Genomic DNA, 115,343 nt, shown 5'->3' with positions numbered 1-115,343 from the left:
GACCGAGTGCGCAGCGCTCGCAAAATTGTCGAAACGCCACAAATTTATGACTTTGAACACCTACAAAATTGTCGAAACGCCACAAATTTACGACTGCTAACGCAGCCGGTCGCGGTGGTCCGGCACTCCGGCAAGCGCGCTCCTACAGCGCCGCCGATAGGAGCTGCATGCTAATCTGCGACCCTGTCACCCCCCCAGCCGAGACGCCTGATGTCCATCGCCGATAACCTCGTCGCCTTTACCCTGGCGGCCACCCTCCTGACCATCACGCCCGGCCTGGACACGGCGCTGATCCTGCGCACGGCCACGGTCGAAGGCAGGCGCCAGGCGTTGCGTGCGGCCTTGGGCATTAACGTTGGCTGCCTGCTCTGGGGCGCGGCGGTTGCCTTTGGGCTGGGGGCGCTGATTGCAGTGTCGGAGCTGGCCTTCAATATTCTCAAATACTGCGGCGCGGCCTACCTGTGCTGGCTGGGCCTGAACATGCTGCTGCGCCCGCGCCGCAGCGTGGCCACACCGCAGGCTGACACCGGCAGGCAGGGCAACGGGTTTATCAAGGGCCTGTTCGGCAACCTGCTCAACCCCAAGATCGGCGTGTTCTATGTGTCCTTCCTGCCGCAGTTCATTCCGCAGGGCGAGCCGCTGATTGCCTGGACCTTCGGGCTGGTGAGCATCCATGTGGTGCTGGGGCTGGCCTGGTCGCTGGCCCTGATCAGCGCGACCCGGCCGTTGGCCGAAGTGCTCAAGCGCCCGGCAGTGGTCACCTGGATGGATCGCAGCACCGGGGTGATCTTCATGCTGTTTGCGGCGCGCCTGGCGCTGAGCAAACGCTGATCAGTGGAAGTCGTAGTAGATCGTCCATTCGCCGGTGACCCGGTGCTTCCAGAACATCAGGCTGCCGCTGTCCACCACGTTGAGGTTGATCTTGTCGTCCGATGAAATCTGGAAGACGAACTCGAAGCCTTCGCCCGGATCGACCCCGGACTGGCAGAACGACGGGTATCCGCCGATCTTGTGCCTGTAGCTGTGGGTGATGTAGTCGAAGTAATCGGTGATGACACCGGCCGCTTCCAGCTTGCAGATTTCCTCAAACAACGGCTCCGGAATCCCGCCTTCATCCCATTGTGGATAGTCCTGCTCCAGGTAGGTGGCCTTGAGCGGGAAGGGCGTGAGGTATGAGGCCGGCGTACTCAGCTCCTTGCGCACCAGTTCATCGTCGTAGCTGTATTCGCGAATCAGCCACTGGTCGCCCATCGCATCGAAGCACTCGGGAAATTCCTCGGCCATGAACAGCGTCAGCACGCGGGTATTGGCTAGCAGCGGGCTGACATAAGGTAAGGCAGGCAGGTAGAACTGCGCTATCGGCAACAATGGCTGCCCGTCGGCCCCCAGCGGCAGGTCCTCATCGGGACGGCACAGAAAGACCCGGCCCAGCCAGCTTTCCTCGACCGTATCGGCCGGGCGAAAGCCACCGGCTTCGAACTCGGTGGCGGGTTTGACCAGGCGTCGCTTGATGTCCTCGATATCCATACTGCACTCCATCGAAAAAAGCAGGTTCTCGCAGGCGCTGCGAAGGTTCGTCTACCCGACCCATTTATGGCGCATGGGCAGAAGGCTTCGCTGCTGAAGCGGCGCCTACGGTTTGGGTTGGTCTGGATCAATAAAAATCGTAGTAAATCGTCCACTCGCCGGTCACCCGGTGTTTCCAGAACATCAGGCTGCCACTGTGCACCACGTTGAGGTTGATCTTGGGGTCCGAGGACACCTGGAAGACAAACTCGAAGTCCTCGCCCGGGTCCACGCCCGGCTGGCAGAACGACGGGTAGCCGCCGATCTTGTGCTTGTAGCTGTGGGTGGTGAAGTCGTAATAGCTGTCGAGGTCGCCGCTCTTCATCAGCGCGCAGATTTCCCGGTCCAGGTGCAGCGGGACGCCGCCGCCATCCCAGAGCGGGTAGTCCTCTTCGAGCTTCTCGGCCTTGAGGGGGAAGGCCTTGATAAAGGAGGCCGGTACCGTCAGGTCCTTGCGCACCAGTTCGTCGTCGTAACCGTATTCACGGATCAGCCAGCTGTCCCCCATCGGCGCGAAGACCTCGCCGAATGACTTGGCGATGAACACGGTCAGCACCCGGCTCTTGGCCAGTTGCGGGCTGACACAGGGCAGGGCGGGCAGGTAGAACTGCGCCAGAGGGAGCAAAGGCTGACCGTCGGCGCCCAGGGGCAGCTCTTCATCGGGACGGTACAGAAAGACCCGGCCCAGCCAGCTTTCCTCGATCGTATTGGCCGGGCGAAAGCCACCGGCTTCAAAGGTGGTGGCGGGCTTGGCCAGCTCGCGCTTGATGTCCTGAATATCCATGTACGGTTTTAACCACAGGCATTTATTAAACAGCTATGACCATACCAATGACGCCAAGGTTGCGGGCTGTAGGAGCGCGCTTGCCCGCGACCGAGTGCGTAGCGCTCGCAAAATCTCGGAAACGCTGAAAATTTACGACTGCTAACGCAGCCGGTCGCGGGGCAAGCGCGCTCCTACACCGTTTCCAGCCGGCTGAGGGCATCGTCCAGGACGGAGCGGGCGAGGTCGATCAGGTGGTGGGTCGAGAAGGCCAGGTTGCGCTGGCTGCCGCTGAGGCTGTCGGCGCATTCGTAGGCGGTGGCGGCGGCGCTGCGCAGCACGTTCATAACGTGAAGCAGGGAATCTTCAAGGCAGGGTGGGTCGGGGATTACTGTTTTCATGACATAACTCCGGGTGAGCCTCCCGAGGCACGCTGCTAAACGCACAATGGGTGGCGGCTTCGTCGCGGGTTAGCAGACCGGTGGAGTAATGTCATAAACCGGCGCACCCGAAGGTGCCCCACGCGAAGCCACCATAGGCGGCACTTGCGTGTGACATGACTCCAACAGGCTGCTAAACCCGATCACTGATGTTCAGCGACGAACGCAGCCTAGTGCCCGAAAAGACCACACGCAAGCGGCCGGGATTTTCTCGGAAATGTCGTACAAATGAAAGCGAAACGACTGCCGGAAATGGCTGGCAACACTGACATTTTCATGAGCGCAAGTACCCGATCTACCTCTGCACCCACTGCCCTCGAAAGTGAGGGCAGGTTTGGCCAGCTCGCGCTTGATGTCCTGGATATCCATGTACGGTTTTATCCACAGGCATTTATCAGACAGCCATGACCGTACCAATAACGCCAAGGTTGCGGGGGTGTAGGAGCGCGCTTGCCCGCGACCGGCTGCGTTAGCAGTCGTAAATTTTCAGCGTTTCCGAGATTTTGCGAGCGCTACGCACTCGGTCGCGGGCAAGNCCCGCGACCGGCTGCGTTAGCAGTCGTAAATTTTCAGCGTTTCCGAGATTTTGCGAGCGCTACGCACTCGGTCGCGGGCAAGCGCGCTCCTACACCGTTTCCAGCCGGCTGAGGGCATCGTCCAGGACGGAGCGGGCGAGGTCGATCAGGTGGTGGGTCGAGAAAGCCAGGTCGCGCTGGCTGCCGCTGAGGCTGTCGGCGCATTCGTAGGCGGTGGCGGCGGCACTGCGCAGCACGTTCATGACGTGGAGCAGGGAATCTTCAAGGCAGGGTGGGTCGGGGACCATCTTATTCATTGCATGTACCTCACTTGGGCCACCAGATGCTCGCTGCTAAACGAACGCAGGGTGGCGACTTCGACGCGGGTTAGCAGACCGGGAGGAACATGCAATAAACCGGCGCACCCGAAGGTGCCCCACGCGAAGCCGCCATAAATGGCTGCTTGCATGTCACATATACCTCAACAGGCTGCTAAACCCGATCGCTGATGTTCAGCGACCCACGCAGCCTAGTGCCCGAAAACATCACACGCAAGCGGCCGGGATTTTCTCGGAAATGTCGTACAAATGAAAGCGAAACGGCTGCCGGAAACGACCGGCAACACCGCCATTTTCATGAGCGCAAGTAACCGGTCTAGCCCCGCACCCAGCGTCCACGGCTCCAGCCACTGAACGCATCCACCGTCAGCACCAGTGCCAGGATCGCCAGGATTACCGTGCTGGCCTGGGCTTCCTGGAACAGGCTCAGGCTCACATACAGCATCTGCCCAAGACCGCCCGCACCGACAAACCCCAGCACGCTGGCCATGCGGATATTGTTCTCCCAGCGGTACAGGGTGTAGGCCAGCAATTGCGGCCAGAGGATCGGCAAGGTGGCGTAGCAGAACGCCTGCCAGGCACTGGCGCCTTGCAAACGAATCGCGGCGGCCGGTTGCGGCGGGGTGTTTTCCAAGGCTTCGGCAAACAGCCGGCCCAGCACGCCGGTGGTGTGCAGCGCCAGCGCCAGGGTGCCGGCGTTTGGCCCAAGGCCTGCGGCCAGCACCATCAGCACCGCCCACACCAGCTCAGGGATCGCCCGCAAGGCATTGAGCAGCAGGCGGCTGGCGCTGCGCAACGGCCAGCCCAGCCGCCCGGCCGCCGGGATCGCCAGCAGCAGACCGAAAACGGCTGCCAGCAGCGTGCCCAGCGCCGACATGGCCAGGGTCTCCAGCATGCCGCGGCCGATGGCCTGCACATGCGCGGCGCTGAAGTCCGGGTGCAGGAAACGCAGCACATAGCTGCCCATCTGCGCCAGGCTGTCGCCCTGGCCGATGCCCGGCAGGTCCATGTCCAGGTAGCGGAACGAGCCGATCACTGCCGCCAGGATCAGCCCGGCCAGCAACAGATTGCCGGCGCGCCTCATGCCAGCCGCCCGCGCAACAGGCGGCTGAGCTGATCAGCCAGCAGCACCAGCACCAGGAAGGTCAGCAACATGCTGGCCACCTCGGCGCCGGCGAACATGCGCATCGACAGGTCGATCTGCTGGCCCAGCCCGCCGGCGCCGACAAAGCCCATCACCACCGAAGCACGCACCGCGCATTCCCAACGGTACACGGTGTAGGAGGTCAGTTCAGCGGCGGCGCTGGGCAGGGTGCCGTAGAGCAGCGCGCTCAAGCGACCGCTGCCTGATTGCAGCAAGGCGTGGGCCGGGCGCGGGTCGACCGACTCGAAGATCTCGGCGTAGACCTTGCCGAGCATGCCGGCATAGGTGATGGCGATGGCCAGCACCCCGGCGGTCGGCCCCAGCCCCACGGCGCGCACGAACAGCAGCGCCCAGACGATCTCCGGCACGCTGCGCAGAAAGATCAGCAACCCGCGCACCGGCCAGCGCAGGCACTGACCGAGCAGCGCCGGACGCCCGCCGTTCGAGGCCGCCGACAGCGACAGCGCGCGGCTGGCCAGCAGGCTGGCCGGAATCGCCAGCAGCAGCGCCAGGGCCATGCCGGCGGTAGCGATGGCCAGGGTCTGTACGGTGGCTTCCAGCAACAGGTCGAGAAAGTCCGGCGCATGGGCCGGGGGCCAGAAGTCGGCAACGAACCCGCCCATGGTGCGCAGGTTGTCCGGTTGCAGCAGCACGGCCGGGTTCAGCTCGGCCTGATAGATGCCCGGCCACAGCAGCGCAATGGCCAGCAGGGCGAGCAACAACCTTGGCCAGGCGGCCGGGTCACGCTGATGATTGCGTTGAGCACCGCTCAGCATCGCGGGGTCCATACACCGTCCGGCGCCTGCACGCTGGGCGGCGCGCCCAATTGCTCATTGGCGTACAAGGCGTCGAGTTGCGCGCGGTCGACCGCAGCGGCCGGCAGGTCGAACAGGATTCGCCCCTCGCGCACGCCGATGATGCGGGCAAAATGCGCCAGCGCCAGTTCCACGGCATGCAGGCTGACCACCAGCGTCACCTTGTGCTCCAGCGCATGCCGGCACAAAAGCCCCAGCGTGTGGTCGGCCAGGCGCGGGTCCATGGCACTGACCGGTTCGTCGGCCAGCAACAGCTCTGGCGCCTGGTACAGCGCCCGGGCAATGCCGACGCGTTGTAACTGGCCGCCGGACAACTGCTGGCAGCGCTCGAAGAGTTTGTCGGCCAGGTCCAGGCGCGCCAGCACCTGGCGGGCGCCGGCGATGTCCAGCGGGTACAGCAGGTTCAGCAGGCTCTTGCCCAGGCCCCACTGGCCCAGCTTGCCGGCCAGCACCGCCGTGACCACCCGCTGGCGCGGGGGCAGGGGCGGCGCCTGATGGATCAGGCCGATGCGTGCCCGCAAGCGCTGGCGCTGGCGGCTGGAAAGCTGCCACGGCGCCTCGCCGAGCACCTGCAGCGTGCCGCCAGTGGGCGGCAGAGCGGTGGCCAGCAGGTTGAGCAGGCTCGACTTGCCGGCCCCGGACGGGCCGATGATCGCCACCTGCTCGCCCGGCTGGAGGCCGAGGTCGACGCCGCGCAGCGCCTCGGTGCCGTTGGCGTGACGCAAGGTCACGCCCGACAGGCGTAGCGTCATTTCAGCAGGTCGGCAGCGCGGGCAGCCTCTTCGATGCCCTTGTAGTTTTCAGGGGTGGTCTCGATGAAGCGGCTGGCCGCCTGCAGGTCGAGGATCGCCTTGTGCTGCGGGTTGGCCGGGTCCAGCGCCAGGAAAGCCTGCTTGATCTTCTCGGCCAGCGCCGGGTCCAGGGTGCCGCGCACGGTCCAGTTGTAATCGAAGTAGGTCGGGGTGGTGGCAAAGACCTTGACCTTGTCGGTGTCGACCTTGCCATTGGCAACCAGCTTGTCCCACACGCTGGCGTTGAGCACGCCGGCATCGACCTTGCCGGCCTGCACCCAGGCGGCGGTGGCGTCATGCGCGCCGGAGTAGGCCACGCGGCTGAAGAAGGTCTCCGGCTTGATGTCGTCCTTGAGCATGAAATAGCGCGGCATCAGGCTGCCCGAGGTGGACGAGATCGAGCCGAAGGCGAAGGTCTTGCCCTTGAGATCGGCCAGCGACTTGACGCTCGGGTCGCTGGTGATGAACTTGCTGGTGAACTTCGCATCCTGCTCGCGCTGCACCAGGGGCTTGGCATTGCCGGTCTTGAGGTTGACCTGCACAAAGGTGAAGCCGCCCAGCCAGGCCAGGTCCAGCCGGTCGGTGGCCAGCGCCTCGACCACCGCCGGGTAATCGGCCACCGGCACGAAGTCGACCTTCATGCCCAGTTGCTGCTCCAGGTACTCGCCCAGCGGCTTGAACTTGCGCAGCAGCTCGGTCGGCGCTTCGTCGGGAATGGCCGACACGCGCAGAGTCTCGGCAGCGTGGCTGGCCAGGGTGGTCAACGACAGGGCAATGCCGGCGGCGAGCGCCAGGGTGCGCTTGAACATGGGGAAATCTCCGGGGCGATGGCAGGCAGGAATGCACGATGAAGTGCGGCGATTATAAGAGCCGGGGCGGGAAAGGCCAGTTTCGCCGATACAGGCGTGTAAAGTTCAGGACCCTCATTGCACACAAATTAACCGGCTGAGTTTGCTGAATGTTGAATGCATCCCGTAGGAGCTGCTTCAGCAGCGAAGGGCGCAGAGACTGAAGTCAGGAGTGTCTATTGCTTCCCGGCTAAAGCCGGTCCTGCGGGTCCGGCGCTGTACATGGCGTGCGGGGCGCTCCTGCAGGACGTTGTAAGCACACGATTCAGAAACACCATGGACTCCCCCAACCCCACCCCCTAGACTTCCCCACCTGTTTCCAGTGACTGAGAGCATTGCCATGAGTGAGCCGATCCGCCTGACCCAGTACAGCCACGGAGCCGGGTGTGGCTGCAAGATTTCGCCCAAGGTGCTGGATGTCATCCTGGCCGGCAGCGGGGCGCAGAACCTCGACCCAAACCTGTGGGTCGGCAATGCCTCGCGTGACGATGCGGCGGTGTATGCCCTGGACGACGAGCGCGGTGTGGTCTCGACCACCGACTTTTTCATGCCCATCGTCGATGACCCGTTCGACTTCGGCCGTATCGCCGCCACCAACGCCATCAGTGACATCTATGCGATGGGCGGCGATCCGTTGATGGCCATCGCCATTCTCGGCTGGCCGGTCAATGTGCTGCCGCCGGAAGTGGCCCGTGAAGTGATCCGGGGCGGCCGGGCAGTGTGCGATGCCGCCGGCATTCCGCTGGCGGGCGGGCATTCGATCGATGCACCCGAGCCGATCTTCGGCCTGGCGGTCACCGGCGTGGTGCAGAAAAAGCACATGAAGCGCAACGACACCGCCCGCGCCGGTTGCACGCTGTACCTGACCAAGCCGCTGGGCATCGGCATCCTCACCACCGCCGAGAAAAAGGCCCGGCTGCGCGAGCAGGATATCGGCCTGGCCCGCGACTGGATGTGCACCCTCAACAAGCCCGGCAGCCGCTTTGGCAAGCTGGCGGGCGTGGCGGCCATGACCGACGTCACCGGTTTCGGCCTGCTGGGCCACCTGGTGGAAATGGCCGACGGCGCCGGGCTGACCGCACGCCTGGACTACGCCGCCGTGCCGCGCCTGCCGGGCGTCGAGCACTACATGGCCGAAGGCTGCGTGCCGGGCGGTACCCAGCGTAATTTCGACAGCTACGGCGCCAAGATCGCCAGCCTGACCGACGCCCAGCGTGACCTGTTGTGCGACCCACAGACCAGCGGTGGCCTGCTGGTCGCTGTCGAGCCGGGCGGCGAAGCCGAGTTTCTGGCCGTGGCCGCCGAGCTGGGGCTGCAACTGAGCCCCATCGGCACCCTGCTGGAGCGACAGACCCACGCCGTCGAGGTGTTCTGATGGCCGACAATACCCGCGACTACCGCCACCTGTTTCTCAACGACGTGCCGATGATGGATGCCCGGGCGCCGGTGGAGTTCAGCAAGGGGGCGTTTCCCGGCGTGCTCAACCTGCCGTTGATGAACGACATCGAGCGGCAGAAGGTCGGTACCTGCTACAAGCAGCACGGCCAGCAGGCGGCCATCGAGCTGGGCCACAAGCTGGTCTGCGGCCAGGTCAAGGCCGAGCGCATGGCCGCCTGGCAGGCCTTCGCCCAGGCCAACCCGCACGGCTACCTGTATTGCTTTCGTGGCGGGCTGCGCTCGCAGACCGTGCAGCGCTGGCTCAAGGAAGCAGGTGTCGATTACCCGCTGGTGACCGGCGGCTACAAGGCCATGCGCACCTTCCTGCTCGACACCCTGCACGCGGCCGTGACCGAATGCGATTTCGTGGTGCTCGGCGGCATGACCGGCACCGGCAAGACCGAAGTGCTGACGCAACTGCCCAACGCGCTGGACCTGGAAGGCCTGGCCAACCATCGCGGCTCCAGCTTCGGCAAGCGCGCCACCGGCCAGCCGGCGCAGATCGACTTCGAAAACCGCCTGGCCATCGACCTGCTCAAAAAGCGCGCCGCCGGCCTCGAGCAGTTTGTGCTGGAAGACGAAAGCCGCCTGGTGGGCAGCTGCAACGTGCCGCTGGAACTGCACCAGGGCATGCAGCACTGCCCGATGGTGTGGCTGGAAGACAGTTTCAGCGGCCGCGTCGAGCGCATCCTGCGCGATTACGTGACCGACCTGTGCGCCGAATTCATGGCATTGCATGGCGACGAAACCGGCTTCGAGCGCTTCGCCGAGCGCTTGCTGCAAAGCCTCGACAACATCCACAAGCGCCTGGGCGGCGAACGTCATCAGCGCCTTTCGGGGCTGATGCAGGCGGCCCTCGACGAACAACGCCGCAGCGGCGAGGTGGACCTGCACCGGGGCTGGATCGAAGGCTTGCTGGGTGAGTACTACGACCCGATGTACGCCTACCAGCGCGAAAACAAGGCGGCACGGATCGAGTTTGCCGGCACCCAGGACGAGGTGCTGGCGTACCTGACACAGCGCGGTCGCCCCGCCACCCCCCCGTAGGAGCGCGCTTGCCCGCGACCGAGTGCGCTAGCGCTCGCAAAATCTCGGAAACGCCACAAATTCACGACTGTAAATCTACGAAACGCCACAAATTTACGACTGCTAACGCAGCCGGTCGCGGGCAAGCGCGCTCCTACAGCCGAAGCCGAAGCCGAAGCCGAAGCCGAAGCCTGTGATCTAGGCCAACACCGCCACCAACGCCCGTACATACCCCGGCAAGGCGGCAAAATCCGCCGCGCACAGCAACAGGGTACGTTCGGCCCATGGCTCGTTGAGCCGGCACACGGCAAAACCGGGCGGCCCTTGCCAGCGCGCCACCGCCGCCTGCGGCACGATGCCCAGGCCCGCGCCACGGGCAACCATGCGCAGCACGCCGTCGAACCCCTCGGCCCGTACCCGGATGCGCAGGCGCTTGCCGGCATGCAGCGCCTGTTCTTCCAGGTAGATGCCCAGCGCGCTGTTGGCCGCCAGGGCCACGAAATCATGGTCCAGCGTCTGGCTGAAACGAAGGCTGGTGTGCAGGCTCAGTGGATGATCCAGCGGCATGACCAGGCTCAGCGGGTCGTCACGAAAGGGCAGGGTCTGCAGGTCGCTGGCGTCCACTGCGTCGCTGACGATGCCGAGGTCGGCGGTGCCGTGGCGCAGGGCATGCAGGATGCGCAGGCTGGGCTGCTCCTGCAGGTCGATGTCGATGTGCGGGTGGCTGACCAGAAAGTCGGCGAGCAATTCGGGCAGGTGTTCGCTCAGGGTCGAGGTGTTGCACAGCAGGCGGATCTGGCCCTTGAAACCCTGGGCGTAGTCGGCCAGGTCCTCTTGCAGGTGCTCGACCTGTTGCAGGATCAGCCGCGCATGCCGGGCCAGCGCCTGGCCGGCCGGTGTGGGCGTGACGCCCCGGCGTCCACGCGCCAACAACGGGCTGAGCAACGACGCCTCCATGCCCTTGATGCGCGCACTGGCCGCGGCCAGCGATAAATGACTGCGCGCCGCCCCGGCGGTGATATTGCCGGTTTCCAGGACATTGAGAAAAAGCCGCAGGTCGGTAAGGTCAAAATGCATGGTGCAAGCGCCGTGTAGGAGCGACCCACGGTCGCGAAGACAATCAACCGGCCATCAGCCTCTGCCCAGGCCGAAGGCTGCCTGAGTATATGCCAGATGTTCAACCCGTCCGGCCTGCGCCATGCTGCACGCCATGAACACACTTATCGACTTCTATCAGCACCTGGGCTGGGCCCTGACCGCCCTGGTCATCGGCACCTTCATGCTGGCCGGCACGGTCAAGGGCGTGATTGGCCTGGGCCTGCCCACCGTGGCCATGGGGTTGCTGGGCCTGGCGATGGCGCCGGCGCAGGCAGCGGCCTTGCTGATCATCCCGTCCACCGTGACCAATGTCTGGCAACTGGCCAATGGCGGGCAACTGCGCGGCTTGCTCACCCGGTTATGGCCCATGTTGCTGATGATCGCGGTCGGCACCGGGCTGGGTTCGTGGTGGCTGGGCATCAATGGCGGACCGTCGATGACTCGCGCCCTGGGGGCGGCGTTGTTGTTGTATGCCCTGAGCGGGCTGGCGCTGCCGACGTTCAGCGTTCCGGCTTCGGCCGAGCGCTGGTTGGGACCGCTGTGTGGCCTGCTGACCGGCATTATCGCCTCAGCCACCGGGGTGTTCGTGATCCCGGCGGTGCCGTACTTGCAGGCGCTGGGCCTGAGCCGCGACCAACTGGTGCAGGCGCTGGGGCTGTCATTTACCGTCTCGACCCTGGCGCTGGCGGCGGGACTGGCCGGCACCGGCGCCCTGGGCGGCGATGAGCTGGGCGCGTCCTGGCTGGCGCTGGCCCCGGCCCTGCTGGGCATGTGGCTGGGTCAATGGCTGCGCCAGCGCATCAGCGCCGTGCTGTTCAAGCGCGTGTTCTTTATCGGGATGGCCGGGCTGGGCCTGCATTTGCTGATGCAGGGCTGAGCATGTCGATGCGGCGGATCTCAAAGTCGCGGGTCAGGAAGGCATCGCGTTGTTCGGCAAAGGCCGCCATGTGCGGCTGTGCCGAATGCACATCCAGATGCGCCTGGCTTTCCCACACCTCAAAGAAGATAAACAGGCTCGGGTCTTGCCGGTCGCGCAGCATGTGGTACTCGATGCAGCCTGGCTCCAGACGGCTGATAGCCACGTAGCCACTGAACAGCGCTTCGAATGCGGCGGACTTTTCCGGGCGGGTGTAGGCGTGAAGAATGAAGCTGACGCGCTCGCTCATGGCAGGCTCCTGGGCTGAAAGTGACCATAGTCTAAGTCAACAATCAGCTTTCGATTCGTGATTCCCGGGCAAATCTGATTTGCCCGCCGGCCTCTTTGTCCTGTCGGACGGGCTGGGTATTCTGCCGTCCATTCATTCAGCGAGCCCCTCGACGGGGCGCACCGGCAGAGACTTCCCATGAAAAAAATCCTGTTCCTCAACGGCGGCAAACAATTCGCCCACTCCGACGGCCGTTACAACGCCACCCTGCACCAGGCTGGCCTGGCCTTTATGGACCGCGCCGGTTTTGATGTGAAGGAAACCTTCATCGACGGCGGTTACGACGTGGCCGAAGAGGTGCAGAAGTTTCTCTGGGCCGATGTCATCGTCTGGCAGATGCCCGGTTGGTGGATGGGCGCCCCGTGGACCGTGAAAAAGTACATCGATGAAGTCTTCACCGAAGGCCACGGCAGCCTGTACGCCAACGATGGCCGTACCCGCTCCGATGCCTCGCAGAAATACGGTAGCGGCGGCCTGTTGCACGGCAAGCAGTACATGCTCTCGCTGACCTGGAACGCCCCGCAGCAAGCCTTCGACGACCCGAGCGACTTCTTCGAAGCCAAGGGCGTGGACGCGGTGTATTTTCCGTTTCACAAGGCCAACCAGTTCCTGGGCATGCAAGCGCTGCCGACTTTTCTGGCGGTGGATGTGATGAAACGCCCGGACATTGCAGGCGATGTGCAGCGCTATGAGGTGCACCTGGACAAGGTATTCAACGGCAAATGACGCCGTAGGAGCGCGCTTGCCGGAATGCCGGACCACCGCGACCGAGTGCGAAGCGCTCGCAAAATCTCGGAAACGCCACAAATTCATGACGGTGAACGCATACAGAATTCTGTGAAACGCCACAAATTTACGACTGCTACGCAGCCGGTCGCGGGCAAGCGCGCTCCTACCCGCGTCGAATTTAATATTCAATAAAGTCAGTTGGTTATTTTTTTGAGGGAGCGGCCGGGCGGCGCTACACAAGAATCCGGTTACCATCCGCGCGTGTCCCAAGCCCTGAGCCCGTCATGAAAACCCGATCCGATCAATTGCAGGTGTTTGTCACGGTGATCGAGTGCGGGTCAATTTCCGCCGCCGCCGAACAGTTGGGCCTGACGCCTTCGGCGGTCAGTCGCACCCTGACCCGGCTGGAGGCCCGGTTGCAGACCACGCTGCTCAACCGCACCACCCGGCGCATGGACCTGACCGAGGAAGGGCGTTCCTTTCTTGAGCGTGCCCGCGACATCCTGGAGCGCATGCATGACCTTGAAGAGCACCTGACCCAGTCCCGGCAAACCCCCGCCGGGCGCTTGCGGGTCAATGCCGCCTCGCCGTTCATGCTGCATTCGGTGGTGCCGCATATCGGTGAGTTTCGTCGGCTGTACCCGGACATTCAGCTGGAGCTGACCAGCAACGACTGGTTCATCGACCTGCTGGAGCACAGCACCGACATCGCCATCCGTATCGGCGAGCTGAGTGATTCGACCTTGCATGCACGTTCGCTGGGGTGCAGCGCGCTGAACATCGTCGCCAGCCCGGACTATCTACAGCGCTGCGGCACACCAGCCTCTGTCGAGGACCTGGCCGGGCATACCTTGCTGGGCTTTACCCAGGTCGAGACGCTCAACCAATGGCCCTTGCGCCATGCCGGGGGCGATCGCCTGCCGATCCGGCCGACCATCGCGGCGTCCAGCGGCGACACCTTGCGGCACCTGGCGCTGGCGGGGGAGGGGATTGCCTGCCTGTCGCACTTCATGACCCACGAAGACCTGCGCGAAGGCCGGCTGGTGACCGTGCTGGAGGCGGCCAACAGCGGCTATCGCCAGCCGATTCATGCGGTGTACTACCGCAATTCCAAGCTGGCGCTGCGCATCGAGTGCTTTCTGGATTTCATGCAGGACAAACTGGCCGAGTACGCCTGCAGATCACCCGATCAATGATGCTCGCGGGTGGCGCGGAATTTCACGTCCGGCCAGCGTTCTTCCATCAGCGCCAGGTTGACCCGGGTCGGGGCCAGGTAGGTCAGGTGACCACCGCCGTCCAGGGCCAGGTTTTCCACAGCCTTGATTTCAAACTCCTCGAGCTTCTTCTTGTCGGCGCAGTCGATCCAGCGTGCCGACCAGACGGTGATCGGCTCGTAGGCGCACTCGACCTTGTATTCCTCTTTCAGGCGGCTGGCGACCACATCGAACTGCAGTACACCGACGGCGCCCAGAATGATGTCGTTGCTGCGCTGCGGGAAGAACACCTGAGTGGCACCTTCTTCGGCCAGCTGCTGCAGGCCCTGGCGCAACTGCTTGGACTTGAGCGGGTCTTTCAGGCGCACGCGGCGGAACAGTTCCGGGGCGAAGTGCGGGATGCCGGTAAAGCCCAGGGCCTCGCCTTCGGTGAAGGTGTCGCCGATCTGGATGGTGCCGTGGTTGTGCAGGCCGATGATGTCGCCGGCGTAGGCTTCCTCGAGCATTTCACGCTCAGACGAGAAGAAGGTCAGGGCGTCGCCGATGCGTACGTCCTTGCCCAGGCGCACATGGCGCATCTTCATGCCTTTTTCGTAGCGGCCCGAGCAGATGCGCATGAACGCAATGCGGTCGCGGTGCTTGGGGTCCATGTTCGCCTGGATCTTGAACACGAAGCCGCTGAATTTCTCCTCGACCGGCTCCACGCTGCGCTCGCGTGCTTCACGCACCAGCGGGCGCGGGGCCCAGTCGACCACGGCGTCGAGCACATGGTCGACGCCGAAATTGCCAAGGGCCGTGCCGAAGAACACCGGCGTCAGCTGGCCGTTGATGAATTCGTCCTGGTTGAATTCGTGGCAGGCGCCCTGCACAAGCTCCAGTTGATCGACGAAACGGTCGTACTCGTCGCCCAGGTGGTCGCGGGCTTCGTCGGAGTCCAGCTTCTGGATGATCTTGGTCTCGGTGCGTTCATGACCGTGGCCCGGGGTGTAGACGATGATGTAGTCGCCGGCCAGGTGGTACACGCCCTTGAAGTCGCGGTAGCAGCCGATCGGCCAGGTAACCGGCGCGGCCTTGATCTTCAGGACCGCTTCGATTTCATCGAGCAGTTCGATCGGGTCGCGGATGTCACGGTCGAGCTTGTTGATGAAGCTGACGATCGGCGTGTCACGCAGCCGGCAGACGTCCATCAGCGCAATGGTGCGTGGCTCGACGCCTTTACCGCCGTCGAGCACCATCAGCGCCGAGTCCACCGCTGTCAGGGTGCGATAGGTGTCTTCGGAGAAGTCTTCGTGGCCCGGGGTGTCGAGCAGGTTGATCATGTGCTCGCGATACGGGAACTGCATGACCGAGGTGGTAATGGAAATGCCGCGCTGCTTTTCCATTTCCATCCAGTCGGAGGTGGCATGGCGATCGGATTTGCGCGATTTGACCGTACCGGCCACCGAGATCGCCTTGCCCATCAGCAGCAGCTTTTCGGTAATGGTGGTTTTACCGGCGTCGGGGTGGGAAATGATGGCGAAAGTGCGACGTTTCGCGACTTCGGCGGCCTGTTGCGTCATGGGGAATCGCCTGAAAAGGGAGTCAAAAAAGGGCGCAGATTATAGCGCAACTCGGGCCAATAACCGAACCGCTCAGTCGATCCGGGGTGGCCAAATGCTGCCTCGCATGGGAACCTTTGCGATTCCGGAGACGTCCATTCCCTTGTAACAGGCCATGTCAGGACTGTTTCAAGTGGCTGATTCGACTGCAAATCGGCTTGACGAAGCTGTGCTCATGGCATGTGTTTTCGCCCAGGTTCACGCCTGGATGGCGATCCACCTGCTGCTCTTCGCAAACCCTTCGGCTACGACCTGCAAAAGGCCGTGACAGGAGAGGCTTGCCGACTGAAAAAAGGAGTCCGCCCGTGGCAAATCGCTATGGCAAAGGGCTGATGGGAGGCGCGATTATCGTCGTACTCCTGGCCCTGCTGGTCCACTGGATCGGCATTGATACGTTCGTGAAGTACAAGGATGACCTGCTGTTCTACCTGCAAGCGCACTTGGTGCTGGTGCTGGTCTCGATGCTGGCGGCGCTGGTGGTCGGTATCCCTGCCGGCATTGCCCTGAGCCGACCGTCCATGGTTGGCCGCGCCGAACGCTTCATGCAGATCTTCAATATCGGTAACACCGTTCCACCCCTCGCGGTTCTGGCCATTGCCCTCGGGATTCTCGGGATCGGCAGCGGGCCGGCCATCTTCGCGCTGTTCCTGGCCTCGCTGTTGCCCATCGTGCGCAACACCTACGAAGGCCTGAAAAACGTTCCCGCCTCGCTCAAGGAAGCTGCCACCGGCATCGGCATGACCCCGCGTCAGGTGCTGTTCAAGGTCGAGCTGCCCAATGCCGTGCCGATTATCGTCGGTGGTGTGCGCATCTCGCTGGCGCTCAACGTCGGTACTGCACCGCTGTCGTTCCTGATCGGCGCCAACAGCCTGGGCAGCCTGATCTTCCCCGGCATCGGCCTGAACAACCAGCCGCAACTGCTGCTGGGCGCAGCCTGCACCGCCTTGCTGGCGCTGCTGCTCGATGGCCTGGTCACGCTGTTCAGCCGCCTGTGGCTCGAACGCGGGCTGACCCGTTGAGACCTGCCCCGTTCAGATAAGGAACCCTCATGAAAAAGCTTTGTTTATTACTGGGCCTTGGCTTGCTGTTCTCGGCATTCATCCAGGCCGCTGAAAAACCGGTGCTGCGCATCGGCGCCCGGGTGTTTACCGAGCAGACCCTGCTCGCCGAGCTGACCGCGCAGTACCTGCGCACCAAGGACTTCGAGGTGCAGATCACCGGCGGGCTGGGCAGCAACCTGGCGCGCAGTGCCCAGGAAAGCGGCCAACTGGACCTGCTGTGGGAGTACACCGGGGTGTCGCTGGTGGCCTACAACCATGTCGACGAACGCCTCGACAGTGCCCAGACCTACGCCCGGGTCAAGGAACTGGACGCCAAAAAGGGCCTGGTCTGGCTGACGCCTTCGCGCTTCAGCAACACCTATGCGCTGGGGCTGCCGGAAAAGACCGCCAAGGCCTATCCGCAACTCAACAGCGTCAGCGACCTGACCCAAGTGATGAAGGCTGAGGCCGACAAAGGCCACATCGTCGCGCTGGACACCGAGTTCGCCAACCGCTCCGACGGCCTCAAAGGCCTGGTCGAGCACTACGGCATGAACCTGGGCCGCGAGAACATCCGCCAGATGGACGCCGGGCTGGTCTACACCGCCATGCGCAACGGCCAGGTGTTCGCGGGCCTGGTGTACACCACCGACGGGCGCCTGGACGCCTTCAAGCTCAAGGTGCTGGAGGACGATAAGCATTACTTCCCGGACTACACCGCCGCCCCGGTGATCCGCCAGGCGTACCTGGATCAGCACCCGGAAATGGCCGACCTGCTCAAGCCGCTGGCCGAGCTGCTGGACAACGCCACCATGCGCGCCCTGAACGCCAAGGTCGATGTCGACCACCAGAGCCCGTCCACTGTGGCTGCAGAGTTCCTGCGCCAGCACCCACTCAAGTAAAGGAGGCACCATCATGGGATTTTTCGACGCCTTCTCGCACATGGACTGGGCCCAGGTCGCGCACCTGACCTGGCAGCACATCACCCTGGTAGGGGTCGCCGTGACCCTGGCCATTCTGGTCGGTGTGCCGCTGGGCATTCTGATGACCCGTTTTCCAGCCGTGGCCGGGCCGTTGCAGGCCAGCGCCACGGTGCTGCTGACCGTGCCATCGATTGCGCTGTTCGGCCTGCTGCTGCCGTTCTATTCGACGTTCGGCCAGGGCCTTGGCCCGTTGCCGGCCATCACCGCCGTGTTCCTGTATTCGCTGCTGCCGATCATGCGCAACACCTACCTGGCCCTGACCGGGGTCGAACCCGGCATCCGTGAAGCGGCCAAGGGCATCGGCATGACCTTCGGCCAGCGCCTGCGCATGGTCGAGCTGCCGATTGCCGTGCCGGTGATCCTGGCCGGCGTGCGCACCGCGGTGGTGATGAACATCGGCGTCATGACCATTGCCGCCACCATCGGCGCGGGCGGTCTTGGCGTCCTCATTCTGGCTTCAATCAGCCGCAGCGACATGTCGATGCTGATCGTGGGCGCGGTGCTGGTCAGCATCCTGGCCATCATCGCCGACCTGCTCCTGCAACTGCTGCAACGCACGCTGACCCCTAAAGGACTCTTGAAATGATCGAACTCCAAAACCTCACCAAGACTTTCCAGAGCAACGGCAAGGAAGTGAAGGCTGTCGATTCGGTCAGCCTGACCGTCAACGAAGGCGAGATCTGCGTCTTCCTCGGCCCTTCGGGCTGCGGCAAGAGCACCACGCTGAAAATGATCAACCGCCTGATCGCGCCGACCTCCGGCAAGGTACTGATCAACGGCGAAGACACCACCGGCCTGGACGAAGTGACCCTGCGTCGCAACATCGGCTATGTGATCCAGCAGATCGGCCTGTTCCCCAACATGACCATCGAGGAAAACATTGTGGTGGTGCCCAGGCTGCTGGGCTGGGACGCGCAGAAGTGCCACGACCGGGCCCGCGAGCTGATGAACATGATCAAGCTCGAACCCAAGCAATACCTGCATCGCTACCCGCGCGAGCTGTCCGGCGGCCAGCAGCAGCGTATCGGTGTGATCCGTGCCTTGGCGGCCGACGCGCCTCTGCTGCTGATGGACGAGCCGTTCGGCGCGGTCGACCCGATCAACCGCGAGATGATCCAGAATGAGTTCTTCGAGATGCAGCGGGCGCTGAACAAGACCGTGATCATGGTCAGCCACGACATCGACGAAGCCCTCAAGCTGGGCGACAAGATCGCCATCTTCCGCGCCGGCAAGCTGGTGCAGATCGACCACCCCGACACCCTGCTGGCGCACCCGGCGGACGATTTCGTCTCCAACTTCGTCGGCCAGGACAGCACCCTCAAGCGCCTGCTGCTGGTCAAGGCCGAAGACGCCGCCGACAACGCGCCCTCGGTCAGCCCGGAAACCCCGGTGGCCGATGCCCTGGAAGTCATGGACGAAAACGACCGCCGCTACGTGGTGGTCACCGACGGCGAGAACAAGGCCATGGGCTTTGTGCGCCGGCGCGACCTGCACCGCCAGGCCGGCACCTGCATGCAGTTCCTGCAACCGTTCAATGCCACTGCGGCCTATGACGAGAACCTGCGCATCCTGCTGTCGCGCATGTACGAGTTCAACCGCGCCTGGCTGCCGGTACTGGATGCCGAGAACGTGTTCCTCGGTGAAGTGACCCAGGAGTCGATTGCGGCCTACCTGAGCTCGGGCCGCTCGCGCGGGGCCAAGACCAGTATCGTGTCGCCGGCGGAGCTGGCGGCTGAAGCAGCGGTATAAGGCTGAATGACAAGGGTCCGGCGCTGCAAGGGCGCCGGGCCTTTCATGCGTGAGGATCGCTGATCCGAGGGTGACTTTAACTTTAGGACACTTCTAAAAATTACCTGCGTTGTCATTGCTGCGTTAGAAACAGGCTCGGAATGCCTCGCCTACGTTTTTAGAGGCACCTTTGAAGCGGCCCTGAACCGTATCGAATCAGGGTTCGGGAATATTGACTTCGTGAACGTAGAGTTCTAGCGCGACGGGGGTTGGTTTGTTTAGGCCGATAGCACCGGGCGTCCCGCAAGAGGCTCTGGCGTGCCATTGATTGACAACGCGTACTTTTTCGACAAAGCCCACATACTCACGCGTTGGCGCTTTTAACCATACCTGCCCGTATGAAGTGCCAGGCTTCAGGCTGGTCGCGTCTAACAACGTTTTTACGTTTCCGTTTTCCTGATAAAGCCGCCAGCCTGAGATATGCCTGTTGGCGATTCCCGGTTGTATATAAAGATCAACGCTTGTGACCGGCATATTCGGCAAGCCGACCTTGAGATGGCGGGTAACCAACAGGTTTTTCAGCACGTTGTAATCCTGTTTGTAGGAATGACGCGCCTTGATTTCGTAATGCACGTCGCCGTCATCCCATCGACGGCACAGAAAATAGAGTTTGAGTGGTTCGAGCGGTTGAGTGGTCAGGTTCAGGTGATCGTCCTCTTCGGTACGCGCATAAGAACAGGGGTTCGTGTTGCCTGGCACGACCTCCTCTGTTTCCAGCGTCAGCTTTGAAAAGTCGAAGGTAAACACACGGCCCTCGTCCGTATACTTCAGCGAGGCGGTGAATGAGCGTTCGGGCAGATAGGTGGACATGTTCATCTCCTTACGATGTCCTGGAATGTACGGAGCATTCTGTGGTTTCACGTCAGGGAGGGGGTACTGACAGAATTGTCAGCACTGAGAACGTTTTCGGCATTTTTTCGGCCTGATCAGGTCGCCTTGATTTCATCAAGGCAGGCGCTGTGGGGAACATCACCCTGTCATGTAGGTCCGTTACACAGTGGGTGCAGTGAAAACCGAGAGTGCCGTGTGCGAAAACGCGACATTTTTAGTTGATCTCAAGCCCCTCAGGTCCTAAAGTTCGCGCCGAACGTCCATGCTGGAAACGATCCATCCGGCTCAAGTACTGACGACGAGACAGCAAGGCCCAGGGGCGCCGCCCCCGTGGCCTTTTTGCTTTCGGCGACATGCCTTGGGAAGTAGGCGAACCAAAGTGGGGATACGGAGGACGTTCATTGCACCCATTTATTCATTTGTTTGCCCCTGGAGTCCCCTGAGCATGTCCATCAAGGTCGAAGACTATTTCGCAGCCGACACCTTCAAGAAAATGAAGTCGTTCGCTGACAAGCAGGAAACCCCGTTCGTGGTCATCGATACCCAGATGATCAGCCAGGCCTATGACGACCTGCGCGCCGGTTTCGATTTCGCCAAGGTCTACTACGCGGTCAAGGCCAACCCGGCAGTCGAAATCATCGAGTTGCTGCGCGACAAGGGTTCGAGCTTCGACATCGCTTCTATCTATGAGCTGGACAAGGTTCTGGGTTGTGGCGTGGGTCCGGAGCGCATGAGCTACGGCAACACCATCAAGAAATCCAAGGACATCCGCTACTTCTACGAGAAGGGCGTGCGCCTGTACGCCACCGACTCCGAAGCCGACCTGCGCAACATCGCCAAGGCCGCACCGGGCTCGAAAGTCTATGTGCGCATCCTCACCGAAGGCTCGACCACGGCCGACTGGCCTTTGTCGCGCAAGTTCGGCTGCCAGACCGACATGGCCATGGACCTTTTGATCCTGGCGCGTGACCTGGGCCTGGTGCCGTACGGCATCTCGTTCCACGTTGGTTCCCAGCAGCGCGACATCAGCGTCTGGGACGCCGCGATTGCCAAGGTCAAGGTGATCTTCGAGCGTCTTAAAGAAGAAGACGGCATCGTGCTCAAGCTGATCAACATGGGCGGTGGCTTCCCGGCCAACTACATCACCCGCACCAACAGCCTGGAAACCTACGCTGAAGAGATCATCCGCTTCCTCAAGGAAGACTTCGGCGACGACCTGCCGGAAATCATCCTGGAGCCAGGCCGTTCGCTGATCGCCAACGCCGGTATCCTGGTCAGCGAAGTGGTGCTGGTAGCCCGCAAGTCGCGCACCGCCGTCGAGCGCTGGGTGTACACCGACGTGGGCAAGTTCTCCGGCCTGATCGAAACCATGGACGAGTCCATCAAGTTCCCGATCTGGACCGAGAAGAAAGGCGAGATGGAAGAAGTGGTCATCGCCGGCCCGACCTGCGACAGCGCCGACATCATGTACGAACAGTACAAGTACGGCCTGCCACTGAACCTGGCCATCGGTGACCGCCTGTACTGGCTGTCGACCGGTGCCTACACCACCAGCTACAGCGCCGTAGAGTTCAATGGCTTCCCGCCGCTGAAGGCCTTCTACTTGTAAATCGTTTGCAGCGGTAAATAAAACCCATGAGCGATCATGGGTTTTTTTATGCCTGTCAGTTGACCGCCCCTACAGTGTTTAAAAGCGGCTTATTGGATCCTTTGCCTGGGAAAGTTATAGGTTGCTTTCGTCGTGGTTGAAAGGTGGCGTATTCCTACAACACGGGTCAGCGCACGTTGCTGTTTATTCTGTTCTTCATTTGCTAGTTTCCAAATGCCTTGCAAGGAAGAGGTGTCTGGTTGTTTCGACCAGTTTTTATAATAAGGAAATTGAAAATGGCAAAGGAAACATTGCAGCAACTCAATGAGGATTCAAAACCCGGCCTGGATGAATTGAGCCGCGTCGCCAATGACGTGTTCAGTGCCGCGTCGGGCACTGCTGAAGGCACAGGCCGCGACCCCGGTCTGTTGATCACCACCGAAGATGTCCGGAAAATCCGCCGTTATGTCGACACCGGGCTGGCGTTGCCCACCGATCCGCAGCAGATCAAACACCTGCTGGGCAATTACGAAAGCGATATCGTCGGTCTCAAGTCCGAGGACATTGTGCGCCTGTACCTGAGCATTCGTGCCCATGCCGGCAGTTGGTCGGTACTTGAGAACGACATGCGTGCGGTCGGCAGTGACCTGCATGTGTTTTCCGGCAACCTGATCGGCACGGTGCAGGAGACCGTCGACTACATCAAGAGCCTGGACGCCTGGCGTACCCTGGACCTGGAGGGCCTGACACCCGAGCAGGTCGAGCAAATGCCGCCTGCCAGCCTGGAAGAAGGTGACCGCAAGAAAATGCCCGGGCTGCTGGCACTGGTTGATGAGCTCAGGTTGCACATCAAGGCACACAGCGCCAGTACCTTGCGGGTCAGGGACGGTGTGGCGGTCTTCAAGGGTACGTTGCGCGAGGGCATCGCGCCTGAAGTCGCCTTGAAGATCAGACTGACCGACGCGGCGCAGTCCAGTGGCGACATTGCCGGTCTCAAGGACGAGATCAACACGCTCAACGAGCGTATCGAGCAAAAGATTCGCGAGTATGTGCAGTACAGCAAGTACAAGTGGGTCGGGTGGTGGTGGGGGCCGATTGGCGGGGCGATCAGCCTGTCGATCTATGGCCCGAAAGCGGCGGCGGTGCTGAAGGAAAAGAACGCGCTGGTCGAGCAAAAGAACGCACTGCAGAACCAGCTCAGGCAGCTCGACACGTTTATTGCCGACATGCACACGCTGGAGACCAGCTTGCAGGATCTCAAGATCAGGATCGATGGCGCCATCAGCAGCACAGGTGAACTGGAAAGCCTTTGGGTCTTATTGAAAGACCTGGTGGATTCGTCGGCCCGGCACTTGGAAACTTTGGATAACGTCCGGCTGCTGGTGATCTTCGTTTCGCGTTTCAAGAACATGATTTCCCATTGGCAGGATATACAGAAACATGCCCTGGACTTGCTCACGGCCTTTAATAAGGCCTTAAGCGAAAGTCGACGCTAACACCCCGGCCCACTAATAATCATTAAGGATGATGAGATGACCGTTCATAGACTGGAAACCCCTCTTCAATTACCCGCGGTCGACATGACCACCCTCAATACAGCACGCGCACAACTCAGGCACCTGGCCGAAGCGCTCACCGATATCTATCTGCCGGTCAAGCATGAAGCCCTGAAGGGCCTGCTCACCGAACTGGGCAACACCGACAAGGCTGCGCTGGATAGCCTGGCTCTGGTGCCCGGGCTACTGGATAACGACGGCTTGCAGGACCTGCTGAGTGCCTTGGCGCGACTCAAGGGCGACCCGCCTGACGAACAGACCCTCAAGGCCATCGACGAGATCAGCGCAGAAATCGAGTCGCAAGTGCAGGCAGCCCGTAGCGGCCTGGACAGCCGGGCGCGAGACCTTGACGATGCGCTGGTCAACCTGGCGCATGTGAACGTCGGTGATGTCGATCACCTGATCCCCCCGATCGAGGCAGAACTTGCCCGCCTCGATGCGGTGATCGCTGCCCAGGAAGGTCCCCTGGCCAAACTGCTCGAACAGGAAGGCATGCTCAACACGCTGATAGCCGATATCGAGGCCATCAGCCTCTGGGACAAGTTCAAGACCCTGGCCGACTCGCTGAAGGCGCTGATCGACATCGACCCCAGGAATCCGCTGATCGGTTCTATCAAGGCCGGCATCGAAGGCCTGGGCAACATGCTCAACCTGGCCAGTGAGTCGCTCAAGTACGAGCACCTGGTTCGACAGCGCGAGCGTATCCAGGCGCAACTCGACGACCTGCAAGGCAATGCCCGGCAATTACGCCTGCAACGCCAGGCCGAAAGCCGCAAGCTGGAACAACTCAAGCAACTCAAGCTGATCGAGGCCCCGCAGCAGAGCTATGCCCAGGAAATCGGCAAGCTGCTGGAGGCACTCAAGCGCTTCCAGGCCTTGCACCCGGCGCTGGCGCTGGAGCACATTGAGGCACAGGCTTCTGCCTTCATCGCCAATGGCCGGGTGCTGAGCGATTACCTCAACGAGCTGCGCCGTGCCTGGCGCAGCTAAGCCACAGGCTCTGGCCGCTGCCTGACAAGGACGTCGCGCAGCGCCATGCGGTCCGATTCATCCCCCAGATCGGCCGCACGCTGATGATAGGCTCCGGCCAGGGCACGCAATGCCGGGTGAGTCGCCTTGAGCAGGGACTGGCGACTGACCCTCAGGAAGTTCAGGTTGCCGCCCGCCAGGGCGGTTTCCAGCCAGGTCACGGCCTGTTCGATATCACCTTGTTCGGCCAGCACCGTGGCATGGCTGAACTGCCCGCGAAAATCCCCGGCTTCGGCCGAGCGTCGATACCAGGCATGGGCGGCTGTCTTGTCGCTTATACCCGCCAGACCTTCTTCCAGATAACGCCCCAGCAGGTTCATCGATTTGGCATGGCCTTGGCGGGCCGCCTGGGCGTAGCAGGCCATGGCCCGACGATGATCCTGTACCACCCCGCGCCCGGTGGCCAGCAGGTTGGCCAGGTTATACAGCCCCCAGTCAAAACCCTGTTCGGCCGCCTGTCGATAGTGCCCGGCGGCCTGCACGGTGTCGGGCGTACAGCCCCAGCCATGCTCGTGGCAACGGCCGAGCATGTTGCGCGCCATCAGATGCCCCTGCTGTGCGGCAATGCCAAACCAGGTCACGGCCAGTGCCGGGTCACGGGCGATACCGCGGCCATCGAGCAGGATCTGCCCCAGCAAGGCCTGGGCCTCGACCAGGCCGGTGCCGGCTGCGGCCAGGATCGCCTGGGCAGCGCGGGCCGGGTTTTCTTCCAGCATGGCGCGCAGGCCATCGCCGTCGAGCTGTTCCTGGCGCGGCAGGTTCCAGGTCATGTTCAGACCTCGACCCAGCGGCGCAGCAGGTTGTGATAGCTGCCGGTCAGTTGTACCAGCGCCGGGTGGTCCGGTACATCGCGGGCCAGTTGTTGGATGGCGCTGTCCATTTCGAACAGCAGGGCGCGCTGGCTGTCTTCGCGCACCAGGCTCTGGGTCCAGAAAAACGAAGCCAGGCGGGTGCCACGGGTCACGGCATTGACCTTGTGCAGGCTGGTGCCGGGGTACAGCACCATGTCGCCGGCCGGGAGCTTGACGCTTTGCGTGCCGTAGGTGTCCTGGATGACCAGTTCGCCGCCGTCGTAGTCGTCCGGGTCGCTGAAAAACAGCGTGGCCGACAGGTCGGTGCGCACCCGCTCGGCGCTGCCCTTGACCTGGCGCACGGCGTTGTCGATGTGAAATTCGAAGTGGCCACCGGCGGTGTAGCAGTTGATCAACGGCGGGAACACCTTGTGCGGCAGGGCCGCCGACATGAAGGTCGGGTTGCTCCACAGCCGTTCGATCATGGCCGCACCGATTTCCCGGGTCAGCGCATGGTCCTCGGGCAATTGCAGGTTGTGCTTGGCCTTGGCCGACTGGTAGCCGGCGGTCAGCTTGCCATCGGCCCAGTCGGTCTGCTCCAGCGCCTGGCGGATGCGCAGGACTTCATCGCGGGTAAACAAGCCAGGAATATGCAGGAGCATGGCGCAGCACCGGTGTGACGGAAGGTGGCGAATGGTAGTGATTCTTATTGAATGTGTACAACCTCAAATCGATGACGTGAGCCATATCGGCATGAAGGTTATGTGAAGGCCAAGTGTAAAAAGTGTAAAAAAGTCGCAAATGTTATGAATTCTCAATTGCTTATAGAATTTGTTTGCAATATGTTTCGCGCTTCAATTCCTGGGGGAGGGAATCACGATGTCGCGCCAACCATTACACACCACTTTGGGTTCATCACCGTCACTGGCCTCGGCCGTCGGTGTCGCCATCGCGGCCTTGTCGGCCGGGTCCATGGCGCATGCCGACGAGCAGAGCGTCACGCTGGGCGCCACCAGCATCACCGGCGAGCAGGCCGATACCGCCTACAAGGCTGAAGACTCGGCCTCGAAAAAGTACACGGCACCCCTGCGTGACACGCCCAAGAGCGTGACGGTGATTGCCCAGCAAGTGATTCGTGACACCGGCGCGACCTCGTTGACCGACGCCCTGCGCACCACGCCAGGCATTACCTTTGGCGCGGGTGAAGGCGGCAACCCGAACGCCGACCGGCCGATCATTCGCGGTTTCAACGCCGAGAGCGATATGTTCGTCGACGGCATGCGCGATGTCGCCGCCCAGAGCCGGGAAATCTTCAATATCGAATCGGTCGAAGTCAGCAAGGGGCCGGGCTCGGCCTTTACCGGCGCCGGCTCCACCGGTGGCAGCCTGAACCTGATCACCAAGGGCGCCCACCTGGGTAACGCCTACAACGGCGGCTATGCCTTCGGGTCTGATCAGACCCAGCGCTACACCCTGGACCTCAACCAGCAGGTGGGCGACACCTCGGCCGTACGCCTGAACCTGATGAAGCACGACGCCAATGTGGCCGGGCGTGACAACGTCGATGTCGGCCGCTGGGGCGTGGCGCCTTCGTTCGCCTTTGGCCTGGGCACTGACACGCGGGTCAAGGTCGACTACTACCACCTGGAAACCGACGACATGCCGGACTACGGCATCCCGTTGACCCTCACCCCCGGACGCAGCAAGTACGTGGTCGACAAGCCGGTCAGCGTCGACAAGAGCAACTTCTACGGCCTGACCGGCCGCGATTACCGCGAAAGCACCAACGACAGCGGCACCGTGCGCATCGAGCACGATTTCAATGACAACCTGACGCTGTCCAACAGCCTGCGCCTGTCGCGCTCGACGCTCGACTACATCGTCACCAACCCGGACGACAGCCGTGGCAACGTCGCCAACGGCACTGTGTCGCGCTCGGCCAAGAGCCGCAACTCGACTTCCAGCGGCTTCGTCAACCAGACCGACCTGACCGCGAAGTTCGACACCGGTGCGATCAGCCACAGCCTGGTCAGCGGCCTGGAGTTCACCTACCAGGACACCCACAACCGCGCCTACAACATTCTCAATGCGTCCGGCGGCGCCATCGCCAGCCTGTGCTCGGCGGCGCTGCTCAGCTCTGGCGATTGCACCAGCCTGTCCAGCCCTTCGCCCAAGGATGCCTGGAACGGCGTGATCAGCGACAGCGTGGCCTACACCGATACCGACACCAAGACCGGTGCGGCCTATGTGTTCGACACCCTGACGTTCAATGAGCAGTGGTCGCTGAACCTGGGCCTGCGCTACGACCACTACGACACGCGCTCCAGCGGGTTCGCAGCGGCGCGCGGCACCACCCCAGGCGGCACGTTCGACCGGCAGAAGACCACTGAACTGTGGAACTACCAGTTGGGCGTGGTCTACAAGCCGTTGCCCAATGGCAGCATTTACGCGGCGTTGTCGACGTCGAGCAACCCGTCGGGTGAAACCAGCGGCAACGGCGGGCTGGAGCTGGCGCTCAACAACGCCGACCTCGACCCGGAAAAGAACCGCAACTATGAAATCGGCACCAAGTGGGACCTGTTCAATGACAACCTGGCGCTGACCGCCGCGCTGTTCCGCACCGACAAGACCAACGCGCGCATCACCGACCCGGACAACACCACCTACCAGGCGCTCGATGGCGAACAGCGCGTGCAGGGCGTCGAGTTCACCTACGCCGGCAACCTCAGCAGTCGCTGGAAAGTCTATGGCGGCTACACCTACATGGAGAGCGAACTGGTCAAGACCACACTGGCCGCCGACCAGGGCAACCATATGCCGAGCACGCCGCGCAACAGCTTCAACCTGTGGAGCACCTATGAACTGGTGCCCAGGCTGGTCATCGGCGGTGGTGCCACCTATGTGGGCTCGCGCTTCGGCAACGAGGCCAACTCCATCGAGGTGCCGTCCTACTGGCGCTACGACGCCATGGCCAGCTACGCGCTGACCAAAAACGTCGACCTGCAACTCAATGTGCAGAACCTGACCGACAAGCGCTATTTCGACCAGGTGTTCCAGACCCACTACGCCCACGTGGCGGCAGGCCGCACCGCGTTGATGAGTGCCAATTTCCACTTTTGACCGGTGATACTCGCAAAGCCCTGCCTATGGTTATAGGCAGGGCTTTTTTGCGAGATGAGAATTAATAACAGTTAGCGCATAATGCGCGCCGCAATGGGCCAGCGAGGTGGCGGTGGTGTTCAAGAAAATCCTGTTTCAAGTGCACTGGTTCTTCGGCATCACCGCAGGCCTGGTGCTGGCGCTGATGGGCGTGACCGGCGCGCTGTATTCCTTCGAGGAAGAAATCCTCGATGCCCTCAACCCCGAGGTATTGCTGGTCGAACGGCGCGCAGCCACCTTGCCGCCAGCGGAACTGGTCAGCAAGTTGCAGGCGGCCACCGGCATGACCGTGGCCATCCTGCGTGTCGAAACCACCAGCAACCGGGTGGCCCAGGTCTATTTCCAGCCCAAGCCGGGTGAACGGCGCGGCCCCAAGCGCAATTTCGACCCCTACACCGGCGAGTTGCGCGGCGATGGCGTGGGCGAGGGCTTCTTTGACTTTGTCCTGAGCCTGCACCGTTTCCTGGCCTCCGGGCAGACCGGTCGCCAGATCACCGGCGCCTGCACCCTGATGCTGCTGTTTTTCTGCCTGTCGGGTCTGTACCTGCGCTGGCCGCGCAAGCCGCTGGACTGGCGGGTGTGGCTGACCATGGACTGGGCGAAAAAGGGCCGCAGCTTCAATTGGGACCTGCACTCGGTCTTCGGTACCTGGTGTTTGCTGGCGTACCTGCTGTTTGCGGTCACCGGCCTGATGTGGTCCTACCAATGGTGGAACGACGGCATGACCCGCCTGCTCGGCGACCCGCCCCCGGCCGGTGCCCAGCAACGCACCGGTGGCGCCGGTGGCCCTGGCGGCAAGCCGGCCCAGGCGCCCAGGCCGTTGGTGGTCGACTACGACGCGGTGTGGGCGAGCATTCGCGACACCGCAGGGCCCGACCTGGCCGGCTACAACCTGCGCCTGCCCGGCGCCGGCGGGCAACCGGCCACGGTGTTCTACCTGCTCAAGGATTCACCGCACCCGCGCGCGCTGAACATCATCAACCTGGACCCGGCCACCGGCACCATTAACAGTGTGGCGCGCTATGCCGACAAAAGCCTGGGCGCACAACTGCTGACCAGCAACTACGCCTTGCACGTGGGCAGCTACTTCGGCCTGCCAGGGCGCATCATCATGCTGGTGGCCGCGCTCTTGATGCCGCTGTTCTTCATCACCGGCTGGCTGCTGTACCTGGACCGGCGGCGCAAGAAACGTGACATCCGGCAGGCCCGCAGTGGACTGGCGACCGGCAGCGGTGACGGCGCCGACGCCTGGCTGGTGGGGTTTGCCAGCCAGAGCGGCTTTGCCGAACAGATGGCCTGGCAGACCGCCGGGCAATTGCAGGCCGCCGGCCTGCCGGTGCGCGTGCAGCGCCTGGGCGAGCTGAGCGAGCAGGACCTGCAGCAAAGCCGTAACGCGGTGTTCGTGCTCAGTACCTTCGGTGACGGCGAGGCCCCCGACAGCGCCCGCGGCTTCGAGCGCAAGCTGCTCGGCCAGCCACTGGCCCTGGCGCACCTCAACTATGCGGTGCTGGCCCTGGGCGACCGTCAGTACCCGCACTTTTGTGCCTTCGCCCAGCGTGTGCATGGCTGGCTGGTCGAGCGCGGCGGGCAGTCGCTGTTCGCCCCGATCGAAGTCGACAACGCCGACCCGGCTGCCTTGCAACACTGGCAGCAGCAACTGGGCCGGGCCACCGGCAGCACGCCGACAGCGGTCTGGCAGGCACCGGTGTTCGAGCGCTGGACCTTGGGCCGTCGCGCATGGCTCAACCCCGGCAGCAGCGGCTCGAAAGTCTTCATGCTCGACCTGAGCGCGCCAAATGCCACGACCTGGCAGGCCGGTGACCTGGTGGAAATCCTGCCGCGCAACAGCGACGCGGTGTTGCTGCGCCTGCTCGACGGGCTGGGCCTGACCGGTGCCGAACGGGTCAGCATCGACGGCCTGGAAGAAAGCCTGTTGCAGGCCCTGGCCAGCCGCCAGTTGCCGCAGCACCGGGCGCATCTGGTCGGCCTGCATGCCCAGGCGCTGGTCGATGTCATGGTGCCGCTGGCCGCCCGCGAATATTCGATTGCCTCGGTCCCGGCCGATGGCTGCCTGCAGCTGATCGTGCGCCAGGAACTCCACTGCGATGGCGGACTGGGCGTGGGCTCCGGCTGGCTGACTGAATACCTGCCGGTCGACGATGCGGTCAGCCTGCGGGTGCGTCGCAACAGCGGCTTCCACCTGCCGGCTGAACCGGTGCCGCTGATCCTGCTGGGCAACGGCACCGGTCTGGCCGGCCTGCGCAGCCTGCTCAAGGCGCGCATCGAACAAGGGCAGCACCGTAACTGGCTGCTGTTCGGCGAGCGTCAGCGGGCGCATGATTTTTATTGCGGTGATGAACTGCAAGGCTGGCTGGACAACGGCCAGCTCAGCCGCCTGGACCTGGCGTTTTCCCGCGATCAGGAACACAAGGTCTACGTCCAGGACCGGCTGCGCGACGCCCGCGACGAGCTGCGCGCCTGGCTGGCCGAAGGGGCTGCGATCTACATCTGCGGCAGCCTGCAAGGCATGGCCGCCGGCGTCGACCAGGTGCTCACCGAACTGCTCGGCGAACAGGCCGTGAGCGAACTGATCGAACAAGGGCGCTACAAGCGCGATGTCTACTGACCCACAATGCGTGCAGGACGGTTTGTAGGAGCGCGCTTGCCCGCGACCGAGTGCGCAGCGCTCGCAAATTCTCGGAAACGCTGAAAATTTACGACTGCTGACGCAGCCGGTCGCGGGCAAGCGCGCTCCTACAAAGCGGGTGTTGGCTGTGCGCTAGAACGTGTAGCGGGCCCCCGCGCCGGCGTACCACGAGCGGCCCGGGGCCGATTCGTAATAGCGGCCGTTGCTGTCGCCGACGATCACCGAGCCGACGTACTGGCGGTCCGTCAGGTTGTCCAGGCGCACCAGTTGATGAAAGGTCCAGGGCCCGACGTTTTGTTCCAGGCGGGTGCGCCAGTTGAACACCGTGTAGCCGGGTGCGGCCTTGTCCTGGTTGCTGTCCTCGACATACACCTGGCTGCGGTACTGGCCTTCCAGTCCCATGCTGATGCCTTGTACCGGACGCCAGACCAGTTCGCCGAACAGGCTGCTGCCGGGCACGCCAGGCAGGTGGTTGCCCTTGTCGATGGTCCGGTTGTTGGCCGTGAAATCCTGGTCGTAGGTCGCTTGCAGGCGGGTATAGGCCAGGGTGGCTTCCCACTGTTCGCTCAATTGGGTTTGCACGCCCAGCTCGAAACCCCGGCGCAGGGTCTTGCCGGCGTTCTGGTAGCTGGTGCGCCCGTCGGTGGCGCTGCCCACTACGATTTCATCATCGGTGCGAATCTCGAAGACTGCCGCATTGAGGCGGGTATTGCCTGCCACCCTGGCCTTCAGGCCGAGCTCGTACTGGGTGCTGGTGGCCGGCGACAGGCCGAAGTTGAAGCTTTCCACCACGCCCGGCGCGTAGGCCATCTCGGCCTGGGTCGGCGTCTCGAAGCCCTTGCCGGCACTGATATAGCCATGCAGGTCCGGTGTGAAGGCGTACATCACTGACAGTGACGGCGTGTTGCGCTGGTACTTCTTCGAGCCGCTGGAATCGCCGTTGGCCAGGTAGCGGTCATCCACGTCCATGTCCATGGTGCTGTGGCGCAGGCCGGCATCGAAGGTCCAGTTGTCGAGAATCCAGCGCGCCTGCACATACGGGTCCAGGCTGGTGGCGGTGTCGATCTCGTCGCGGCGCAGCTCACCCTTCACGCCCAGTTGAGTGCCGCTGAAATTCTGAAAGCCACGCCGGTCGTCGCGGCTGCGGTCGTAGTCGACGCCGGTGGTGACGGTCAACTCGCCGGGTACGCCCTGGATCGGCTGGATCCAGCGCAGGGTGCCGCCATGAAACTCACGGTCGAAGTCGACCACGCCGCCGCCGCGCTGGCTGTTGGAGGCCACGGTGCGCGGGATCGACAAGTACTGCACCACGCTGCGCCGGCCGGCATACAGGTTGAACTGCAAGGTGGCGTCGCCCACGCTGCGCTCGTAGTTCATGCCCACCTGCTGGTGGTCGATGCTCTTGCGCGTGTTGTAGGTCTCGGCCACCGCCGCCACCGAACGCGGGTCGTTCTTGTAGCCTTCCCAGGTCTGGCCCAGCGGGTCCTGGGTGCCGTTCTGTTCCAGGCTGCTGTAAATCAGCGCCAGCCGGCTGTCTTCATCGGGCTTGACGTGCACCTTGGCGAAAGTCTGGTCGCGCCGGGCACTGCTGTGGTCGCGGTAGCCGTCGGTGTCCAGGCGCGAGGCATCGACGAGAAAGCCGGCCTGCGCGTTGCCGCCTTCGGCTGACAGGCGGTTCTTGCGATAGCCGTCGCTGCCGAAGGTGGTGTCGGCGCTGACCGTGCCCGGGCCCTCACCGTCGCGGGTGAACATCTGGATCACGCCGCCGGCATTGCTGCCATAAATCGTCGAGGTCGGGCCGCGCAGCACTTCGATACGGTCGGCCACGTCCAGGTTCAGGGTCGCCGCCTGGCCCTGGCCGTCCGGGGTACTGGCCGGAATGCCGTCGCTGAGCAATTTCAGGCCACGGATGCCGAACGCCGAGCGTGCGCCATAGCCACGCGAGGAAATCTGCAGGTCCTGCGCATAGTTCTGGCGGTTCTGCACCACCAGCCCTGGCACGCGCGGCAGCACTTCGGAGAGGTTGACGCCCAGTTGGCCGTCCTGGATCTGCTGCAGTTGTACGGTGTCCACCGAGAACGGCAGGTCGAAGCCCGACACCGGGGCATAGCTGCCGGTGATGACCAGCGGAGTGAAGATCTCGTAGGTTGAAGCCTGGCCATTTGCAGCAGGGCTGTCGTCGGCCTGGACCAGGGTGCCGGCACCCAGGCCCAGCACCAGCGCGTGGATCTGCAAGGCGAGGGTGCCGGGGGCGAATCGATAAGGCATGCGGACCTCTCAGGATGAACGAAAACACAAACGCCGCGCCGGGGCAGGGGGGCGGGCGGATGCGCAAAAGGCGGTATGAAGACAATAGGGTGCCTCTAAAAACGTAGGCGAGGCAGTCAGTGCAAGGCAAAAACAGGCGAGGGAGCGGAGTTTACGGGTTGTAAATGAGCATTCCGAGCCTGTTTTTAACGCAGCAATGACAACGCAGGTAGTTTTTAGAGGTGCCCAATAGACGGTTCAGAAGGTGCATGGCCGCGGTATTGCGAGGCGCAGATCACGCATAGGCCAGACATCTGGCCCTCTCTCGTAGGAGCGACCAACGGTCGCGAAGACTGATGGCCAGACACCAGAATGTGATGCCCTGACCCAACCTCTTGCTCGCGGCCATAAACGGCGTGGCCCGCCCCGAAGGACGGGCCGAAGGCTTTACGGCAGGGCGTAGGCCACCACGTAGTCACCGCGCTGCTTGGCCTGGCGGGCGCCGCCGGCGGTGATGACCACGTACTGCTTGCCGGTTTTCGGCGAGACGTAGGTCATCGGGCCGCCCTGGCTGCCGACCGGCAGACGGGCTTTCCAGACTTCTTCGCCGTTGGCGCTGTTGAAGGCGCGCAGGTAGAAGTCCTGGGTGCCGGCGATGAAGATCAGGCCGCCCTGGGTCGACAGGGTGCCGCCCAGGGTCGGCAGGCCGATCTTGATCGGCAGGCCCATGGCGATGCCCAGGGGACCTGTGTCTTCAACGGTGCCCACCGGCACTTGCCAGGCGATCTTCTGGGTCTTCATGTCGATGGCGGTCAACGTGCCGTAGGGTGGTGCCTGGCACGGAATGCCGGCCAGCGACAGGAAGCGGTTCTTGTTCACCGCATACGGGGTGCCCTTGAGCGGCACCGCGCCCATGCCCGTGTTGATCGCTTCGCCACCGGCGGCGGCCTTGCCCTGGTTCTGCGAGGCAATCATCTCGACCCACAGGCCCAGGCGCATGTCGTTGACGAAAATGAAGCCATGCACCGGGTCGGTGGACAACCCGCCCCAGTTCAGGCCACCCAGCGAGCCTGGAAAGCTCAGCGAGCGGTCAGTGCCTGGCGTGGTGTACAGGCCGTCATAGCGCATCTTCTTGAAGTCGATGCGGCACAAAAGCTGGTCATACGGGGTGGCGCCCCACATGTCCGACTCGGTCAGTTGCTGGGCGCCGATCTGCGGCATGCCCACCGATTTGGGCTGGGTCGGCGAGTACGGCTCGTTGGGGATGTTGCCAGCCTTGACCGGCACTTCGTCGACCTGGGTCAGCGGTTTGCCGGTGGCGCGGTCGAGCACGTAGATCTGCCCGGCCTTGGTGCCGATCACCAGCGCCGGGACCGATTGGCCGTCGGGTCTGGTGAAATCGATCAGGCTCGGCTGCATCGGCAGGTCGAAGTCCCACAGGTCATTATGTACCGTCTGGTACACCCACTTTTCTGTGCCGCTGCTGGCGTCCAGCGCCAGGATCGAGGCGCCATAGGTATGGTCCAGTTGGCTGCGCTCGACGCCGTAGAGGTCGGTGGACGAGCTGCCCATTGGCAGGAACACGGTGTTCATGGCCGGATCGTAGGACATCGGCGCCCAGCTGTTGGGCGTGCTGCGCACATAGGTCTTGCCGTCGACCGGGGCCTGACGGTCTTGCGGGTTGCCAGGGTCGAAGGCCCAGCGCATTTGCCCGGTCATCACGTCAAAGCCCCGGATCACGCCGCCGGGCATGTCGGTCTGGACGTTATCGGCCACGCGTCCGCCCACTACCACGGTGGTGCCGGCCATCAGCGGCGCCGAGGACAACTGGTAGTGCGAGTCCGGCACATTGCCCAGGCCGGCTTTCAGGTCGACCTGGCCGTTGACGCCAAAGCCTTCGCAGAACGCGCCGGTGTCGGCATCGACCGCGATCAGGCGGGCATCGATGGTATTGGTCAGCAGGCGACGCTGGCAGTTGCCGGCCGGTACGCTGGCTGGAATCACCGGCGAGCTGCCAGGCCCGGCGGGCGCGGCGATCGGGGCGGTGGCGTCGAAATAGGCCAGGCCACGGCAGCGTTGCCACACGCCGGACTGGGCGTTGATTTCGTTCTTCCACAGCGCTTTGCCGGTGTCGGCATCCAGCGCAATGATGTTGTTGTGCGGGGTGCAGATGAACACCTTGCTGCCGATCTGCAACGGGGTGAGCTGGTCTTCGGCACCGTTGCCGTTGCTGACCGCGACGTCACCGGTGCGGTAGGTCCAGGCCACCTTGAGCTTATCGACGTTGCCGCGATTGATCTGGTCCAGCGCCGCGAAACGGCTGCCGCCTTCGGTGTTGCCGTAGTGTGCCCAGTCTTTCTGCGCGTTGGCCGGGTCCACCGGCGTCAGGCCGGGACCGGTGCCGGTCGGGGCAACGCTGGGGTGGGCGACGAACATGTTGCCAACGGCAATCACCAGTGCGATGGCCAGCACGCCGGCCAGGCCATACGGCGCTTTGCTCGGTGCAGCACCGCTGGCACGGGCCAGTTGCGGGTAGACCAGCAGCACGGCCAGGCCTACGGCACTGAACATGAACAGGCGCGAGAACAGCGGCCAGAACTGCAGGCCGACATCGGCCAGCGCCCAGGCGGCAGTGCCCAGCAGGAAGGCGCCGAACAGCCAGGCGCCGGCGGTGCGGCGTGCCGCGATCAGCACGCCGGAAACGGCCATGACCAGACCGCCAATGAGGAAATACCAGCTGCCACCGACACGCACCAGCGTGAAACCGTTGGCAGCCAGCACCAGGCCAAGCAGAACAATGATGATCCCCAGGCCCGACAGGATGAACCTGGCGACCCCGGACAGTGGTTGTCGATGTGTCATTTTGAAGCACCCATAGTGGAATCGGGCGATTATAAACCCAGGAATTAACCGTTTGGTTAATTCTTTCGCCCGGATACCTGGATCCCCGGTAGGAGCGCGCTTGCCGGGATGCCGGACCACCGCGACCGAGTGCGTAGCGCTCGCAAATTCTCGGAAACGCTGAAAATTTACGACTGCTGACGCAGCCGGTCGCCGGCAAGCGGGCTCCTACCGGGTCCCATGTCTGCTACGCGGCAGCGGGTGATTTCCCACAGGTGCCAAGATGCCTGCCTCAGCCGGCGACGAACTGTTCGGCGTAATGACACGCCACCTGCCGGCGATCTACCTCGCGCAGGGCCGGCACCTCGCTGGCGCAGCGCGGCGTCGCGTACGGGCAGCGCTTGTGAAAGGCGCAGCCACTCGGCGGGTCGAGGGGGTTGGGCAGTTCGCCGACGATCTTGATCTTCGGCTTCAGCGGGTCGGGGTGGATGGTCGGGGTCGCCGACAGCAGCGCCTGGGTATAAGGGTGCAGTGGACGTTCGTAAATAGCCTCCTTGGGCCCCATTTCCGCCGGCCGCCCCAGGTACATCACCAGTACCGTGTCGGCCACATGGCGCACCACCGAGAGGTTGTGCGAGATGAACACATAGGCGGTGTTGAACTCCTGCTGCAGGTCCATGAACAGGTTCAGCACCTGGGCCTGGATCGACACGTCCAGCGCCGAGGTCGGCTCATCGGCCACCAATACCTTGGGTTGCAGCATCATGGCCCGGGCCAGGGCGATGCGCTGGCGCTGGCCGCCAGAGAACATGTGCGGGTAGCGCTGGTAATGCTCGGGGCGCAGGCCGACCTGGCTCATCATCGCCTGGACCTTTTCGCGGCGCTCGGCACGGCTCAGGTCGGTATTGATCAGCAGTGGCTCGCCCAACTGGTCGCCGATCTTCTGCCGCGGGTTGAGCGAGGCGTACGGGCTCTGGAACACCATCTGCACGTCCTTGCGCAGTTGCTTGCGTTCGGCCTTGCTGGCGCCGGTGACTTCCTGCCCGGCAATCTGCAACGAGCCCGACGAGGGCTCTTCGATCAGGGTCAGGGCCCGGGCCAGGGTGGACTTGCCGCAGCCGGACTCGCCGACCACCGCCAGGGTCTTGCCGGCCTCCAGTTCGAACGACACGCCGTTCAGGGCGCGCACGGTGGCGTGGCCCTTGAACAGGCCACGGGAGACTTCATAGTGACGGGTCAGGTCGCGGGCAGTCAGTACGACGCTCATTACGCCACCTCCTGGTTCAAGGGATAGAAACAACGCGCCAGGCTATGCGCCTTGGGGTCCAGCGCCGGGCGCTGGACACGGCAGTTGTCGCGCACGTACGGGCAGCGCGGCGACAGCAGGCAGCCCATCGGGCGGTCGTAGCGGCCCGGCACCATGCCCGGCAAGGTGGCCAGGCGCTCGGCGCCCATGCTGTGTTCTGGAATCGCCGCCAGCAGCGCTTCGCTGTACGGGTGCGCCGGCACCTCGAACAGGCCCGGCACCTGGCCGACTTCCACCGCTTGTCCGGCGTACATCACGCAGACCCGCTGCGCGGTCTCGGCGACCACCGCCAGGTCGTGGGTGATCAGCACCAGGGCCATGTTCTGTTCTTTCTGCAGGCTCAGCAGCAGTTCCATGATCTGCGCCTGGATGGTCACGTCCAGTGCGGTGGTCGGTTCGTCGGCGATCAGCAGCTTGGGTTCGCCGGCAATCGCCATGGCAATTGCCACCCGCTGGCTCATGCCGCCGGACAATTGATGCGGGTAAGCGTCCAGGCGCTGGGCGGCGCCGGGAATCTCGACCTTTTCCAGCAGCTCCAGCGCGCGCTGGCGTGCGGCCTTGCCGGACAACCCCAGGTGCTGGCGCAGCACCTCGATGATCTGGTAGCCCACGGTGTAGCTGGGGTTCAGCGCGGTCATCGGGTCCTGGAACACCATGGCCAGGTCCTTGCCGATGATCTTGCGCCGCTGCCGGGCATTGAGTTTCAGCAGCTCGTGGCCGTCGAAGTTCAGCGCATCGGCCTGGATGATGCCGGGGTGCTCGATCAGGCCCATCAGCGCCATCATGGTCACCGATTTACCCGAGCCGGACTCGCCGACAATGGCCAGCACCTCGCCCTTGTCGACGCTCAGCGACAGGCCATCGACCACCGGCACCGTCTTGGCATCGCCGAAACGCACCGAGAGATTACGAATTTCAAGCAAAGACATGGGAATCTCCTCAGGCGGCGTTCTTGAGTTTCGGGTCCAGCGCATCGCGCAGGCCGTCGCCCATCAGGTTGATTGCCAGCACGCTGAGCAAAATGGTCAGGCCGGGCAGGCTGACCACCCACCAGGCGCGTTCGATGTAGTCGCGCGCCGAGGCGAGCATGGTGCCCCACTCCGGCGTCGGCGGTTGCACGCCCAGGCCCAGGAAGCCCAGCGCGGCGGCGTCGAGGATCGCCGAAGAAAAACTCAAGGTGGCCTGCACGATCAGCGGCGCCATGCAGTTGGGCAGCACGGTCACGAACATCAACCGGGGCAGGGTGGCGCCGGCCAGTCGGGCGGCGGTCACGTAGTCGCGGTTCAGCTCGCCCATCACCGCGGCACGGGTCAGGCGCACATAGGACGGCAGGGACACGATGGCGATGGCAATCACGGTGTTGATCAGGCCAGGGCCGAGGATGGCGACGATGGCCACGGCCAGCAGCAGCGAGGGCAGGGCCAGCATGATGTCCATCAGGCGCATCACGGTGGGACCGAGCAGGCGCGGGAAGAACCCGGCCAGCAGGCCCAGCAGGATGCCGGGGATCAACGACATGACCACCGACGACAGGCCGATCAGCAGCGACAGGCGTGAGCCGTGGATCAGGCGCGACAGCAGGTCGCGGCCCAACTCGTCGGTGCCGAGGAGGAATTGCCACTGACCGCCTTCGAGCCAGGCCGGCGGCGTCAGCAGAAAGTCGCGGTATTGCTCGCTGGGGTCATGCGGCGCCACCCAGGGCGCGAACAGCGCGCAGAACACAATGATGATCATGAATACAAGGCCGGCTACCGCGCCCTTGTTCTTGGCAAAGGCCTGCCAGAATTCCTTGGCCGGCGACGGGTAGAGCAGGCTTTGATCGACTGCTACCGCAGGAGTGTTATCGCTCATGGGAATGATCTCAGCGCTGATGGCGAATACGAGGGTTGGCAAGGCCGTAGAGAATATCCACGACGAAGTTGACCAGAATGACCAGGCAGGCGATCAGCAGGATGCCGTTCTGCACCACCGGATAGTCCCGGGCGCCGATGGCTTCGATCAGCCACTTGCCGATGCCGGGCCAGGAAAAGATGGTCTCGGTCAGCACCGCGCCGGCCAGCAGTGCGCCGACCTGCAGACCGAACACAGTCAGCACCGGGATCAGTGCATTGCGCAGCCCGTGGATAAACACCACCCGTGCCGGCGACAGCCCCTTGGCCCTGGCGGTGCGCACGTAGTCTTCACGCAGCACTTCGAGCATCGAAGAGCGGGTCATGCGCGCGATCACCGCCAGCGGAATGGTGCCCAGCACGATGGCCGGCAGGATCAAGTGGTGCAGCGCATCAAGGAACGCGCCCGGCTCGTCGCTGAGCAAGGTGTCGATGAGCATGAAGCCGGTGACCGGCGGGATGTCATACAGCAGGTCGATGCGCCCGGACACCGGGGTCCAGCCCAGGCTCACCGAGAAGAACATGATCAGGATCAGGCCCCACCAGAAGATCGGCATCGAATAGCCGGCCAGCGAGATGCCCATGACCCCATGATCGAACAGCGACCCTCGCTTGAGCGCCGCGGTGACCCCGGCCAGCAGGCCCAGTACCCCGGCGAACAGCAAGGCCGCCAGCGACAGCTCCAGCGTGGCCGGGAACAGCGACAGGAACTCGGTCCAGACGCTTTCCCGGGTGCGCAGCGACTCACCGAGATCGCCCTGGGCGAGCTTGCCGATATAGTCCAGGTACTGCGCATACAGAGGCTTGTTCAGGCCCAGGCGCTCCATGGCCTGGGCGTGCATTTCCGGGTCGACCCGGCGCTCGCCCATCATCACTTCCACCGGGTCGCCCGGAATCAGGCGAATCAGGGCGAAGGTCAACAGGGTGATGCCGAAAAAGGTGGGGATCAGCAACCCCACCCGGCGGGCAATAAAACTCAACATTATGTGGTGATCCTCATCGGCCTTCAGGCAAGCCGCCCGGCACCCTCGTGGGGGCTGGCGGTGTTGTTTACTTCACGCTCGTGGTCGAGAAGTTGTTATTGATCAGCGGGCTGACATGAAAGCCTTCGACGTTGTGGCGCCTGGCAATGAACAGCTTGGGGTACGCCAGGCTGATCCAGGGTCGCTCCTGGATAAACACCTGCTGTGCCTGCTTATAGAGGGCGGCGCGTGCCGCAGGTTCGCTCGTGCTGCGGGCCAGATTAATCGCTGCGTCGAAGGCTGCATTGCACCAGCGTGCGTAGTTTTCGCCGTTGCGTGCCGCCTCGCACCCCAGGTTGGGGGTCAGGAAGTTGTCCGGGTCACCGTTGTCGCCGGCCCAGCCGGCAAACACCATGTCGTGCTCGCCGCGCTTGGCACGCCGGAGCATCTCCGCCCATTCCATGACGCGAATATCCACTTTGAGGCCGATCCTGGCCAGGTCCGCCTGCAGCATCTGCGCACCCAGCAACGGATTGGGGTTGGTGACCGCGCCGCCATTGCGGGTGAACAGGGTCAGCACCTGGCCTTCGGGCACCCCCGCCTGTCTGATCAACGTACGGGCCTGTTCAAGGTCACGCGGCGGGTCTTGCAGCGCCGGGTCATGGCCGAGCAGGGTCGGCGGGTAGGGACCGACGCCGGCGGTGGCCTTTTCAGCGCCGAACAGTGCCGCCAGATAGGCCGGCTTGTCGAACGCCAGGTTGATGGCCTGGCGTACACGCACATCGGAGAGCCAGGGCCTTGAGGTATTGAGCGCCACGTAGCTGGTCATCAGGCCTTCAAGCTCGTCGATGGCCAGTTGCGGGTCGGCCTTGACCGCCTCGATGTCATCGGGCTTGGGGTACAGCGCCACCTGGCATTCATTGGCCTTGAGCTTCTGCAGGCGGGTATTGTTGTCTACCGTGATGGCAAAGACCAGGGTTTCGCTGGGTGGCGGGCCCTTGTAGTAGTCGGGGTTGGCCTTGAAGCGCACCTGGGCGTCCTTGACATAGCGGGTGAGGATGAACGGCCCGGTGCCCACCGGCCTGCTGTTGAGCCATTCGGTCTTGCCGGTCTTGAGCAACCGGTCGGCGTACTCGGCCGAATAGATCGAGGTAAACGGCATGGCCAGGTCGCGCAGGAACGGCGCTTCGGCCCGGGTCAGGGTGAAGCGCACAGTGGCGTCGTCCAGTTTCTCGATGCTTTTGAGCAGGGTGCGAAAGCCCATACTTTCAAAGTACGGAAAACCCACCGAGGACAATCGGTGCCACGGGTGGGCCGGGTCCAGCTGGCGCTGGAAACTCCAGAGCACGTCGTCGGCATTCATCTCACGGCTGGGAGTGAAGTCGGGTGTGGTCTGGAACTTCACCCCGCGGCGCAGGTGAAAGGTGTACACCCGGCCATCGTCACTGATGTCCCAGCGCTCGGCCAGCCCCGGCACCGGGTCGGCGGTGCCGGGTGTAAAGGCGACCAGCCGCTCCAGCACCGTCTCGGCCGAAGCATCGGCGCTGACCGCCGTGGTGTACTGCACGATGTCGAAGCCTTCGGGGCTCGCCTCGGTGCACACCACCAGTGGCTTGGCCATCAGCGTCGCGCTGGCGCACAGCAGTACCCCGACCAGAGGTCCATGCAGATACGTCGGTTTCAAGGTGGTTACTCCTGTGAGGACCTCAGTCCTTGAGGCTCACGCCGGAAAAGTTATTGCGCCCGAACGGGCTGACCCGGAAGCCTTCGACGTTGGCCCGCAAGGGCTGGCTGACGGTCGAATGGGCAATGGGCGTGATCGGCACCTGTTGCTTGAGGTAGCGCTGCGCCTGCTGGTACAGGTCGGTGCGCTGGCCCTTGTCGGTGGTGGCGATGGCCGCCTTGACCAGCCGGTCGTACTGCGCGTCGCACCACATCGAGTAATTATTGCCGCCAATCGCCGCGCAGCTGTAGAGCGTGCCCAGCCAGTTGTCGGGATCGCCATTGTCGCCGGTCCAGCCGATCAGCGAGATGTCGTGCTCGCCGTTTTTGGTGCGCTTGAGGTACTCGCCCCACTCATAGCTGACGATCTTCACCTTCAGGCCGACCCTGGCCCAGTCGGCCTGGAGCATTTCGGCCATCAGCCTGGCATTGGGGTTGTACGGGCGCTGCACCGGCATGGCCCACAGGTTCAGCTCGGTGCCTTCCTTGACCCCGGCGGCGCGCAGCAGCTCGCGGGCCTTGTCCGGGTCGAACGGTGCATCCTGAAGGCTGGTGTCATAGGACCACTGGCTGGGCGGCATGGCATTGACGGCCTTCTGGCCTGCGCCCTGATACACCGCGTCAATGATCGCCTGCTTGTTGACCGCCATGTCCAGCGCCTGGCGCACCTGCAGGTTGTCCAGCGGTGCATGGCGTACGTTGTAGGCGATATAGCCCAGGTTGTAGCCGGGGCTTTCGATCACCTGCAGTTGCGGATCGGCCTTCAGGCCCGGCACATCGGCGGGACGGGGGTGCAGGGTGACCTGGCATTCGTTCTTGCGCAGCTTTTGCAGGCGCACCGAGGCGTCAGTGTTGATGGCGAAGATCAACTGGTCGAGCTTGACCTGCTCGGGCGCCCAGTAGTCCGGGTTGCCCTTGTAGCGAATCTGCGCGTCTTTCTGGTAACGCTGGAAGGTGAACGGCCCGGTGCCGATCGGTTGCTGGTTGATGTCACGCGGCTTGCCGCTGGCCATCAGTTGTCCGGCGTATTCGGCCGAGAGAATCGAGGCAAAGCTCATGGCCAGGTTCTGGATGAACGCGGCATCGACAGTGTTGAGGGTAAAGACCACGGTCAGCGGGCCGGTCTTTTCCACCGAGCGGATCTTTTTGTCCAGGCCCATGCCGGTGAAGTATGGAAACTCGGCCGGGTAGGCGACCCGGAACGGATGGTCGGCCTTGAGCATGCGGTTGAAGGTGAACACCACGTCGTCGGCGTTGAAATCGCGGCTGGGGGTGAACACTTTGTTACTGTGGAACTTCACCCCTTCACGCAAATGAAAGGTATAGGTCAGGCCGTCGGCCGACACGTCCCAGGACGTGGCCAGGGCCGGCACGGCCACGGTGCCGCCCGGCTCGAATTCGGCCAGGCGGTTGTACAAAGGCTGGGCGGCGTCGTTATCGGTGGCCGAGGTGTATTGTGCGGTGTCGAAACCGGCCGGGCTGGCCTCGGAGCAGAACACCAGGTTGCTGGCGGCCTGTGCAGGTGCAGCGGCCAGCAGGGCCAGGCTCAACAATGAGGTCGTTGCGAGAAGTGGGCGCATGGTAGTCCTTGTTATTCGGGGGCGCTGATCGGTCGTAGGTGATCAGGCCCTTGGTGGGCGTGCCGGGCTTGTGGCCAAGCGCGCGACAGCCGGCAACTGTATGTCAGTCGCAGGCTGCGGTATGTCGGTCTAATGGCTGAAAATGTCGTAGGAAAAGTCCTGAAAGCGGCGGCGGCGCTCATCGCAGCACCGCCCCACGGCAATTTATTTCACCCCGACGCCATAGAAGGAGTTCAGGCCCAGCGGGCTGATCTTGAAGTCCTGGACCGAGCTGCGCATCGGCTGGTAGACCGTCGAGTGCGCGATAGGCGTGATCGGCAACGCCTCCTTGAGCAGGTGTTGCGCCTGCTTGTACAGCTCGGTGCGTCTGGCCTGGTCCGGGGTGGCCTTGGCTTCCTTGATCAACGCGTCGTAGGGCTTGTCGCACCACTTCGAATAGTTGTTGCCGTTGACCGCATCGCAGCCGTACAGGGTGCCCAGCCAGTTGTCCGGGTCACCGTTGTCGCCGCTCCAGCCGATCAGCATGGCGCCGATCTCGCCTTCCTTGGCGCGCTTGATGTACTCACCCCACTCGTAGCTGACGATCTTGGCGTTGATGCCGATCTTCTTCCAGTCGGCCTGGATCATCTCGGCCATCAGGCGGGCATTGGGGTTGTACGGACGCTGCACCGGCATGGCCCACAGGGTGATCTCGGTGCCTTCCTTGATGCCGGCTTCCTTGAGCAGGGCCTTGGCCTTGTCCGCATCGTAAGGGGCGTCCTTGATGGTGTCGTCGTAGGACCACTGGGTCGGCGGCATGGCGTTGGTGGCCAGCTGGCCGGCGCCCTGGTAGACCGAGTCGATGATCTGCTGCTTGTGCACCGACATGTCCAGCGCCTGGCGCACTTTCAGCTGCGCCAGCGGGTTGGGCTGGTCGCTGCCCTTGACCTTGTCCATGACGTTGTAGGCGATGTAGCCGAGGTTGAAACCGGCCTGTTCGGGCATCTGCAGGTTCTTGTCGGCCTTGAGCGGCTCAAGATCCGCCGGGCGCGGGTAGGCGGTGATCTGGCACTCGTTGCGCTTGAGCTTCTGCATGCGCACCGACGGGTCGGTGGTGATGGCGAAGATCAGGTTGTCCACGCGGACATCGTCAGGCGCCCAGTATTGCTTGTTGCCGGTGTAGCGGATGTTGGAGTCTTTCTGATAGCTCTTGAACACGAACGGCCCGGTGCCGATCGGCTTCATGTTGATGTCCTGGGGCTTGCCTTGCTTGAGCAACTGGTCGGCGTATTCGGCCGAGACGATCGAGGCAAAGCTCATGGCGAGGTTCTGGATGAACGCGGCGTCGACGGTGGCGAGGGTGAAGCGCACCGTGTTGTCGTCGAGCTTCTCGACCTTCTTGATGTTGGTGTCCATGCCCATGTCGGTGAAGTACGGGAACTCCGTGGGGTAGGCCTTACGGAACGGCATGTCCTTGTCGATCATGCGGTTGAAGGTGAACAGCACATCGTCGGCGTTGAAATCACGGGTGGGCTTGAAGTACGGCGTGGTGTGGAACTTCACGCCTTTGCGCAAGTGAAAGGTGTAGGTCAACAGGTCCGGGGCAATGTCCCAGCTCGTGGCCAGGCCCGGCACCACGGCGGTGCTGCCACGCTCGAACTGGCTCAGGCGGTTGTAGATCGCCTCGGCGCCGGCATCGAAGTCAGTGCCGGCCACGTACTGGGCCGAGTCGAAGCCTGCAGGGCTTGCTTCCGAGCAGAACACCAGGCTGGAAGCGGCCTGGGCGAACGGCGCGCCGGCCAGCAGGCTGGCACCGAGGAAAAACGGAACGACCGCGTGTTTGAGCATGGTGGCCTCAATTGTTGTCATTTTAGGAAGTGACCTGCCTTGTGAGCAGATCAGAAAGGGCTCCATGCAGGGTATATACCGAAAAGACAGTTTTGGCCTCAAAAGGACATCACGACGGATCGCGGGCGTACAGGAATGTCGCAACGTTGTACGAATTCGCAGAAGTTGAACGTTTGCCAGGGCTTTTTGCCATCATTATCGACGCAATTGTCCGACAATCGAGTGAGTGCCATGCACCCGATTGGAGCAGTCGTGTTTCGTTTCAACCCGCAGGGGCAACAGGCACCATCGACCCTGCCGGAGGCACGAGATCCGGGGCTCATCCACATGTGGGAGGCCCGAAATCCCGGACAACATCAATCTGGTGGGAGGCGGCTCTGCAGCGGGCGGCGATCCGATGATGAGGACAGGAAGTTGCTGCTTCCCACAGGTCTTGTGCCAGGCACGTGAGACTTTGGGCGACATCAATTCTGTGGGAGGCGGCTTGTTGCGGGCGGCGATCCGACGATGAGGCCAGCAAGGCCCATACACATGCTGCGCCTGTCCCATAGCCATCGCCGGCAAGCCGCCTCCCACAGTCTGATGCCAGGCCCGAAATTCTGGGCAACATCAATCCGGTGGGGGGCGGCTCTGCGGCGGGCGACGAACCGCCTCAGTCGGGAAACAGACACCCCGTGCGCGACTCAAGCACAGACCCCTCTGGCCAGCCCGACGGGTGACGGGATCGTGCTATTTACCCAGACTCACCCCATAGAACGGCGTCAGCCCGAACGGGCTGATCTTGAAGTCCTGCACCTCTTTGCGCATCGGCTGGAACACTCTGGAGTTGGCAATCGGGGTGATCGGCACCTGGGTCTTGAGAATCTGCTGGGCCTGTTGATACAGCTTGATGCGCTCATCCTGCGACGCCGTGATCTTGGCCTGCTGCACCAGCTTGTCGTAGGCCGGGTCGCACCATTTGGCGTAGTTGCTGCCCTTGACCGCTGCACAGCTATAAAGCACGCCCAGCCAGTTGTCCGGGTCACCATTGTCGCCGGTCCAGCCGTAGATCATGGCGTCATGCTCGCCGGCCTTGGCGCGCTTGATGTACTCGCCCCATTCATAACTGACGATATTGGCCTTGATGCCGACCTTGTCCCAGTCAGCCTGAATCATCTGCGCCGAGAGCCGGGCGTTGGGGTTGGAGGCGCGCTGCACGGTCATGGCCCACAGGTTGATGACCGTGCCTGGCGCGATGCCGGCTTCCTTGAGCAGGCGGCGGGCTTTTTCCGGGTCGTGCGGGGCGTCCTTGATGCCCGGATCGAAACCCCACTGGCCCGGCGGCAGGGCATTTTCGGCCAGTTGGCCGGCGCTGCGGTACACCGCCTTGATGATCGCCGGCTTGTCGATGGCCATGTCCAGTGCCTGGCGCACCTTGAGCTGGTCCAGCGGCGGATGGGTCACGTTATAGGCCAGGAACCCCAGGTTGAAGCCGGGCTGGCTGAGCACCTTGAGATTCGGGTCCTTGCTGATGTCTTCGATGTCCTGCGGGCGCGGGTAACCGCTGACATGGCATTCGCCGGCCTTGAGCTTTTGCAGGCGCACGGCAGCATCGGTGTTGATGGCGAAGATCAGGTTGTCGATCTTCACGTCTTCGGGTTTCCAGTAGGCGGGGTTGGCGGTGTAGCGGATCTGCGAGTCCTTCTGGTAGCGCTTGAAGACGAACGGCCCGGTACCGATCGGCTTCTGGTTCAGGTCGGCGGCCTTGCCCTGCTTGAGCAACTGGTCGGCGTACTCGGCCGACTGGATCGAGGCAAAGCTCATGGCCAGGTTCTGCACGAAGGCGGCGTCGACGTTGTTGAGGGTGAAGCGCACGCGCTGGTCGTCGAGTTTTTCGACACTTTTGATCGTGGTGTTCAGGCCCATGTCGATGAAGTAGGGCGATTCGGACGGGTAGGCCTGGCGAAACGGCTGGTTGGCATCCAGCAGGCGGTTGAAGGTGAACAGCACGTCATCGGCGTTGAAGTCGCGGCTGGGGGTGAAGTAGTCGGTGGTGTGAAACTTCACGCCCTGGCGCAGGGTGAAGGTGTAGGCCAGGCCATCGGGGCTGACCTCCCAGTCGGTGGCCAGCCCCGGCTCGACCTCGGTGCCGCCGCGCTTGAACTGGGTCAGGCGGTTGAACACGGTTTCGGCCGAGGCATCGAAATCGGTGCCGCTGGTGTACTGGCTGGGATCGAAGCCGGCCGGGCTGGCCTCGGAGCAGTACACCAGGGTGCTGGCGGCCTGGGCCATCGGGGCGCAGGCCAGCAGTGCGGCGGTCAGCAACACCGGTTGCAAGACAGTCTTGTCCATGAAGTCCCCATCGTCGGGCAGTGGAAAATGTGTCGATGGAGCATGCCGCACTGTTGGCTTTTCCTACAAGGGCTTGCGGTCTGCAGTCAGGGCCTGACGTCGATCCATGGCAGATTGCCCGGGTTTTGCGTTTCGGCCAGTTTGATCAGCCAGGTTTCAAAGAGGTCCTGAATATAGTCCCAGGTCTTGCGGCTTTCGCTGGTCAAGGTGTTCAAGGCCTGACGGCTGGCATTCAGGATCTGGTCCTGGAGCTTTTTCAGATCCTTCAAGGAGCCCGCCTGCTTGATCCCTTCCGGATGCTGCTCTGCCCAGTCGCTCAGCAGCCTGTCCTGCCAGTCGGCGTCATAAGGGTGGGTGAAATAGCTGGCCGCAATCGCCAGCGGGTCTTCGCCGGGCCTGCTGTTCCAGTGGTCGAGCATGGCCTTGGCCACTCTGGCAGAGGCTTGCGAGGCCAGCAGCCCTGCCGGTTCGTGCAAGGGGTGGTCGGCATGGTCCTTGGCCAGTTGCGAGTGCGAGGGGTCGGTGGAACCGTCCTTGTTAGGGTCGCCACCGAGCCAGGTCTGCGCCTCGTCAACGCTGTTGCCCACCAGCGTCAGCAGGCTGCTTTGCAGTTCGTTCCAGGCATTGCTGAGCAGGCGCAAGGGGGAGAGCCTGATCCAGCTCAACAGCTTTATATACGGATAGGCCTCGGTGGCACGCAGTTCGTCACAGAACTCCAGCCACTTTTCATAGCCCTCCAGCAGGGCCGGGTTGTGATGCTCACGTAACAGCACCTGCGTCATCCGCTCATTGGCGGTGCGTTCGCCAGGCTTGCTGAGGCTGAACTGCCAGCTTTCGGAGGGCGCAATCAGCTGGGCGAGAGGCTGGGCCAGGCTGGCGATGATATCGGCACCTGCAAAACGGCCGGTCACCAGGGGTAACTTATGACGACAATCGGCTTCCGAGGTCCATGGCAGCACCGCATGGCCGAGCTTGATCAGGCCCAGTTCGACAAAGTTGGAGTGGGCGAACAAGTCTTCCAGCACATGCAGGGCCGACCCCAGGCTGTGCAGCCCATCGGTTGTCCGGCCATGCTGCATGGCTTCCCGAAGCTGGCCCTGCATGAAGTCGACCGAACGCTGGATGTAGCGTTTCATCGAGGTGTCGGGATCGACCTGCAATAACGCGTCCCCGGTCACCACCCAGGGTTCGAAGTCTGGGCCGCGCTCGGCCAGGTCGAAGGTATCGGCCGCCTCCACGCGCGGGTTGTCGATGTGCTCGCTGGGGCGATAGACGCCAAGCCGGGTGAGGGTGACCAGGAAGCTGCCCTTGTCTTCCAGGCGCGGCTCGGCGAAGTGGCGGCTCGCCAGAATGTCGACGACAACGATCAGGGTGTCGCGGGACAGGACCTGAGGGAAGTTCTTTTTCATGTTTTTTCCACGCACCAGCTTGGGGTCCAGCACCTGCGAGTGGTCGCGCAGCCAGTTGCCGAAGTAGACCTTCTGGCATTCATTCTCGCTGAACCCCAGCTCCAGCAGGATGTTCTCGATCCGCTCATGGCTGAACTTGCCGTCTTCCTCACCGGTGGCCTCGAAAGACTCCCGGTGCGCGGCGGAGGGGGACTGACCGTGATTGCCCAGGGTCGCGCGGCAGGACAGCATGCGATGCAGCGCCTTGCGCGGCTCCACCTCAAGGGTGACCGGCTGACCTGCTGCATTCATGTAGCGGGCAACCGTGATCTGCTGCGGTCCGTCCCAGCCGGTCGCGGCCATGCGTTTCACGTAGCGCGTGCCTTCTTCGCTGATGGCGTCGCGTGACAGCGGCGGCGCGCCGGCAGACAGATCCTCGCGCAACAGGGTGTCGAGGTGATGACCGAATTCATGCAGCAGGATTTCCAGCAACTCCCAGGTGACCTGCGGGTGGGCCTGCACATAATCCAGCGCTGCGCTGTGAATACGAATTGTACGGGTGTGGGTGTCGTATTCGGCCGGGTAGAAGCCATCGTGGACGATATGGCATTGAGGGGCACGAATCTGCCCCTCGCGCAGGGCTGCTTGCAGGTTCAGGTAGGTCTGCGGTGCGATATCCAGGCCGAACACCGTTGCCAGCAGCATGACGAATTCCGGCTCGGGGCAATGCCTGGCCAGGCGGGTCAATTGCTCCAGAGCAAAGGTGCTGTGCATCAGGTGCCCGGTCGGGCGATGGCCCTGGAAGGCATGGCGCGGTCGCCCGCCGGCCAACAGCATGGCAGTGCGATGACGGGGACGGCGGGCAGGGGAATTAAGAGGATTCATCCGTGATTCCTTGTCTGGTTGTAAGTAATGTTTACAAGGCCGAGTGTACGGCTCACCAGCAGGATGAAAATCGGACGCAAGCGATGCGGTCTGTCAGATCATCAGGTTCAGACAAAGGAATCAGGACATCAAGGGGTAGGAATCGCGACCTGGCAGGTCGGGAGGGGCGAGCCGCCACTCGCCGCGCCCGGCCAGACTGTCAGGGAATCTGTACCTCGATCATGCCGTCGGCCGCCACGGTGACCTTGCTGGTGCCGGCCTCGACATCCGGGGCGACGGCTTCGGCGCGATCGGCCTTCATCATCATCGGCGCCGGCGAGCGCAGGTACGGTTGTGGGTAACCTGAGGTGTTGAGGTTCAGGTTGACCACTTTGTAGCCCTGGCCGCCCATGGCATCGGTGACCAGTTGTGCGCGGGACTTGAAGGCGGCCACCGCTTCCTTGAGCAGGTCGTCTTCGCTGGCCCGGCGGGTGGCCGACGAAATGGAGAAGTCCATGCTGTCCATCTTCAGGGTGGTGAGCAGGTCGCCGGTCAGCTGCGACAGGGCGGCGAAATCGGCGCTTTCCAGGCGCAGTTCGGCGCGCTCGCGCCAGGCGATGATCTTCTGGCCCTTGTCGTCGTAGACCGGCGAGCTGTTGCGGCTGCCCTGGCGTACTTCGACGGCCTTGACCTGGCGCGCCTGGCCGACGGCCTTGTTGAGGCTTTCGGTGATCTGCGCCGCCAGCTTGCCCGGATCGCGATCCTGGGCTTCGGTGTAGAGGGTGACCTGCATCAGGTCGCGGGCGACTTCCTTGTTGACCTCGGCGCGCAGCGAAACCTGGTTGAAACGCGGCTCATCGGCGGCAACGGCGGTGCTGGCCAGGACAGTGGCGCTCAGGGCCAGCACAGCGGCGGCAGGACGAAGCTTGGACATGTGAACTCCTTGTTGGCGAACAGCGGTCCAACGAGTGTTGGACAGCAACCTGCATCAGACTTCGCACCCGGGGTGCGGTTCAGGTGCCCAAGACTTTACCGTAAAAATCCTGTGGCGCATTGCCGCAGGATTCCCGGTCGTGGCCCGTGGCTGGTTATACTCGACCCGATCCACCCGCCTTCCGGGCGCCCAGCAGGAGAGCTCATGCTCGTCCCCGTCCAAATGCTTTCGGCCACACGGCAAAACCTGTGGCGCCTGACATTCATCCGCGTGATGGTCCTGGCCGCCCAGGCCGGCTCCGTGGGCATCGCCTGGCTGTTCGATGTCTTGCCGCTGCCGTGGCTGCAACTGTCGGTCACCCTGGCCTGTTCGGCCGTGCTCTGTGCCCTGACCGCCATCCGCCTGCGCACGCCGTGGCTGGTGACCGAGCAGGAATACGCCGTGCAACTGGCCCTGGACCTGATCATCCACAGTGCGCTGCTGTATTTTTCCGGTGGATCGACCAACCCGTTCGTGTCCTATTACCTGGTGCCGCTGACCATTGCTGCGGTGACCTTGCCGTGGCGTTACTCGCTGGTGTTGTCCGGCATCGCCCTGGCGCTGTATACCTGGCTGCTGGCGCAGGCCTATCCGCTGGAGAACTACCCCATCTCGCGGGAAAACATGCAGGTCTACGGCATGTGGCTGAGCTTTGTGCTGGCCGCCGGGGTTATCACATTCTTTGCCGCGCGCATGGCCGAAGAGCTGCGCCGCCAGGAGCAATTGCGCGCTGAACGCCGCGAAGAAGGGCTGCGCGACGAGCAATTGCTGGCCGTCGCCACCCAGGCCGCCGGCGCCGCCCATGAACTGGGTACGCCGCTGGCAACCATGAGCGTGCTGCTCAACGAGATGCGCCAGGACCACCACGATCCGGGCTTGCAGGAGGATCTGGCGGTCCTGCAGGAGCAGGTCGGGCAGTGCAAGCACACCCTGCAGCATCTGGTGCGCGCTGCCGAAGCCAACCGGCGCATGGCCGTCGAGTTCCAGACCGTGTCGCGCTGGCTCGACGAGTCGCTCAACCGGTGGCACCTGATGCGCCCGGAAGTGAGTTATCGTTTCCATCAACTGGGCAAGGGCAGCGTACCGATGCTGGCGCCGCCGCCGGACCTGACCCAGGCGCTGCTCAACCTGCTCAACAACGCCGCCGATGCCAGCCCCGACAACCTGCAGGTGATGCTCGACTGGGACAGCGACGAGATTTGCCTGAGCATTCGTGACCACGGTCCGGGCGTGCCGCTGGCCATTGCCGAGCAGATCGGCAAGCCGTTTTTCACAACCAAAGGCAAAGGCTTCGGCCTGGGTCTGTTTCTGAGCAAGGCCAGTGTCACCCGGGCGGGTGGTTCGGTCAGGCTCTATCGTCACGAAGAGGGGGGCACGCTCACCGAGCTGCGCCTGCCGCGTGACAAGCGAGGAGAACAAGCATGAGTGATGACACTACGGTCGAACCGGTCGAGGGCGAAGAACTGCCGCACCTGCTGCTGGTCGACGATGACGCCACCTTCACCCGGGTCATGGCCCGGGCAATGACCCGTCGCGGCTTTCGCGTCAGTACCGCAGGTTCGGCCGAAGAGGGGCTGGCGCTGGCCCAGCAGGACATTCCCGAATACGCCGCCCTCGACCTGAAGATGGACGGCGACTCGGGCCTGGTGCTGCTGCCCCGGCTGCTGGAGCTGGACCCGGACATGCGCGTGGTGATCCTGACCGGCTATTCGAGCATTGCCACGGCGGTCGAGGCCATCAAGCGCGGCGCCTGCAACTACCTGTGCAAGCCGGCCGATGCCGACGACGTACTGGCGGCCTTGTTGTCCGAGCACGCCAACCTGGACAACCTGGTGCCGGAAAACCCCATGTCGGTGGACCGCCTGCAATGGGAGCACATCCAGCGCGTGCTGACCGAGCATGAAGGCAATATTTCCGCGACCGCGCGTGCCTTGGGCATGCATCGACGTACTTTGCAACGCAAATTGCAGAAACGCCCGGTACGCCGTTGAAACCCGGGCCACCACTGGCAAAGCCGCAGGCTTGAGCGGTGGCGGCCCGGACCAAGAGAGTCAGTTCGCCAGCATCGGGCGATTACGGCATGACCGGCTGGCTTACCCGCATTTTCATGGCGTGTGATCATACAACCGCTGCGCTATGATTGGCCGTCTACAGATCGAGAAGAACCTTGCAGGATATGGAAAATCAGAGCGCTCCACCTCGCGCACGTCGTAAACATCGCAGTCTTGCGCAGGAACTGGTGACCGAGCTGTCCGAGCGTATCCGCTCCGGGCAGCTCAAGCGTGGCGACAAACTGCCCACCGAATCGGCCATCATGGAAGAGCAGGGCGTCAGCCGCACCGTGGTGCGCGAGGCCATTTCCCGCCTGCAGGCTTCGGGCCTGGTCGAAACCCGCCACGGCATCGGCACCTTTGTCCTGGACATGCCAAGCCCCAGTGGCTTTCGCATCGACCCGGCGACCATCGTCACCCTGCGTGACGTGCTGGCCATCCTTGAGCTGCGCATCAGCCTGGAAGTGGAGACCGCGGGACTCGCTGCCCAGCGCCGCACCGAGGAACAACTGGCCGCCATGCGCGCCGCGCTCGATGCCTTGAACGAAAGTGCGGCCCACGCCATCGATGCGGTGTCCATGGACTTCCAGTTCCATCTGCACATCGCCCTGGCCACCGGCAACCGCTACTTCACTGACATCATGACCCACCTGGGTTCGAGCATCATCCCGCGTACCCGGGTGAACTCGGCGCGCCTGGCCCACGATGACCAGCAGCATTACAACCTGCGCCTGAGCCGCGAGCACGAAGAGATCTACGAGGCCATCGCCCGCCAGGACGCCGATGCCGCCCGCGCCGCGATGCGCCTGCACCTGACCAACAGCCGCGAACGCCTGCGTCACGCCCACGAAGAAGCCGCCGCGCAAAACGCCTGACCCTGCGGCGCGCCGCTGTTGCGTAGCGAGCACCCGATCCGTAGGAGCGACCAACGGTCGCGAAAAGACCCGCAGGATTCACCGCGGCCTTCGCGACCGTTGGTCGCTCCTACAGGGGGATTTCCATGCCGATCATGGGGTGTGTCTGATGAGCGCGATTTCGTGCCGATGCCCATTACGCTCCGGGTAGAGTGATCGTATAACTTCTTTCCTTGATCAACCCCTCGCAAACGCCTTGTAATCAAAGGCTTACCCCCTCCAGCCAAGCCCCCGCAGAAAAATTTTGCAAATCCCTGTTGAGACATTTTATTTTCAGTTGTACGATGACTTACGACATCGGCACACGGCTGATGACTTATTCACCACAACAATGTCCCCCAGGGTGTTCGAACAATGAATCCACAAGAACTAAAGTCCATCCTTTCCCACGGTTTGCTGTCTTTCCCTGTCACCGACTTCAATGCCCAAGGCGATTTCCATCGCGAAGGCTATATCAAGCGCCTTGAGTGGCTGGCCCCGTACGGTGCCAGTGCCCTGTTCGCTGCTGGCGGTACCGGTGAGTTCTTCTCCCTGACCTCCGGCGAGTACTCGCAGATCATCAAGACTGCCGTCGATACCTGCGAAAAGACTGTGCCAATTCTGGCCGGTGTCGGTGGCCCGACCCGTCAAGCCATCGAAATGGCCCAGGAAGCCGAGCGTCTGGGTGCCAAAGGCCTGCTGCTGCTGCCTCACTACCTGACCGAAGCCAGCCAGGACGGCGTTGCCGCCCACGTTGAAGCCGTGTGCAAATCGGTCAAGATCGGCGTCGTGGTCTACAACCGCAACGTCTGCCGCCTGACCGCGCCACTGCTGGAAAAACTGGCCGAGCGCAACGAAAACCTGATCGGCTACAAAGACGGCCTGGGTGACATCGAGCTGATGGTTTCGATCCGCCGCCGCCTGGGTGACCGCTTCTCGTACCTGGGTGGTCTGCCAACCGCTGAAGTCTACGCCGCTGCCTACAAGGCCCTGGGCGTACCGGTCTACTCGTCTGCCGTATTCAACTTCGTACCGAAGCTGGCGATGAACTTCTACCACGCCATTGCTCGTGACGATCACGAGACCGTTGGCAAGTACATCGATGATTTCTTCCTGCCTTATCTGGACCTGCGCAACCGCAAGGCCGGTTATGCCGTCAGCATCGTCAAGGCCGGCGCCAAGATCGCAGGCTACGACGCAGGCCCGGTTCGCGCTCCGCTGACCGACCTGACTGCTGAAGAAGTCGACCTGCTCGCCGCGCTGATGGACAAGCAAGGCGCGCAGTAACTCCCACGACAGGCAAAGGCCGCTGAGTACGCTCCGCGGTCTTTGTCGTTGGACCCTCTGCAGGTGGAATCCGTTGTCGCCACCAACGCTTCCAAGGGGCCTGCAGCGCTACACCCAAAAAGCATCACCCGCGTAAAAAAAATAATGAGTGGGAGTTATACCGAATGCAAAAGTCCAAGCCGACGCACGTCCGCTATTTGATCCTGTTGATGCTGTTTCTGGTCACCACGATCAACTACGCCGACCGCGCCACCATCGCCATCGCAGGTTCCAGCCTGCAGAAAGACCTCGGCATCACTGCCGTAACCCTGGGTTATATCTTCTCCGCATTTGGCTGGGCCTACGTCGCCGGTCAGATTCCTGGCGGCTGGCTGCTCGACCGTTTCGGCTCGAAGAAAGTCTATGCCATCAGCATTTTCACCTGGTCGCTGTTCACCCTGCTGCAAGGCTATGTGGGTGAATTCGGCATCTCCACCGCCATCGTTGCGCTGTTCATGCTGCGCTTTCTGGTCGGTCTGGCCGAAGCGCCATCGTTCCCGGGCAACGCGCGCATCGTCGCCGCCTGGTTCCCGACCGCCGAACGCGGCACCGCTTCTGCGATTTTCAACTCGGCGCAATACTTTGCCACCGTGTTGTTCGCACCGTTGATGGGCTGGATCGTCTACACCTACGGCTGGCAGCATGTGTTCATCGTCATGGGCGCCGCCGGTATCGTGTTCTCGGGCATCTGGATGAAAGTCATCTACAGCCCGCGTCAGCACCCGCGCATCAACGAAGCCGAGCTTGAGTACATCGCCAGCAATGGCGGCATGGTCGACATGGACCAGGACAAGGGCAAAGGCAAGGACAAGGCCGCCAACAGCGGTCCGAAGTGGGATTACATTCGTCAGTTGCTGACCAACCGCATGATGCTGGGTATCTACCTGAGCCAGTACTGCATCAACGGCATCACCTACTTCTTCCTGACCTGGTTCCCGGTGTACCTGGTTCAAGAGCGTGGCATGACCATTCTTAAGGCCGGCATCATCGCCTCCTTGCCGGCCATCTGCGGCTTTATCGGCGGGGTACTGGGCGGGGTTATTTCCGACTACCTGCTGCGTAAAGGCCACTCGCTGACCTTCGCCCGCAAGGCACCGATCATCTTCGGTCTGCTGCTGTCGACCTCCATCGTCACCTGCAACTACGTCGACGTAGAGTGGGTCGTGGTCGGCTTCATGGCCTTGGCATTCTTCGGTAAAGGCGTGGGCGCACTGGGTTGGGCTGTCATGTCCGACGTGTCGCCAAAACAGATCGCCGGTCTCAGTGGTGGCCTGTTCAACACCTTCGGTAACATTGCTTCGATCACCACCCCGATCGTGATCGGCTACATCATCAGCAGCACCGGCTCGTTCAAGTGGGCACTGGTGTTCGTCGGTGCCAACGCACTGCTGGCCGTCATCAGCTACATCTTTATCGTCGGAGACATCAAGCGTGTGGAATTGAAAGAGCCGCCTGTACAGGGGCCTGCGCTGAACGACAGCGACCTTTCCCAAGCCAAATCCTGAGGAAACCGTGATGAACCTGATTCAACATGCCGATTCGCCACGGCATATCCGGCTCCACCCGCTGGATAACGTGGTTGTAGTGGTCAATGACCAGGGTGTGCCTGCCGGCACCCGCTTTGAGGATGGCCTGGAGACGATCGATAACGTCCCCCAGAGCCACAAGATCAGCACCGTCGACCTGGCCGAAGGGGATCCGGTGATCCGCTACGGGCAGACCATCGGCTATGCCTTGCAGCCGATCCCGCGCGGCAGTTGGGTCAGGGAAGACCTGTTGCGCATGCCGTCGGCGCCGGAGCTGGACAAGCTGCCGATGTCCGATGCCGTGCCGGAAAAGGAAGCGCCGCTGGAAGGTTATACCTTCGAAGGCTACCGCAACGCCGACGGCACCGTCGGCACGCGCAATATCCTGGGCATCACCACCACGGTGCAGTGCGTGACCGGCGTGCTGGACCATGCTGTCAAGCGCATCCGTGATGAACTGCTGCCCAAATACCCCAACGTCGACGACGTGGTGGCCCTGACCCACACCTACGGTTGTGGCGTGGCCATCACCGCCACCGACGCCTACATTCCGATCCGCACCGTGCGCAACCTGGCGCGCAATCCGAACCTGGGCGGCGAGGCGCTGGTGATCAGCCTGGGCTGCGAAAAACTGCAGGCCGGGCAGGTCATGCACGAGCAGGACCCGTCGGTGGACCTCAGCGAGCCGTGGCTGTACCGCCTGCAGGATGCCAGCACCGGCTTCAACGAAATGATCGAGCAGATCATGGAACTGGCCGAAGTGCGCCTGAAAAAACTCGACCAGCGCCGCCGTGAAACGGTGCCGGCCTCCGAGCTGATCCTGGGCATGCAGTGCGGCGGCAGCGATGCGTTTTCCGGCATCACCGCCAACCCGGCGCTGGGCTATGCCTCGGACCTGTTGCTGCGCGCCGGGGCCACGGTGATGTTTTCCGAGGTCACTGAAGTGCGCGACGCCATCTACCTGCTGACCTCGCGCGCCGAGAATCAGGAGGTGGCCCAGGCACTGGTGCGCGAGATGGACTGGTACGACCGCTACCTGGCCAAAGGCGAGGCCGACCGCAGCGCCAACACCACGCCGGGCAACAAGAAGGGCGGGTTGTCGAACATCGTCGAGAAATCCCTGGGGTCGATCGTCAAGTCCGGCAACAGCGCCATCAACGGCGTGGTCGGCCCCGGCGAGCGGGTCAGCAGCAAGGGCCTGATCTTCTGTGCCACCCCGGCCAGCGACTTTATCTGCGGCACGCTGCAACTGGCGGCCGGCATGAACCTGCACGTGTTCACCACCGGCCGCGGCACGCCTTATGGGCTGGCGATGGCGCCGGTGGTCAAGGTCTCGACCCGCACCGAACTGGCCCAGCGCTGGCCGGACCTGATCGACGTCGACGCCGGCCGCATCGCCACGGGGCGCGCCAGCATCGAAGAACTGGGCTGGGAGCTGTTCCAGTACTACCTGGACGTGGCCAGCGGCAAGAAAAAGACCTGGACCGAACACTACCGCCTGCACAACGACCTGGCACTGTTCAACCCGGCACCGGTGACCTGATCGCATGTAGGACCGATGCCAGTCAGTCAAGCTAAACGTCGTCGAGCGCAGGTCGTTGTTTCTGTGGGAGCGACCCGCGGTCGCGAAAGGGCCGGTGGATTCAAGATCTTCAGTGCCTGACCGCCTGCATTCGCGACCGTTGGTCGCTCCTACGGGGTAAGGTCAGTCAGTTAGCTGAATTTCGTCGAATGCAGGTCGCTGTTTCTGTAATCAGATGGACTCGCCCACGCGGTCGCGAAAGGGCCGGTGGATTCAAGATCTTCAGTGCCTGACCGCCTGCATTCGCGACTGTTGGTCGCTCGGGGTAAGGTCAGTCAGTTAGTTGAATTTCGTCGAGTGCCGAACCTGTGGGACGGCGCTCTGCTCGCGGCAGGACCGTCCGGCAATTGCCCTGCGTTTTATCTGACTTCTCTGAACTTTCCCCCCGATGCAGACCTCTTCTATTCAAGAGCGTCGCATTTGGCGCCGGGGCAATAAACCGAAAGGTCAGGAGGTTTCAGATGCCAATGTCAGAAACAGGGCTGTGGGGAGTCGTACTGCTGGTCGCGCTTATCATCCTGTCGGACCTGTGGGCCGTGATGCGGGTCCGCTCCAGCCACACCAGCGCAAGTAACAAAGCCATGTGGATCATCGGCATCGTGGCCGTACCGGTTCTCGGGGTACTGGCCTGGGTGGTTGCCGGTCCGCGACATCAATCGGGCCCGGCGCGTTATTGATATCCAGCCATGTTCAAGACCAGGTGGCCGAATGATGGGGATAGCCCGTCAAGCGGTCACCGATCACCATCTCACTGACCCAGTTGGTCAACATCGAGCTGTACACGCTCTGGCTGATGTCGCTGCTCAGCGCATGATCAGCGCCGTCTACCAGACGGTACGTCAGTGAATGGGCCTGCTCGAAGGCGCTGCGGTAACTCATCAGGGTCGCGTGCGGCACATAGTCGTCCCGCTCTGACTCGATCAGCAACACGTCCCCCTTGAATTCCTTGCACGCCGCCAGCGCGCGGTTGTCGGCGGCGGTCACCACCGAGCGCCTGTAGTGCGCCAGCCGGTCACGGTCCAGTGCCTGCTTGGGCATTTCCCAGTCGGCATCCCAGTACAGCGCCGGTACCCGCAGGGCCAGCCATTTGACCGGCCGCAGACGACTCAGAATCGTCGCCAGGTAACCGCCATAACTGCTGCCGATCACGGCAATGGCAGCGGGGTCCACGAGCGGATGGCTGACCAGCTTGTCATAGGCCGCCAGCAGGTCTTCCAGGCTGTGTTCGCGTGACACGGTAGTGCGCAGCGCCTCGGTGCGTTCATGGCCGCGCAGATCGAATGTCAGGCACACGCAGCCCAGGCCGGTGATGTTCTTGGCCCGTGCCAGGTCGCGTTGCTGGCTGCCGCCCCAGCCATGCACGAACAGGATCCCCGGCATTCTGGGGCTGGGGGTCAGGACGGTGCCGCAGATCGATTGTTCACCGACGGCAATTTCAATGCTTTCACTGCTCACAGTCATAAGGCTGGACCTGCGTGTATTTACGAAGAAAGCCCAGCTGAGGGTCTTCGCCCTCGTACAACACCTGGGCATGGGAGGGCAGCGGTGTGTCCCGGCCGTAAACCTCATGAGTCGAGACACACAGGCGTGACAGCGCCGGATCGGCGGCAAAGGCCAGCAGGGCGTGGATCTCGGCGGCGCTGGCACCGCCGATGCGCCAGGACTGCTCCAGCACCCCGGAGCAGGCCTGGCCTCGGGCATTGACGCCTTGGGCAATGTCGTAATTGCGCCGTGAGGCAATAAAGCCTGGCAGGCAGGCCTGCGCTGCCCGGTCATAGGCGATGGCCTGCTGCACGGCGCGGCGTACAGGCGCCTGCAGCGGCTGGTCGAGCAGCACGTCAAAGCCGCCGCGCACAATCCACAGGCATGAACCGCCATACACCGTTGCGCCCTGATTGTCGCGGGTCAGGCTCTGGGTGCCGTGGTAACTGGCCACGCCGCCTGCAACTGAAACCTGGCCGACGCTGTAGGTGACTACGTCCTGCAAGTCCTGCTCGATCACCAGGCCCCAGCGCGCCACTTCGGCAAAGTCCTGTTCGGCCAGTGCCGCTGTCAGTTCGCCAGAGTCCTGCGCAACGATCTGGCCGCGCCCGGCGGTGGCGCGCACCGGCTTGATGCGCACCGGGCCGTCAGCCAGCATCTGCTGCCCGGCCTGACGGGCGTCGGCCTCGCTGAACACGCTGAAACCGGCCAGCACGGCATCGCCGGCCTGATCATGAAAGGCCTCAGACCACCCTGGCGGGCGGGCACTGGCTTGATCGGGCAAGGCATGCGAAATGGCTTTGGTGGCCATGAATGGCTCACTCACCAGGCCACCAAACACATCATCCGCACCGCGAATGTTCAGCTGTCTGGCGCGCGGCGGGTCGACCAGCGTGTCGGAAGGCACGAAATACAGCGAGCGACCTTGAGGCTGCGCTGCATCGAAGGTGCCGGTGAACTCGCCGCCCAACAGTCGGGCCAGTTGCCGACCCAGGGCCTGGTGTACGACGACCTCATGCTGGCCGAGGATTTTTTCAGTGGGGAGCAGAACGACTTCGATACGACCCTGGCCTGTTCCTGATCCGCGCATGGACTGACTCCTTGGCGATGCCTTGTCTGCAATAACGAGGGCCGACCCTGCGGCAATCGTTGGCCGGCCTTGTAGCGTATGGAAGGACGATTGCGCTCTGGAGTTCCGGTGCACGGATAAGCGGTCGGCTTGAATGGCGCGTTGCAATGGCTTTGCAACAGAGCAGTGGTTATATCCCCGGCATTGGAATGATTAGGGGAGTACGACCATGGCAACGCTTACCAAATGGACGCTGCAGATCACCGCCTTGCTGTTGCTGGCCTGGTTGGCCAGTGTCGCCGGGCAGTGGAGCAGCCAGGTGGTCAACGGCAACAGCAGTGAACGGCTGGCGCAACTGCAGGCCCCCGGTGTGCTCAACGGACCGGTGATGGTGTCGACGCTCAAGAGCGGCGACGATCCCCAGGTACGTTGAAAACCGATGCACTGAGCCTTCATGACAGGCAAGAAAATGCAGGCAAAAAAAATGGCTCACCGGGGGAGGTGAGCCAAGGGGATTCATCAAAGGAGTGGGGTAACTTTAAGATCGCTGACGTGAAGAGGATGTGAAAGGGATGTGGACGAAACGAGAACGCGCTCGATTTATCCAGCCTGCCAGTCAGAACGCCAGCTTGAAGCCGATCAACCCCAGCATCACGGCCAGGCAAGGGCGCAATAACTCATCGGAAACCCGTCCGGCCATATGGCTGCCCATGTAGATGCCCGGCAGCGAGCCCAGCAACAGAAACCCGAGCAGTTCCCAGTTCATGTTGCCCATGCTCGCGTGGCCGATGCCGGCCACCAGGGTCAGCGGCACGGCATGGGCGATCTCGGTGCCCACCAGGCGGCGGGTCGGCAGCAGCGGGTAGAGAATGAACAGTGCCACCGTGCCCAGGGCGCCGGCGCCGATGGAGGTCAGGGCCACCATGGTGCCCAGCACCAGGCCGGTGATGACCGTCAGCCCATTGAGGCTGGAGTCCTTGAACAGCGAATGACCGTCGGCACGGTCATGGGCAAAGGCCAGCAGGCGCTTCTTGAACAGGATCGCCAGCGCGGTCAGCAACAGCACAAAGCCCAGGGCCTGCTTGATGATGGCATTGAGCGCATCGGGCGAGCTGTCCAGGCTGCTGAGAAACCACAGCGTCAGCAGGACCGCCGGCACGCTGCCAAGGGTCAGCCAGCCGGTGATCTTCCAGTCGATGTTGTCATTCTTCTTGTGCACGTACACGCCGCCGGCCTTGGTGATGGCCGCATACAGCAGGTCCGTGCCCACGGCAGTCGCCGGGTTGATGCCGAACCACAACAGGATCGGGGTCATCAACGAGCCGCCACCGACGCCGGTCATGCCGACGATAAAACCGACCACCAGGCCGGCCACTACAAAACCAAGACCGCCAACTTCCATCATCACGCCCTACACCACAGTTATCTGTTGTCAGGTAAAAAGTGGCGGGCAGCATAACGGCTTATATACCCGATGGTTATGAATATATGGACTAAGGTTATAACCGTTTGTTTTTTTATTGCCTGATGATTGGTTGCTGCACGGCTTTAGAAGGGCTGGATATAGCCTGTCCATTCGTCTGGCCACTGGTCGACTGCACGGATCAACTGTTTCTGTCGCCGCCTCATACAGGGTGCGACCGCACTGAAGCGGCTCGCCATGACAAGAGGATATGGAAATGGCCGAATCAGAAAATACCGGCAAAGAAAACCCCGGAAACTTTGCCAACGATCCTGAACGCGCCTCCGAAGCGGGTAAAAAGGGTGGCCATGTGTCAGGCGGCAATTTTGCCAATGACCCTGAGCGCGCCGCCGAGGCCGGTAGAAAAGGAGGGCAGGCTTCGGGTGGCGGTTCCCAGCAGAATGATTCTGCACAACAGTCCGGCAGCGGCGGGCAGCAAGACGACGACATGCAGCAAACGGACGACAACGCCGGGCAACAAGGCCAGGCCAGCGGCCAGCAGGATGAAGGCAGCGGCCAACAGGGCCAGGGTAGCCGGCAACAGGATCAAAGCGATGATCAACAAGGCCAGCAGGATGAGGACAGTGGCCACCAAGGCAAGCACGGAGGACAACAGGGCAAGGGTGGTGGTCAGCAAGGGCAGGACCAGGAGTAATGGCACGCAGCAGTGAAGCAAGGGGGCAATGCCCCCTTGCTTGTATATAGCCCCCCATCTGCGCACTTTCTCGCGCATTGAGACCTTTCCCGACTTCTTTTGTCAGGGCGCACCACGACCGGTGCGCCCGGCGTTGAGCCATAGACCAACGGCTAATCAAAATTCGTTGTACGACGTCTGGTAACGTGCCAGAATTATTTTGAAACAAATTGTCTCGAAGATTTTTCCGACGTCGAGGCAATCACCCGCCCTCTAAAAATAATTCAGGTGAACCATGAAGATTAAAGGCATCCGCTGGTGGATGGTCAGCCTTGTCACGGCCGGACTCGTCGTCAATTACCTTGCGCGCAATACCCTTTCGGTCGCCGCCCCGACGCTGATGACCGACCTGTCGATCTCCACCGAGCAGTACGCCAAGATCGTTGCGGCCTGGCAGATCTGCTATGCGCTGATGCAGCCGGTCGCCGGCTGGTTCATCGACTTCATCGGCACCAAGCTGGGCTTTGCGGTCTTCGCCATGGCGTGGTCAGTGGCCTGTGCAGGCGCGGCCCTGGCCACCGGCTGGCAGAGCATGGCGTTCATGCGTGGCCTGTTGGGCATGACCGAAGCGGCAGGCTTGCCGGCCGGGGTCAAGGCCACCACCGAATGGTTTCCGGCCAGAGAGCGCTCGGTGGCCATCGGCTGGTTCAATATCGGCTCGTCACTGGGCGCCTTGCTGGCGCCGCCGCTGGTGGTCTGGGCCATCCTGCACAGCGGCTGGCAGCTGGCATTTTTGATCGTTGGAGGGGCGGGCATCGTCTGGACCCTGTTGTGGCTGCTGCTGTACAAGCACCCCAGGGACCAGAAGCTGCTGAGCAACGAAGAGCGTGACTACATCCTCAGCGGCCAGGAAGCGCACTTTCAGGTCACCCGGCGCGAGAAGGGCGCCTGGAAGAAGATCTTCAAGGAACGCAACTTCTACGCCATCGCCTCGGCGCGCATCCTCTCGGAGCCGGCCTGGCAGACCTTCAACGCCTGGATCCCGCTGTACCTGATGACCGAACGGCACATGAACATCAAGGAAGTGGCAATGTTCGCCTGGCTGCCGTTCCTGGCCGCCGACATCGGTTGTGTGCTGGGCGGCTACCTGAGCCCGCTGTTTCACCGTTACTGCAAGGTGTCGTTGTTCACCTCGCGCAAGATGGTGCTGGTGTTCGGTGCCAGTTGCATGATCGGCCCGGCCTGCATCGGCCTGGTGGACAGCCCGTACACGGCCATTGCGTTGTTGTGCATCGGCGGGTTTGCCCACCAGACCCTGTCGGGTGCCTTGTACTCGATCACCTCCGACTCGTTCAGCAAGGACCAGGTGGCGACGGCCACCGGCATGGGCGGGATGTTCGGCTACCTGGGCGCGGCGGTGTTTACCCTGGTCTTTGGTGTGCTGGTCACGCAGATCGGCTACAGCCCGCTGTTCGTGGTGCTGGCAGCGTTCGACATCGTCGCCGCCGTGCTGGTATGGAACCTGGCCCGCGAAGTGCGCAGCGAGCCGGCTGCGCCACCTGTGGAGACGCTTGCACAACCGGCCTGATTGTCAGACGCCCGATCTGTAGGAGCGCGCTTGCCCGCGACCGGCTGCGTTAGCAGTCGTAAATTTTCAGCGTTTCGCAGATTTACAGTCGTAAATTTTCAGCGTTTCGCAGATTTACAGTCGTAAATTTTCAGCGTTTCGCAGATTTACAGTCGTAAATTTTCAGCGTCTACACAATTTTGCGAGCGCTGCGCACTCGGTCGCGGGCAAGCGCGCTCCTACCGGGGATTACGCCTTGCGCCAGGTCAGCAGCACGATCGCGCTGATCACCACCGCCGCCCCCAGCACCTGCCCGGTGCTCAGGCTCTGGTTGAGCAGCGCCCAGCCCAGGATCAGGGTCGCGATCGGCTCGATGTTCATCACCGGCGCGTTCTGCGCCATGTTCAGGCGCGGCACGCAGACGAACAATAAGGTGAACGCCATGCCATACAGCACCACCAGGCTGGCCAGTGCCACCCAGCCGGTGCTGCTGGACGGTGCCGACAACCCCGAAGGCATCACGCCACTGGCCCCGGCGACCATCATGCTCACAAACACCACCAGCAAGGTCAGCAGGCTGCGCACCGGGCCGCGCACCGCGGCCAGTTTGTGATCGGTGATCCACAAGGCACAGGCAAATACACAGGCCGCGCAGAAGGCCAGGCTGACCCCCAGGGTCCAGTGCGGGTTGGACTCGCCACTGCTGGCCAGGCGCGCCGGCACGTCCAGCGCCAGCACCAGGCCGACCAGAATCATGCCCATCAACAACACCGTGCGCCGCGTCGGGCGCGGTCCGCCCAGCGCCCAGCCGAGCAGCACCAGCAGGATCGGGAAGGTGTTGCCCACCAATAACGCCAGCGCCACCGGAATGCGCGCCACTGCCGAATACAGGCACAAACTCTGGGTGGCGATCAGCAGGCCCAGCAGCAATTGCCAGCGCCAGCTGCCCTTGGGCAGGCTCAGTGACTGGCGCTGCCACAGCAGCAGGCCGGCCAGGGCCAGCAAGGTGATCCCGGAGCGGCACAGGATCGCCAGCAAGACGCCGGTGCCGTCATCGAAAGCGAAGCGCGCCGCAATGTGATTGCCGGCAAAACAGCAGGCCAGCAGCGCGAGCAGGGCCACGGCCACGTGGCGTGGCAATGGAACAGGAGAAGATGCGGAAACCGCCATGAGCACAATCCATTTGCAAAAGGCCAGAAAAAGAAAAGGCGGGCCAGGATGGCCCGCCTTTCATTCATGCAGTATCAGAGAACGACGCTAGGCAACCACAGCGACAGGGCCGGAATGTAGGTCACGGCCATCAGTACCAGAAACAGCGCGGCATAGAACGGCAGCAACGCCTTGACCGTCGATTCGATACTGACCTTGCCGATCGCCGAGCCGACGAACAGCACCGCGCCCACCGGCGGTGTGATCAACCCGATGCCCAGGTTGACCAGCATGATCATGCCGAAGTGCACCGGGTCCACGCCAATGCCCTGGATGACCGGCAGCAGGATCGGGGTCAGGATCAGGATCAGCGGGGCCATGTCCATCACCGTGCCCAACAACAGCAGCATGACGTTGATGCACATCAGGATCACGTAGCGGTTGTCCGACAGGGTCAGGAACGTCGTGGTGATCTTGGCCGGGATCTGCATCAGGGTCATGACGTAGCCGAAGCTGGCGGCAAAGCCGATCAGGATCATCACGATGGAGATGGTCCGTACCGTGCGGTGCATCAGCTTGGGCAGGTCGCGCCACTTGTAGTCGCGGTAGATGAACATGGTCACGAAGAACGACCAGACCACCGCGATGGCCGCCGATTCGGTCGCGGTAAACACGCCCGACAGGATGCCGCCCAGAATGATGACCATGGCCATCAGGCCCCAGAGCGCGTCGGCTGCAATCTTCAGCGCCTGGCGCAGCGGAATCACTTCACCCTTGGGGTAATTGCGCTTCTTGGCGAAAATCAGGCACAAGCCCATCAGGATCGCGCTCATCAACAGCCCCGGCACGACACCGGCCATGAACAGCGAGGCGATCGACACCGTGCCGCCGGCGGCCAGCGAGTAGAGCACCGAGTTGTGGCTCGGTGGCGTCAGCAGGGCCTGCACCGAGCCGCTGACGGTCACTGCCGTGGAGAAGTCGCGCGGATAGCCCTTGCGCTCCATTTCCGGAATCAGCACCGAACCGACCGAAGCGGTGTCGGCCACCGAGGAGCCGGAGATGGCGCCGAAGAAAGTCGAGGCCACGATATTGACCAGTGACAGGCCGCCGCGGACAAAGCCCACCAGCACCCCGGCAAAGGCCACCAGGCGCCGTGACATGCCGCCCTCGGCCATGATTGCGCCAGCCAGGACGAAGAACGGGATGGCCAGCAGCGAGAACTTGTTCACCCCGCCGGCCACCTGGATCAGCATGGCTTGCAGGGGAATGTCGATCCACCAGGCGCCGATCAAGGCCGACAGGCCCAGCGCATAGGCGACCGGCATGCCGATGAGGATGAGCAGGATGAAACTGCCCAGGAGAATCAAGGCATCCATTCAGGCGGCTCCTTCGTTTTCTTCGATGTGGTCGAAGCGCACGACCTTGCGGTGGCTCTGATCGCCCAGGATGAGTTTTTCCAGCACAAAGACCAGGGTCAACAGCCCGCCGATGGGGATCGGTGCGTAGGTCATGCCGATCCGCACACTCGGCAGCGAGGCCATGAACTGGTTCCAGGTGGTCATGCACAGGCGCGCGCCGTACCAGGTCATGTACACGCACACCGCGATCATCAGAAATTGCACCACCACAGCCAACAGCTTGCGCAGTGGCTCGGGCATGCGGTCGGTGGCCATCGACACGGCCATGTGCGCACCGGCCCGGTAGCTGGCGGCCGCACCGATGAAGCAGAACACCATCATCAGCAGGATCGCCACCGGCTCCGGCCAGCTGGAGCCGGTGCCCAGCACGTAGCGGGCAAAGATGCCCCAGGGAATGATCAGCGTCATGGTCAGGATCGACAGGCCCGCAATCCAGATGCAACTGCTGTACAGCGTGTCGTTCAGGCGCAGGAAGAACGTTTTCATAGGCACATCCAAGGCTGCAGGGCGGTGGTGGCCGCGCCTGCAGGGGTCATCTGGGTGGGGAACGGTATTACTGGACGGCAGCGATGCGTTTCATCAGGTCGGCATACGGCGCGCCGTATTTTTCGCGAACCGGTGCAGTGGCGTCGAAGAAAGGTTTCTTGTCGACGGTGATGAACTCGACACCGGCGGCCTTGAGTTTTTCTTCGCTGGCGGCCGACTTGGCGTCCCACAGGGCGCGTTCTTCCATCTGCGCTTCGCGGGCGACCTTCTTGAGCAGCGCTTGCTGGTCAGGCGTCATCTTGTTCCAGGTGGTCTTTGAGATCACCACCGGCTCCGGCAGGATCAGGTGACCGGTCAAGGTGTAGTACTTGGCGCTCTGGAAGTGGTTGTGTTCCAGCAGGGTCGGCGGGTTGTTTTCCGCACCGTCGATCACGCCGGTCTGCAAGGCACTGAAGATCTCGCCGGTGTCCATCGCAATGCCGTTGCCGCCCATGGCGTTCATCATGTCGATGAACAGCGGGTTGCCCTGCACGCGGATTTTCATGCCCTTGAGGTCTTCGATCTTGCGCACCGGTTTCTTGGTATAGATGTTGCGAGTGCCGCCATCCATCCACGCCAGGGCCACCATGTTGAATTCGGAATTGGTGATCTTGTCGAGGATCTCCTGGCCGATCTCGCCGTCGATGATCTTGCGCATGTGGGCATGGTCGCGGAACACGAACGGCATGTTGAACACGTTTACGTCCGGCACGACAGGGCCGACGATGCCCAGGCTGACGCGGGCCATCTGCACGGCACCGATCTGCACCTGCTCGACCACTTCTTTCTCGGAACCGAGTACGCCGCCGGCGAACATCTGGAACGTGATTTCGCCGTTGCTGGCCTCTTTCAGTTTCTTGCCCATGTTCTCTTCGGCCACCACGGTCGGGTAGCCGGCCGGGTGGATTTCGGCGAATTTGATTTTCACCTCAGCGGCGGTCGCGGAGAGGCTGATCGCCAACGGAAGAACAGCAAGAAGCAGCTTGCGTTTGAAGGTCATGGTGAAACTCCGGTGTTGTTATTATCTGGTTTCGTTCGAATGTGAGTGCGGCAGTCAGGCATCAGCGTCGACAGGCAGGCTCCTCCAGGCCCTTGACGCCAGGGTTCAAGGCAAAGACCCCGCCCGCCAGGGGCTGGTCGCTGAGGTCGATGCCGCCGGGGCGTATCGAGGTGACAAACAGCGTGTCCAGGTTCGCGCCGCCAAAGGCGCACATGGCCGGTTTCTTGACCGGTACGCTGAGCGAGCGGTCCAGACGGCCGTCCGGGGTAAAGCGATGAATCTGACCGGCGTCGTTGCCACAGATCCAGTAGCAGCCGTCCTGGTCGATGGCCGCGCCGTCCGGGCGACCGGGCAGGGCGCGCATGTCGACGAACAACTGCTGGTTGTGCGGCGTGCCGCTGTCGATGTCGTAGTCGAAGGTCCAGATGGCCTGTACGTCCGGGTGCGAGTCGGACAAGTACATGCGCGTGCCGTCGGGGCTGAACGCCAGGCCGTTGGGCACGATCATCTTTTCCAGTTGCAGATGCAGACCTTCGCCGTCGTGGCGATACAGCGCGCCGACGCGGGCACCGGCCTGCATATCCATCAGCATGGTGCCGGCCCAGAACCGGCCTTGCCGGTCGCAGCGGCCATCATTGAAACGCATGCCGGGCCGGGCATGTTCGACCGCATGCAGCAACCGGCTGTCCAGCCCGCCCTGGTCATTGGTCTGCAGTTCGAACACGCCGCTCTGGCGGCCGGCAATCCAGCCCTGGCCGCGACGAGCGATACAGGCCAGCGGCTCATCACCCTGCCACACCTGGTGCTTGCCATCGGCCGCCCCCCAGCGATGCAACTGGCCGGCAGGGATATCCACCCAGTACAGGGCGTTTTCAGTGGCGTCCCACACCGGGCTTTCGCCGGTCAGGTTGCGCGCATCAACGAGCAGTTCACTGTGCATGTCAGGGCTTCCTTGCGCGTTGAAGGTCAGTCGAAGGGGCCGGCGGCCACGAAGGCACCGCCCTGGTAGACCATGGCCGGATCGTCGGCCGCCGGCATGGGCTGGGCTTCCACGGCCGGACGGAACACTTCGGAGGAGTCCTTGGGCTGATAGCCCAGGTGCGCGGCATGGCGGTTGTCCCACCAGACGTCGCGGTTGGCCGAGGCGCCGTAGACCACGGTGTGGCCGACATCGGGCGTGAACAGCCCGCGTTCGATCAACTGGGTCAGGTCGTCGTAGCTCAACCAGGTGCTGAGCATGCGGCGGTTCTGCGGCTCTGGAAACGACGAGCCGATGCGGATACTGACGGTCTCGATGCCGTAGCGGTCGAAGTAGAAGCTGGCCATGTCTTCGCCGTAGCACTTGGACAGGCCGTAATAGCTGTCAGGGCGGCGCGCCGACCGGGCGTCGATCTGCTCGTCCTGCTTGTAGAAGCCGATGACATGGTTGGAGCTGGCGAAGATCACGCGCTTGACGCCGTGCTTGCGCGCCGCTTCGTAGATATGGAAGACGCCGCTGATATTGGGGCCGAGGATGTCTTCGAAAGAGTGCTCGGTCGAGACGCCGCCAAAATGCACGATGGCGTCCACGCCGGCTACCAGGTCATGCACGGCAGCCTTGTCGGCGAGGTCGCACTGCACGACTTCTTCGTGCGGACCGGTCGCCGGTGCCATCGGGCTGATATCGGAAAGACGCAGGATCGCGGCGCTGCTTTTGAGGCGTTCGCGAAGAACCTTGCCCAGTCCGCCTGCTGCACCGGTGAGCAGCAGGCGATTGAAAGGTGTTGTGGTCATGGCCAGCTCTGCTAGTTGTTTAAATTGTTGTGCGTTATATGTTGTCGTATGACTGCGACGATTATCAGCAGTCATTTTGCTGCTTGTCAATTTGTCCCGACACGGCCTGCCCGATACAGCGCAGACCTGTAGGGGGCGGCTTGCCGGCGACTGCTGCGGCAAGGGCCTGCAAACGTGCCGGGTTACCCGCAGGGTGGCGGGCAACCTGAGCGCCGACTGCCTTTGATTCCTACAGAATCGACAGAGGGTAGTTGATGATCAGGCGGTTTTCGTCGAATTCGTTGGTGCTGAAATCGCGACGAATGCTGGAATTACGCCATTTCACGTTCAGGTTCTTGAAGGTGCCGCTCTGGATGACGTAGGCCAGTTCCGACTCGCGGATCCACTCCTTGCCATCGGTGATCGCGCCGGTGTGCACGTCCTGGCCGCTGATATAGCGGTTCATCAGGGTCAGGCCAGGCACGCCCAGGCCGGCGAAGTTGAGGTCGTGACGCACTTGCCAGGAGCGCTCGTTGGCGTTGTCGAAGCTGGCGTTGTAGCTGTCGTTGGCCAGGGTGCCGCCGCTGGTGCCGTTGACGCGCATCCAGGTGTCGCCGCTGACTTTCTGCAGGCCGACATAGAAGGTGTTGACGCCGTACTTGGCCGAGAACATGCCCGAGTAGGTCTTGTTGTCCAGGCGGCCGGCGCGGCGCGAGCCATCGTCCTCGCCCTGGAAATAGCCCAGGTTGGCACCCAGGGTCCAGTCGCCGATCGGCTGGCTGTGGGTCAGTTGCACATATTGTTGCTCGTAGACGTCCTTGAGCACCGCGTTCCAGACGCCTACCAGGGTGCGGTTCTGGTTGAAGGTGTATTCACCCCCGACGAAGTTGAAGCGGTCCGACAGGCCGCCGCCGTAGCTCATGTCTTCCATGCTGGCGTCGTTGCGCGGGCTGTTGGCGCGGAACTGGCCGCCGTAGAGGGTCAGGCCTTCGATTTCCTTCGAGGTGATCTGGCCGCCACGCAGGGTCTGCGGCAATGAGCGACCGTCGTCGGCGCGCAGGATCGGCAACACCGGCATCCACTCGCCGATTTTCAGTTCGGTCTTGGAAAACCGGGCTTTGGCTGCCACGCCCAGGCGCCCGTAGTCATCGGCCGGGCGGCCGTCGCTGTGCCGTGGCAACAGGGCGGTGCCGTAGGTGCCGCCACCGCCGTCGAGCTTGAGCGACCACATGCCCAGCACGTCCACGCCGAAACCGACCGGGCCTTCGGTAAAGCCCGAGCGGGCATCCAGAATGAAGCTCTGGGTCCATTCTTCTGCCTTGCTCTGGGCGTTGGCCGGGTCGACAAAATTACGGTTGATGTAGAAGTTGCGCAGGCCGAGCGTGGCCTTGCCGTCCTCGATGAAACCGGCAGCAGAACTGGCGCCGGGCAGGCTGGCGAGCAGGCTGGCACTGAGAAGGGCAAAGGGAAGGGGCTGGCGTATTTTCATTATTGTTGTGCTTCCGTTCAGGGTGAGACAGCCCGTCCACAAGGCATATGGCCGTGGCAAGGGCAGAGGTTGTCAGGGGCGTTTCGGGCCGCCATTTACGTGTGCAGGCAGGCCGCTACGGACTCTCGACAGCGCTTGATGAACTGAAAGAATGGGCCGGTGGCGAAGTACAGGAATGCGGTGCGCGGACGCGCTGGGATAAAGGCGACATAGGCGACTCACTCATTGTTGTTTTTGTTGTGCGTTATCGTATGACTGTCGCGATTATTAAGAAGCGTGAAAAACTTGTCAACGGCTGGGTTATTAGCCTTAAGTCGCAGGTACTGGAGGTTTCCCGGGCAATTCATAGACATAGCGGCTTGTGGCCAGCTAAAAATAATTAAAAGACATCTGATGACATGCTCGACCGTCCCGATAATGGCCGGTTTGCCCTTGCCTGCCTGGGGTCACCGCCACATTCATCAAACACAAAATAACGTGTTGATCTCTTGCCCGCGACCGGCTGCGTTAGCAGTCGTAAATTTTCAGCGGCCACACAATTTTTGCGAGCGCTGCGCACTCGGTCGCGGGCAAGCGCGCTCCTACCCTGTTTGCTGCGCCTCTGGTGCAGTAGACGATCAGCCCGGCGTCAGCGGGTTGCGCATGCCTTCGAACATGAAACGGGTGGTCATGCGCACGTTCTCGCGGTGCGCCTGCAGGTCGGGCGTGGCGCTGCTGGTCAGGCGCAGCAGTTGCAGATGTGAGTAGTCATTGAGCATGAACGCCGCTTGCATCACGTCCAGGTCAGGGCGCAGCTTGCCGGCGCCTTGCAGCTCGCGCAGCACACCGGCAATCTCGGCCTGCAGGCCGCCGTTGAGTTGGCGATAGGCTTCGGGCAGGTCGGTGCCGCCGGTAAGAATCAGCGGCAGCAGTTCTTTCCACAGCGACGCCGGCAACACGTCGAGGCTGTAGCCCACCAGCAGGCTTTCCATGTGGCAGAGCGCATCGACCGGGTCGTCGATATCGCGCACCTGCTCGCGCAGGTCATGAATGGCGCGACGGTCGGCTTCCCTGACCATTTCCAGAATGATTTCCTGCTTGCTGCCGAAATACTTGAACACCGTAGGCGCCGACACTCCGGCGACCTTGGCGATCTGCTCGATAGTGGTGGCCTGGAAACCCTGGCGCTGAAACAGCTCGATCGCCGCCGAGGCAATGGCCTGGCGTCGCTGCTGCTTTTGATGTTCCCGCAATCCGCTCACATGCACTCCTGAAAATCCCGATCCACAGCCGGATGATAGGCAGCCAGCGTTTCATTGGGCAAATATTTTATTGACTAAAGGTTTTTATAGGTTTAATTATTTTACCCAATTCCAACGCAGAGTCATTTTTCAGGACCCGTCCCATGAGCGAGATTGTCGAGCACCCCCTGGTCAACCAGTACCTGCAAGTCCATTCGGTCGCCAGGGCCGAGCAGGATGAACCTGCCCTGATGCAAGGCTTTCCCGCCGGGCAGGCGCAGCGGGTGACCTGGAGCAACTGGATGCGTCCACCGTTCAACCGTTGGGGCTTTCGGCATCTGGCGCGACTGCGTCCGAGCATCGACGTGCAGGCAGGCCTGTCGAGCGAACCCTTGCCGGTGGCGCTCCAGCCGCTCGACGCGTTTTCGTTCCAGAGCGTGTGCGGCCTGTCGGTCAATGTCATGGACCATTTGCTGGCCAGCAAGACCGACGGCTTTCTGGTCATGCACAAGGGCCAGGTGGTGCACGAGCGCTACTTCAACGGCCAGCAGGCCACTGACCGGCACATCATGTTCTCGGTGACCAAGTCATTGATCGGCACGCTCGGCGAGCAACTGATTCACCAGGGCCTGCTCGATGACACGCTGCAGGCACAGGTCTATGTGCCTGAGCTGCAAGGCAGTGCCTTTGGCGATGCCACGGTGCGCCAACTGTTCGACATGGCCGTGGGCATTGATTACAGCGAGGTCTATGACGACCCCGACTCGGAAAGCTCGCAATACGGTTATGCCTGTGGCTTCCAGCCGGCCCCGGCCGAATACGCCCGCTACGCCTCGCTGTACCAGTACCTGCCGTCATTGCACAAGCGCGGCGAGCATGGCGGCTTCTTTCATTATGTAACCGCCACCACCGAAGCCCTGGCCTGGGTCATGGAGCGCGCCTCGGGCGTTTCGTGTCACACGCTGCTGGAGCCGCTCTGGAAAGCCCTGGGCTGTGAGCGCGACGGCTATTTCATGGCCGACCCTTGGGGCCGCAGTGTCGCCGGCGCCGGCTTCAGCGCCACGCTGCGCGACATGGCCCGCTTCGGCCAGTTGCTGGCCGGTAAAGGGCTGCACAACGGTCAGCCGTTGCTGGCCGTCCAGGCCATCGAGGCGATTGCCGTGGGCAGTGATCCTCTGATCTATGCCGACAACCAGAGCTTTGCGCAATGGACCCCGGGCGCTTCCTACCGTAGCCAGTGGTACGTGTTCAACGATCACAGTCAGGCACTGATGGCCGGCGGCATTCATGGCCAGTACCTGTTCGTCGACCTGGTGTCACAGGTGGTGATCGTCAAGCAGTCCTCATTGCCTGAAGCGGTCACCGACCTCGATGCCGACAGCGTGCGCATGTTCCGCGCCATTACCCGGCACCTGGCGCAGCAGCCGGCCTGATTCGTCCATAACAAGATTTCCGGGCACCGGTTCCACCGGTGTCCTGGCCTGGCCCCGCCAGGCCTTGTGGCCGACTGCGCCACGTTTTCACTGCCCTGTAATACAAAAACAAATGCACAGGAGCTTCATATGTATGCAACGACGCGTTTTTCCTGCGTGCTGCTCGCCTGCGGCCTGCCGTTGGCCAGTTCGTCCACCTGGGCCGGCTATGCCTTCGAGGAGGGCAACCTCAAGGGCGAACTCAACTTCACTGCGGGGGCCGCGACCCTGAGCACGCGCGGGGTGAATTTCGGCGCCGGCCGGGTCGATATTCGCAATGGCAGCAATGGCGGCAGCAAGATTGACTGGCAGGAAATGTATATCAAGCCCGGCGTGACCCTGGATTATGCCCTGGGCAATGACGTCAGCCTGCTGGCCGGCGGCTCGATGGTCGCCGCCACCACCCTGGGCGATGGCGACGCCGGCGGTTTTACCCGCAGCTCCGACGGCAACGCCACCACCGAAGAACTCTACGCCGGCCTGCGCGCCGGGGCGTGGACCTTCACCGCCGGGCGGCAGAACTACAAGATCGGCACCGGCTTTATCGTCATGGACGGCAACCTCGATGCCTTCGGCGACGGCGCCTACTGGCTGGGCCCACGCACCGCGTTCAAGGACTCGGCGATCCTGGCCTGGCACCAGGGGCCCTGGCAGGCCCAAGCGTTCAGCCTGCGCACCGATGATCACCTGGGCGACTTTCGCCTGACCGGTGGCAACCTCGACTACGACCTCAATGGCCAGGTCACCCTGGGCGCCACGGCGCTGAAAGTCGACGCCCTGGCAAGCCAGGGTCGGGTCCAGGCCCGCCGCGACGGCATGCAGGTCTACAACCTGCGCGCGCTCAACGCAAGGCTGCCCGGCCTGCCGAACCTGAACCTCAACGGTGAATACGCCGTCGAGCGCGGCAGCGGCGCAGGGGTCGATTATGACGCCAGTGCCTGGTACGCCCAGGCCGACTACACCTTCGACAGCGTGCCGTTCACGCCCATGCTCGGTTACCGCTACGCAACGTTTTCCGGTGACGACAACCTGGCCGACAACCGCCAGAAAGCCTGGGACCCGCTTGCCAAGGGCTTTGTCGACTGGAGCACCTGGCTGGTCGGCGACGTGGTGGGCAACTACCTGCTGTTCAACAGCAACGAACGGGTCCAGCAGTTCTCGCTCAAGAGCCGCCTCAACGAAGCGTTCACCCTCGGCGCCATCCACTACCAGTTCTGGCTCGACAAGGACAACTACCAGGGCGCGCCGGTCAGTGACCGCCGCTTTGCCGACGAGACGGTGGTGTACCTCGACTGGACGCCCACGCCGCGCTTGTACACCTCGCTGTCCTATAACTGGGTCACGGCCAAGGCTGCTGCCAGACAGGTGTTCGGCAATGACGAGCGCTTCAGCGCTCTTGAGTTGTACTTCACCTACCGCTACTGACCTCGGCGGCATCGCAGATGCCAGGGCTGAACGACATGATGACGACAAACGTGCAAACCGGGCGCTCGTTACCGGCGCTCGAGTGGGTGATGACGATCGAGGTTACGGTCGCGGCCGTTGACCTGGGCGAGAGTGCCGATGGCCGGCGCAGCAACTACCCGATCCTGGGCGGGCACTTCGAAGGGCCTGCCATCCGTGGCCAGGTGCTGGCCGGGGGCGCCGACTTCTATCGGCAACGCGCCGACGGCGTGGGTGAACTGGACGCGCGCTACAGCCTGCAGACCGATCAGGGCGAACTGATCAATATCCACAACACCGGCTTGCTGCTGCTGAGCGAGCAGGGCCGGGCGCTTGAAGCGCAGGGCCACTGGCCGCTCGACCCGATGCACTACCGCTGCACCTGCACGCCACGCTTCCAGGTCCCGCTCGGGCGGCTGGCGTGGTTGAGCCAGGGGACGTTCATCGGGCGTGCGTTGTACCCGGCTTCTGATCAGGTGGTCATCCACTGTTATCGCCTGGCCTGACCGAGCACCCACGGGCGGCGGTGCCGCACCTGACAACGAACTTCACACGCTGGCATGATCGCCGGACGACGGCCAGCCGTACGGGTATTTCTCATGAAAACGACTCATCAAATGACGGTGCGTGCAGCCTGCATCTTTATTGCGGCCGCCTCGATCATCGTGATCGGCGTGCAGCCGATCTTCATCGGCCTGCTCACCGAGCGCCTGGCGCTGACCCTGGTGCAGCAAAGCTGGGTCATGTCAGCCGAGATGTGCGGCTCGATTGTCGGCACCTTGTTGTGCCTGCCGATGATCCGTCGCCTGGGGGCACGCAGCATCGGCCTGAGCACAGGGCTGTTGTTGTTTCTGTCCAACTTCTTTACCGCCAGTGTCTTGCAGTTCGACCACCTGATGGCCTTGCGCCTGGTGTCGGGCGTGTGCGCCGGCGTGCTGTACTCGTACGCCATCTACTGCCTGGGCCGGATGAGTGGCCCGGACCGTTCCTACGGCATCCTGCTGTTCGTACAGACGGCGCTGTTTGCCTTCAGCGCGGTGGTCATGCCGATGGTTGCCGAGCGCTGGGGTTTTTACTGGGCGATCGGGTTCCTGACCGGCTGGTATGCGCTGGTGTGCCTGGCCTGCCTGTGCCTGCCGGCCCGGCAGGTCGACGAGGTGGTACCGGCGCGTACAGGCGGGCACCTGTCGGGGCTGACAATCATCGGAGTCTGCTCGCTGGCCGGCATGCTGTTGCTGCAGTTGTCGATCTATTCATTGTGGGGCTTCGTCGAAGGCATCGGCAGTGACGCCGGCATTGCCCCGGTAGACATTGGCTGGGCAATCAGCATGGGCCTGCTGGGCGGCTTGCCGGGTGCGGCCTTGCCCAGCCTGCTGGGGCGCCGGTTGGGACGGGTGCCGATGATCCTAGCCGGCTCGTTGATCGTGCTGGTGTCGATCTTCATGCTGGCCTACCGCATTCATGACACGGTGGACCTGGCGCTGGCGGTGTTCCTGATGAACCTGGGCTGGAACCTGGCCTTGTCCTACTACATGTCCTCGGTCGTCACCCACGACCCGCAGGGGCGCCTGACCCGGCTGGTGGGCGTGGTGCAGGTCTCGGCCGCCGCCGCCGCGCCGACCCTGCTGGCGTTGTTCATGCAGGAAGACGGCCGGCAAAGCATCTTCGTGCTGTCGGCGGCCACGATCATGCTCGGCGGCGTGCTGATGCTGGTCATGCTGGCCCTGACCCGCAAGCATGCCGGCGATTCATCGCTGGGCACCTCTTCGTAATCGGCATTGTCGCCAGGCGGCCCGCAGCGGGTCGCCGTTTTCCAACGCCTGTGCAAAAAGGTGAAGCCATGTTTACCACGTTACGTGCACAAATCATTTGCCTGGCCGGTGTCTGCCTGGCGCTGCTGACCGGCGTGCTGGTCACGCTGGCAAGCCTGGGCATGGGCGAGCACCTGCCCCTGCTGGGAATCCTGGCGTTTGTCGTGCTGATGACGGCGGTGGCCGTGGCCACGGCCCGGATCGTCAGCCCGCTGCGCACCCTGGCAGCCATGCTCGGGCAGATGGCCCACGGCCGCGCCGACCTGTCCACCCGGCTCGACGATGCCCGTGCCGGTGAGCTGGGAAGGGTGATGCGTGATATGAATGCCTTTCTCGATCAATGGCAGCCGGTCATCCAGCAGGTGCAGAGGGCGGTGGGCCAAGCGACCGCTGTGACAACCCGTTCGATCCAGGCCGGCGAGCAGAACCTGGCGGCCATGGACCGGCAGCGGCTGGACATTGTCCAGGTTGCCACGGCGGTGCAGCAGATGACCGTCGCCGCCCAGGACATCGCCCGCAGTACCGCGTCGGCGGCGCAGACAGCCGGTGGCATTCTGCAGACCATCGAGGACGGCACCGGGCTGATCGAGCGCACCACGACCCTGGTCGCCAGCCAGGTCGATGAGCTGGCCCGGGCCGACCAGCAAGTCGAGCAGCTGTCGGCCAAGAGCGGGCGCATCGGCAGTGTGCTGGACATCATTCGCGACATCGCCGAGCAGACCAACCTGCTGGCCTTGAACGCGGCCATCGAGGCCGCGCGTGCCGGTGACCACGGGCGCGGTTTTGCCGTGGTGGCCGACGAGGTGCGCAACCTGGCCAGGCGCACCCAGCACTCGGTCGAGGAAACGCGCAGCATTATCGAGGCCCTGCAACAGGACACCGCCGGTGTCGTGCAGTCGATGGCCGCCAATCAACAGCGTGGCCGCGAGACGGCGCAGCTGTTCGACACGCTGATCGAGTCGTTGTACGGCGTAGGCGAGGGCGTGATACAGATGTCGGCCATGAACAGCCAGATCGACGGCGCCGCCCAGCAACAGCACGTGGCATGCGAGCAGATCAATGCCGGCGTCACCCGCGTACGCACCCTGGCGGCCGACCTGGACCACCACGCCCGGACCGCACTGACCGACCTGGCCACCCTGCACACCTGCGCCACCGACCCGCACGCCTTGCTGCGCGCTTGCCCGCGACCGGCTGCGTTAGCAGTCGTAAATTTGTGGCGTTTCGCAGATTTCTGCGAGCGCTGCGCACTCGGTCGCGGTGGTCCGGCATACCGGCAAGCGCGCTCCTACCACCTGCTCCAGGGTTTCCCGCAGGCGCGGTGTCAGTTCATCGGCTGCGCAGCAGTCGTAAATTTTCAGCGGCCACACAATTTTTGCGAGCGCTACCGCACTCGGTCGCGGGCAAGCGCGCTCCTACCAGTGCAGTACAGTGCATCAAGACAGTGTTGCCACCTGCTCCAGGGTTTCGCGCAGGCGCGGGGTCAGTTCGTCGAACAGGGTCTGCACCGCGCGCAGGTCGCGGCAGTCCGGGCGGGTCAACAGCCAGACTTCGGTGCTGCAGCCCACCAGCGGCGCGCTCAGGGCTTCGACGCCGTGCAGGTCGCAGGCGGTGAAGTCGGTCAGGGCCGCCACACCCAGGCCGGCGCTGACCAGTTGCGCCACCGCCGCCATGCTGCTGCAACGATAGCGTGGCACCACCTGTGGATAAGTACGTTCGCGCCAGGTCACCGACACATGGTCAGGCATCGAATCGTCCGGGGCCACCCACGGCACCGAGGCCGGATCGTCGTGCAGGGCCTGGCGAAAATCCGGGTGCCCGCAGATCACATAGGCGGCGCTGCCCAGGTGGCGACCGACCAGATGTTCCGGTGGCGTATCGGTCAGGCGCAGGGCGATGTCGGCATCGCGGCGGCTCAGGTTGGCAAAATTGTTGGACGTCGACAGTTCCAGGTTCAGCGCCGGATACCCCGGCATGAAGCGCGCCAGCGCCGGCAGCATCAGGCTGTGCAGCACCGCCTCGGTGCAGGTCAGGTGTACGGTGCCGCTGACCACCTGTTCGCCCTGGCGCAAGGCCATGCGCGCCGCGCCCAAGGCCTGTTCGGCGCGCTCGGCCTGCTCGGCCATGGCCTGCGCGACCTCGTTGGGCACATAGCCGCGCCGGCTCTTTTCGAACAGCGCACTGCCCAGCGCGCTTTCCAGCCGTCTTATCGAACGGAACACCGTCGAGATGTCGACCTGCAGCAATTCCGAGGCCCGCGCCAGGGAGCGTCCGCGCACCAGCGCCAGGACCAGGGCGAGGTCGTTGTGGTTGATCTCATATTGCATGGATGCAAACTCAGGTTGCCAAAACGCCAATATTTATTGCATCGATTGTAATTTACAGTGAGTTCGCGCTGCCAAGCTGTTTCGGCAGATCGCCATGAAAAAGCGTCAAACAGTCAACTTTCGGGGCTCAAGGCAGAACACAAACAAGAATGCCGCTCTCGCTTCATACGCCGCCTGCTTGTCCATCCTGCCGTCTGCAATGCCCCACACAAAAACCATCAAAGGTGTTCAATCATGTCGTCGGTATCCCCGCGCGCCATCGTCTCCAGTGAAGTCAGTGAGTTCCTGCGTACTCACCCCGAAGTGCAATATGTCGACCTGCTGATCTCTGACATGAACGGCGTGGTGCGCGGCAAGCGCATCGAGCGTCCCAGCCTGCACAAGGTCTACGAGCGCGGCATCAACCTGCCGGCCTCGCTGTTCGCACTGGACATCAATGGCTCGACGGTGGAAAGCACCGGCCTGGGCCTGGACATCGGCGATTCGGACCGGGTCTGCTACCCGATCCCCGGCACCCTGGCCTACGAGCCCTGGCAGAAGCGCCCCACCGCGCAACTGCTGATGACCATGCACGAACTCGACGGCGAGCCGTTCTTCGCCGACCCGCGCGAAGTGCTGCGCCAGATCGTTGCCAAGTTCGATGCGCTGGGCCTGACCATCTGCGCCGCCTTCGAGCTGGAGTTCTACCTGATCGACCAGGAGAACATCAACGGCCGCCCGCAACCGCCGCGCTCGCCCATTTCCGGCAAGCGCCCGCACTCGACCCAGGTGTACCTGATCGACGACCTGGACGAGTACGCCGAATGCCTGCAGGACATTCTCGAAGGCGCCAAGGAGCAGGGCATCCCGGCCGACGCCATCGTCAAGGAAAGTGCACCGGCGCAGTTCGAGGTCAACCTGCACCACGTCGAGGACGCGCTGCTGGCCTGCGACTACGCCGTGCTGCTCAAGCGCCTGATCAAGAACATTGCCTACGACCATGAGATGGACACCACCTTCATGGCCAAGCCCTACCCGGGCCAGGCCGGCAACGGCCTGCATGTACACATCTCGTTGCTCGACAAGGCCACCGGCCAGAACATCTTTGCCACCGAAGACCCCGAGCAGCATGCGCCGTTGCGCCATGCCATCGCCGGCATTCTGGAAACCATGCCGGCCTCGATGGCGTTCCTGTGCCCCAACGTCAATTCGTACCGCCGTTTTGGCGCGCAGTTCTATGTGCCCAATGCGCCGAGCTGGGGCATGGACAACCGCACGGTCGCGGTGCGCGTGCCGACCGGCAACCCCGCCGCCATCCGTATCGAGCAGCGCGTGGCCGGCGCCGACGCCAACCCGTACCTGATGATGTCGGCGATCCTGGCCGGCATCCACCACGGCCTGACGCAAAAGCTCGAACCCTGCGCGCCGATCGAGGGCAACTCCTACGAGCAACTGGACCAGAGCCTGCCGAACAACCTGCGCGATGCCCTGCGCGAACTGGACGACAGCGAAATCATGAACCAGTACATCAGCCCCGCGTACATCGACATCTTCGTGGCGTGCAAGGAAAGCGAAATGGCCGAGTTCGAAGTCTCGATCTCCGACCTGGAATACAACTGGTATCTGCACACGGTGTAGGCGCGCGCTCTGCCGGAATGCCGGACCACCGCGACCGGCTGCGTTAGCAGTCGTAAATTTTCAGCGTCTACACAATTTTTGCGAGCGCTTCGCACTCGGTCGCGGGCAGAGCGCGCTCCTACAGGCCATGCGGTGTCATTTCAACAAGAGAACAACCATGAACATTCCGCCACGTGATTACTGGGAACAGCTGTTCCAGAACCTGACCATCGAAGGCCGGGCCTTTATCGATGGCAAGTATGTCGCCGCCGTCTGCGATGCGACCTTCGATTGCCAGAGCCCGGTCGACGGCCGCCTGCTGGCCCAGGTGGCCAGTTGCGATGTCGATGACGTCAACCGCGCGGTCAGCGTCGCCCGTGCCCGCTTCGACAGCGGTGTCTGGGCGCGCCAGGCGCCAGCGGCGCGCAAGCAGGTGCTGATTCGCTTTGCCGAGCTGATGCAGGCCAACGCCCATGAACTGGCGCTGCTGGAAACCCTCGACATGGGCAAGCCGATTGCCGATGCCGTAAAGATCGACGTGCCCGGCGCGGCCAACGCCATTCGCTGGAGCGCCGAGGCGGTCGACAAGCTGTATGACGAAGTCGCCGCCACCCCGCACGACCAGCTCGGCCTGGTCACCCGCGAGGCGGTCGGCGTGGTGGCGGCCATCGTGCCGTGGAATTTCCCGCTGATGATGGCTTGCTGGAAGCTGGGGCCGGCACTGGCAGCCGGCAACTCGGTGATCCTCAAACCGTCCGAGAAATCGCCGCTGACCGCGATCCGCATCGCCGCACTGGCGGTCGAGGCCGGGCTGCCGGCCGGGGTACTCAACGTGCTGCCCGGTTTCGGCCACACGGCTGGCAAGGCTTTGGGCCTGCACATGGACATCGACACCCTGGTGTTCACCGGCTCCACGCGCATTGCCAAGCAACTGATGGTCTATGCCGGCGAGTCGAACATGAAGCGCGTCTGGCTGGAAGCCGGCGGCAAGAGCCCCAACATCGTCTTCGCCGATGCACCGGACTTGCAGGCGGCAGCCGAAGCCGCCGCCAGCGCCATTGCCTTCAACCAGGGCGAGGTGTGCACCGCCGGTTCCCGCCTGCTGGTCGAGCGCTCGATCAAGGCGCGCTTCGTGCCCATGGTGGTCGAAGCGCTCAAGCAGTGGCAGCCCGGCCACGCCCTGGACCCTGCCACCCGGGTCGGCGCGCTGGTGGACGCCACGCAGCTGGACACCGTGCTGGGCTACATCGAGGCCGGGCATGAGGACGGCGCGCACCTGCTCAGCGGCGGTCGGCGCACCTTGCAGGAGACTGGCGGGCTGTATGTCGAGCCGACCCTGTTCGATGGCGTCGACAACGCCATGCGCATCGCTCGCGAGGAAATCTTTGGTCCTGTGCTGTCGGTGATGACCTTCGACAGCGTCGAAGAAGCCATCCGCATCGCCAACGACACCGTCTACGGCCTGGCCGCCGGGGTCTGGACCGCGGATCTGTCCAGGGCACACCTGACCGCCAGGGCGCTGCGCGCCGGCAGCGTATGGGTCAATCAATACGATGGCGGCGACATGACCGCGCCGTTCGGGGGCTTCAAACAGTCGGGCAACGGTCGCGACAAGTCGCTGCATGCCTTCGACAAGTACACCGAACTCAAAGCCACCTGGATCAAGTTGTAAGGGCGCAGGCCTCCTGCGCCCCGGAGAATCGACCATGCAGCAACATGTACAGAGCTACTACGCCGACTCGCGCAACCGCCACGACGAGTACCCGGTGCTGACCGAAGCCATCGAGACTGATGTCTGTGTGATCGGCGCCGGCTACACCGGGCTGTCGACCGCCTTGTTCCTGCTGGAACACGGCTTTTCGGTCACGGTGCTGGAGGCGGCCAAGGTCGGCTTCGGCGCTTCGGGGCGCAACGGCGGGCAGATCGTCAACAGCTACAGCCGCGACATCGATGTCATCGAGAAGACCGTCGACCCGCACCAGGCGCGCCTGCTGGGGGACATGGCCTTCGAAGGTGGACGTATCATCCGCGAGCGGGTGGCCAGGTACGGCATCCAGTGCGATTTGAAGAACGGTGGTGTGTTCGCGGCCCTGACCAGCCGGCAGATGGGTCACCTGGAGTCGCAACAACAGCTCTGGGAGCGCTATGGCCATAAACAGCTGGAGTTGCTCGACACCGCACGCATCCAGCAGATCGTTGGCACCGACCGCTATGTGGGCGGCATGCTCGACATGAGCGGCGGCCATATCCACCCGCTGAACCTGGCGCTGGGCGAGGCTGCAGCAGTGGCCAGCCTGGGCGGGCGTATTCATGAGCAAAGCCCGGCCACGCGTATCGACCGTGGGCCGAACCCGGTGGTGCATACGCCGCTGGGCCAGGTCCGGGCGAAGTTCGTGGTCGTGGCCGGCAACGCCTACCTGGGGGACCTGATCCCGGAGCTGGCAGCCAAGTCGATGCCGTGCGGCACCCAGGTGATCACTACCGAACCGTTGGACGATGAACTGGCCAACAGCCTGTTGCCGCAGGACTATTGCGTCGAAGACTGCAACTACCTGCTCGACTATTACCGCCTCAGCGCCGACAAGCGTCTGATCTTCGGTGGCGGCGTGGTGTATGGCGCCCGTGATCCGGCCGACATCGAGGCGATCATCCGGCCCAAGCTGCTCAAGGTCTTCCCGCAGCTGAAAAACGTCAAGTTCGACTACACCTGGACCGGCAACTTCCTGCTGACCCTGTCGCGCTTGCCGCAGGTTGGCCGGTTGGGCGACAACATCTACTACTCCCAGGGCTGCAGCGGCCATGGCGTGACCTACACCCACCTGGCCGGCAAGCTGCTGGCCGAGGCCCTGCGCGGCCAGGCCGAGCGCTTCGACGCCTTTGCCGGCCTGCCGCACTACCCGTTCCCGGGCGGGCGCCTGCTGCGTGTGCCGTTCACGGCGCTGGGGGCTTCGTACTACCAACTGCGCGACCGGCTGGGGGTGTAAACCCCCGCCGGGTAGGAGCGCGCTTGCCCGCGACCGGCTGCGTTAGCAGTCGTAAATTTGTAGCGTTTCGCAGATTTCGAATGTGTTCACACGCATAAATTTGTGGCGTTTCATCAATTTTGCGAGCGCTACGCACTCGGTCGCGGGCAAGCGCGCTCCTACCGGGGGCGGCTGTACCGTCAGATACGGATTTATCACGAATATTGCTTTGATGCGGGGATCCACCATGTCTCGTCTTCCTCTGATTGGCGTCACCGCCTGCCGGCAGATGCTGGGTAAATACGCCTCGCACACCGTGGGCGACAAATACGTCGAGGCGGCGGCCTTTGCCGGCCTGCCGCTGGTTTTGCCGGCCCTGAGCACGCCCACCGACCCACAGCTGTTGCTGCAACAGCTCGACGGCATCCTGTTCACCGGCTCGCCCAGCAATGTCGAACCACACCACTACCAGGGCGCGCCCAGTGCCGAAGGCACGCAGCATGACCCTTTGCGCGATGCCACGACCTTGCCGCTGCTGCGTGCGGCCATCGCCCAAGGCGTGCCGGTGATGTGCATCTGCCGGGGTTTCCAGGAACTCAACGTGACCCTGGGCGGCACCTTGCATCAGCGGGTGCAGGAACTGCCGGGCTTTCTCGACCACCGCGAGCCGCACAGTGACTCGCTGGCCGAGCAGTACGCGCCGCAACATGGCGTGACGGTGCAACCGGGCGGGGTGCTGGAGCGCCTGGGCCTGGCCACGCAGTTTCAGGTCAACTCCCTGCACAGCCAGGGCATCGACCGGCTCGCCCCGGGCCTGCGCGCCGAAGCGCTGGCGCCCGACGGGCTGATCGAAGCGGTGTCGACCCAGGATTCGCCAGGCTTTGTGCTGGGTGTGCAATGGCACCCCGAATGGCGCTTTCTGGAAAATCCCGAATCGCTGCGCCTGTTCGAAGCGTTTCGTGAGGCCTGCCAGGCCTACGCGCAGACACGCAACCCGTCGTAGGCGTGGCGTTGGCCGCGAATGATGCGCCGCACGATCAGGTGGCGCCCGTTCTCGGTTGAAACCGGTCCTACAGGCCAATAATTCCAATAAAGCGGCGGACACTGAATGAGTCACAACGGCGAAACTTCTGCGCGCACCAGTTCCAAGGGGCTGGCCAGTGGCAGCCTGGGCCTGCTGGCCTGCGTGGTGCTGGGCATCTCGACCATCGCGCCGGTCTATACCCTGACCGGTGCGCTGGGCCCGACCGTGCGCGAGGTCGGCGCGCACCTGCCGGCGATCTTCCTGGTGGGCTTTATCCCCATGTTGCTGGTCGCCCTGGGCTACCGCGAGCTCAACGCTGCCGAACCCGACAGCGGCACCTCGTTCACCTGGTCGGCACGCGCCTTCGGGCCGGTGATGGGCTGGATCGGCGGCTGGGGGCTGGTGGCCGCCACCACCATCGTACTGTCGAACCTGGCCGGGGTGGCGGTGGATTTCTTCTACCTGTTCCTGGGCCAGTTGACCGGCCGCGCCGAGCTCATCGCCCTGAGCGATAACGTGTGGATCAACATCCTGACCTGTTGTGCGTTCATCGGCATCGCGGTGTGGATCTGCTGCCGCGGCATCGGCACCACCATGGGCGTGCAGTACGTGCTGGTGGCGCTGCAACTGTTCGTGCTGCTGGGCTTTTGCATCGCTGCCTTTGGCCAATCCCCGCAGGGCCCTGCGCTGGCATTCGACCTCAACTGGTTCAACCCCTGGAGCATCGGCTCGTTCTCCTCGTTTGCCGCCGGGCTGTCGCTGTCGATCTTCATTTTCTGGGGCTGGGACGTGTGCCTGACCGTCAGCGAAGAATCGGTCAGCAGCCATGCCGTGCCAGGCCGGGCCGCCGCGCTCACCGTGCTGGTGATCCTGGGGCTGTACCTGGTGACCGCGATTGCCACCCTGCGCTTTGCCGGCGTGGCCGACCAGGGCCTGGGGCTGGGCAACCCGACCATCCAGGAAAACGTCTTCGCCCACCTGGCCGGTCCGGTGATGGGCCCGCTGGCGATCCTGATGTCCATCGCTGTGCTGGCCAGCACCGCCGCCTCCTTGCAGTCGACCTTCATTTCGCCGGCCCGCACGCTGTTCGCCATGGGCTACTACCAGGCCCTGCCCAAGCGCTTTGCCAGCATCTGCCCGCGCTCGCTGACACCACGCTTTGCCACCCTGTGCGCCGGCGCTGCGGCGGCGATCTTCTACGTCAGCATGCGCCTGCTCAGCGAGAACGTGCTGGCCGACACCATCACCGCGCTGGGCATGATGATCTGCTTTTACTATTCGCTGACCGCCTTTGCCTGCGTGTGGTATTTCCGCGCCAGCCTGTTCGACAGCCTGCGCCATTTCCTGCTGCGCGGCCTGTGCCCGCTGCTGGGCGGCAGCGCGCTGGCGGTGATCTTTGCGCAGACGGCCGTGGACAGCGCTTCGCCTGACTTCGGCAGCGGCTCGCACATCGGCGGAGTAGGGCTGGTGTGCATCATTGCCGTGGTGATCCTGCTGCTGGGCGTGGTGCTGATGGGCATCTTCCGCTGGCTGATCCCGGCGTACTTTTCCGGGCAGACCTTGCAACGGGCGACCCTGCGTGCACCGCAAGCGCTGGAAGCCGGAGCCTGAATCATGCACACCGAGCAAGGGCTGCTGCGCCTGTCGATTGCCGTCACCGTGCTGGTGGCGGCCTTCGGCATTGTCTTCGGCCTGCTGTCGGGCTCGTTCTCGATTGTCTTCGACGGGGTCTATTCGCTGGCCGATGCGAGCATGAGTGTGCTGGCGCTGATCGTCGCCACGCTGATCCGCCGGCACACCACCGAGGGCGAGGCCAGCCGGCGCCTGGCCGAGCGCTTCAACATGGGCTTCTGGCACCTGGAGCCGATGGTGCTGGCGATCAACGGCACCTTGCTGTGCGGGGTGTCGCTGTATGCGCTGATCAACGCCATCGGCAGCCTGCTCAATGGCGGGCGGCACCTGGAATTCGGCTTTGCGATTGTCTATGCGGGGTTGACCACCCTGGTGTGTTTCAGCCTGGCGGCGCTGGCGTTTCGGGCCAATAAACGCATCCGTTCGGATTTCGTGGCGCTGGACGCCAAGGCCTGGGTCATGTCCGGCAGCATCTCATTGGCACTGCTGATCGCCTTTATTGTCGGGGCACTGGTGGAGGGCACGGCCTATGCCTGGCTGGCGCCGTATATCGACCCGGCCGTGCTGGCGATCATCTGCCTGATCATCATCCCCATTCCGCTGCTGACCATCCGCCAGGCGTTTTCGGATGTGCTGATGGTGACCCCGCCGGCCCTCAAGCAAGCGGTCGACGAAGTGGCCGCGCAAGTGGTGGCCCGCTATGGCTTTATCGACTGGCAGGCCTATGTGGCCAAGGTCGGTCGCGCCCGGCAGATCGAGCTGTACTTCATCGTGCCCCAGGACTGGCCGGCCTGGACCCTGGCCGAGTGGGACGCGGTGCGCGATGTCGTGGGCGAGGCCATCGGTGCCGAAGGCCCGAACCGCTGGCTGACCATCGCCTTTACCACTGACCCGCAGTGGGCGCGCTGATTACTGCACGCGCTCGCCCAGCGCCTTGCGGCAATGCACCATTGCATCGCGGATCATGAAATTGACCAGGGTCGGCGACACGCCCAGTTCCTTGGCGATGTCCTTTTGCGGTACACCGTGCAAGCGATAGCTTTCAAAGGCGTAGCGGGTGCGCCTGGGCAGTTCGCCAAGTGCGGCGTCGACGATCATCAGCGTTTCATGGTCCAGGTTCTGGCTTTCCGGGGTGGAGCCCTGGATGGCGACGTTCAGGCCTTCCTCTTCGGTGCCGGAGTATTTCTGCTCCATGGCCTGCTTGCGGTAGTGATCGATCGCCAGGTTACGCACGATACGAAAGACATAACTGATCTGTGCTCTGAGGGGCAGCGCCATTTTTGGCGTCTTGGCCAGTCTCAGAAAGGCATCCTGCACCACATCTTCAGCCCGACTGTGGCAGCCGGTGATCCGCGCCGCCGTTTTGATCAGGGTGGTACGGTTATCCAGTAAGGCTTCCAGAAGTGACGGTGCAGAAGTCTCTTGAGCGGGCTTTACGGATCCATATTCCTGCATGATTGTGCCTATGCGACGTAAGTTATAAAGAGGTCGATATCCCTGTGGCGGACACAAGGTAGTGCTGGCACCAAAAGCTGTCAAATGATAATCATTATTTTTTAGATTATTAGTAAAGTGCCATTTTTGTGCTATTACAGGCCGCCTGTGCGCCTCGCCGGTGCACTCCTGGCCATCATCACGGGCTAATTTTTTTCACGCGTTGCCCGTCTTCAACTGCATGTAAACGCGGTCGTCTCCCAGCCACGCAGGCTGATACAGAGCGCCGTGCCCCACGCATGGATTGAGGACAGGTACAGCGATGGCAAACTTCTTCGAGCGCCCGACAACTCTGGCTCACGCCTTGATGCGCCATGCCGTGCGGCGTGGCGATGAACCGGCCTTGCGGTTTCTCGATGGCCAGCGCGAAGACGGCCTGGTGCTCACCTACCGCCAGCTCGATGCCCGGGCGCAGGTTATCGCCCAGGCCCTGCACCGCCAGTTCCAGCCCGGCGAGCGCGCCCTGTTGCTGCTGCCCAGCGGCCCGGACTACGTGGCGGCGTTCTTTGCCTGCCTGTACGCCGGGGTGATCGCGGTGCCGGCCTACCCGCCGGAGTCGACCCGCGCCCAGCACCTGGAGCGCCTGCTGTCGATCGTGGCGGACGCCGAGCCAAGCGTGATCCTGACCACGACGCACTTGCTGCCGGCCCTGGGTGAAACCGAAGCGCAGCACGGCACGCGCCTGCCCCGGCTGCTGGCCGTCGATGAGCTGGCCGGCGAGACCGCCGGTGCCTGGACAGCCCACACGCCAGCGGCCGGCGACATCGCTTTCTTGCAGTACACCTCCGGTTCCACCTCGACGCCCAAGGGCGTGCAGGTCAGCAATGCCAACCTGGAAGCCAACTCGTTCCTGATCCGCCAGGGCTATGCCATCGACGCCGGTGACGTGATCGTCAGCTGGCTGCCGCTGTACCACGACATGGGCCTGATCGGCGGCCTGTTGCAAGGCATCTACAGCGGCGTGGGCGTGGTCTTGATGTCGCCGCAGTATTTCCTTGAACGCCCGCTGCGCTGGCTGGACGCGATCAGCCGCTTCGGCGGCACCATCAGCGGTGGCCCGGACTTCGCCTACCGCCTGTGCTGCGAGCGCATCAACGACAGCAAGCGGGCTGAACTGAACCTGCGCCACTGGCGCGTGGCCTTTTCCGGCGCCGAACCGATCCGCCAGGACAGCCTGCAGGACTTTGCCACACGCTTTGCCGCCTGTGGTTTTGATGCCAGCCACTACCTGGCCAGCTACGGCCTGGCCGAGGCCACACTGTTCGTTACCGGCAGCCGGCCGGGGCAGGGCATCGACAGTCTGCAGCTGGACGCCGAGGCGCTGGGTGCCCACCGGGCCGTGCCGGGGCAGGGCAGCACCCTGGCCAGTTGCGGCTGGCCACAGCCGGAGCACCCGGTGCTGATCGTCGATACCGCGACCGGTGCAGCGCTGGGTGAAGGCCTGGTGGGCGAAATCTGCAGCGGCGGGCCGAGCATCGCTTGTGGCTACTGGCGCAACCCCGAAGCCACGGCCAAGGCGTTCTTTGAGCGCGACGGTGGCCACTGGCTGCGCACCGGTGACCTGGGCTTCCTGCATCAGGGTCAGTTGTACGTCAGCGGGCGGATCAAGGACATGCTGATCGTACGCGGCCAGAATCTGTACCCGCAGGACATCGAGCGCACCGTCGAACGCCACATCGACGCGGTGCGCAAGGGCCGGGTCGCGGTGTTTGCCGTGCAGCACGACGGCGTCGAATCCTTTGGCGTTGCCGCCGAGGTCGGGCGCCGCGCGCACAGCCAGCAAGCGCCCGGGCAGTTGATCGAACAGATTCGCCAGGCCGTCGCCGAGGTGCATCACGAAGCCCCGGCGCTGGTGGCCCTGCTGGAACCGGGCAGCCTGCCCAAGACCTCCAGCGGCAAGTTGCAGCGCTCGGCCTGCGCCGCGCAGCTCAAGGACGGCACCCTGCAGGCGCTGACCCTGTGGCGTCTGGGCGAACAGGCGGCTGCAACCAAGACAGTCAATGTCCAGACCCTCGCACAACGCATTCAGCATGCCTGGTGCCAATCGCTCAAGGTCGAGACCCTGAGCCCCGAGGCCAGCTTCTTCGGCCTGGGCGGCAACTCGATCCAGGCCATCCAGATGATCGCCGAGCTGCGCGACGAACTGGGCCTGGACGTGCAACTGCGCACGCTCTACGAGGCCCCGACCCTGGCGCAATTCACCGCCGCTGTCGAAGGTCGCCGTGCACCGGCCACCGGCATTGCGCGGGTGCCACGCGACGGCGCCCTGATCCAGTCGGCGGCGCAGAACCGCCTGTGGTTCCTCTGGCAACTGCAACCGGACAGCGTGGCCTACAACATCCCTGGCGGCCTGCGCCTGCGCGGCGAGCTGGACGTGGTGGCAGTCGAGCGCGTCTTCACCACCCTGATCGCGCGCCACGAAGCCCTGCGCACGCACTTTGGGCAACAGGACGGCATCGGCCTGCAACGCATCCTCGGTCATAGCGGCTGGGAACTGGTGCGCGAAGACCTCAGCGAACTCCCGGCGTCCGAGCGTGAAGCCCGCGCCCGTACGCTTCAGGAAGCCGAAGCGCACAACCGGTTCGACCTGGAGCAAGGCCCGCTGTTGCGCATCAAACTGGTCAGCCTCGACGACGAGGATCACCTGCTGCTGGTGACCCTGCACCACATCGTCGCCGACGGCTGGTCGCTGGGCATTCTGCTGGACGAATTCGCCCGCCTGTACGCCGGCTACAGCCAGGGCCAGGACCCGCAGCTGGCGCCGCTGGGCATCCAGTACGCCGACTACGCCGCCTGGCAGCGCGACACGCTCGATGCCGGCGAACAACAGCGCCAGCTCGACTACTGGCGCGAAGCCCTGGAGGGCGAGCGCGAGCCGCTGGCCTTGCCGCTGGACCGTCCGCGCAGCGCCACGCCCTCGGCCGCCGAACGCCTGGGCCTGCGTCTGGACAAGGCGCTGGGCGAGCGCGTGCAGGGCCTGGCGCGCAGTTGTGGGGTCAGCACCTTCAGCCTGTTACTGGCCGCGTTCCAGGCCTTGCTGCAACGCTACACCGGCCAGCACGACATCCGCGTCGGGGTGCCCAATGCCAACCGTCCGTTGCTCGAAACCCAGGGCCTGATCGGCTTTTTCATCAATACCCAGGTGCTGCGTGTGCAGGTTGATTCACGCCAGGATTTCCTTAGCCTGCTGAGGGCGGTCAGCGCCCGCGTGCAAGCGGCCCAGGCCAATCAGACGATCGACTACGAACAGGTTACCGCTGCCCTCGGCGATGCAGCCGGTTTCGAGGTGATGTTCAACCACCTGCAACGCCACACCGATGCGCTCAAGCGCCTGCCCGGCCTGCTGGCCGAAGAGCTGCCGTGGCACAGCCGCGAGGCCAAGTGCGACCTGCAACTGCACAGCGAAGAAGACCCGCAAGGGCGCATCCGCCTGTCATTCGACTACGCCGTCGCGCTGTTCGACGCCGCCACCGTCCAGCGCCTGGCCGGGCACTTCGTCAGCCTGCTGGAGCAGGTCTGCGCCCACCCTGACCAGGCACTCGGCGACCTGCCGTTGCTGGCTGAACAAGCCTCCCGGCAACTGCACCGCTGGGGCCGTAATCCGCAGCCGCAACCGGGCTGGCAACTGGCGCAGCGCCTGTCACTGCAAGCCGCCCGCACACCGGGGCAAACCGCACTGAGCTTTGCCGGCCAGTCGCTGAGCTATGCCGAACTCGAGCGTCAGGCCAACCACCTGGCGCTGCGTCTGCAAGCGCAAGGCGTCGGCCCGGAAGTACGCGTCGGCGTGCTGGCCGAGCGTTCGCTGGAGTTGATGATCGCGGTGGTTGCCCTCGTCAAGGCCGGCGCTGCCTATGTGCCGCTGGACCCGGATTACCCGCGTGAGCGCTTGCAGTACATGCTCGCCGACAGCGCCATTGCTTTACTGCTGGGCCAGCAACAGGTGCTGGACACCTTCGACGTACCGGCACGCATCGTCACCTTGGCGCTGGACGATGTCGCCCGCAGCCCGGGCGCCGACAGCGCACCTGTCATCGAGGTACACCCGCACACCCTGGGCTACGTGATCTACACCTCCGGCTCCACCGGCCAGCCCAAGGCGGTCGGCAACAGCTACGGCGCATTGGTCGAGCGCCTGGACTGGATGCAGCGCGAGTATGCGGTCGGTCCGACTGACGTGCTGCTGCAAAAGGCGCCACTGAGCTTCGACGTTTCGCTGTGGGAATGCTTCCTGCCGCTGATCTCTGGCAGCCAGCTGGTGCTGGCTGCCAATGGCGAACACCGCGACCCGCAGCGGCTGGTAGAGCGGGTGATCGAACATGGCGTGACCCTGCTGCACTTCGTGCCGCCGCTGCTGCAATTGTTCATCGACGAAGATCAGGTCGAACACTGCGCCAGCCTGCGTCACCTGTTCTCCGGTGGCGAGGCGTTGCCGGCCGAACTGTGCCGGCGCATCCGGCAGCGCTTGCCGAATGTGACGCTGCACAACCGTTATGGCCCGACCGAAAGCGCCATCAACGTCACCCACTGGACCTGTGGTGCAGAGCGCGGCGCACGGGTGCCGATCGGTCGGCCACTGAGCAATGTGGTCACCGAGATTCGCGAGGGCGACTGGCAACTGGCACCCCCCGGTGCCCGGGGTGAACTGCTGTTGGGCGGCAGCGCCCTGGCGCGTGGCTACCTCGGCCAGCCGGCGCTGACCGCCAGCCGCTTTCTGCCGGCTGAAGAGGGCGCTCGCGTGTACCGCAGCGGCGACCTGGCGCGCTGGCGCAGCGACGGCGTGCTGGACTACCTCGGTCGTCTTGACGAGCAGGTCAAGCTGCGCGGCGTGCGCATCGAGCTGGACGAAATTCGCAGTGAAATGCTTACCCAGCCCGGCGTGCGTCAGGCCGTGGTGATTCTTGGCGAAGGCGCCGGCGGCGGGCAGTTGCTGGCTTATCTGGTGGTCGATGGCGATGAGTCGCCAGTGGAACTGAGCGAGCGCATTCGTGCCGCGCTGCGCACTGCCTTGCCCGAGCCGATGATCCCGGCGCATGTGCTGCGTCTGGCAGAACTGCCTTTGACCCCGAGCGGCAAACTCGACCGCCGTGCCTTGCCGCAACCGGAGGCTGCGCAACGTGAGTACCGTGCGCCGCGCAACGAGCTGGAGCGCGCACTGGCGGCGATCTGGAGCGACATGCTCGAACTGGAACAGGTCGGCCTTGATGACGACTTCTTCGAACTGGGCGGGCATTCGTTGCTGGCCACCCGCATCGTCTCCCGTGCGCGGCAGGCCTTCGGTGTCGAACTGCCGCTGCGCAGCCTGTTCGAATCGCGGACCCTGGAAGCCTTTGCCGCCTGGGTGACCAGGGCGCAGGCCGATGGCCTGGTCGACCGCCAGGGCGCCATTGCGCTGATTGACCGCACTCTGCGCGTGCCGCTGTCGTATTCGCAGCAGCGCATGTGGTTCCTCTGGCAACTGGACCCGGACAGCCCGGCGTACAACGTCGGTGGCATGGCGCGCTTGCGCGGTGCGCTGGATATCGATGCCTTCGAGCGGGCCTTGCAGACTTTGATTGCGCGCCATGAAAGCTTGCGCACCACCTTCCCCAGCGCTGACGGCAAGCCCTGGCAGCGCGTGGCGGCGCAGTCCGATGTGCGCATGGCACAACGGGACATCAGCGCGCAGTCGCCTGCCCAGCGGCAGGCGAGTATCGAGCGCCTGGCCGATGAGCAGGCGCATGCACCGTTCGACCTGGAACACGGCCCGTTGCTGCGCGTCTGCCTTGTGCGCAGCGGCGAGCAGGAGCATCACCTGCTGATCACCCTGCACCATATCGTCACCGAAGGCTGGGCGATGGACATTTTTGCCCGGGAGCTGTCGGCGCTGTACGGCGCCTTTGTCGAAGGCCATGAATCGCCACTGGCGCCGCTGCCGGTGCAATACCTGGACTACAGCGCCTGGCATCGCCAGTGGCTGGAAGCCGGCGAACTGCAACGCCAGCGCGAGTACTGGCTGGCGCAACTGGGTGGCGAGCAGCCGCTGCTGAGCCTGCCTACCGACCGGCCACGCCCTGCGGTGCAGAGCCATCGTGGCGAGCTGCACCGCTTCGATCTGGATGAGGCACTGGCCCGTCAGGTCAGCCGCTTCAACCGCGAGCGCGGCCTGACCCTGTTCATGACCATGACCGCCGCCCTGAGCGTGTTGCTGTACCGCTACGGCGGTCAGGACGACCTGCGCATCGGCGTGCCGCTGGCCAACCGCATCCGCCCGGAAAGCGAAGGGCTGATCGGCGCGTTCCTCAACACCCAGGTGCTGCGTATCCAGCCGCACGGGCAGATGCGCGTCAGCGAACTGCTCGATCAGGTGCGCCAGGTGGCCATCGACGGCCAGTCGCACCAGGACATTCCGTTCGATCATCTGGTCGAAGCCCTGCACCCGCAACGCAGCGCCGCGTTCAACCCGCTGTTCCAGGTGATGTGCAATGTGCAGCGCTGGGAATTCCAGCAGCAGCGCACGCTGGCCGGCGGCGTGCAGGTCGACTACCTGGTCAATGATGCCCGCGCCACCAAGTTCGACCTCAACCTGGAAGTCACCGACTTCGACGCGCAACTGCGCTGCTGCCTGACCTACAGCACCGACCTGTTCGACGCCGAGCGCATCGAAGCCATGGCCGGGCACTGGCAACAACTGCTGCGCGCCATGCTCGACGCACCGGACACCCGCCTGAGCGAACTGCCGCTGTTGAGCGCCCCTGAACACCAGGCCTTGCTCGACAGCGGCCGTGGTCCGGCGCTGAACGAAACCCCGCCCGGCGTGGCGGCGCTGTTCCAGCGTCAGGTCCAGGCCACGCCGTACGGCCGGGCGCTGACCTGCGCCGGCGAGTCGCTGACCTACGCCGAACTCAATGCCCGGGCCAACCGCCTGGCGCATCGACTGATCGAACTGGGCGTCGGCCCCGAAGTGCGCGTGGGCCTGGCCCTGCGCCGCTCGCTGGACATGGTGGTCGGCCTGTTGGCGGTGCTCAAGGCCGGGGGCGCCTATGTGCCGCTGGACCCGGAATACCCGCAGCAGCGCCTGCGCTACATGATCGAAGACAGCCACATCAGCGTGTTGCTGGGTCACGACATCCTCTTCGAGCAACTCGCGCCGCTGCCGGGCAATGTCTACGCCTGGAGCCTGGAACAGGACTTGCCGGCGCTGGCCGGCTATCCGGGCAGCGACCCTGCACAGCGTTGCCTGCCCGGGCATCTGGCCTACCTGATCTACACCTCCGGCTCCACTGGCCTGCCCAAGGGCGTGGCCGTGGAACATGGCCCGCTGGCCATGCACTGCCAGGCCGTGGGCGAACGGTTCGGCACTAACCCGGCTGACTGCGAGCTGCATTTCTACTCGATCAACTTCGACGCCGCCACCGAGCGCCTGCTGGTGCCGCTGCTGTTCGGCGCCGAAGTGGTGCTGCGCGAACAGGGCCAGTGGGACGCCGAGTCGATCTGCGGTCTTATTCGTACCCACAGCATCAACGTGCTGGGCTTTACGCCCAGCTACGGCGGGCAACTGGCGCAGTGGCTGCGCAGCCGCGACGAGCAATTGCCGGTGCGCCTGATCATCACCGGCGGCGAAGCGCTGACCCCGGAGCACTTGCACACCCTGCGCGACAGCTTCAGCCCGCAGACTGTATTCAACGCCTACGGCCCGACCGAAACCGTGGTCATGCCCACCGCCTGTGCCGCGCCCGAGACGTTGCCCGAAGGGCTGGGCAGCGTGCCGATCGGCCGCGTGGTCGGCGCCCGCCAGTTGTATGTGCTGGACGCCGACCTGGCGCTGGTGCCGGCCGGTGCCAGTGGTGAGCTGTATGTCGGCGGCTACGGCCTGGCGCGGGGGTATCTGGGCCGCGCCGGCCTGAGTGCCGAACGCTTTGTCGCTGATCCGTTCAGTGCCGAGGGCGGGCGTCTGTACCGCACCGGCGACCTGGTGCGCCAGGGCCGCGACGGCCAGCTGGAATACCTCGGGCGTATCGACCAGCAGGTCAAGGTGCGCGGTTTCCGCATCGAACTGGGCGAAATCGAAGCCAGCCTGCTGGCCCATGAAAACGTCCGTGAAGCGGTGGTGCTGGCGCTTGACGGCCCGTCCGGCAAGCAACTGGTCGGCTACCTGCTGGCCGAGTCGGCGCAGGCTAACGATGAGCTGATTGCCGAGCTGAAAGCACAGCTGCTGGTCGCGTTGCCCGAGCACATGGTGCCCGCGCACCTGATGGTGCTGGAGCGCTTCCCGCTGACCGCCAACGGCAAGCTCGACCGTCGCGCCCTGCCGCAGCCGGACCTGGCCGCCGCCCAGAACGACTACCAGGCACCGCGCAATCCGGTCGAGCAGAGTCTGGCCGAGGTCTGGCAATCGGTGCTCGGCGTGCCGCGCATCGGCATCGACGACAACTTCTTCGCGCTGGGCGGCGACTCGATCCTGTCGATCCAGGTGGTCAGCCGTGCGCGCCAGGCGGGCGTGCATTTCAGCGCCAAGGACCTGTTCCTGCACCAGACCGTACGCACCCTGGCCGCCGCCGCCAAACAGAGCCAGCGCCTGAGCATCGACCAGGGCCCGGTGCTGGGCGAGACGGCGCTGACGCCGATCCAGCACTGGTTCTTCGAGACGCCGCAAAGCAATCCGCAACACTGGAACCAGTCGCTGCTGCTGCAAAGCGCCCAGCCGCTGCAGGCGCCGCTGCTGGAGCAGGCCCTGCAAGCACTGGTGGCCCATCACGACGCCCTGCGCCTGCGCTTTACCGCACTGGCAAAGGCCGAATACGCGGCGCACGATGCCACCCAGGCGCTGCTCTGGGTGCATGAGGCGGCGGATGCTGCGCAGCGTCTTGCGCTGTTCGAACAGGCCCAGCACAGCCTCGACCTGCAACACGGCCCGCTGCTGCGGGCGGTGCAGGTGCCGGGCACGCCGCAGCGTCTGCTGCTGGCCATCCATCACCTGGCGGTGGACGGCGTGTCGTGGCGGGTGCTGCTTGAGGACCTGCAAACGGTGTATCGCCAACTGGAACAGGGCCAGACAATCAACCTGCCGGCCAAGACCAGTTCGCTGCGTGACTGGGCCGGTCGCCTGCAAGCCTATGCCGGCAGCGAGTCGCTGCGTGAAGAACTGGGCTGGTGGCAGGCGCAGTTGCAAGGTGCAAACAACGAGCTGCCGCGGGATTTCAGCGGTGAGCCGAACCTGGAACGCGATGCGCGCCGGGTCAGCCTGACCCTGGACGCCGACACCACCCGCCAGTTGCTCAACCAGGCCCCGCAGGCCTATCGCGCCCGGGTTGACGATCTGCTGCTCACCGCGCTGGCCCGCACCCTGTGCGCCTGGACCGGGCAAGACTCGGCCCTGGTGCAGCTTGAAGGCCATGGCCGCGAAGCGTTGTTCGACGACATCGACCTGAGCCGCACGGTAGGCTGGTTCACCAGCGCCTACCCGCTGCGCCTGACACCCGCCAGTGATCTCGGCGCCAGCCTCAAGGCCATCAAGGAACACCTGCGCGGCGTGCCGCACAAGGGCCTGGGGCATGGCGTGCTCAGCTATCTGGCCGATGCGCATAGCCGTCGCGCCATGGCTGAATTGCCCGAAGCGCGGATCACCTTCAACTACCTGGGCCAGTTCGACCAGGGCTTTGCTGCCGACGCGCTGCTGCGGCCGCTGGACGAGGCGGGCGGTGCACAGCATGCGCCGGATGCCGCACTGCCGAACTGGCTGAGCGTCGACGGTCAGGTGTACGGCGGCGAGCTGACCCTGCGCTGGACCTTCAGCGACAAGCTGTTCCGCCCGGAAACCATCGAGCGTCTGGCCGCTGCCTATCAGGCCGAACTGCGCGCCCTGATCGCCCACTGTGTGGCGCCCGAGGCCGGCGGCATCACGCCATCGGACTTCCCGCTGGCGCACCTCAGCCAGCCGCAGCTGGACGCCTTGCCGCTGCCGTTCAACGCCATTGACGACATTTTCCCGCTGACCCCGATGCAGGAGGGCATGCTGCTGCATACCCTGCTGGAGGCCGGCACCGGCATCTACTTCATGCAGGACCGCTACAGCATCGACAGCGTGCTCGACGTGCCACGCTTCGAGCGTGCCTGGCGTCTGGTCGTAGCCCGCCACGAAGCGCTGCGTGCCTCGTTTGTGTGGAACACCGGCGAGCAGATGCTGCAGATCATCCATCGCGGCGACGGTGACGGCGTCGAGTTCCTTGACTGGAGCGAGCTGCCCGCCGACGGCCATGAAACACGCCTGCAAGCGCTGCTGGAGACCGAGCGCCTGGCCGGCTTCGACCTGCTGCAAACGCCGCCGCTGCGCTTGCGCCTGATTCGCCTGGCCGCCGATCGCCACTGGTTCATCATGAGCAACCACCACATCCTCATCGATGCCTGGTGCCGCTCGATCATGATGGGCGATTTCTTCGCCTTCTATCAGGCGCTGGGCGAAGGCCGCGAGGCCAACCTGAGCACGCCGCCGCGCTACCGCGAGTTCATTGCCTGGCTGCATCACCAGGGCCTGGAGCAATCCAGCACCTACTGGCGCCAGGCACTGAGCGGCTTCGAACGCCCGACACTGATCCCCAGCGACCGGCCGATCCTGCACGACAACGGTGGCATGATCGTCGGCGATGCCTACAGCCGCCTGCTGCCGGAACAAGGCCTGCGCCTGAAGGAACTGGCGCAAGCGCATCAGTTGACCGTCAATACCTTCGCACAAGCGGCCTGGTCGCTGGTGCTGCGTCGCTACAGCGGCGAGCGCGACGTGCTGTTCGGCGTTACCGTGGCCGGTCGCCCGGCGAGCCTGCCGCAGATGCAAAATTGCGTCGGCCTGTTCATCAACAGTATTCCGCTGCGGGTGCCGATGCCGGCCGCCGGCGAGCGCCTGAGCGTGCGCCAGTGGTTGCAGCAACTGTTCGAGCGCAACCTGGCGCTGCGCGAGCATGAGCACCTGCCGCTGGTGAGCATTCAGGAGTGCAGCGAACTGCCCAAGGGCCAGCCACTGTTCGACAGCCTGTTCGTGTTCGAGAACGCCCCCGTGGACGCCACCGTGCTGCAAGGCGCCGAAGGCCTCAATGCCCGATCCGGTTCCGGGCGCACGCACACCAACTACCCGTTGACCGTGGTCTGCTACCCCGGCGACGACCTGGGCCTGCACCTGTCCTACGACCGGCGCTTCTTCGACGCCCCGACCATCGAGCGCCTGCTGGGCGACTTCCAGCGCCTGCTGCTGGCCCTGGCCGACGGCTTCGACCAGGACTTCTCGGCGCTGGCGCTGGTGGCTGATGAGGAGCGCCGCTTCCTGATCGAAGACTGCAACCGCAGCGAACGTGACTACCCGCTGCAACAGGGTTATGTGCCGCTGTTTGAAGCAAACGTGGCCGCCCACCCGCAGCGCATCGCCGCCGCTTGCATGGGCGAGCAGTGGAGTTATGCCGAGCTGGACCGTCGCGCCAATCGTCTGGGTCACGCGTTGCGGGCGGCCGGGGTGCAGCCCGACCAGCCCGTGGCGCTGATGGCCGAACGCAGCCTGCCGTTGCTGGGCATGATGATCGGCACCCTCAAGGCCGGCGCCGGCTACCTGCCGCTGGACCCGGCGCACCCGCAACAGCGCCTGGCGCAGATCGTCGACACCAGCGCCGCGCAAGTGCTGGTGTGCAGCGCCGCCTGCCGCCAGCAGGCCGAAGAGCTGCTTGAAGAGCTGGGCTGTGCCGGTGGCCGGCCGCGCTTGCTGGTCTGGGAGGACCTCCAGGCCGGCGAGGGCGATGATTCGTCTCCGAACATCGCCGTGACCGGCCAGCACCTGGCGTACGTGATCTACACCTCCGGCTCTACCGGCGTGCCCAAGGGCGTGGCGGTGCAGCAGGCGGGCATGCTCAATAACCAGCTGAGCAAGGTGCCGTATTTCAACCTGGACGAACAGTCGGTGATCGCCCAGACCGCCTCGCAAAGCTTCGACATTTCGGTGTGGCAATTCCTCGCGGCTGCCCTGTGCGGTGCGCGCGTCGAGATCGTTCCCGACCTGATCGCCCACGACCCGGCCGCCTTGCTGCGCCATGTGCAGGACACCGGCATCAGCGTGCTCGAAAGCGTGCCGTCGCTGATCCAGAGCCTGCTCGCCGAACCGCCGGCCATGCTCGATCACTTGCGCTGGCTGCTGCCTACGGGTGAGGCCATGCCCCCGGCGCTGGCGCAACAGTGGTTGCAACGCTACCCGGCGATCACCCTGGTCAACGCCTACGGCCCGGCCGAGTGCTCCGATGACGTGGCGCTGTTCCCGGTGGATCAGGCGTCCACCGCCGGCAGCTACCTGCCGATCGGCACGCCGACCGACAACAATCGCCTGTACCTGCTCGACGATGAATTGCAGCCCGTGGCGACCCTGGCCCAGGGCGAGCTGTTCATTGCCGGCACCGGGGTCGGCCGTGGCTACCTCAACGATCCGGCGCGCACGGCGGCGGCGTACCTGCCCGATCCGTTCGGCGCGCCGGGTGAGCGCGTGTACCGCAGTGGCGACCTGGCCCGGCGTCGTGATGACGGCGTGCTGGAGTATGTCGGTCGTGTCGACCATCAGGTGAAGATTCGCGGCTACCGCATCGAGCTGGGCGAAATCGAAGCGCGGCTGCGCCAGTGGCCACAGGTGCACGACGCCGCCGTGGCGGCGCAACACACCGCCACCGGCCAGTACCTGGTCGGCTATGTGGTCGGCAAAAACGCTACGCCAGACGTTGACGCACTCAAAGCGCACCTGGCGCAGAGCCTGCCCGAGTACATGGTGCCGCGCCACTGGCAGGTGCTCGACAAGCTGCCGCTCAACCCCAACGGCAAGCTCGACCGTAAGGCCCTGCCGGCGCTGGCGTTCAGCGTCAGCGACTATCAGGCCCCGACCACCGGACTGGAAACCACCCTGGCGCGTATCTGGGGTGAGGTGCTGGGCGTGGAGCGGGTTGGCGTCACCGATAACTTCTTTGACCTGGGCGGGCATTCGTTGCTGGCCACACAAATTGCCTCGCGCGTGCAGCAGACCCTGCAGCGCAGCGTGCCACTGCGGGCGATGTTCGAGTGCAGCACGGTGCAGGAACTGGCCCGCCACATCGAACAACTCGACGGCACGGCACTGACCGAACAGAAAGTCAGCGCCCTCGACGACCTGATGTCCCGCCTGGAGGCGCTGTAACGGTGACCCCTGTGTAGGAGCGCGCTTGCCCGCGACCGAGTGCGCAGCGCTCGCAAAATTGATGAAACGCCACAATTTTACGACTGCTGCGCAGCCGGTCGCGGGCAAGCGCGCTCCTACCGGGTCTCTGTTGGCCAGGCAATAGCGTTGTATCAGGGACACAGTGGAATTTTCCAAGGCTTTTTACATCATTCAGGAGCGCACCCATGAGCACAGCGTTTGCCGAAAGCCCGATCAAGGCCCACGACGAAGAAAAGGACTACCGGTTCGAGGACAACCCGATCCTGGCCCGGCAAAAACAGCAGGAGTCCAACGCACGCAGCTACCCGCGGCGGATTCCGCTGGCGCTCAAGCGCGCCCGGGGCCTGTATGTCGAGGACGTCGAAGGCCGCACCTTCATCGACTGCCTGGCCGGTGCCGGCACCCTGGCGCTGGGGCATAACCACCCGGTGATCACCGATGCCATTCGCCAGGTGCTTGACGATGAACTGCCGCTGCACACCCTGGACCTGAGCACGCCGGTCAAGGACCGCTTTGTCCAGGACCTGTTCGCCATCCTGCCGCCGGCCTTTGCCGCCAGGGCAAAGATCCAGTTCACCGGCCCGACCGGCACCGACGCGGTAGAAGCGGCGCTGAAACTGGTGCGCATCGCCACCGGGCGCAGCACAGTCATTGCCTTTCACGGTGGTTACCACGGCATGAGCCAGGGCGCGCTGAGCCTGATGGGTAACCTCAAGGCCAAGACTCCGCTGGGCGCGCTGCTCAGCACCGGCGTGCAGTTCATGCCGTTCCCCTACGACTACCGCTGCCCGTTCGGCCAGGGCGGCGAGGCGGGGGTGCAGACCAACCTGCATTACCTGGACAACCTGCTCAGCGACCCGGAAAGCGGCGTGCAGCCGCCGGCGGCGGTCATCGTCGAAGCCGTGCAGGGCGAAGCCGGTGTCATTCCGGCGGCCAACACCTGGCTGCGTGGCCTGCGCGAAATCACCGCGCGGCACAAGATTCCGCTGATCATCGACGAGATCCAGACCGGTTTCGGTCGTACCGGCAAGCTGTTCGCCTTCGAGCACGCCGGCATCGTGCCGGATGTGGTGGTGATGTCCAAGGCCATCGGCGGCAGCCTGCCGCTGGCGGTGATGGTCTATCAGGACTGGCTCGACAGCTGGCAACCGGGTGCGCATGCCGGCACCTTCCGCGGCAACCAGATGGCCATGGCCGCAGGCTCTGCGGTGATTCGCTACATCGAAGAGCACAACCTGGCCGGCCACGCTGCCGACGTCGGCCAGCGCTTGCGCCACCACTTGCTGGAGCTGCAAAAGAAAGTGCCGCACCTGGGCGACGTGCGCGGCCTGGGCCTGATGCTCGGCGTCGAAGTGGTCGACCCGCACGGCCAGCCCGACGCCCAAGGCCACCCACCAACCGACGGCGCGCTGGCCGGGCGTATTCAACGCGAGTGCCTCAAGCGCGGGTTGATCCTGGAACTGGGCGGCCGTCACAGCAGCGTGGTGCGCTTTCTGCCGCCGCTGATCATCACCGACGAACAGGTCGATGAAGTGGCACGGATTTTTGCCAGGGCGGTGCAGGCGGCCGTGGCGTCGGCGTGATAAGGCTGACCCAACGCAATCGCCCAGAAACCACAAGACTTTTGTAGGAGCGCGCTTGCCGGGATGCCGGACCACCGCGACCGGCTGCGTTAGCAGTCGTAAATTTGTGGCGTTTCATAGATCCCTGATGAGTTCGCAGTCAAAAAATTGTTGCGTTTAATCAATTTTTGCGAGCGCTACGCACTCGGTCGCGGTGGTCTGGCATACCGGCAAGCGCGCTCCCCGTGATCCTGGCTTAATTTTTTTGTGCATCACTCGTTTAGTCCTTAGAGCCGGCCCGGCGCCGCTCGCGACCTTCAGCCTTACTACGGAGCCTCACCATGACCTCAGTATTCGACCGCGAAGACATCCTGTTCCAGGTGGTCGTCAACCACGAAGAGCAATACTCCATCTGGCCCGACTACAAGGAAGTCCCGAAAGGCTGGCGCACCGTTGGCAAGAGCGGCTTCAAGAAAGAGTGCCTGGCCTACATCGAAGAGGTGTGGACCGACATGCGCCCCTTGAGCCTGCGCAAGCACATGGAAGAACAGGCGCGCCTGAAACAAGGCGACCACGCCGTTCACTGAGGCCTTTGCCATGACCACCGTGCAACTCTTCTGCCTGCCGTATTCTGGCGCCAGCGCCATGGTCTATAGTCGCTGGCGGCGCGCGCTGCCCGAGTGGCTGAGCGTGCAGCCGGTCGAGCTGCCCGGCCGTGGCGCCCGCCTGGGCGAGCCCTTGCAGACCGACATGCAGGCCCTGGCCCGGCAACTGGTCAGGGAACTCATCCCGCGTATCAACGGCCCCTACGCGCTGTTCGGGCACAGCCTGGGCGCGCTGCTGGCCTTTGAAATGATTCATGCCCTGCGTGAGTTCGGCGCACCGTCACCGGTGTCGCTGTTTGCCTCTGGCACCGCCGCGCCCAGCCAGCGCGACGACTACGCCCGCGGCTTTGCCGACCCCAAGACCGACGACGAACTCAAGGCCGAACTGCGTGACCTGAACGGCACCGCGCAAGAGGTGCTGGACAACCAGGAACTGATGGACCTGACCCTGCCGGTCCTGCGTGCGGATTTTCGCCTGTGCGGCCTTTACGAATACCGCAGCCGTCCACGCCTGGACTGCCCGATCCATGTGCTGGGCGGCAAGCAGGACAAGGCCACCCAAGAGCAATTGATTGCCTGGCAGCTCGAAAGCGCTGCCAACTTCTCGCTGGAAATGCTGCCGGGCACGCATTTCTTCATCCATGAGCAGCAAGCCAAGGTGCTGCGCATTCTCAGGCATTGTCTTGAGGTGGATGTGCGTCGGTCTTCACGGCTTGCGTGTGCGTGATGGTTGTTCGCGGTTAAAACCGCTCCTGCGGATATCACCGTCCGTAGGAGCGGTCGGGCGGCGAACCGCTTTAGCCGCGAAAGGCTCTAATCCAGAACCCGGCCCAACCGCCAATAACCCATAAACGTCAGTGCCCGCTTATCCAGCCCCAACGCCCCGACCAGATGCCGACGAATCGCCATGACCGCGGCCGACTCCCCCGCGACCCAGGCATAAAACTCACTGTCCGACGGCTTGGCCAGGTCCCACAGAATCTGCGTGTCGATATCCACTTCATGGATCTTCTGCGGTGCGTTGAGGCGGGCCGCTGATGCCGGCAGTGTCGCCAGTTCCAGTGCGGCCCGGCGCATGCCATCGCCATGCCCGAGCGCCAACTCATCACGCACCAGCCAGTTGACCTGGGCATTGGCCGGCTGGCGAATAGCCAATCGGTCGCCGGCCTGCGGCACCTCGATAAACGCCTGCACCTGCGGCGGCTGCGGCCGATCAGCCAGTTGCTCGAGAATCCCGGCAATCGCCGGCAACGCCGTCTCGTCGCCTATCAGCAATACATGGCGAATGCCTGCCGGCGGCTGCCATTCATAACCGCCCGGATCGCCTGGGTAGTCGGCATGGGGCGCCACCATCTGCAATCGGTCACCGGGCCGGGCATGCGTGGCCCAGCGTGAGGCCGGGCCGGTTTCGCCATGCAGCACGAACTCCACCTCCACCTCGGCCCGTTCACGGCGCAAGGCGCGGATCGTGTAGGTGCGCATCGGCGGTTTGCTGGCCGGGTCCTGGCTGCGCAGGGTCTGGTGCCAGTTGTCCTCCAGCGGCAATTGCGGCGGCTGGCCGTCGGCACCGGGAAACAGCAGCTTGACGCGCTGGTCCGGGGCCTGTGTCTGCATGTGCTGCACTTCAGGGCCGGTGAAGACGAAGCGGGTCAGGGACGGGCTGATGTCGATGCGTTGCCTGAGGATGATGTCGAAGAGGCGATAACTGGGGCGTTTCGCCGGGAGGACTTTCTGTACGGCGCTGCGCAGGTTTTTGCCGAGGGTGGAGAGCATCGGAAGCCGCCTTCTACAAGGATCGATACCTGAATGACGAGCCGTGACTGGCGGGGTTTACCTGGTGCCCGCCGGCTAATTTTCTGGGTCGCGTACTCGTTCAGCCTGAAACAGACGTGTTCCCGGGCGCCCGAGGTTTATTCCATGAGTGAAGTGCTGAGTTTCGATATCAAGCCGCTGCAAGCGCACAAGGGCACCCTGCCGCTGCTGATCCAGGCGCCCGAGCCGGGCATGAGCTTGCAGGCGGCATTTGACGGGTTGAAGCCGCTGGTGGACCGGCACCTGATTCAGAGTGGCGGCATCCTGTTTCGCGGTTTCGAGGTGGCCGGCAACGAAGCGTTCCGCGAATTCGCCTCCTCGTTCGGCCATCCATTGCTCAACTACGAGTTCGGCTCGACGCCACGCAGCAACGTCGCCAAAGGGGTCTACACCTCCACCGAGTACCCGGCGCACCAGAGCATTCCGCTGCACAACGAGCAGGCCTACACCCTGGAATGGCCGATGAAAATCTGGTTCTACAGCGTGATACCGGCTGAAACCGGTGGCGAGACACCGATTGCCGACAGCCGCGAAGTCTACCGGCGCATCCCGGTCGCGATTCGCGAACGCTTTATTGAAAAGCGCCTGATGTACGTACGCAACTACGGTAACGGCCTGGACGTGGACTGGGATCAGGTGTTCAACACCGAGGATCCGGCAGTCGTCGAGGCCTACTGTCGCGCACACAATATCCAGTGCGAATGGAAAGACGACGGCGAGCTGCGCACCCGGCAGGTCTGCCAGTCGGTGGCCCGGCATCCGGTGACCAAGGAGTGGGTCTGGTTCAACCAGGCGCACCTGTTCCACATCTCCAACCTGCAACCGGAAGTGCGCGAAAGCCTGCTGGACATCGTCGACGAGGAAGATCTGCCGCGTAACGTTTATTACGGCGACGGCAGCCCTATCGAAGACAGTCTGCTGGACGAGATTCGTGGCGTGCTGGACGAGTGCACGATCAGTTTCCCGTGGCTGAAAAACGATGTGCTGATGCTCGACAACATGCTTGCTGCGCACGCGCGCTCGCCGTTTACCGGCAGCCGCAAAGTCGTCGTGGCGATGGCGCAGGGGTATTCGCAAGCGCTTCGTGGCTGACCTTCATACGCTGGGCGACAACCTCCCGACCGGCCCTTGATGGGCCGGTTTGCATTTGCGCCGGCGGGCTAAATCAACCCCTTGTTGTTTCGTTCTAGTGGGATCGACCGGGCCTTCTGGCCCCGCTTCCTATTCGACAAGGACGCATTGCATGAATGCCCAAGACGCACTGAGACTCGCCCGCCGCTTTATCGAACTGCCCCTGGAAAAACGCCGCCTGTTCCTCGTCGGCTTGCAGCAGCAGGGCGTGGATTTTTCCCTGTTCCCCATCCCTGCCGATGGGGTCAGCGATGCGCGCGACGGGCTGTCCTATGCCCAGCAGCGGATGTGGTTTCTCTGGCAGCTTGACCCGCAAGGCGCCGCCTACAACCTGCCCATGGCCGTGCGCTTGAATGGCGAGCTGGATCAGGCCGCCTTGCACAGCGCCTTCGATGGCCTGATTGCACGTCACGAGACCTTGCGCTGTGTGTTCAGTGAGCAGGATGGTCAGGTCCGCCAGCGGATTGTCGAGCTGTTTGCGGTGAACATCGTATGCCACGATCTGACCGGGCTGGATGCCGATAAACGCGAAGAGCAGGTTCGCGCATTGGCCGACGCCGAAGCGTTGGCGCCCTTCGATCTGGCCGAAGGACCATTGCTGCGCGTGCAACTGTTGAAACTGGCCGATCAGGCGCATGTGCTGCTGCTGACCCTGCACCACATCGTGGCCGACGGCTGGTCCTACAACGTGCTGATCGATGAATTCATCCGCCTCTACGACGCCGCCAGCAGCGGCAGTGAAGCGGCGTTGCAGCCGCTGCCGATCCAGTACCGCGACTATGCCCTGTGGCAACGCAGCTGGCTGGAGGCCGGCGAGCAGGATCGCCAGCTGGACTACTGGCGCAGCAAGCTGGGCGACGAGCATGCGCCGCTGGAGTTGCCGCTGGATCACGCTCGCCCACTGACGCCAAGCTATCGCGGTGCGCGTCATGAGTTTCAGATTGAGCCGGCGCTGGCCGAGCGCTTGCGCGGCCTGGCCCGCGAGCAGGGTGTGACGCTGTTCATGGTGTTGCTGGCGGCGTTCAAGGTGTTGCTGCATCGCTACAGTGGTCAACAGGCGATTCGGGTCGGCGTGCCGGTGGCCAACCGTAATCGCGCTGAGGTTGAAGGGCTGATTGGCTGCTTTATCAATACCCAGGTGCTGCACACCGAGATCGATCCGCTGATCGATGTGCGTGAGTTGTTGCAGCGGGTCAAGGAGACGGCGCTGGGCGCACAGGCGCACCAGGAGTTGCCGTTCGAGCGTTTGGTCGAGGCGTTCGAGCCGCAACGCAGCCTGGGGCGCAATCCGCTGTTCCAGGTGCTGTTCAATCACCAGCCGACCGTGGTCGATGCCGGGCAGATCACCACCCGCTCCGGGCTGGCGCTGGAAAAAGTCACGCTGGACAAACACAGCGCCCGCTTCGACCTGTCGCTGGACACCTACGAAAGCGCCGGCCGGTTGCAGGCGGTCTTCACTTACGCGCTGGATGTGTTCGAGGCCTCGACCGTCGCCACCTTGCAGCAACACTGGCTGCAATTGCTGGAAGGCCTGACTGCCAATCCGGGGCATGCAGTCGGTGAGTTGCCGCTGTCATTGCCTGAACTGTCGCCAGCCACTGAACAAACAAACGGCGCAGGCGTGTGCATTCATCAACTGATCGAGCAGGCCGCCAACGCCAATCCGCAGCGTGTGGCGGCGATCAGCGGCGAGCAGCAGATCGATTACCTGACACTGACCGAACGGGCCAACGCCTTTGCCCATGTGCTGCTGGAAAGCGGCGTACAGCCTGATCAACGGGTTGGCGTGATCGCTGACCGCTCCATTGACATGCTGGTGGGCATTCTGGCGGTACTGAAGGCCGGTGCAGCCTATCTGCCACTGGAGCCTGATCAGCCACATGGGCGCCTGGACTTCATGCTGGCTGACAGTGATGTGCGTCTGGTACTGGCCAGGGCTGACTGGAATGGCACGTTGCCGGAAGGTGTACAGCGGATTCATCTGGATGCTGCGCTGCGCCGCAGCGACGCGCCTGCGGTAGCGGTTGCCGCGGATAACCTGGCCTATGTGATTTACACCTCCGGCACCACCGGCACGCCAAAGGGCGTGGCGATCAGTCATGCGGCGCTGGTGAACTATGTGCAAGGCGTATCGCGCCGCTTGCCGCTGGATGACATCCAGAACCTGGCGATGGTCACCACCCCGGCGGCGGACCTGGGCCATACCGTGTTCTACGGTGCGCTGAGCGCCGGCAAGACCCTGCATATGCTCGACAAACCCGCCGTGCTCGACGCCGATGCCTTCGCCGCCTACATGCACCAGCATGCCATCGATGCATTGAAAATCGTGCCTTCGCACTTGCAGGCCATGCTCGCCGCCGGCGCGACGGCCTTGCCACGCCGTTGCCTGATCGTCGGCGGCGAAAGCTGCCCGGCCGGCCTGCTGGCGCACATCGCGCAACTGGCGCCCGAACTGCGCGTAATCAACCACTATGGCCCGACGGAAACCACCGTCGGCGTCCTGACCCATGACATGGCTGGCCAGCCGGTACTGGGCCGCCCGCTGGACAATATCCGTGCCCAGGTGTTGAGCGATTGCCTGCTCGCGGTGCCAGGTCTTGCACGGGGCGAACTGTTCATTGCAGGGGCTGGCCTGGCGCGGGGTTATCTGGGCCAGGCGGCCCTGACCGCCGAGCGCTTCGTGCCTGATCCTGCCAGCGCCAAGGGGTCGCGGATGTACCGCACCGGCGATTGGGTGCGCCGCAATGCCCAGGGCGAACTGGTGTTTGCCGGGCGCATGGACGGCCAGGTGAAGATCCGTGGTTATCGCGTAGAACTGGCAGAAATCGAAAGCCGCCTGCGCCAGTTGCCGGCCATCGGCAACGCTGTAGTGCGGGTCATTGGCGAGGACGCTGGCGGGCAACTGGCTGCCTGGGTGGTACCGGCAACGCCGGTTTCGGGTGACACCGCGCAACAGGCGTTTGTCGACGCCATTCGTGGCGAGCTGAAACAGACCCTGCCCGAGCACATGCAGCCGACCCATATGCAGGTGCTGGCGCAACTGCCGGTCACGGCCAACGGCAAGGTGGATGTAAAAGCGTTGCCTTCGCCGGTGGCGAATGTGGCAAGCCATGTGGCGCCGATGACGGCGTTGCAGATCCGGCTGGCTGACATCTGGGCGCAGGTGCTGCAGGTCGAGCGGGTGGGGCTGACGGACAATTTCTTTGCCCTGGGCGGGCATTCGCTGCTGGCGACGCAGGTGGTGTCACGGGCGCGCAGGCAACTGGACGTCGATATCCCGTTGCGTGCGCTGTTTGATACCCGTGATCTGCACGCTTTCGCATTATCTGTTCAGCGACTCGGTCACGCCAAAGACCCTGATATCCAATTGCTTGATCGCAGCGCGCCGCTGGCGGTCTCCCATGCCCAGCACCGGCAGTGGCTGTTCTGGAAGCTGAACCCGCAGAGCGCGGCGTACAACACGCCGCTGGCGGTCAAGCTGCAAGGCGCACTGGATTGGCAGGCCTTGCAGGCCGCTTTCGATGCGCTGGTCGCCAGGCATGAGTCGCTGCGCACGATTTTCGAAGAGCAGGACGGCCAGCCATTGCAGCGGATTCTGCCAGCGGCACCGGTTGTCATCCACGCAGAAGACCTGAGTGGGCAGGGCGCTGATGCGGTCACTCGTCGAATCGAAGAGCACGTCGCCAGCGTCTTCGATCTGTCTGTCGGACCACTGATTCGCGTCACGGTATTCAAGACCGCAGACGACGAGCATCTGCTGACGTTGCTGATGCACCACATCGTCTCCGATGGCTGGTCGATGAGCGTCATGGTGCGTGAGCTGGCCGCCAGCTATAACGCCCGGGCCAGCGGTCAAGCGCTGAGCCGGCCAGCCTTGCCGGTGCAATACGCCGATTACGCCGCCTGGCAGCGCCAGCGTCTGGCCGATGGGCAATTGCAGACTCAGTTGGCCTTCTGGAAAGCGCAGCTCGAAGATGATTTCTCAGTGCTGCAATTGCCGGCCGACCACCCGCGCCCTCAAGAGCAAAGCTACCGGGGCGGGCGCATCGATATCCACTTGCCGGCGCAACTGACGGATAAGTTGCGTGCGCTTGCCGTAGGCGCTAACGCCACGTTGTTCCATGTGTTCCTGTCGTCCTTTGCGATCCTGCTGTCGCGCTACAGCGGTAGCGAGAAGATCAATATCGGCATTCCGGTGACCAACCGTAATCGCCATGAGCTGGAAGGGCTGATCGGCTTTTTCGTCAACACCATCGTTGCCCGGGTGGCGGTCGATCCGGTGCAGACGTTCGATGCGCTGCTGGCGTCGGTCAAGGAGACCACGCTTGAGGCGCAGGCCAACAAGGATGTGCCGTTCGATGCGCTGGTCGAGGCGCTCAAGCCTGAGCGTACGCTGGGGTACAACCCGCTGTTCCAGGTGATGTACAACCATTTGCGCGATGTGGGCGATCAGGTCTCCAGCGACAGCCTGCAGGGGCTTCACGCGCAAGAAGTCGACCTGTCCGAAAGCAACGCGCAGTTTGACCTTGTGCTGGATACGATGGAGCGTACCGATGGGCTGATGGCCTCGTTCAACTACGCTTGCGATCTGTTCACTGCCGAGCGCATCGAGCGCCTGGCAGGCCATTGGGTCAATCTGCTGGAGGCGCTGGTGCAGGCGCCTGCGCAGACTGTTTTCGAACTGCCGTTGCTGGATCGGGAACAATACCGGCAGATCACCCATGACTGGGCTCATGCACAACAGCGTTACCCGAACGATCAGTTCGTCCACCACCTTATCGAAGACCAGGCACGCAAAGCGCCAGACGCCATCGCCCTGGTCTCTGATGAGCAGACACTGAGTTATCAGACCTTGAACCGGCGCGCCAACCGTCTGGCGCACAAGCTGCAAGAACTGGGTGTGGGCCCCGACACTCGGGTCGGCATTGCGGTTGAGCGTGGCCCGGACATGGTGGTGAGCGTGCTGGCCGTCTTCAAGGCCGGTGGTGCCTATGTGCCTCTGGACATTGAATACCCGCAAGAGCGTCTTGCTTACATGCTGCAGGACAGCGGGGCCGGCCTGCTGTTGACGCAAGCGCATCTGCTTGAGCGCTTGCCGGTGGCCGAAGCGGTGCAGACGCTGATTGTCGAGCCGTCCGCGCACTGGCTGGAGGATTACAGCGAGGTCAACCTGGTCATTGATGAGCATCCGCAACGCCTGGCTTATGTGATCTACACCTCGGGGTCGACGGGGTTGCCCAAAGGCGTGACCGTGGCCCATGGGGCGCTGGCCATGCATTGCCTGGCAGCGGCCGAGACGTACGCGATCAACGCGCACGATTGCCTGCTGCAATTTGCATCCGTCAGTTTCGATGCGGCGGCCGAGCAGATCTTCATGCCGCTGGCTCAGGGCGCGCGTGTCGTGCTGGGTGATTTCGCTCGCGGATCACTGGAGCAACTGGCTGCGCAGATTCGCCGACAGGGTGTTTCCGTTCTCGACTTGCCACCTGGCTACGCCAGCCAATTGCGTGAAAGCATCACCCAGGAAGAGGCACTCAGCGTTCGCGTTTGCATCCTGGGGGGAGAGGCGTGGGACGTACGTCTGGCTGACGGGGCAGGAGGCCTGCAGGCTCGGCAATGGTTCAACGCCTATGGCCCGACCGAAGCCGTTGTATCGCCCTTGATCTGGCCGGTGGATCAGGCCCATGCAGGTACATCGGGCCGTGCGCCTATCGGCAGACCGGTAGGCGAGCGGCGTGTCTACGTGTTGGGTGATGCGCTGGAGGTGGTTGCGCCGGACAGTCATGGAGAGCTGTTTATCGGGGGGCAGGGCCTTGCCCGTGGCTACCATGCACGTCCCGCGCTGACGGCCGAACGCTTCATTCCCGACCCGTTCGACGAGCAGGGCGGCGGGCGCCTGTACCGCAGCGGTGACCTGGCGCGCTACTTCGACGACGGTGTGATCGAATACGCCGGTCGCGTCGACCATCAGGTGNGACGAGCAGGGCGGCGGGCGCCTGTACCGCAGCGGTGACCTGGCGCGCTACTTCGACGACGGTGTGATCGAATACGCCGGTCGCGTCGACCATCAGGTGAAGATCCGCGGTTTCCGTATTGAACTGGGTGAAATCGAAGCGCGCCTGCAGGAACAGGCCGCCGTACGCGATGCCGTGGTGTTGGCGCACGAGGGGCCGAACGGCCCGCAACTGGTGGCGTATGTGGTGCCTGCCCGAACGGTTGAAGGCGCCGAGTCTTCTGCACTGCGCGAGACCTTGCGCGGTGCACTCAAGAGCAGCCTGCCGGACTACATGGTGCCGGCGCACCTGATGTTCCTTGATCTCCTGCCGCTGACGCCCAATGGCAAGCTGGACCGCAAGGCCTTGCCAGCACCGGAAGGTCATGTGCAGCCGCACTATCTGGCGCCACAGAGCACCCTGCAGCAACAGATTGCAGGCCTCTGGCAGGACGTCCTCAAACTTGAGCGCGTAGGCCTGACCGACAACTTCTTCGARCTGGGCGGCGATTCGATCATTTCCCTGCAAGTGGTCAGCCGCGCCCGCCAGGCCGGGATTCAGTTCACCCCCAAGGACCTGTTCCAGCATCAGACGGTGCAGGCCCTGGCCTTGGTGGNCTGGGCGGCGATTCGATCATTTCCCTGCAAGTGGTCAGCCGCGCCCGCCAGGCCGGGATTCAGTTCACCCCCAAGGACCTGTTCCAGCATCAGACGGTGCAGGCCCTGGCCYTGGTGGCGCGGCGTGCCGAGGGAAGGGTCATCGACCAGGGCCCGATCACAGGTTCGTCACCGCTGACACCAATCCAGCARTGGTTCTTCGCAGAATCCATTCCCGAGCGTCAGCACTGGAACCAGTCGGTCTTGCTGGCACCGATTCAGGCGCTGGACGCCGCTCATCTGCACGGCGCCTTGCACGTGCTGGTGCAGCAYCACGATGCCTTGCGCCTGCGCTTCGAACAGCAGCCAGACGCGTGGCAGGCTGACTATCAGGGCAGCGCTTCAGATTCAGTGTTGTGGACCCGTCAGGTCGCCGACGTTCMAGCGCTGCAAGCCCTGGGCAACGAGGCGCAACGCAGCCTKARCCTGGCACAGGGGCCGCTGCTGCGTGCGGTGCTGGCCGAACTGGCGGATGGCAGCCAGCGCCTGCTGCTGGTCGTGCATCACCTGGTGGTCGATGGTGTGTCGTGGCGGGTGCTGCTCGAAGACCTGCAACAGGCCTACCGTGCACAGGTCGAGGGGCAGAAAGTGGCACTGCCGGCCAAGACCAGCTCCTTCAAGGCCTGGGCGACGCATTTGCAGGACTACGCCGTCAGCCCGRTCTGCGAAGCCGAACTGGGCTACTGGCATGAACAGCTRAAAGGCAGCAGCGATGCCCTGCCTTGCGACCATCCGCAAGGCGGCCGTCAGCGCAAGCATGCCGCCTACGCCAACACCCGTCTGGACCGCGAGCTGACCACGCARCTGTTGCAGCAGGCACCGGCGGCTTATCGCACGCAGATCAACGACCTGCTGCTGACCGCGCTGGCGCGGGTGRTCTGCCGCTGGAGCGGTCAGGCGCAGGCCTTGATCCGCCTGGAAGGCCATGGCCGCGAGGACCTGTTCGACGACCTCGACCTGACCCGCACCGTGGGCTGGTTCACCAGCATGTATCCAGTCATGTTGAGCCCGCAGCCGGAGCTGGGCGCATCAATCAAGCAGATCAAGGAGCAACTGCGCGCCATCCCCAACAAGGGCATCGGTTACGGCCTGTTGCGTTACCTGGGCAACGCCGAAGCCCGCCAGACCCTGAGCCAGCTAGCGCAAGGYGAAATCGTCTTCAACTATYTGGGCCAGTTCGATGGCGGCTTCGATGATGACACCAGCCTGTTCGTCCCGGCCAGGGAACACGGTGGACTGGAGCAAAGCCCCGAGGCGCCGCTGGACAGCCTGCTGAGCCTGAACGGYCAGGTGTATGACGGTGAGCTGAGCCTGGACTGGACCTACAGCCGCGAGGTGTTCGACGCGCAGACCATCGAGCATCTTGCACAGGCCTATGCCGACGAACTCAAGGCACTGATCGCCCATTGYTGCRACCCGCGCCATCGCGGCGTGACGCCATCGGACTTCCCGCTGGCGGCGYTGACCCAGGCRCAGCTCGACAGCTTGCCGATGGCCGCCGAGCAGATCGCCGACCTGTACCCGCTGTCGCCGATGCAGCAGGGCATGTTGTTCCACAGCCTGTACGAGCAGGAAGCGGGCGACTACATCAACCAGATGCGGGTGGATGTCGAAGGGCTGGA

At 63.5% G+C, this 115,343-nt stretch carries 81 protein-coding genes and 5 pseudogenes; 46 read left to right on the top strand and 40 right to left on the bottom strand.

The annotated features are described in order from the left end of the window. The first annotated feature begins 210 nt into the window (after window positions 1–210). Window positions 211–831 (top strand): LysE family translocator, encoded by a 621-nt coding sequence (locus ASF84_RS05380; RefSeq protein WP_056836027.1) that lies wholly within the window; start codon window positions 211–213, stop codon window positions 829–831. Here the strand turns inward: ASF84_RS05380 and ASF84_RS05375 are convergent, their stop codons facing one another. The 8 genes from ASF84_RS05375 to ASF84_RS05340 form a co-directional block, all read right to left on the bottom strand. Next, window positions 832–1,527: a DUF1963 domain-containing protein gene (locus ASF84_RS05375; protein ID WP_056836025.1), complete on the bottom strand. Its 696-nt coding sequence runs from the start codon at window positions 1,525–1,527 to the stop codon at window positions 832–834. It lies immediately after the preceding gene. A gap of 127 nt (window positions 1,528–1,654) precedes the next feature. Then, entirely contained in the window at window positions 1,655–2,350 is a 696-nt protein-coding gene (locus tag ASF84_RS05370; protein WP_056836023.1) for a DUF1963 domain-containing protein, read from the bottom strand. 173 nt (window positions 2,351–2,523) lie between these two features. Continuing rightward, window positions 2,524–2,730: a DUF6124 family protein gene (locus ASF84_RS05365; RefSeq protein ID WP_056836022.1), complete on the bottom strand. Its 207-nt coding sequence runs from the start codon at window positions 2,728–2,730 to the stop codon at window positions 2,524–2,526. Window positions 2,731–3,394: 664 nt separating this feature from the next. Next, window positions 3,395–3,601: a DUF6124 family protein gene (locus tag ASF84_RS05360; protein WP_056836020.1), complete on the bottom strand. Its 207-nt coding sequence runs from the start codon at window positions 3,599–3,601 to the stop codon at window positions 3,395–3,397. A 337-nt stretch (window positions 3,602–3,938) separates the two neighbouring features. Beyond that, the gene (gene phnE, locus ASF84_RS05355) at window positions 3,939–4,706 is read right to left on the bottom strand and encodes a phosphonate ABC transporter, permease protein PhnE (protein ID WP_056836018.1); all 768 of its coding nucleotides are present in this window, start codon (window positions 4,704–4,706) and stop codon (window positions 3,939–3,941) included. Continuing rightward, window positions 4,703–5,542: a PhnE/PtxC family ABC transporter permease gene (locus tag ASF84_RS05350; RefSeq protein WP_056836017.1), complete on the bottom strand. Its 840-nt coding sequence runs from the start codon at window positions 5,540–5,542 to the stop codon at window positions 4,703–4,705. The genes phnE and ASF84_RS05350 overlap by 4 nt, the downstream gene beginning before the upstream one ends. After that, window positions 5,536–6,333 (bottom strand): phosphonate ABC transporter ATP-binding protein, encoded by a 798-nt coding sequence (locus ASF84_RS05345; protein ID WP_056836015.1) that lies wholly within the window; start codon window positions 6,331–6,333, stop codon window positions 5,536–5,538. Before ASF84_RS05345 ends, ASF84_RS05350 begins: the two co-directional genes overlap by 7 nt. Further along, entirely contained in the window at window positions 6,330–7,181 is an 852-nt protein-coding gene (locus ASF84_RS05340) for a putative selenate ABC transporter substrate-binding protein (RefSeq protein ID WP_056836014.1), read from the bottom strand. Before ASF84_RS05340 ends, ASF84_RS05345 begins: the two co-directional genes overlap by 4 nt. Window positions 7,182–7,560: 379 nt before the next feature. Here ASF84_RS05340 and selD point away from each other — a divergent pair, with 379 nt between their 5' ends. Both selD and mnmH read left to right on the top strand, forming a co-directional pair. Next, window positions 7,561–8,595, top strand: a complete 1,035-nt coding sequence (gene selD / locus ASF84_RS05335; RefSeq protein ID WP_056836013.1) for a selenide, water dikinase SelD — start codon at window positions 7,561–7,563, stop codon at window positions 8,593–8,595. Continuing rightward, window positions 8,595–9,704 (top strand): tRNA 2-selenouridine(34) synthase MnmH, encoded by a 1,110-nt coding sequence (gene mnmH / locus ASF84_RS05330; protein ID WP_056836012.1) that lies wholly within the window; start codon window positions 8,595–8,597, stop codon window positions 9,702–9,704. The genes selD and mnmH overlap by 1 nt, the downstream gene beginning before the upstream one ends. A 177-nt stretch (window positions 9,705–9,881) precedes the next feature. Here the strand turns inward: mnmH and ASF84_RS05325 are convergent, their stop codons facing one another. After that, the gene (locus ASF84_RS05325; protein WP_056836011.1) at window positions 9,882–10,760 is read right to left on the bottom strand and encodes a LysR substrate-binding domain-containing protein; all 879 of its coding nucleotides are present in this window, start codon (window positions 10,758–10,760) and stop codon (window positions 9,882–9,884) included. 133 nt (window positions 10,761–10,893) lie between these two features. Here ASF84_RS05325 and ASF84_RS05320 point away from each other — a divergent pair, with 133 nt between their 5' ends. Continuing rightward, window positions 10,894–11,658, top strand: a complete 765-nt coding sequence (locus ASF84_RS05320; protein WP_056836010.1) for a sulfite exporter TauE/SafE family protein — start codon at window positions 10,894–10,896, stop codon at window positions 11,656–11,658. Here ASF84_RS05320 and ASF84_RS05315 read toward each other — a convergent pair. Beyond that, complete coding sequence (locus tag ASF84_RS05315; RefSeq protein WP_056836009.1) at window positions 11,612–11,947, bottom strand: putative quinol monooxygenase; 336 nt, start codon at window positions 11,945–11,947, stop codon at window positions 11,612–11,614. The two genes, ASF84_RS05320 and ASF84_RS05315, sit on opposite strands and share 47 nt — an antisense overlap. A gap of 177 nt (window positions 11,948–12,124) precedes the next feature. Here ASF84_RS05315 and ASF84_RS05310 point away from each other — a divergent pair, with 177 nt between their 5' ends. Beyond that, a complete protein-coding gene (locus tag ASF84_RS05310; RefSeq protein WP_056836007.1) occupies window positions 12,125–12,712 on the top strand; it encodes an NAD(P)H-dependent oxidoreductase in 588 nt (195 codons plus the stop codon). Between the two features lie 287 nt (window positions 12,713–12,999). Further along, entirely contained in the window at window positions 13,000–13,911 is a 912-nt protein-coding gene (locus ASF84_RS05305; RefSeq protein ID WP_056836005.1) for a LysR family transcriptional regulator, read from the top strand. Here the strand turns inward: ASF84_RS05305 and ASF84_RS05300 are convergent. Continuing rightward, window positions 13,905–15,488, bottom strand: a complete 1,584-nt coding sequence (locus tag ASF84_RS05300; RefSeq protein ID WP_056836003.1) for a peptide chain release factor 3 — start codon at window positions 15,486–15,488, stop codon at window positions 13,905–13,907. The two genes, ASF84_RS05305 and ASF84_RS05300, sit on opposite strands and share 7 nt — an antisense overlap. Before the next feature lie 371 nt (window positions 15,489–15,859). Between ASF84_RS05300 and ASF84_RS05295 the strand changes: the two genes are divergently transcribed. Genes ASF84_RS05295 through ASF84_RS05280 form a run of 4 tightly spaced genes read left to right on the top strand, consistent with a single transcriptional unit; the run spans window position 15,860 to window position 19,299 of the window. After that, window positions 15,860–16,546 (top strand): ABC transporter permease, encoded by a 687-nt coding sequence (locus ASF84_RS05295; protein WP_177339451.1) that lies wholly within the window; start codon window positions 15,860–15,862, stop codon window positions 16,544–16,546. Between the two features lie 29 nt (window positions 16,547–16,575). Continuing rightward, window positions 16,576–17,469 (top strand): glycine betaine ABC transporter substrate-binding protein, encoded by an 894-nt coding sequence (locus ASF84_RS05290; RefSeq protein ID WP_056835999.1) that lies wholly within the window; start codon window positions 16,576–16,578, stop codon window positions 17,467–17,469. A 13-nt stretch (window positions 17,470–17,482) separates the two neighbouring features. Next, complete coding sequence (locus ASF84_RS05285; RefSeq protein WP_056835997.1) at window positions 17,483–18,136, top strand: ABC transporter permease; 654 nt, start codon at window positions 17,483–17,485, stop codon at window positions 18,134–18,136. Then, window positions 18,133–19,299 (top strand): osmoprotectant ABC transporter ATP-binding protein OsmV, encoded by a 1,167-nt coding sequence (locus ASF84_RS05280; RefSeq protein ID WP_056835995.1) that lies wholly within the window; start codon window positions 18,133–18,135, stop codon window positions 19,297–19,299. The genes ASF84_RS05285 and ASF84_RS05280 overlap by 4 nt, the downstream gene beginning before the upstream one ends. A 195-nt stretch (window positions 19,300–19,494) precedes the next feature. Here ASF84_RS05280 and ASF84_RS05275 read toward each other — a convergent pair whose 3' ends face one another. Further along, window positions 19,495–20,148, bottom strand: coding sequence for a hypothetical protein (locus ASF84_RS05275; protein WP_056835993.1), 654 nt, complete (start codon window positions 20,146–20,148; stop codon window positions 19,495–19,497). A 466-nt stretch (window positions 20,149–20,614) separates the two neighbouring features. On the opposite strand from ASF84_RS05275, the gene ASF84_RS05270 reads away from it, so the two are divergent. The 3 genes from ASF84_RS05270 to ASF84_RS05260 all read left to right on the top strand — a co-directional run bounded on the left by ASF84_RS05270 (window position 20,615) and on the right by ASF84_RS05260 (window position 24,303). After that, window positions 20,615–21,778 (top strand): type III PLP-dependent enzyme, encoded by a 1,164-nt coding sequence (locus tag ASF84_RS05270; protein WP_056835992.1) that lies wholly within the window; start codon window positions 20,615–20,617, stop codon window positions 21,776–21,778. Window positions 21,779–22,053: 275 nt separating this feature from the next. Beyond that, window positions 22,054–23,253, top strand: a complete 1,200-nt coding sequence (locus ASF84_RS05265) for an alpha-xenorhabdolysin family binary toxin subunit A (RefSeq protein WP_056835989.1) — start codon at window positions 22,054–22,056, stop codon at window positions 23,251–23,253. Between the two features lie 36 nt (window positions 23,254–23,289). Next, on the top strand, window positions 23,290–24,303 hold the full coding sequence (locus tag ASF84_RS05260) for an alpha-xenorhabdolysin family binary toxin subunit B (protein WP_156684156.1): 1,014 nt from the start codon (window positions 23,290–23,292) through the stop codon (window positions 24,301–24,303). On the opposite strand, the gene ASF84_RS05255 is transcribed toward ASF84_RS05260, so the two are convergent. Further along, window positions 24,300–25,112 carry a tetratricopeptide repeat protein gene (locus tag ASF84_RS05255; protein WP_056835985.1) on the bottom strand — a complete coding sequence of 271 codons (813 nt, stop codon included), beginning with the start codon at window positions 25,110–25,112 and terminating at the stop codon, window positions 24,300–24,302. The two genes, ASF84_RS05260 and ASF84_RS05255, sit on opposite strands and share 4 nt — an antisense overlap. A 2-nt stretch (window positions 25,113–25,114) precedes the next feature. Continuing rightward, entirely contained in the window at window positions 25,115–25,795 is a 681-nt protein-coding gene (locus ASF84_RS05250; protein ID WP_056835983.1) for a Fe2+-dependent dioxygenase, read from the bottom strand. 217 nt (window positions 25,796–26,012) lie between these two features. On the opposite strand from ASF84_RS05250, the gene ASF84_RS05245 reads away from it, so the two are divergent. Together ASF84_RS05245 and ASF84_RS05240 are read left to right on the top strand one after the other, a co-directional pair. Next, window positions 26,013–28,253, top strand: a complete 2,241-nt coding sequence (locus tag ASF84_RS05245; protein ID WP_056835981.1) for a TonB-dependent receptor — start codon at window positions 26,013–26,015, stop codon at window positions 28,251–28,253. A gap of 115 nt (window positions 28,254–28,368) precedes the next feature. Beyond that, complete coding sequence (locus ASF84_RS05240) at window positions 28,369–30,918, top strand: PepSY domain-containing protein (protein WP_056836077.1); 2,550 nt, start codon at window positions 28,369–28,371, stop codon at window positions 30,916–30,918. A gap of 153 nt (window positions 30,919–31,071) precedes the next feature. Here the strand turns inward: ASF84_RS05240 and ASF84_RS05235 are convergent, their stop codons facing one another. From ASF84_RS05235 to ASF84_RS05180, 12 genes are all read right to left on the bottom strand, one after another. After that, the gene (locus ASF84_RS05235; RefSeq protein WP_056835979.1) at window positions 31,072–33,207 is read right to left on the bottom strand and encodes a TonB-dependent receptor family protein; all 2,136 of its coding nucleotides are present in this window, start codon (window positions 33,205–33,207) and stop codon (window positions 31,072–31,074) included. 426 nt (window positions 33,208–33,633) lie between these two features. Next, entirely contained in the window at window positions 33,634–36,048 is a 2,415-nt protein-coding gene (locus tag ASF84_RS05230; protein WP_056835977.1) for a glucose/quinate/shikimate family membrane-bound PQQ-dependent dehydrogenase, read from the bottom strand. 271 nt (window positions 36,049–36,319) lie between these two features. Beyond that, window positions 36,320–37,294, bottom strand: a complete 975-nt coding sequence (locus ASF84_RS05225; protein ID WP_056835976.1) for a peptide ABC transporter ATP-binding protein — start codon at window positions 37,292–37,294, stop codon at window positions 36,320–36,322. Further along, window positions 37,294–38,262: an ABC transporter ATP-binding protein gene (locus ASF84_RS05220; protein ID WP_056835973.1), complete on the bottom strand. Its 969-nt coding sequence runs from the start codon at window positions 38,260–38,262 to the stop codon at window positions 37,294–37,296. The genes ASF84_RS05225 and ASF84_RS05220 overlap by 1 nt, the downstream gene beginning before the upstream one ends. A gap of 10 nt (window positions 38,263–38,272) precedes the next feature. Further along, a complete protein-coding gene (locus tag ASF84_RS05215) occupies window positions 38,273–39,184 on the bottom strand; it encodes an ABC transporter permease subunit (RefSeq protein ID WP_056835972.1) in 912 nt (303 codons plus the stop codon). Between the two features lie 10 nt (window positions 39,185–39,194). Then, window positions 39,195–40,205: an ABC transporter permease subunit gene (locus ASF84_RS05210; RefSeq protein ID WP_056835970.1), complete on the bottom strand. Its 1,011-nt coding sequence runs from the start codon at window positions 40,203–40,205 to the stop codon at window positions 39,195–39,197. 67 nt (window positions 40,206–40,272) lie between these two features. Further along, on the bottom strand, window positions 40,273–41,853 hold the full coding sequence (locus ASF84_RS05205; RefSeq protein ID WP_442963024.1) for an ABC transporter substrate-binding protein: 1,581 nt from the start codon (window positions 41,851–41,853) through the stop codon (window positions 40,273–40,275). A 37-nt stretch (window positions 41,854–41,890) separates the two neighbouring features. Continuing rightward, window positions 41,891–43,486, bottom strand: coding sequence for an ABC transporter substrate-binding protein (locus ASF84_RS05200; RefSeq protein WP_056835966.1), 1,596 nt, complete (start codon window positions 43,484–43,486; stop codon window positions 41,891–41,893). A 204-nt stretch (window positions 43,487–43,690) separates the two neighbouring features. Continuing rightward, entirely contained in the window at window positions 43,691–45,313 is a 1,623-nt protein-coding gene (locus tag ASF84_RS05195; RefSeq protein WP_056835964.1) for an ABC transporter substrate-binding protein, read from the bottom strand. Window positions 45,314–46,042: 729 nt separating this feature from the next. After that, window positions 46,043–47,644 (bottom strand): ABC transporter substrate-binding protein, encoded by a 1,602-nt coding sequence (locus tag ASF84_RS05190; RefSeq protein WP_056835962.1) that lies wholly within the window; start codon window positions 47,642–47,644, stop codon window positions 46,043–46,045. 86 nt (window positions 47,645–47,730) lie between these two features. Then, complete coding sequence (locus ASF84_RS05185) at window positions 47,731–49,917, bottom strand: HET-C-related protein (RefSeq protein ID WP_082481359.1); 2,187 nt, start codon at window positions 49,915–49,917, stop codon at window positions 47,731–47,733. Between the two features lie 199 nt (window positions 49,918–50,116). Next, window positions 50,117–50,830, bottom strand: a complete 714-nt coding sequence (locus tag ASF84_RS05180; protein WP_056835958.1) for an SIMPL domain-containing protein — start codon at window positions 50,828–50,830, stop codon at window positions 50,117–50,119. Between the two features lie 204 nt (window positions 50,831–51,034). Here ASF84_RS05180 and ASF84_RS05175 point away from each other — a divergent pair, with 204 nt between their 5' ends. The 7 genes from ASF84_RS05175 (at window position 51,035) to ASF84_RS05145 (ending at window position 58,924) form a co-directional block, all read left to right on the top strand. After that, complete coding sequence (locus ASF84_RS05175; protein ID WP_056835956.1) at window positions 51,035–52,294, top strand: ATP-binding protein; 1,260 nt, start codon at window positions 51,035–51,037, stop codon at window positions 52,292–52,294. Beyond that, window positions 52,291–52,860, top strand: coding sequence for a response regulator transcription factor (locus ASF84_RS05170; protein ID WP_056835954.1), 570 nt, complete (start codon window positions 52,291–52,293; stop codon window positions 52,858–52,860). The genes ASF84_RS05175 and ASF84_RS05170 overlap by 4 nt, the downstream gene beginning before the upstream one ends. A gap of 185 nt (window positions 52,861–53,045) precedes the next feature. Beyond that, entirely contained in the window at window positions 53,046–53,795 is a 750-nt protein-coding gene (locus ASF84_RS05165; protein ID WP_056835952.1) for a FadR/GntR family transcriptional regulator, read from the top strand. A 393-nt stretch (window positions 53,796–54,188) separates the two neighbouring features. Beyond that, entirely contained in the window at window positions 54,189–55,100 is a 912-nt protein-coding gene (gene kdgD, locus ASF84_RS05160) for a 5-dehydro-4-deoxyglucarate dehydratase (RefSeq protein WP_056835949.1), read from the top strand. 68 nt (window positions 55,101–55,168) lie between these two features. Beyond that, on the top strand, window positions 55,169–56,644 hold the full coding sequence (locus tag ASF84_RS05155) for an MFS transporter (RefSeq protein ID WP_442963023.1): 1,476 nt from the start codon (window positions 55,169–55,171) through the stop codon (window positions 56,642–56,644). Between the two features lie 10 nt (window positions 56,645–56,654). After that, on the top strand, window positions 56,655–58,208 hold the full coding sequence (gene garD, locus ASF84_RS05150) for a galactarate dehydratase (protein ID WP_056835945.1): 1,554 nt from the start codon (window positions 56,655–56,657) through the stop codon (window positions 58,206–58,208). Between the two features lie 500 nt (window positions 58,209–58,708). Then, window positions 58,709–58,924, top strand: coding sequence for a PLD nuclease N-terminal domain-containing protein (locus tag ASF84_RS05145; RefSeq protein WP_056835943.1), 216 nt, complete (start codon window positions 58,709–58,711; stop codon window positions 58,922–58,924). 13 nt (window positions 58,925–58,937) lie between these two features. On the opposite strand, the gene ASF84_RS05140 is transcribed toward ASF84_RS05145, so the two are convergent. Together ASF84_RS05140 and ASF84_RS05135 are read right to left on the bottom strand one after the other, a co-directional pair. Next, window positions 58,938–59,708: an alpha/beta hydrolase family protein gene (locus tag ASF84_RS05140; protein WP_056835941.1), complete on the bottom strand. Its 771-nt coding sequence runs from the start codon at window positions 59,706–59,708 to the stop codon at window positions 58,938–58,940. After that, a complete protein-coding gene (locus ASF84_RS05135; RefSeq protein ID WP_056835939.1) occupies window positions 59,692–60,819 on the bottom strand; it encodes a DUF3182 family protein in 1,128 nt (375 codons plus the stop codon). The genes ASF84_RS05140 and ASF84_RS05135 overlap by 17 nt, the downstream gene beginning before the upstream one ends. 208 nt (window positions 60,820–61,027) lie before the next feature. On the opposite strand from ASF84_RS05135, the gene ASF84_RS05130 reads away from it, so the two are divergent. Then, complete coding sequence (locus tag ASF84_RS05130) at window positions 61,028–61,231, top strand: hypothetical protein (RefSeq protein ID WP_056835937.1); 204 nt, start codon at window positions 61,028–61,030, stop codon at window positions 61,229–61,231. A 183-nt stretch (window positions 61,232–61,414) separates the two neighbouring features. Here ASF84_RS05130 and ASF84_RS05125 read toward each other — a convergent pair whose 3' ends face one another. Beyond that, window positions 61,415–62,200 (bottom strand): sulfite exporter TauE/SafE family protein, encoded by a 786-nt coding sequence (locus ASF84_RS05125; RefSeq protein ID WP_056836075.1) that lies wholly within the window; start codon window positions 62,198–62,200, stop codon window positions 61,415–61,417. A gap of 277 nt (window positions 62,201–62,477) precedes the next feature. Here ASF84_RS05125 and ASF84_RS30120 point away from each other — a divergent pair. Further along, window positions 62,478–62,654: pseudogene (locus ASF84_RS30120) on the top strand (general stress protein); the annotation flags it as partial. A 535-nt stretch (window positions 62,655–63,189) separates the two neighbouring features. Further along, window positions 63,190–64,482, top strand: a complete 1,293-nt coding sequence (locus ASF84_RS05115; RefSeq protein WP_056835933.1) for an MFS transporter — start codon at window positions 63,190–63,192, stop codon at window positions 64,480–64,482. A gap of 228 nt (window positions 64,483–64,710) precedes the next feature. Here ASF84_RS05115 and ASF84_RS05110 read toward each other — a convergent pair whose 3' ends face one another. The 7 genes from ASF84_RS05110 to ASF84_RS05080 form a co-directional block, all read right to left on the bottom strand. Further along, window positions 64,711–65,631, bottom strand: a complete 921-nt coding sequence (locus ASF84_RS05110) for an EamA family transporter (protein WP_056835931.1) — start codon at window positions 65,629–65,631, stop codon at window positions 64,711–64,713. A 74-nt stretch (window positions 65,632–65,705) separates the two neighbouring features. Further along, window positions 65,706–66,986 (bottom strand): TRAP transporter large permease, encoded by a 1,281-nt coding sequence (locus ASF84_RS05105; RefSeq protein ID WP_056835929.1) that lies wholly within the window; start codon window positions 66,984–66,986, stop codon window positions 65,706–65,708. Further along, window positions 66,987–67,514 (bottom strand): TRAP transporter small permease, encoded by a 528-nt coding sequence (locus tag ASF84_RS05100; RefSeq protein WP_056835927.1) that lies wholly within the window; start codon window positions 67,512–67,514, stop codon window positions 66,987–66,989. It abuts the gene before it with no gap. Window positions 67,515–67,581: 67 nt separating this feature from the next. Continuing rightward, entirely contained in the window at window positions 67,582–68,553 is a 972-nt protein-coding gene (locus tag ASF84_RS05095) for a TRAP transporter substrate-binding protein (protein ID WP_056835925.1), read from the bottom strand. 61 nt (window positions 68,554–68,614) lie between these two features. Beyond that, on the bottom strand, window positions 68,615–69,493 hold the full coding sequence (locus ASF84_RS05090) for a glucurono-1,5-lactonase (RefSeq protein WP_056835923.1): 879 nt from the start codon (window positions 69,491–69,493) through the stop codon (window positions 68,615–68,617). A 26-nt stretch (window positions 69,494–69,519) separates the two neighbouring features. Further along, window positions 69,520–70,326 carry an NAD-dependent epimerase/dehydratase family protein gene (locus ASF84_RS05085; RefSeq protein WP_056835921.1) on the bottom strand — a complete coding sequence of 269 codons (807 nt, stop codon included), beginning with the start codon at window positions 70,324–70,326 and terminating at the stop codon, window positions 69,520–69,522. Window positions 70,327–70,555: 229 nt separating this feature from the next. Continuing rightward, window positions 70,556–71,794 carry an OprD family porin gene (locus tag ASF84_RS05080; RefSeq protein WP_056835920.1) on the bottom strand — a complete coding sequence of 413 codons (1,239 nt, stop codon included), beginning with the start codon at window positions 71,792–71,794 and terminating at the stop codon, window positions 70,556–70,558. 53 nt (window positions 71,795–71,847) lie between these two features. Between ASF84_RS05080 and ASF84_RS28980 the strand changes: the two genes are divergently transcribed. Then, window positions 71,848–72,177 (top strand): hypothetical protein, encoded by a 330-nt coding sequence (locus ASF84_RS28980; protein WP_156684155.1) that lies wholly within the window; start codon window positions 71,848–71,850, stop codon window positions 72,175–72,177. Between the two features lie 234 nt (window positions 72,178–72,411). Here ASF84_RS28980 and ASF84_RS05075 read toward each other — a convergent pair whose 3' ends face one another. Beyond that, on the bottom strand, window positions 72,412–73,035 hold the full coding sequence (locus ASF84_RS05075; RefSeq protein ID WP_056835918.1) for a TetR/AcrR family transcriptional regulator: 624 nt from the start codon (window positions 73,033–73,035) through the stop codon (window positions 72,412–72,414). 143 nt (window positions 73,036–73,178) lie between these two features. Here ASF84_RS05075 and ASF84_RS05070 point away from each other — a divergent pair, with 143 nt between their 5' ends. The 6 genes and pseudogenes from ASF84_RS05070 to ASF84_RS30110 all read left to right on the top strand — a co-directional run. Beyond that, window positions 73,179–74,447 (top strand): serine hydrolase domain-containing protein, encoded by a 1,269-nt coding sequence (locus tag ASF84_RS05070; protein WP_056835915.1) that lies wholly within the window; start codon window positions 73,179–73,181, stop codon window positions 74,445–74,447. Between the two features lie 129 nt (window positions 74,448–74,576). Beyond that, a complete protein-coding gene (locus ASF84_RS05065; protein ID WP_056835913.1) occupies window positions 74,577–75,911 on the top strand; it encodes a hypothetical protein in 1,335 nt (444 codons plus the stop codon). Window positions 75,912–75,946: 35 nt separating this feature from the next. Continuing rightward, the gene (locus ASF84_RS05060; RefSeq protein WP_330219663.1) at window positions 75,947–76,435 is read left to right on the top strand and encodes a DUF3237 domain-containing protein; all 489 of its coding nucleotides are present in this window, start codon (window positions 75,947–75,949) and stop codon (window positions 76,433–76,435) included. A gap of 93 nt (window positions 76,436–76,528) precedes the next feature. Then, a complete protein-coding gene (locus tag ASF84_RS05055; RefSeq protein ID WP_056835911.1) occupies window positions 76,529–77,701 on the top strand; it encodes an MFS transporter in 1,173 nt (390 codons plus the stop codon). 68 nt (window positions 77,702–77,769) lie between these two features. Continuing rightward, window positions 77,770–78,021: pseudogene (locus ASF84_RS30115) on the top strand (hypothetical protein); the annotation flags it as partial. A gap of 396 nt (window positions 78,022–78,417) precedes the next feature. Then, window positions 78,418–78,765: pseudogene (locus tag ASF84_RS30110) on the top strand (methyl-accepting chemotaxis protein); the annotation flags it as partial. Between the two features lie 411 nt (window positions 78,766–79,176). Here the strand turns inward: ASF84_RS30110 and ASF84_RS05045 are convergent. Beyond that, window positions 79,177–80,067: a LysR family transcriptional regulator gene (locus ASF84_RS05045; RefSeq protein WP_056835909.1), complete on the bottom strand. Its 891-nt coding sequence runs from the start codon at window positions 80,065–80,067 to the stop codon at window positions 79,177–79,179. A 234-nt stretch (window positions 80,068–80,301) separates the two neighbouring features. Between ASF84_RS05045 and ASF84_RS05040 the strand changes: the two genes are divergently transcribed. The 6 genes from ASF84_RS05040 to ASF84_RS05010 all read left to right on the top strand — a co-directional run bounded on the left by ASF84_RS05040 (window position 80,302) and on the right by ASF84_RS05010 (window position 88,191). Next, a complete protein-coding gene (locus tag ASF84_RS05040; RefSeq protein ID WP_056835908.1) occupies window positions 80,302–81,684 on the top strand; it encodes a glutamine synthetase family protein in 1,383 nt (460 codons plus the stop codon). Between the two features lie 157 nt (window positions 81,685–81,841). Beyond that, window positions 81,842–83,335: an aldehyde dehydrogenase gene (locus ASF84_RS05035; protein WP_056835906.1), complete on the top strand. Its 1,494-nt coding sequence runs from the start codon at window positions 81,842–81,844 to the stop codon at window positions 83,333–83,335. A 34-nt stretch (window positions 83,336–83,369) separates the two neighbouring features. After that, entirely contained in the window at window positions 83,370–84,647 is a 1,278-nt protein-coding gene (locus ASF84_RS05030; protein ID WP_056835904.1) for an NAD(P)/FAD-dependent oxidoreductase, read from the top strand. 226 nt (window positions 84,648–84,873) lie between these two features. After that, on the top strand, window positions 84,874–85,629 hold the full coding sequence (locus tag ASF84_RS05020; RefSeq protein ID WP_056835900.1) for a gamma-glutamyl-gamma-aminobutyrate hydrolase family protein: 756 nt from the start codon (window positions 84,874–84,876) through the stop codon (window positions 85,627–85,629). A gap of 105 nt (window positions 85,630–85,734) precedes the next feature. Next, window positions 85,735–87,261 (top strand): APC family permease, encoded by a 1,527-nt coding sequence (locus ASF84_RS05015; protein ID WP_056835899.1) that lies wholly within the window; start codon window positions 85,735–85,737, stop codon window positions 87,259–87,261. A gap of 3 nt (window positions 87,262–87,264) precedes the next feature. Further along, on the top strand, window positions 87,265–88,191 hold the full coding sequence (locus tag ASF84_RS05010) for a cation diffusion facilitator family transporter (RefSeq protein WP_056835897.1): 927 nt from the start codon (window positions 87,265–87,267) through the stop codon (window positions 88,189–88,191). Here ASF84_RS05010 and ASF84_RS05005 read toward each other — a convergent pair whose 3' ends face one another. Continuing rightward, window positions 88,192–88,737 (bottom strand): RNA polymerase factor sigma-70, encoded by a 546-nt coding sequence (locus ASF84_RS05005; RefSeq protein WP_056835895.1) that lies wholly within the window; start codon window positions 88,735–88,737, stop codon window positions 88,192–88,194. 301 nt (window positions 88,738–89,038) lie between these two features. Between ASF84_RS05005 and ASF84_RS05000 the strand changes: the two genes are divergently transcribed. The 4 genes from ASF84_RS05000 to ASF84_RS04985 all read left to right on the top strand — a co-directional run bounded on the left by ASF84_RS05000 (window position 89,039) and on the right by ASF84_RS04985 (window position 104,856). Then, window positions 89,039–101,941, top strand: coding sequence for a non-ribosomal peptide synthetase (locus ASF84_RS05000; RefSeq protein ID WP_056835893.1), 12,903 nt, complete (start codon window positions 89,039–89,041; stop codon window positions 101,939–101,941). Between the two features lie 206 nt (window positions 101,942–102,147). Beyond that, a complete protein-coding gene (locus tag ASF84_RS04995; protein ID WP_056835890.1) occupies window positions 102,148–103,545 on the top strand; it encodes an aspartate aminotransferase family protein in 1,398 nt (465 codons plus the stop codon). 320 nt (window positions 103,546–103,865) lie between these two features. Further along, on the top strand, window positions 103,866–104,111 hold the full coding sequence (locus tag ASF84_RS04990; protein ID WP_056835888.1) for an MbtH family protein: 246 nt from the start codon (window positions 103,866–103,868) through the stop codon (window positions 104,109–104,111). A 10-nt stretch (window positions 104,112–104,121) separates the two neighbouring features. Next, on the top strand, window positions 104,122–104,856 hold the full coding sequence (locus tag ASF84_RS04985) for a thioesterase II family protein (RefSeq protein ID WP_056835886.1): 735 nt from the start codon (window positions 104,122–104,124) through the stop codon (window positions 104,854–104,856). Window positions 104,857–104,942: 86 nt separating this feature from the next. Here ASF84_RS04985 and ASF84_RS04980 read toward each other — a convergent pair whose 3' ends face one another. Next, the gene (locus tag ASF84_RS04980) at window positions 104,943–105,902 is read right to left on the bottom strand and encodes a siderophore-interacting protein (RefSeq protein WP_056835884.1); all 960 of its coding nucleotides are present in this window, start codon (window positions 105,900–105,902) and stop codon (window positions 104,943–104,945) included. Between the two features lie 144 nt (window positions 105,903–106,046). On the opposite strand from ASF84_RS04980, the gene ASF84_RS04975 reads away from it, so the two are divergent. The 4 genes and pseudogenes from ASF84_RS04975 to ASF84_RS28965 all read left to right on the top strand — a co-directional run. Further along, a complete protein-coding gene (locus tag ASF84_RS04975) occupies window positions 106,047–107,033 on the top strand; it encodes a TauD/TfdA family dioxygenase (protein ID WP_056835882.1) in 987 nt (328 codons plus the stop codon). 151 nt (window positions 107,034–107,184) lie between these two features. Continuing rightward, window positions 107,185–113,046 (top strand): annotated as a pseudogene (locus ASF84_RS04970) (amino acid adenylation domain-containing protein); the annotation flags it as partial. A 1-nt stretch (window position 113,047) separates the two neighbouring features. Then, window positions 113,048–113,681, top strand: a pseudogene (locus ASF84_RS29590) (phosphopantetheine-binding protein); the annotation flags it as partial. Window position 113,682: 1 nt separating this feature from the next. After that, window positions 113,683–115,343 (top strand): condensation domain-containing protein (locus ASF84_RS28965; RefSeq protein WP_236709373.1); only part of this gene is annotated, 1,661 nt, incomplete at both ends.

The sequence above is a fragment of the Pseudomonas sp. Leaf127 genome (genome assembly GCF_001423155.1).
GTDB lineage: Bacteria > Pseudomonadota > Gammaproteobacteria > Pseudomonadales > Pseudomonadaceae > Aquipseudomonas > Aquipseudomonas ovata.
The sequence above is the reverse complement of the archived record's forward strand: the minus strand, read 5'-3'. Positions and strand labels throughout refer to the sequence as shown.

What these genes read in the sequence shown, in the direction of transcription:
- ASF84_RS05125 (WP_056836075.1), bottom strand. Translation starts at nt 62,200, where the DNA reads ATGGAAGTTGGCGGTCTTGGTTTTGTAGTGGCCGGCCTGGTGGTCGGT.
- ASF84_RS05380 (WP_056836027.1), top strand. Translation starts at nt 211, where the DNA reads ATGTCCATCGCCGATAACCTCGTCGCCTTTACCCTGGCGGCCACCCTC.
- ASF84_RS05265 (WP_056835989.1), top strand. Translation starts at nt 22,054, where the DNA reads ATGGCAAAGGAAACATTGCAGCAACTCAATGAGGATTCAAAACCCGGC.
- ASF84_RS05210 (WP_056835970.1), bottom strand. Translation starts at nt 40,205, where the DNA reads ATGTTGAGTTTTATTGCCCGCCGGGTGGGGTTGCTGATCCCCACCTTT.
- ASF84_RS05080 (WP_056835920.1), bottom strand. Translation starts at nt 71,794, where the DNA reads ATGAAAATACGCCAGCCCCTTCCCTTTGCCCTTCTCAGTGCCAGCCTG.
- ASF84_RS05300 (WP_056836003.1), bottom strand. Translation starts at nt 15,488, where the DNA reads ATGACGCAACAGGCCGCCGAAGTCGCGAAACGTCGCACTTTCGCCATC.
- ASF84_RS05200 (WP_056835966.1), bottom strand. Translation starts at nt 43,486, where the DNA reads ATGCGCCCACTTCTCGCAACGACCTCATTGTTGAGCCTGGCCCTGCTG.
- ASF84_RS05065 (WP_056835913.1), top strand. Translation starts at nt 74,577, where the DNA reads ATGTATGCAACGACGCGTTTTTCCTGCGTGCTGCTCGCCTGCGGCCTG.
- ASF84_RS05115 (WP_056835933.1), top strand. Translation starts at nt 63,190, where the DNA reads ATGAAGATTAAAGGCATCCGCTGGTGGATGGTCAGCCTTGTCACGGCC.
- ASF84_RS05250 (WP_056835983.1), bottom strand. Translation starts at nt 25,795, where the DNA reads ATGCTCCTGCATATTCCTGGCTTGTTTACCCGCGATGAAGTCCTGCGC.
- ASF84_RS05135 (WP_056835939.1), bottom strand. Translation starts at nt 60,819, where the DNA reads ATGCGCGGATCAGGAACAGGCCAGGGTCGTATCGAAGTCGTTCTGCTC.
- ASF84_RS05320 (WP_056836010.1), top strand. Translation starts at nt 10,894, where the DNA reads ATGAACACACTTATCGACTTCTATCAGCACCTGGGCTGGGCCCTGACC.
- ASF84_RS05260 (WP_156684156.1), top strand. Translation starts at nt 23,290, where the DNA reads ATGACCGTTCATAGACTGGAAACCCCTCTTCAATTACCCGCGGTCGAC.
- ASF84_RS05085 (WP_056835921.1), bottom strand. Translation starts at nt 70,326, where the DNA reads ATGACCACAACACCTTTCAATCGCCTGCTGCTCACCGGTGCAGCAGGC.
- ASF84_RS05185 (WP_082481359.1), bottom strand. Translation starts at nt 49,917, where the DNA reads ATGAATCCTCTTAATTCCCCTGCCCGCCGTCCCCGTCATCGCACTGCC.
- ASF84_RS05090 (WP_056835923.1), bottom strand. Translation starts at nt 69,493, where the DNA reads ATGCACAGTGAACTGCTCGTTGATGCGCGCAACCTGACCGGCGAAAGC.
- phnE (WP_056836018.1), bottom strand. Translation starts at nt 4,706, where the DNA reads ATGAGGCGCGCCGGCAATCTGTTGCTGGCCGGGCTGATCCTGGCGGCA.
- ASF84_RS05365 (WP_056836022.1), bottom strand. Translation starts at nt 2,730, where the DNA reads ATGAAAACAGTAATCCCCGACCCACCCTGCCTTGAAGATTCCCTGCTT.
- ASF84_RS05370 (WP_056836023.1), bottom strand. Translation starts at nt 2,350, where the DNA reads ATGGATATTCAGGACATCAAGCGCGAGCTGGCCAAGCCCGCCACCACC.
- ASF84_RS05145 (WP_056835943.1), top strand. Translation starts at nt 58,709, where the DNA reads ATGCCAATGTCAGAAACAGGGCTGTGGGGAGTCGTACTGCTGGTCGCG.
- ASF84_RS04990 (WP_056835888.1), top strand. Translation starts at nt 103,866, where the DNA reads ATGACCTCAGTATTCGACCGCGAAGACATCCTGTTCCAGGTGGTCGTC.
- ASF84_RS05070 (WP_056835915.1), top strand. Translation starts at nt 73,179, where the DNA reads ATGAGCGAGATTGTCGAGCACCCCCTGGTCAACCAGTACCTGCAAGTC.
- ASF84_RS05190 (WP_056835962.1), bottom strand. Translation starts at nt 47,644, where the DNA reads ATGGACAAGACTGTCTTGCAACCGGTGTTGCTGACCGCCGCACTGCTG.
- ASF84_RS04980 (WP_056835884.1), bottom strand. Translation starts at nt 105,902, where the DNA reads ATGCTCTCCACCCTCGGCAAAAACCTGCGCAGCGCCGTACAGAAAGTC.
- ASF84_RS05305 (WP_056836005.1), top strand. Translation starts at nt 13,000, where the DNA reads ATGAAAACCCGATCCGATCAATTGCAGGTGTTTGTCACGGTGATCGAG.
- ASF84_RS04985 (WP_056835886.1), top strand. Translation starts at nt 104,122, where the DNA reads ATGACCACCGTGCAACTCTTCTGCCTGCCGTATTCTGGCGCCAGCGCC.
- ASF84_RS05010 (WP_056835897.1), top strand. Translation starts at nt 87,265, where the DNA reads ATGCACACCGAGCAAGGGCTGCTGCGCCTGTCGATTGCCGTCACCGTG.
- ASF84_RS05140 (WP_056835941.1), bottom strand. Translation starts at nt 59,708, where the DNA reads ATGACTGTGAGCAGTGAAAGCATTGAAATTGCCGTCGGTGAACAATCG.
- ASF84_RS05360 (WP_056836020.1), bottom strand. Translation starts at nt 3,601, where the DNA reads ATGAATAAGATGGTCCCCGACCCACCCTGCCTTGAAGATTCCCTGCTC.
- ASF84_RS04975 (WP_056835882.1), top strand. Translation starts at nt 106,047, where the DNA reads ATGAGTGAAGTGCTGAGTTTCGATATCAAGCCGCTGCAAGCGCACAAG.
- ASF84_RS05350 (WP_056836017.1), bottom strand. Translation starts at nt 5,542, where the DNA reads ATGCTGAGCGGTGCTCAACGCAATCATCAGCGTGACCCGGCCGCCTGG.
- ASF84_RS05165 (WP_056835952.1), top strand. Translation starts at nt 53,046, where the DNA reads ATGGAAAATCAGAGCGCTCCACCTCGCGCACGTCGTAAACATCGCAGT.
- ASF84_RS05095 (WP_056835925.1), bottom strand. Translation starts at nt 68,553, where the DNA reads ATGACCTTCAAACGCAAGCTGCTTCTTGCTGTTCTTCCGTTGGCGATC.
- ASF84_RS05340 (WP_056836014.1), bottom strand. Translation starts at nt 7,181, where the DNA reads ATGTTCAAGCGCACCCTGGCGCTCGCCGCCGGCATTGCCCTGTCGTTG.
- ASF84_RS05310 (WP_056836007.1), top strand. Translation starts at nt 12,125, where the DNA reads ATGAAAAAAATCCTGTTCCTCAACGGCGGCAAACAATTCGCCCACTCC.
- ASF84_RS05055 (WP_056835911.1), top strand. Translation starts at nt 76,529, where the DNA reads ATGAAAACGACTCATCAAATGACGGTGCGTGCAGCCTGCATCTTTATT.
- ASF84_RS05040 (WP_056835908.1), top strand. Translation starts at nt 80,302, where the DNA reads ATGTCGTCGGTATCCCCGCGCGCCATCGTCTCCAGTGAAGTCAGTGAG.
- ASF84_RS05235 (WP_056835979.1), bottom strand. Translation starts at nt 33,207, where the DNA reads ATGCCTTATCGATTCGCCCCCGGCACCCTCGCCTTGCAGATCCACGCG.
- ASF84_RS05270 (WP_056835992.1), top strand. Translation starts at nt 20,615, where the DNA reads ATGTCCATCAAGGTCGAAGACTATTTCGCAGCCGACACCTTCAAGAAA.
- ASF84_RS05195 (WP_056835964.1), bottom strand. Translation starts at nt 45,313, where the DNA reads ATGCTCAAACACGCGGTCGTTCCGTTTTTCCTCGGTGCCAGCCTGCTG.
- ASF84_RS05020 (WP_056835900.1), top strand. Translation starts at nt 84,874, where the DNA reads ATGTCTCGTCTTCCTCTGATTGGCGTCACCGCCTGCCGGCAGATGCTG.
- selD (WP_056836013.1), top strand. Translation starts at nt 7,561, where the DNA reads ATGAGTGAGCCGATCCGCCTGACCCAGTACAGCCACGGAGCCGGGTGT.
- ASF84_RS05245 (WP_056835981.1), top strand. Translation starts at nt 26,013, where the DNA reads ATGTCGCGCCAACCATTACACACCACTTTGGGTTCATCACCGTCACTG.
- ASF84_RS05315 (WP_056836009.1), bottom strand. Translation starts at nt 11,947, where the DNA reads ATGAGCGAGCGCGTCAGCTTCATTCTTCACGCCTACACCCGCCCGGAA.
- ASF84_RS05375 (WP_056836025.1), bottom strand. Translation starts at nt 1,527, where the DNA reads ATGGATATCGAGGACATCAAGCGACGCCTGGTCAAACCCGCCACCGAG.
- ASF84_RS05275 (WP_056835993.1), bottom strand. Translation starts at nt 20,148, where the DNA reads ATGTCCACCTATCTGCCCGAACGCTCATTCACCGCCTCGCTGAAGTAT.
- ASF84_RS05290 (WP_056835999.1), top strand. Translation starts at nt 16,576, where the DNA reads ATGAAAAAGCTTTGTTTATTACTGGGCCTTGGCTTGCTGTTCTCGGCA.
- ASF84_RS05030 (WP_056835904.1), top strand. Translation starts at nt 83,370, where the DNA reads ATGCAGCAACATGTACAGAGCTACTACGCCGACTCGCGCAACCGCCAC.
- ASF84_RS05220 (WP_056835973.1), bottom strand. Translation starts at nt 38,262, where the DNA reads ATGTCTTTGCTTGAAATTCGTAATCTCTCGGTGCGTTTCGGCGATGCC.
- ASF84_RS05105 (WP_056835929.1), bottom strand. Translation starts at nt 66,986, where the DNA reads ATGGATGCCTTGATTCTCCTGGGCAGTTTCATCCTGCTCATCCTCATC.
- ASF84_RS05255 (WP_056835985.1), bottom strand. Translation starts at nt 25,112, where the DNA reads ATGACCTGGAACCTGCCGCGCCAGGAACAGCTCGACGGCGATGGCCTG.
- ASF84_RS05035 (WP_056835906.1), top strand. Translation starts at nt 81,842, where the DNA reads ATGAACATTCCGCCACGTGATTACTGGGAACAGCTGTTCCAGAACCTG.
- ASF84_RS05325 (WP_056836011.1), bottom strand. Translation starts at nt 10,760, where the DNA reads ATGCATTTTGACCTTACCGACCTGCGGCTTTTTCTCAATGTCCTGGAA.
- ASF84_RS05045 (WP_056835909.1), bottom strand. Translation starts at nt 80,067, where the DNA reads ATGCAATATGAGATCAACCACAACGACCTCGCCCTGGTCCTGGCGCTG.
- ASF84_RS05345 (WP_056836015.1), bottom strand. Translation starts at nt 6,333, where the DNA reads ATGACGCTACGCCTGTCGGGCGTGACCTTGCGTCACGCCAACGGCACC.
- ASF84_RS05175 (WP_056835956.1), top strand. Translation starts at nt 51,035, where the DNA reads ATGCTCGTCCCCGTCCAAATGCTTTCGGCCACACGGCAAAACCTGTGG.
- mnmH (WP_056836012.1), top strand. Translation starts at nt 8,595, where the DNA reads ATGGCCGACAATACCCGCGACTACCGCCACCTGTTTCTCAACGACGTG.
- ASF84_RS05110 (WP_056835931.1), bottom strand. Translation starts at nt 65,631, where the DNA reads ATGGCGGTTTCCGCATCTTCTCCTGTTCCATTGCCACGCCACGTGGCC.
- ASF84_RS05005 (WP_056835895.1), bottom strand. Translation starts at nt 88,737, where the DNA reads ATGCAGGAATATGGATCCGTAAAGCCCGCTCAAGAGACTTCTGCACCG.
- kdgD (WP_056835949.1), top strand. Translation starts at nt 54,189, where the DNA reads ATGAATCCACAAGAACTAAAGTCCATCCTTTCCCACGGTTTGCTGTCT.
- ASF84_RS05000 (WP_056835893.1), top strand. Translation starts at nt 89,039, where the DNA reads ATGGCAAACTTCTTCGAGCGCCCGACAACTCTGGCTCACGCCTTGATG.
- ASF84_RS05015 (WP_056835899.1), top strand. Translation starts at nt 85,735, where the DNA reads ATGAGTCACAACGGCGAAACTTCTGCGCGCACCAGTTCCAAGGGGCTG.
- ASF84_RS04995 (WP_056835890.1), top strand. Translation starts at nt 102,148, where the DNA reads ATGAGCACAGCGTTTGCCGAAAGCCCGATCAAGGCCCACGACGAAGAA.
- ASF84_RS05230 (WP_056835977.1), bottom strand. Translation starts at nt 36,048, where the DNA reads ATGACACATCGACAACCACTGTCCGGGGTCGCCAGGTTCATCCTGTCG.
- ASF84_RS05060 (WP_330219663.1), top strand. Translation starts at nt 75,947, where the DNA reads ATGATGACGACAAACGTGCAAACCGGGCGCTCGTTACCGGCGCTCGAG.
- garD (WP_056835945.1), top strand. Translation starts at nt 56,655, where the DNA reads ATGAACCTGATTCAACATGCCGATTCGCCACGGCATATCCGGCTCCAC.
- ASF84_RS05215 (WP_056835972.1), bottom strand. Translation starts at nt 39,184, where the DNA reads ATGAGCGATAACACTCCTGCGGTAGCAGTCGATCAAAGCCTGCTCTAC.
- ASF84_RS05225 (WP_056835976.1), bottom strand. Translation starts at nt 37,294, where the DNA reads ATGAGCGTCGTACTGACTGCCCGCGACCTGACCCGTCACTATGAAGTC.
- ASF84_RS05130 (WP_056835937.1), top strand. Translation starts at nt 61,028, where the DNA reads ATGGCAACGCTTACCAAATGGACGCTGCAGATCACCGCCTTGCTGTTG.
- ASF84_RS05295 (WP_177339451.1), top strand. Translation starts at nt 15,860, where the DNA reads ATGGGAGGCGCGATTATCGTCGTACTCCTGGCCCTGCTGGTCCACTGG.
- ASF84_RS05100 (WP_056835927.1), bottom strand. Translation starts at nt 67,514, where the DNA reads ATGAAAACGTTCTTCCTGCGCCTGAACGACACGCTGTACAGCAGTTGC.
- ASF84_RS05180 (WP_056835958.1), bottom strand. Translation starts at nt 50,830, where the DNA reads ATGTCCAAGCTTCGTCCTGCCGCCGCTGTGCTGGCCCTGAGCGCCACT.
- ASF84_RS05280 (WP_056835995.1), top strand. Translation starts at nt 18,133, where the DNA reads ATGATCGAACTCCAAAACCTCACCAAGACTTTCCAGAGCAACGGCAAG.
- ASF84_RS05285 (WP_056835997.1), top strand. Translation starts at nt 17,483, where the DNA reads ATGGGATTTTTCGACGCCTTCTCGCACATGGACTGGGCCCAGGTCGCG.
- ASF84_RS05170 (WP_056835954.1), top strand. Translation starts at nt 52,291, where the DNA reads ATGAGTGATGACACTACGGTCGAACCGGTCGAGGGCGAAGAACTGCCG.